At 37.7% G+C, this 109,586-nt stretch carries 95 protein-coding genes; 68 read left to right on the forward strand and 27 right to left on the reverse strand.

What is annotated here, in order from left to right; genetic code table 11:
* Positions 1–287 precede the first annotated feature (287 nt).
* From AOB46_RS19205 to AOB46_RS19220, 4 genes are all read left to right on the forward strand, one after another.
* Complete coding sequence (locus AOB46_RS19205) at positions 288–1,787, forward strand: T9SS type A sorting domain-containing protein (RefSeq protein ID WP_082377284.1); 1,500 nt, start codon at positions 288–290, stop codon at positions 1,785–1,787.
* Between the two features lie 196 nt (positions 1,788–1,983).
* Positions 1,984–2,499: a biopolymer transporter ExbD gene (locus AOB46_RS19210; RefSeq protein ID WP_062702419.1), complete on the forward strand. Its 516-nt coding sequence runs from the start codon at positions 1,984–1,986 to the stop codon at positions 2,497–2,499.
* An 86-nt stretch (positions 2,500–2,585) separates the two neighbouring features.
* On the forward strand, positions 2,586–3,368 hold the full coding sequence (locus tag AOB46_RS19215; protein WP_062702421.1) for an alpha/beta fold hydrolase: 783 nt from the start codon (positions 2,586–2,588) through the stop codon (positions 3,366–3,368).
* 75 nt (positions 3,369–3,443) lie between these two features.
* The gene (locus AOB46_RS19220) at positions 3,444–4,256 is read left to right on the forward strand and encodes a patatin-like phospholipase family protein (RefSeq protein ID WP_062702424.1); all 813 of its coding nucleotides are present in this window, start codon (positions 3,444–3,446) and stop codon (positions 4,254–4,256) included.
* A gap of 20 nt (positions 4,257–4,276) precedes the next feature.
* Here AOB46_RS19220 and AOB46_RS19225 read toward each other — a convergent pair whose 3' ends face one another.
* Positions 4,277–5,851, reverse strand: coding sequence for a T9SS-dependent choice-of-anchor J family protein (locus AOB46_RS19225; protein ID WP_062702426.1), 1,575 nt, complete (start codon positions 5,849–5,851; stop codon positions 4,277–4,279).
* 87 nt (positions 5,852–5,938) lie between these two features.
* Positions 5,939–6,946 carry a DHH family phosphoesterase gene (locus AOB46_RS19230; protein ID WP_062702428.1) on the reverse strand — a complete coding sequence of 336 codons (1,008 nt, stop codon included), beginning with the start codon at positions 6,944–6,946 and terminating at the stop codon, positions 5,939–5,941.
* Positions 6,947–7,180: 234 nt separating this feature from the next.
* Between AOB46_RS19230 and rpmH the strand changes: the two genes are divergently transcribed.
* Positions 7,181–7,339 carry a 50S ribosomal protein L34 gene (rpmH, locus tag AOB46_RS19235; protein ID WP_062702430.1) on the forward strand — a complete coding sequence of 53 codons (159 nt, stop codon included), beginning with the start codon at positions 7,181–7,183 and terminating at the stop codon, positions 7,337–7,339.
* Positions 7,340–7,493: 154 nt separating this feature from the next.
* Positions 7,494–8,204, forward strand: a complete 711-nt coding sequence (locus AOB46_RS19240; protein WP_062702432.1) for a cell division ATP-binding protein FtsE — start codon at positions 7,494–7,496, stop codon at positions 8,202–8,204.
* Between the two features lie 21 nt (positions 8,205–8,225).
* Here the strand turns inward: AOB46_RS19240 and AOB46_RS19245 are convergent, their stop codons facing one another.
* Genes AOB46_RS19245 through AOB46_RS19255 form a run of 3 tightly spaced genes read right to left on the reverse strand, consistent with a single transcriptional unit; the run spans position 8,226 to position 10,970 of the window.
* Positions 8,226–8,930, reverse strand: coding sequence for a tRNA1(Val) (adenine(37)-N6)-methyltransferase (locus AOB46_RS19245; protein WP_062702434.1), 705 nt, complete (start codon positions 8,928–8,930; stop codon positions 8,226–8,228).
* Entirely contained in the window at positions 8,930–10,384 is a 1,455-nt protein-coding gene (locus AOB46_RS19250; RefSeq protein ID WP_062702435.1) for a sensor histidine kinase, read from the reverse strand. Before AOB46_RS19250 ends, AOB46_RS19245 begins: the two co-directional genes overlap by 1 nt.
* 1 nt (position 10,385) lies before the next feature.
* Positions 10,386–10,970 carry a riboflavin synthase gene (locus AOB46_RS19255; RefSeq protein WP_062702437.1) on the reverse strand — a complete coding sequence of 195 codons (585 nt, stop codon included), beginning with the start codon at positions 10,968–10,970 and terminating at the stop codon, positions 10,386–10,388.
* Between the two features lie 48 nt (positions 10,971–11,018).
* Between AOB46_RS19255 and pdxA the strand changes: the two genes are divergently transcribed.
* The 10 genes from pdxA (at position 11,019) to AOB46_RS19305 (ending at position 19,771) form a co-directional block, all read left to right on the forward strand.
* Positions 11,019–12,110, forward strand: a complete 1,092-nt coding sequence (pdxA, locus tag AOB46_RS19260; protein WP_062702439.1) for a 4-hydroxythreonine-4-phosphate dehydrogenase PdxA — start codon at positions 11,019–11,021, stop codon at positions 12,108–12,110.
* Between the two features lie 84 nt (positions 12,111–12,194).
* The gene (locus AOB46_RS19265) at positions 12,195–12,725 is read left to right on the forward strand and encodes a YceD family protein (protein WP_062702441.1); all 531 of its coding nucleotides are present in this window, start codon (positions 12,195–12,197) and stop codon (positions 12,723–12,725) included.
* 67 nt (positions 12,726–12,792) lie between these two features.
* Positions 12,793–12,996 (forward strand): 50S ribosomal protein L32, encoded by a 204-nt coding sequence (rpmF, locus tag AOB46_RS19270; RefSeq protein ID WP_007843326.1) that lies wholly within the window; start codon positions 12,793–12,795, stop codon positions 12,994–12,996.
* A gap of 127 nt (positions 12,997–13,123) precedes the next feature.
* Positions 13,124–13,609: an acetyl-CoA carboxylase biotin carboxyl carrier protein gene (gene accB / locus AOB46_RS19275; RefSeq protein WP_062702443.1), complete on the forward strand. Its 486-nt coding sequence runs from the start codon at positions 13,124–13,126 to the stop codon at positions 13,607–13,609.
* A gap of 97 nt (positions 13,610–13,706) precedes the next feature.
* Positions 13,707–15,062 carry an acetyl-CoA carboxylase biotin carboxylase subunit gene (accC, locus tag AOB46_RS19280; RefSeq protein ID WP_062702445.1) on the forward strand — a complete coding sequence of 452 codons (1,356 nt, stop codon included), beginning with the start codon at positions 13,707–13,709 and terminating at the stop codon, positions 15,060–15,062.
* Positions 15,063–15,136: 74 nt separating this feature from the next.
* Complete coding sequence (locus tag AOB46_RS19285; protein ID WP_082377269.1) at positions 15,137–15,691, forward strand: YdcF family protein; 555 nt, start codon at positions 15,137–15,139, stop codon at positions 15,689–15,691.
* Between the two features lie 312 nt (positions 15,692–16,003).
* On the forward strand, positions 16,004–16,408 hold the full coding sequence (tssD, locus tag AOB46_RS19290; protein ID WP_062702449.1) for a type VI secretion system tube protein TssD: 405 nt from the start codon (positions 16,004–16,006) through the stop codon (positions 16,406–16,408).
* A gap of 379 nt (positions 16,409–16,787) precedes the next feature.
* Positions 16,788–18,035, forward strand: a complete 1,248-nt coding sequence (gene rocD, locus AOB46_RS19295; protein ID WP_062702451.1) for an ornithine--oxo-acid transaminase — start codon at positions 16,788–16,790, stop codon at positions 18,033–18,035.
* Positions 18,035–18,790, forward strand: a complete 756-nt coding sequence (locus AOB46_RS19300) for a glycosyltransferase family 2 protein (RefSeq protein WP_062702453.1) — start codon at positions 18,035–18,037, stop codon at positions 18,788–18,790. The genes rocD and AOB46_RS19300 overlap by 1 nt, the downstream gene beginning before the upstream one ends.
* Before the next feature lie 237 nt (positions 18,791–19,027).
* Positions 19,028–19,771 carry a polysaccharide deacetylase family protein gene (locus AOB46_RS19305; protein ID WP_062702456.1) on the forward strand — a complete coding sequence of 248 codons (744 nt, stop codon included), beginning with the start codon at positions 19,028–19,030 and terminating at the stop codon, positions 19,769–19,771.
* On the opposite strand, the gene AOB46_RS19310 is transcribed toward AOB46_RS19305, so the two are convergent.
* Positions 19,768–20,847, reverse strand: coding sequence for a glycosyltransferase family 4 protein (locus tag AOB46_RS19310; RefSeq protein WP_062702458.1), 1,080 nt, complete (start codon positions 20,845–20,847; stop codon positions 19,768–19,770). The genes AOB46_RS19305 and AOB46_RS19310 overlap by 4 nt on opposite strands.
* Before the next feature lie 59 nt (positions 20,848–20,906).
* Between AOB46_RS19310 and AOB46_RS19315 the strand changes: the two genes are divergently transcribed.
* The 9 genes from AOB46_RS19315 (at position 20,907) to AOB46_RS19355 (ending at position 32,695) form a co-directional block, all read left to right on the forward strand.
* The gene (locus tag AOB46_RS19315; protein WP_062702460.1) at positions 20,907–21,884 is read left to right on the forward strand and encodes a glycosyltransferase; all 978 of its coding nucleotides are present in this window, start codon (positions 20,907–20,909) and stop codon (positions 21,882–21,884) included.
* Complete coding sequence (locus tag AOB46_RS19320) at positions 21,881–23,068, forward strand: glycosyltransferase family 4 protein (RefSeq protein ID WP_062702462.1); 1,188 nt, start codon at positions 21,881–21,883, stop codon at positions 23,066–23,068. Before AOB46_RS19315 ends, AOB46_RS19320 begins: the two co-directional genes overlap by 4 nt.
* Positions 23,069–23,139: 71 nt before the next feature.
* Entirely contained in the window at positions 23,140–24,375 is a 1,236-nt protein-coding gene (locus tag AOB46_RS19325) for a glycosyltransferase family 61 protein (RefSeq protein WP_062702464.1), read from the forward strand.
* 233 nt (positions 24,376–24,608) lie between these two features.
* Positions 24,609–25,391 carry a T9SS-dependent choice-of-anchor J family protein gene (locus tag AOB46_RS19330; RefSeq protein WP_062702466.1) on the forward strand — a complete coding sequence of 261 codons (783 nt, stop codon included), beginning with the start codon at positions 24,609–24,611 and terminating at the stop codon, positions 25,389–25,391.
* Between the two features lie 2 nt (positions 25,392–25,393).
* Positions 25,394–27,331: a PQQ-binding-like beta-propeller repeat protein gene (locus AOB46_RS19335; RefSeq protein WP_062702468.1), complete on the forward strand. Its 1,938-nt coding sequence runs from the start codon at positions 25,394–25,396 to the stop codon at positions 27,329–27,331.
* A gap of 1,162 nt (positions 27,332–28,493) precedes the next feature.
* Entirely contained in the window at positions 28,494–28,895 is a 402-nt protein-coding gene (locus AOB46_RS23665; RefSeq protein WP_185113892.1) for a hypothetical protein, read from the forward strand.
* A gap of 33 nt (positions 28,896–28,928) precedes the next feature.
* Complete coding sequence (locus tag AOB46_RS19345) at positions 28,929–29,837, forward strand: glycosyltransferase family 2 protein (protein ID WP_062702472.1); 909 nt, start codon at positions 28,929–28,931, stop codon at positions 29,835–29,837.
* A 341-nt stretch (positions 29,838–30,178) separates the two neighbouring features.
* On the forward strand, positions 30,179–31,690 hold the full coding sequence (gene gltX, locus AOB46_RS19350) for a glutamate--tRNA ligase (protein WP_062702475.1): 1,512 nt from the start codon (positions 30,179–30,181) through the stop codon (positions 31,688–31,690).
* Positions 31,691–31,738: 48 nt separating this feature from the next.
* Complete coding sequence (locus tag AOB46_RS19355; protein ID WP_062702477.1) at positions 31,739–32,695, forward strand: acetyl-CoA carboxylase carboxyltransferase subunit alpha; 957 nt, start codon at positions 31,739–31,741, stop codon at positions 32,693–32,695.
* Between the two features lie 68 nt (positions 32,696–32,763).
* On the opposite strand, the gene AOB46_RS19360 is transcribed toward AOB46_RS19355, so the two are convergent.
* On the reverse strand, positions 32,764–33,474 hold the full coding sequence (locus tag AOB46_RS19360; RefSeq protein ID WP_062702479.1) for a DUF6759 domain-containing protein: 711 nt from the start codon (positions 33,472–33,474) through the stop codon (positions 32,764–32,766).
* 143 nt (positions 33,475–33,617) lie between these two features.
* On the opposite strand from AOB46_RS19360, the gene tsf reads away from it, so the two are divergent.
* From tsf to AOB46_RS19420, 12 genes are all read left to right on the forward strand, one after another.
* Positions 33,618–34,445 carry a translation elongation factor Ts gene (gene tsf / locus AOB46_RS19365; RefSeq protein ID WP_062702481.1) on the forward strand — a complete coding sequence of 276 codons (828 nt, stop codon included), beginning with the start codon at positions 33,618–33,620 and terminating at the stop codon, positions 34,443–34,445.
* A gap of 260 nt (positions 34,446–34,705) precedes the next feature.
* Positions 34,706–35,200, forward strand: a complete 495-nt coding sequence (locus AOB46_RS19370; RefSeq protein ID WP_062702483.1) for a hypothetical protein — start codon at positions 34,706–34,708, stop codon at positions 35,198–35,200.
* A gap of 19 nt (positions 35,201–35,219) precedes the next feature.
* Positions 35,220–35,651 carry a hypothetical protein gene (locus AOB46_RS19375; RefSeq protein WP_131724424.1) on the forward strand — a complete coding sequence of 144 codons (432 nt, stop codon included), beginning with the start codon at positions 35,220–35,222 and terminating at the stop codon, positions 35,649–35,651.
* A 55-nt stretch (positions 35,652–35,706) separates the two neighbouring features.
* The gene (locus tag AOB46_RS19380) at positions 35,707–36,156 is read left to right on the forward strand and encodes a hypothetical protein (protein ID WP_062702487.1); all 450 of its coding nucleotides are present in this window, start codon (positions 35,707–35,709) and stop codon (positions 36,154–36,156) included.
* Between the two features lie 260 nt (positions 36,157–36,416).
* Positions 36,417–39,752, forward strand: a complete 3,336-nt coding sequence (locus AOB46_RS19385; RefSeq protein WP_082377272.1) for a T9SS type B sorting domain-containing protein — start codon at positions 36,417–36,419, stop codon at positions 39,750–39,752.
* A gap of 81 nt (positions 39,753–39,833) precedes the next feature.
* Positions 39,834–42,719, forward strand: a complete 2,886-nt coding sequence (locus AOB46_RS19390; protein ID WP_062702491.1) for a gliding motility-associated C-terminal domain-containing protein — start codon at positions 39,834–39,836, stop codon at positions 42,717–42,719.
* 235 nt (positions 42,720–42,954) lie between these two features.
* A complete protein-coding gene (locus AOB46_RS19395; RefSeq protein WP_062702493.1) occupies positions 42,955–46,350 on the forward strand; it encodes a T9SS type B sorting domain-containing protein in 3,396 nt (1,131 codons plus the stop codon).
* 221 nt (positions 46,351–46,571) lie between these two features.
* The gene (locus tag AOB46_RS19400; protein ID WP_082377275.1) at positions 46,572–47,360 is read left to right on the forward strand and encodes a hypothetical protein; all 789 of its coding nucleotides are present in this window, start codon (positions 46,572–46,574) and stop codon (positions 47,358–47,360) included.
* Positions 47,361–47,657: 297 nt separating this feature from the next.
* Positions 47,658–48,431, forward strand: a complete 774-nt coding sequence (locus AOB46_RS19405; protein WP_062702496.1) for a DUF6759 domain-containing protein — start codon at positions 47,658–47,660, stop codon at positions 48,429–48,431.
* 97 nt (positions 48,432–48,528) lie between these two features.
* Positions 48,529–49,206: a tRNA (guanosine(46)-N7)-methyltransferase TrmB gene (trmB, locus tag AOB46_RS19410; protein ID WP_062702498.1), complete on the forward strand. Its 678-nt coding sequence runs from the start codon at positions 48,529–48,531 to the stop codon at positions 49,204–49,206.
* A gap of 15 nt (positions 49,207–49,221) precedes the next feature.
* Positions 49,222–49,923 (forward strand): DUF6759 domain-containing protein, encoded by a 702-nt coding sequence (locus AOB46_RS19415; protein ID WP_062702500.1) that lies wholly within the window; start codon positions 49,222–49,224, stop codon positions 49,921–49,923.
* 5 nt (positions 49,924–49,928) lie between these two features.
* A complete protein-coding gene (locus tag AOB46_RS19420; RefSeq protein WP_062702502.1) occupies positions 49,929–50,372 on the forward strand; it encodes a DUF6759 domain-containing protein in 444 nt (147 codons plus the stop codon).
* A gap of 171 nt (positions 50,373–50,543) precedes the next feature.
* On the opposite strand, the gene rpsB is transcribed toward AOB46_RS19420, so the two are convergent.
* The 3 genes from rpsB to rplM all read right to left on the reverse strand — a co-directional run bounded on the left by rpsB (position 50,544) and on the right by rplM (position 52,361).
* A complete protein-coding gene (gene rpsB, locus AOB46_RS19425) occupies positions 50,544–51,305 on the reverse strand; it encodes a 30S ribosomal protein S2 (protein WP_062702504.1) in 762 nt (253 codons plus the stop codon).
* 207 nt (positions 51,306–51,512) lie between these two features.
* Positions 51,513–51,899, reverse strand: coding sequence for a 30S ribosomal protein S9 (rpsI, locus tag AOB46_RS19430; RefSeq protein ID WP_062702506.1), 387 nt, complete (start codon positions 51,897–51,899; stop codon positions 51,513–51,515).
* Between the two features lie 6 nt (positions 51,900–51,905).
* Entirely contained in the window at positions 51,906–52,361 is a 456-nt protein-coding gene (rplM, locus tag AOB46_RS19435) for a 50S ribosomal protein L13 (protein WP_002976217.1), read from the reverse strand.
* A gap of 345 nt (positions 52,362–52,706) precedes the next feature.
* Between rplM and AOB46_RS19440 the strand changes: the two genes are divergently transcribed.
* Both AOB46_RS19440 and AOB46_RS19445 read left to right on the forward strand, forming a co-directional pair.
* On the forward strand, positions 52,707–53,804 hold the full coding sequence (locus AOB46_RS19440) for a DUF3667 domain-containing protein (RefSeq protein ID WP_062702507.1): 1,098 nt from the start codon (positions 52,707–52,709) through the stop codon (positions 53,802–53,804).
* A gap of 85 nt (positions 53,805–53,889) precedes the next feature.
* Positions 53,890–55,014 carry a DUF3667 domain-containing protein gene (locus tag AOB46_RS19445; protein ID WP_062702509.1) on the forward strand — a complete coding sequence of 375 codons (1,125 nt, stop codon included), beginning with the start codon at positions 53,890–53,892 and terminating at the stop codon, positions 55,012–55,014.
* 32 nt (positions 55,015–55,046) lie between these two features.
* Here the strand turns inward: AOB46_RS19445 and AOB46_RS19450 are convergent, their stop codons facing one another.
* Positions 55,047–55,379, reverse strand: a complete 333-nt coding sequence (locus tag AOB46_RS19450) for a hypothetical protein (protein WP_062702511.1) — start codon at positions 55,377–55,379, stop codon at positions 55,047–55,049.
* Between the two features lie 242 nt (positions 55,380–55,621).
* On the opposite strand from AOB46_RS19450, the gene AOB46_RS19455 reads away from it, so the two are divergent.
* Complete coding sequence (locus AOB46_RS19455; RefSeq protein WP_062702514.1) at positions 55,622–58,969, forward strand: methylmalonyl-CoA mutase family protein; 3,348 nt, start codon at positions 55,622–55,624, stop codon at positions 58,967–58,969.
* Between the two features lie 205 nt (positions 58,970–59,174).
* Here AOB46_RS19455 and AOB46_RS19460 read toward each other — a convergent pair whose 3' ends face one another.
* Complete coding sequence (locus tag AOB46_RS19460) at positions 59,175–61,907, reverse strand: M16 family metallopeptidase (RefSeq protein WP_062702516.1); 2,733 nt, start codon at positions 61,905–61,907, stop codon at positions 59,175–59,177.
* 126 nt (positions 61,908–62,033) lie between these two features.
* On the opposite strand from AOB46_RS19460, the gene AOB46_RS19465 reads away from it, so the two are divergent.
* A complete protein-coding gene (locus tag AOB46_RS19465) occupies positions 62,034–62,735 on the forward strand; it encodes a diphthine--ammonia ligase (protein WP_062702518.1) in 702 nt (233 codons plus the stop codon).
* A gap of 321 nt (positions 62,736–63,056) precedes the next feature.
* Positions 63,057–64,190 (forward strand): serine hydrolase domain-containing protein, encoded by a 1,134-nt coding sequence (locus AOB46_RS19470; RefSeq protein WP_062702520.1) that lies wholly within the window; start codon positions 63,057–63,059, stop codon positions 64,188–64,190.
* Positions 64,191–64,202: 12 nt separating this feature from the next.
* On the opposite strand, the gene AOB46_RS19475 is transcribed toward AOB46_RS19470, so the two are convergent.
* From AOB46_RS19475 to AOB46_RS19490, 4 genes are read right to left on the reverse strand one after another with little or no spacing between them, the layout of a single operon-like run.
* Positions 64,203–64,940: a hypothetical protein gene (locus AOB46_RS19475; RefSeq protein WP_062702522.1), complete on the reverse strand. Its 738-nt coding sequence runs from the start codon at positions 64,938–64,940 to the stop codon at positions 64,203–64,205.
* A gap of 16 nt (positions 64,941–64,956) precedes the next feature.
* The gene (locus AOB46_RS19480) at positions 64,957–65,589 is read right to left on the reverse strand and encodes a hypothetical protein (RefSeq protein WP_062702524.1); all 633 of its coding nucleotides are present in this window, start codon (positions 65,587–65,589) and stop codon (positions 64,957–64,959) included.
* A gap of 47 nt (positions 65,590–65,636) precedes the next feature.
* Positions 65,637–66,359: a hypothetical protein gene (locus tag AOB46_RS19485; protein WP_157845087.1), complete on the reverse strand. Its 723-nt coding sequence runs from the start codon at positions 66,357–66,359 to the stop codon at positions 65,637–65,639.
* A complete protein-coding gene (locus AOB46_RS19490) occupies positions 66,356–66,679 on the reverse strand; it encodes a PadR family transcriptional regulator (protein ID WP_062702527.1) in 324 nt (107 codons plus the stop codon). The genes AOB46_RS19485 and AOB46_RS19490 overlap by 4 nt, the downstream gene beginning before the upstream one ends.
* 82 nt (positions 66,680–66,761) lie before the next feature.
* On the opposite strand from AOB46_RS19490, the gene AOB46_RS19495 reads away from it, so the two are divergent.
* The 7 genes from AOB46_RS19495 (at position 66,762) to AOB46_RS19525 (ending at position 72,785) form a co-directional block, all read left to right on the forward strand.
* The gene (locus AOB46_RS19495; protein WP_062702529.1) at positions 66,762–67,289 is read left to right on the forward strand and encodes a 2'-5' RNA ligase family protein; all 528 of its coding nucleotides are present in this window, start codon (positions 66,762–66,764) and stop codon (positions 67,287–67,289) included.
* 66 nt (positions 67,290–67,355) lie between these two features.
* Positions 67,356–67,910 carry a crossover junction endodeoxyribonuclease RuvC gene (gene ruvC, locus AOB46_RS19500; RefSeq protein ID WP_062702532.1) on the forward strand — a complete coding sequence of 185 codons (555 nt, stop codon included), beginning with the start codon at positions 67,356–67,358 and terminating at the stop codon, positions 67,908–67,910.
* A gap of 211 nt (positions 67,911–68,121) precedes the next feature.
* Positions 68,122–69,192 carry a DUF4407 domain-containing protein gene (locus AOB46_RS19505; RefSeq protein ID WP_062702534.1) on the forward strand — a complete coding sequence of 357 codons (1,071 nt, stop codon included), beginning with the start codon at positions 68,122–68,124 and terminating at the stop codon, positions 69,190–69,192.
* 14 nt (positions 69,193–69,206) lie between these two features.
* On the forward strand, positions 69,207–71,072 hold the full coding sequence (locus tag AOB46_RS19510) for an AAA family ATPase (protein WP_062702535.1): 1,866 nt from the start codon (positions 69,207–69,209) through the stop codon (positions 71,070–71,072).
* Positions 71,073–71,200: 128 nt separating this feature from the next.
* Complete coding sequence (locus AOB46_RS19515) at positions 71,201–71,788, forward strand: phage tail protein (protein ID WP_082377278.1); 588 nt, start codon at positions 71,201–71,203, stop codon at positions 71,786–71,788.
* A 6-nt stretch (positions 71,789–71,794) separates the two neighbouring features.
* Complete coding sequence (locus tag AOB46_RS19520) at positions 71,795–72,478, forward strand: T9SS type A sorting domain-containing protein (protein ID WP_062702587.1); 684 nt, start codon at positions 71,795–71,797, stop codon at positions 72,476–72,478.
* A gap of 109 nt (positions 72,479–72,587) precedes the next feature.
* A complete protein-coding gene (locus tag AOB46_RS19525) occupies positions 72,588–72,785 on the forward strand; it encodes a KTSC domain-containing protein (RefSeq protein WP_062702537.1) in 198 nt (65 codons plus the stop codon).
* 63 nt (positions 72,786–72,848) lie between these two features.
* Here AOB46_RS19525 and AOB46_RS19530 read toward each other — a convergent pair whose 3' ends face one another.
* The 8 genes from AOB46_RS19530 to AOB46_RS19565 all read right to left on the reverse strand — a co-directional run bounded on the left by AOB46_RS19530 (position 72,849) and on the right by AOB46_RS19565 (position 80,898).
* A complete protein-coding gene (locus AOB46_RS19530) occupies positions 72,849–74,717 on the reverse strand; it encodes a GEVED domain-containing protein (protein ID WP_062702539.1) in 1,869 nt (622 codons plus the stop codon).
* Between the two features lie 278 nt (positions 74,718–74,995).
* Positions 74,996–76,456 (reverse strand): IMP dehydrogenase, encoded by a 1,461-nt coding sequence (guaB, locus tag AOB46_RS19535; protein WP_062702541.1) that lies wholly within the window; start codon positions 76,454–76,456, stop codon positions 74,996–74,998.
* 301 nt (positions 76,457–76,757) lie between these two features.
* Positions 76,758–77,462 carry a hypothetical protein gene (locus AOB46_RS19540; protein WP_062702543.1) on the reverse strand — a complete coding sequence of 235 codons (705 nt, stop codon included), beginning with the start codon at positions 77,460–77,462 and terminating at the stop codon, positions 76,758–76,760.
* Positions 77,463–77,493: 31 nt separating this feature from the next.
* Positions 77,494–77,994, reverse strand: a complete 501-nt coding sequence (locus AOB46_RS19545) for a DUF4252 domain-containing protein (protein ID WP_062702544.1) — start codon at positions 77,992–77,994, stop codon at positions 77,494–77,496.
* Positions 77,995–78,004: 10 nt separating this feature from the next.
* Positions 78,005–79,291 carry a DUF4252 domain-containing protein gene (locus tag AOB46_RS19550; protein WP_062702589.1) on the reverse strand — a complete coding sequence of 429 codons (1,287 nt, stop codon included), beginning with the start codon at positions 79,289–79,291 and terminating at the stop codon, positions 78,005–78,007.
* Positions 79,292–79,307: 16 nt separating this feature from the next.
* Positions 79,308–79,979: a hypothetical protein gene (locus tag AOB46_RS19555; RefSeq protein ID WP_062702545.1), complete on the reverse strand. Its 672-nt coding sequence runs from the start codon at positions 79,977–79,979 to the stop codon at positions 79,308–79,310.
* The gene (locus AOB46_RS19560; protein WP_062702546.1) at positions 79,954–80,463 is read right to left on the reverse strand and encodes an RNA polymerase sigma factor; all 510 of its coding nucleotides are present in this window, start codon (positions 80,461–80,463) and stop codon (positions 79,954–79,956) included. The genes AOB46_RS19555 and AOB46_RS19560 overlap by 26 nt, the downstream gene beginning before the upstream one ends.
* 84 nt (positions 80,464–80,547) lie before the next feature.
* Positions 80,548–80,898: a helix-turn-helix domain-containing protein gene (locus AOB46_RS19565; protein ID WP_062702547.1), complete on the reverse strand. Its 351-nt coding sequence runs from the start codon at positions 80,896–80,898 to the stop codon at positions 80,548–80,550.
* A gap of 155 nt (positions 80,899–81,053) precedes the next feature.
* Between AOB46_RS19565 and AOB46_RS19570 the strand changes: the two genes are divergently transcribed.
* Both AOB46_RS19570 and AOB46_RS19575 read left to right on the forward strand, forming a co-directional pair.
* A complete protein-coding gene (locus AOB46_RS19570; protein WP_062702549.1) occupies positions 81,054–82,364 on the forward strand; it encodes a hypothetical protein in 1,311 nt (436 codons plus the stop codon).
* A 15-nt stretch (positions 82,365–82,379) separates the two neighbouring features.
* Entirely contained in the window at positions 82,380–82,964 is a 585-nt protein-coding gene (locus AOB46_RS19575; RefSeq protein WP_062702551.1) for a DUF6705 family protein, read from the forward strand.
* An 88-nt stretch (positions 82,965–83,052) separates the two neighbouring features.
* On the opposite strand, the gene AOB46_RS19580 is transcribed toward AOB46_RS19575, so the two are convergent.
* Together AOB46_RS19580 and AOB46_RS19585 are read right to left on the reverse strand one after the other, a co-directional pair.
* Positions 83,053–84,213 carry a GlmU family protein gene (locus tag AOB46_RS19580; protein ID WP_062702553.1) on the reverse strand — a complete coding sequence of 387 codons (1,161 nt, stop codon included), beginning with the start codon at positions 84,211–84,213 and terminating at the stop codon, positions 83,053–83,055.
* 282 nt (positions 84,214–84,495) lie between these two features.
* Positions 84,496–84,747, reverse strand: a complete 252-nt coding sequence (locus tag AOB46_RS19585; RefSeq protein ID WP_062702555.1) for a type B 50S ribosomal protein L31 — start codon at positions 84,745–84,747, stop codon at positions 84,496–84,498.
* A 183-nt stretch (positions 84,748–84,930) separates the two neighbouring features.
* Here AOB46_RS19585 and AOB46_RS19590 point away from each other — a divergent pair, with 183 nt between their 5' ends.
* The 6 genes from AOB46_RS19590 (at position 84,931) to AOB46_RS19615 (ending at position 90,376) form a co-directional block, all read left to right on the forward strand.
* Positions 84,931–86,340 carry a hypothetical protein gene (locus AOB46_RS19590; RefSeq protein WP_062702557.1) on the forward strand — a complete coding sequence of 470 codons (1,410 nt, stop codon included), beginning with the start codon at positions 84,931–84,933 and terminating at the stop codon, positions 86,338–86,340.
* A complete protein-coding gene (locus tag AOB46_RS19595; RefSeq protein WP_034731670.1) occupies positions 86,340–86,666 on the forward strand; it encodes a nucleotide pyrophosphohydrolase in 327 nt (108 codons plus the stop codon). Before AOB46_RS19590 ends, AOB46_RS19595 begins: the two co-directional genes overlap by 1 nt.
* Position 86,667: 1 nt before the next feature.
* Positions 86,668–87,891: a WG repeat-containing protein gene (locus AOB46_RS19600; protein WP_062702559.1), complete on the forward strand. Its 1,224-nt coding sequence runs from the start codon at positions 86,668–86,670 to the stop codon at positions 87,889–87,891.
* 13 nt (positions 87,892–87,904) lie between these two features.
* Positions 87,905–89,122 carry a 3-phosphoshikimate 1-carboxyvinyltransferase gene (locus AOB46_RS19605; RefSeq protein WP_062702561.1) on the forward strand — a complete coding sequence of 406 codons (1,218 nt, stop codon included), beginning with the start codon at positions 87,905–87,907 and terminating at the stop codon, positions 89,120–89,122.
* A gap of 81 nt (positions 89,123–89,203) precedes the next feature.
* Positions 89,204–89,686 carry a hypothetical protein gene (locus AOB46_RS19610; protein ID WP_062702563.1) on the forward strand — a complete coding sequence of 161 codons (483 nt, stop codon included), beginning with the start codon at positions 89,204–89,206 and terminating at the stop codon, positions 89,684–89,686.
* An 18-nt stretch (positions 89,687–89,704) separates the two neighbouring features.
* The gene (locus AOB46_RS19615) at positions 89,705–90,376 is read left to right on the forward strand and encodes a hypothetical protein (protein ID WP_062702565.1); all 672 of its coding nucleotides are present in this window, start codon (positions 89,705–89,707) and stop codon (positions 90,374–90,376) included.
* Positions 90,377–90,811: 435 nt separating this feature from the next.
* Here the strand turns inward: AOB46_RS19615 and AOB46_RS19620 are convergent, their stop codons facing one another.
* Complete coding sequence (locus tag AOB46_RS19620; RefSeq protein WP_241489242.1) at positions 90,812–92,644, reverse strand: alkaline phosphatase; 1,833 nt, start codon at positions 92,642–92,644, stop codon at positions 90,812–90,814.
* Between the two features lie 250 nt (positions 92,645–92,894).
* Here AOB46_RS19620 and AOB46_RS19625 point away from each other — a divergent pair, with 250 nt between their 5' ends.
* The 11 genes from AOB46_RS19625 (at position 92,895) to AOB46_RS19675 (ending at position 109,337) form a co-directional block, all read left to right on the forward strand.
* Positions 92,895–93,683 (forward strand): SDR family oxidoreductase, encoded by a 789-nt coding sequence (locus AOB46_RS19625; RefSeq protein WP_185113893.1) that lies wholly within the window; start codon positions 92,895–92,897, stop codon positions 93,681–93,683.
* A 27-nt stretch (positions 93,684–93,710) separates the two neighbouring features.
* Entirely contained in the window at positions 93,711–94,586 is an 876-nt protein-coding gene (locus tag AOB46_RS19630; RefSeq protein WP_062702566.1) for a WG repeat-containing protein, read from the forward strand.
* An 11-nt stretch (positions 94,587–94,597) separates the two neighbouring features.
* Positions 94,598–96,202 carry a hypothetical protein gene (locus AOB46_RS19635; protein ID WP_062702568.1) on the forward strand — a complete coding sequence of 535 codons (1,605 nt, stop codon included), beginning with the start codon at positions 94,598–94,600 and terminating at the stop codon, positions 96,200–96,202.
* Positions 96,203–96,487: 285 nt separating this feature from the next.
* On the forward strand, positions 96,488–99,634 hold the full coding sequence (locus AOB46_RS19640) for a SusC/RagA family TonB-linked outer membrane protein (protein WP_062702570.1): 3,147 nt from the start codon (positions 96,488–96,490) through the stop codon (positions 99,632–99,634).
* Positions 99,635–99,654: 20 nt separating this feature from the next.
* A complete protein-coding gene (locus AOB46_RS19645) occupies positions 99,655–101,166 on the forward strand; it encodes a SusD/RagB family nutrient-binding outer membrane lipoprotein (protein ID WP_082377281.1) in 1,512 nt (503 codons plus the stop codon).
* Between the two features lie 274 nt (positions 101,167–101,440).
* Positions 101,441–103,786 carry a phosphocholine-specific phospholipase C gene (locus AOB46_RS19650; RefSeq protein ID WP_062702572.1) on the forward strand — a complete coding sequence of 782 codons (2,346 nt, stop codon included), beginning with the start codon at positions 101,441–101,443 and terminating at the stop codon, positions 103,784–103,786.
* A 223-nt stretch (positions 103,787–104,009) separates the two neighbouring features.
* The gene (locus tag AOB46_RS19655) at positions 104,010–104,588 is read left to right on the forward strand and encodes a hypothetical protein (RefSeq protein ID WP_062702574.1); all 579 of its coding nucleotides are present in this window, start codon (positions 104,010–104,012) and stop codon (positions 104,586–104,588) included.
* A gap of 104 nt (positions 104,589–104,692) precedes the next feature.
* On the forward strand, positions 104,693–105,493 hold the full coding sequence (locus tag AOB46_RS19660; protein ID WP_062702577.1) for a WxL protein host-binding domain-containing protein: 801 nt from the start codon (positions 104,693–104,695) through the stop codon (positions 105,491–105,493).
* Positions 105,486–108,221 carry a hypothetical protein gene (locus AOB46_RS19665; protein WP_062702579.1) on the forward strand — a complete coding sequence of 912 codons (2,736 nt, stop codon included), beginning with the start codon at positions 105,486–105,488 and terminating at the stop codon, positions 108,219–108,221. Before AOB46_RS19660 ends, AOB46_RS19665 begins: the two co-directional genes overlap by 8 nt.
* Positions 108,222–108,224: 3 nt before the next feature.
* Positions 108,225–108,758, forward strand: coding sequence for a hypothetical protein (locus AOB46_RS19670; RefSeq protein WP_062702581.1), 534 nt, complete (start codon positions 108,225–108,227; stop codon positions 108,756–108,758).
* 9 nt (positions 108,759–108,767) lie between these two features.
* Positions 108,768–109,337 (forward strand): hypothetical protein, encoded by a 570-nt coding sequence (locus AOB46_RS19675; protein WP_131724426.1) that lies wholly within the window; start codon positions 108,768–108,770, stop codon positions 109,335–109,337.
* Positions 109,338–109,586 lie beyond the last annotated feature (249 nt).

Consider the following 109,586-nt stretch of genomic DNA (forward strand, 5'->3'; position numbering starts at 1 on the left):
CTTCAATAACAATTCACAGCCTCACTATGTGTTAATAACACCTGGCGGAAAAGTAATCAACAACCCGGTTTCAGGATACATGCCGAAAGAGGATTTCAAAAAATTCCTCGAATGCGGGGTCGAGTATTATAAAAAGAATAAATAAATATTCATTATCAGCTTTAAAACTCACATCGTTCAGATGTGAGTTTTTTTTATTTCAATAACAAAACAGCAAAATATTTAATAAATAATCACAACAGTGTAAAATTTATTAACTTTAGCCATCAACACAAGCCTTAATGTTTATGAAATATTTCAAATCTATCTTTTTCCCCTTTATAATATCTTCTGCCCTTTCGGCACAAAACAATTCCATAGAATGGCAGAAATCATATGGAGGCAGCCGGATGGAACAATTTCCGGATATTTACCAGACGAATGACGGAGGATATATTATAGCAGGTTCTTCCAACTCCATCGATGAAGGTATGGGCAATCATGGCTTTTTCGATCAATGGGTCGTCAAAGTGAATGCAGCCGGAACTGTTGAATGGCAAAGATCCTATGGAGGCACGGCAGATGATAAGGCTAACTCTGTAAGGCAGACCAATGACGGAGGCTATATTGTAGCCGGCTCTACCCATTCAACCAATGGAGATGTTTCCAATAATCACGGTCAGGAGGATTTCTGGATTGTAAAACTGAATTCCTCTGGAAATATAGTGTGGGAGAAAACCTTAGGCGGAAGTGGTAATGATGCTGCCAAATGTATTCGCCAGACTCCTGACGGAGGATATATTGTAGCAGGGAAATCAGATTCCAATGATGGGGATATTACCGGAAACAACGGATACCTTGATGGCTGGATTGTAAAACTGGATCAGAACGGAGGAATAACATGGCAGAAATCTATTGGAGGCCCTAACTTTGAAGAGTTCAGTTCTATTGAACTCACTGCAGACGGCGGATATGTAATGGCGGGCAACATAAGCACCAGCACAAACAGTTTTAATTACTGGATCGTAAAAGTAGACTCCTCCGGGAATACCCAATGGTCAAAAAATTACGGAGGATCTGCCTCAGATAAAGCCAATTCATTGAAACTAACTCCCGACGGAGGATATATTATTGCCGGCAGCTCCAACTCTAACGATGGAGATATTACAGCAGGTAACGGCAATTATGATTACTGGATCATCAAATTAGATCATCTCGGAAATCTGCAATGGCAGAAATCTTTTGGAGATTATATGTATGATAATGCTTTCGGGATTGATAATACGGAGGACGGAGGACTCATTGTTTTAGGCTACTCTGCAACAACAGATACAACCAACCTCAGCTCCAATGATTATTGGCTGATAAAATTAAACGCTAACGGAGATACGGAATGGCAAAGAAGATATGGCGGTACACAAGATGATTATGCTTCCTCTGTACAGCAGACTGCGGATGGAGGTTATATTATGGCCGGCGTATCCAATTCTTTCTCAGCTTCTCAGGCCAATTATGACTACCGCATTATAAAGCTGGGACCTGACACATTAGGAACAAACGAAAATACAGTCCCTCTAAAGATCTCGCTTTCTCCTAATCCGGCAAAAAATACAGTTTATATAAGTCATCTTCCCGGCGAAACAATCATCAATATTACGGATATGTCCGGAAGAAAATTATTCAGCAGAAAATACAATGATCAAAAAGTGGCTATAGATGTTACCCCGTTCAGCAGTGGCGCATATCTTGTTCAGGTTCAATATAAAGGAAAAATAATTTTATCTGAAAAATTAATCCTCAGCAAATAATCAAACCTCCTTAAAATATCATAAAACATTACCAATATAAAAAAACAAACTGTTTTTAAATGTTAAAATTCAATTATTTCATACAATTAGTTATCAAATTTAAAATTAAGGTATAAACTTTGCATGGATTTTTTCAAATAAAGATTAAAAGTTCAGTCTTTATTAAAATTTGTTTAACATTTAAAAACTATGTACCATGGCTGAAGTAAACACTCAGGAAAAACAAGGCGGAAAACAAAAGAAAAAATTAATCAGGGTAGATATGACCCCGATGGTAGATCTGGGATTTCTACTCATTACCTTTTTTATGTTTACCACTAATTTTACAAAACCTAATGTAATGGATCTGGGATTACCCGCAAAAAGCCCAGTTCCCATCACTAAAGTAATTGATGACAAAAACCAGATTACTTTTATTCTTGGTAAAGACAACAGGGCATTTTATCACCAAAGCAATGAAAAAGAGCTTAATATCGGTAATTTAAAAGAAACTGATTTCAATGGCGTAAACATTTCAAAAATTATCTCTGAAGCCTATAAAAGAGCGCCGGTTCCGGAGAATTTTACAGTGATTATTAAACCAACGGATGATGCCAATTACAAAAACTTCGTAGATGTACTGGACAATGTTGCGATCTCTAAAAAAGAGCGATATGGCATTGCTGATATAAAACCTTGGGAAAAGAAAGTTTACACTGAATTAACTCAATAAAAGCAAAGGGCATTTTTACAATGCTCTTTTTTTATTTAAATTTGAAACTGCAATGAGCTTTATTTTAACTGTAACACGATTGAATCATGCTGAATTTTGAGAAAAAAGGAAACGGAAAAGAAACCCTGGTACTGCTTCACGGCTTTATGGAAAACCTTTCGATATGGAGTGATATGGAATCTCATCTTTCTAAAGATTTCTCCCTGTTAAAAATTGATCTCCCGGGACACGGGCAGTCTGAGGTTCTTGCAGAAGTTCACACCATGGAGCTGATGGCGGATGAAGTAAAAAAAGTGTTAGATCATGAAAACCTTCATAACATACACCTTCTGGGGCATTCTATGGGCGGCTATACAGCATTAGCTTTCGCAGAAAAGTACCCTGCTTCTCTTAAAAGCCTTACCTTATTTTTTTCAACTTACTTTGCAGATGATGAAGAGAAAAAACAGCAACGCATTAAAAGCTACAGAATTATTAAAGATGCATTTGCCCATTACGCCAGAGCAGGTGTTCCCAATCTTTTCAACCCTAACGAACGGGATATTCTGGAAGGAAAAATTGAAACCGCTCTTGAAACGGCCCTGTCAACCAATAACCTTGGGGCTTTAGCCTGCGTAAAGGGCATGGTAGAAAGAACGGATAAAAAGCACATCATGGAAAATCTGGATGCTAAAATTCTAGTATTGGCTGGGAAACATGATAACGCTGTAAAAACAGATGTCATGATTAAACATCTTCCGGACAGAACCAATATAAAATCCTATATCCTGGACTGCGGACATAACGGGCATTGGGAAAAGCCAGCCATCTGCGCGGAAATCATCAATACTGAACTCCTTCATAATCTGCCGAAAAGACTGGTTCTGTAACAGACCGCATCGGTTGAGAAACATACATTTCTCATATTAAAAAATCTTGTATATTAGTAGGGAATAATTATTTCAATGGGTTTATTCTCCTTCAAAAAAAAGCAGCCGCCAGTTATCGGCCTCACTCTTTCCGGGGGCGGAATGCGCGGGATCGCTCATATTGCGGTACTCAAAGCACTGGAGCAATACGGCCTTAAGCCTCATATTATCTCAGGAACCAGCGCTGGTTCTATTGTAGGTGCTTTTTATGCTTTCGGCAAAACTCCGGATGAGATGATAGAAATCGTTAAACAAACCACTTTCTTTTCCAGATCTTATCTGAAGCTTTCCAAAAACGGAATTTTCAGTTCGAATTTTATTTTAAAACTTTTTAAAGATCATTTTCCTGAAGATGATTTTAAAATCCTGAAAATCCCCGTGTATGTTACAGCCACAGAAATGACCCACGGAATTGTTGATTTCTTCTCTGAAGGTGAACTTTTCAGACCGCTTCTCGCTTCATCAAGCGTTCCTTTTATTTTGCCTCCTGTAAAAATTGATGAAAAAATATATGTAGACGGCGGAGTTCTGGATAATCTCCCTATTGAACCCATCATTGACAAATGTGACTTCCTGATTGCCTCTCATGTAAATTCAATAAGCTATGACGAGCTTAAAAAGATGAGCCTGATGAAAGAATTCGACAGAATACTCCATCTTGCCATTGCCAAATCTGTTTATTCTAAAGCCAGATCCTGTGATATCTTCCTGGACCCTCCCAAAATGACTAAATTCAGCTTATTCAGCAAGAAAAATCTGGATGAAATGTTTAGCGAAGTATATGAATACACCTGCCTGGAACTGGAGGCTAAAGGGTATAAAAAAGGCCCTCTAACAGAGAGCCTTTAAATATTATCGTTATCTGATTATTATTCTTTAATTACTTTGAATGTCTGCTCAGCATCTGACGTTTTTACTTTTACTACATATACCCCGGCTTTCAGGTCATCCGTATTAATAGCGGAAATATTATCCTTAACCGATTTCACCAGTCTTCCGTCTGCTGAATAGAAGGTAACTTCTGTTACTTTTCTGTCTGCAGTTGAAATATTCAGGATATTCTTCATTGGATTCGGGTATACTCCTAATGCCGGTTTAGCATTGCTTTCGTTTACACCAAGTGTTCCTGTAACAGTAACTGTATAATCTTCAGCCTGTCCAAAACCTTCTCCGGTTGTAGCATCAGACATACAAGGGTTGTCATAGAACACTGTAGTTCCATAGTTCTTTTTAATTCTCATTCGGGTATTTCCTAACATTGCTGTAGCCGGAACTACAATTGTTCCTGTAGCCTCTTTAGTATCAGTACCTGTGGAATTGGTAATGGCGACAGCAGTTGCTAAAGTATTAAAATACACTTCCCCAGCGTCATTAAATACTCCATTCTGATTCCAGTCGATAAATACAACAAATCTGTCTGTATAGTTTCCACCGGTATTTCCTTTAACGGTCATTACATTTGAACTTCCTCTTGCCACAGTTGCCACTTTATCTAGGAAAACTTCATGAGCAGGACTTGTTACTGCAACAGGAGAAGTATTGTTAATTCCCGCAAAGACTACAGATGTAATAGGTTCTACCCCATCAGTATAGGTAAGCGGGCCGCAATATCCTGCAAATGGGTTAGCCGAGGTTGTGAAACTATACTCTGTACAAGCTGTTGAAACATTTGGCGTATTCACGGCTACTACTCTCCAATAGTACTGTCCATTCAAAGGCTGTCCATTTAAACTTGTTACAGTAGCTGTGGTTCCTGCAAAATTTCCAATTTTTGTGGTAGGGTTTGGAGTAGTTCCCATATACACCTCATAATGCGAAACAGGGCCTGCTGAAGCTGTCCAGGAAAGTGTAACTGAAGAATAAGACACCCCAGTAGCACCATTTGCAGGAGATACAGGAACCGGACAAGGTACAGATCCGGCAGCGGGTGCCGTATCATTTACAATATTATCAAACAGAAGTCTGAACTTATCTGTAGAAGTTGCATGGAATCCTACATATACGGTTTGTCCAATATAAGGAGTCAGATCAATAACGAATTGTGTCCAGGAGCTTGGTGCAGGTGCAGATGCTGTTAACGTGGTTGTAAAAGCAGCTGCGGTAGCCGTAGTCGTAGAAAGCTTTACTTCGTAATCTTCTACATACAGAGGGTCCTGGTTCTTCACAAAATACGTTAATCTGTCATTAACTCCCGCAGTAACTGTAATAGCAGGAGTAACCAGATAGTCGTCATGTGCACTGGCACTGTAATTGATTTGAGCTGCATTAGGAGCAGAAAATGCCGATCCCGGTGCTCCAACTCCAAATACGAATGTATTGGCATCTCCCCCGTTAATAACTGTCCAGCCAGTAGGCGTTGTTGTTCCCGCATCAAAATTTTGAGAAAATTGCGCATCGGATAAGAATGGCAATGCAAATAACATCGCGAGTAATTTTGTTTTCATAAAAGTTTGTTTTTAATTAGTTTTCACCTAAACTACAAAAAAACAATTACATAAACAAAATGTTATGAAGTAAATTAAATATAATGATTAATAAAATTCATCTTTTTTAAGATATAATTTAAAATCATTAATAGTATCTTCCAGAGATCCGTAAGATTTTCCTCCGGCAGCATTAATGTGCCCACCCCCATTGAAATACTTTCTTGAGAACTGGTTAACATCTACATCATCTTTGCTTCTGAAAGAAATTTTAATAAAATCTTCATACAGATCCTCCATGAAGAAAGCAGACATTTTTACCCCGGCAATACTTAAACCATAGTTTACAAAGCCTTCTGTATCTCCTTTCTGGAATCCGAATTCTTTAAGCTCATTTCTTGTCAGAGACAGAACAGCAACTTTTCCGTCATTCACTACCTCTATTCTTCCTAATACTAAAGCAAGCAGATGAAGACGGGAAACCGTGTTGGTATCCCAGGTATTGGAAGTAATCACCGATGGGTCTGCCCCTTTTTCTATTAAATTAGCAATAATTCTATGGGTAGCCGCACTTGTGGAACGAAAGCGGAACCCTCCTGTATCTGTCATAATTCCGGTATACAGACATTCAGCAATATCCAGGTTCACCAAATGCTCTTCATTCAGTGCTTCAATGAAGTGATAAATCATCTGGCAGGTAGCAGGAATTACGGTATCGGAATATACAAAATCAAAGTTTTCGGGCTGTTGGTGGTGATCAATCAGAATTTTCTTAGCAGCAGCTTTAGCCAGCCACTCCCCTAAAATCCCTATTCTTGAAGGAGAATTAAAATCGAGGCAGAAAATTACATCTGCTCCGCTGATCATATCGAACGCCAGCTTTCTTTTGTATTCTCCGATAATTACTTTTTTAGCTTCCGGCATCCATTTCAGAAACTTCGGAAAATCATTGGGTACAATTACCTCTGCATGAATTCCTTTTGCTTTCAGAAAATGTTTCAGTCCCAAACTGGAACCAATAGCATCACCATCCGGATTATAATGGGTAAGGATAACGATTTTTTTCTCAGGAGTAAGTAATGTATTGATTTCTAAAAGTTCTGCAGGTGTAAACATCCGGTGTTTATTTTCTTTAAAATTAAGTTTTCAAAGATAAAGCTTTTAAATAAATCATTTAAATATTATTTTTGCATCCGGAACTGGCCTTCCCTTCGGGATTTGCCAATAATTGATTAAATAACAGATTAAATAATTTCAAAAAAAGATAACTAAAGTTTGTAACTTATAATTTTTTCTATATCTTTGCAACCTGAAAATTAATAGATATAATTACGATTTAAATATATAGTAATGAGTAAAAGAACATTCCAGCCATCAGAAAGAAAGAAAAGAAACAAACACGGTTTCAGAGAAAGAATGTCTACGCCAAATGGGAGAAGAGTTTTGGCTGCAAGAAGAGCTAAAGGCAGAAAGAGATTAACTGTAAGTGCTGCACGCGCTAAGAGATAATTTCTATATTATCATATACAAATCATGCTTGAAAAGAAGTTTTTCAGGCATTTTTTGTTGTTAAAATTTACTAAAATTTAGGTTCTTTAAGCTTCTTTTTTCTATTTTTAAGATCTCAAAAAATATTTTAGAAATAGCAAGTTAAAATCGAATTATGCCACATACAAATATCTCCGGAGATAATATCATAAGTTTACAACACGCCAAGATTGCGCAAAAAAACTTTACTGTTCTTTCTGATGTTAACCTTAACATTAAAAAAGGAAGATTCTGCTACCTTATCGGAAAAACAGGTTCCGGAAAAAGCTCCCTATTGAAAACGCTTTACGGACATATTCCTTTAGCGTCAGGCCATGGAGCCGTAGTTGGTTTTGATCTTGCCAAACTCAGACCTTCAGACATTCCCAATCTGAGAAGAAAACTGGGAATTGTATTCCAGGACTTCCAGCTTCTTTCTGACAGAACTGTTGAAAAAAATCTGAAATTTGTTCTTGAAGCTACAGGATGGAGTGATAAGGCTAAAATGGAAGACCGCATCAACGAAGTATTGGGAAGCGTAAATATGAAGAGTAAAAAGCACAAAATGCCGCACGAGCTTTCAGGAGGTGAACAGCAGCGTATCGCAATTGCAAGAGCTCTGCTCAACCATCCGGACCTGATTCTTGCTGATGAGCCTACCGGAAACCTTGATCCTGAAACCTCCAATGAAATCATGACCTTACTGAAACAGGTTGCCCTTGAAAACGGAGCCGCAGTAGTCATGGCCACCCACGATTATCATATGATCCAGAATTTCCCGGGAGAAGCAATCAGGTGTGAAGACGGTAAAGTTTCCGTACTGGATACTACTGAATTATTCGAATAAGAAATTAAAGAAACCAAAGATCTATTCATCTTTCTTCTTAAAAACGTGAAACTCTTTTGTGAGTTCAAGATATTGGTCCGAGTATTGTCTCGGACTTTTTTCTATCACAAAATCAGATTCTGACAGAGGTTTTTCGGTTAAAGAGAATTCAAGAATCAACCTTTTGGCCTTTGAACCCTCAATTCCCTGAATATTAATTTTTCGTATTAAAAACAAACGGTTTTCAATTGCCGTTCTAATAAATACCTTACCAGCTTCCACCGGAATAATAACAGATAAAATTCCGTCCTCGCTCAGGAACTTTACAGAAGCTTCTATAAGCTGTCTGAAATTCAGCTCAACGGTCTGACGTGCTATTTTATCCTTTTCAGAGCCGGATTCTTCAAAGTAAGGAGGATTGGAAACAATAAAATTGAATTTCTCTTCTGTCTTAAAGGATTTAAAATCCTGATGTATAGTATTCAGCCTTGAATGAAAGGGTGATTTTTCAAAGTTAACTTTTGTAAGAGCGGAAGCAGCTTCATTTATATCCAGTCCAAGAATAGATGCAGCTGTATTTCGTTGTGCAAGCATCAATGAGATCAGTCCGGTTCCCGTTCCGATTTCCAGAACACGGGAAGCTTTTTCCACACCAGCCAAAGCGCCAAGCAATACACCATCTGTCCCGACCCGGAAAACTTGTTCTGACTGCAGAACTTCAAAATTTTTAAATGTAAAAGATTTCACTATAAATTAGTAGGAAGTGTAATAATGAATGTTGATCCTTTCCCCACTTCAGAGCGCACCGTAATCTCTCCTTTATAGTCCTCAATCATTTTTCTTACCATGGAGAGACCAAGTCCCATCCCGCTGTTTTTCGAGGTAAAATTCGGCTCAAAGATTCTTTCGTACATATTTTCAGGAATTCCTATTCCGTTATCCTGAACAGAGATCATTACTCTTCTCTGATGCTGCTCCACATCTACATTAATAATAAGCTTTCTTTCATCACTTTCTGCCTGTTTCGCATTGGTCACAAGATTGGTAATAATCCTGGAAAGGTAAATCCTGTCCATATTAATCATGATGTTCCCTTTATTGGAGTGCATAAAAATGCTGTCGTCATTAAAAACACGAAGAATATCTTCCACTTCTGAGTTCAGGTTGATCACTTCATTATTCTTTTCCGGGAGCTTGGCAAATTCAGAGAATGCTGATGCTACGGTAGCAATCAGATCAATCTGATCCACCATTGTTTTACTCATTTGTTTTACTCTTTCCCTGATATTCGGATCTTCCGGATCAAATTTCCTTTCAAAGTTCTGAATGGTAAGCTTCATTGGTGTAAGCGGGTTCTTCACCTCGTGCGCCACTTGTTTCGCCATCTCCCGCCATGCTTCTTCTGAGGCTTTGAAACGCAGTCTTTCCTTCTGATCCTGAATCTGTAGAATCATTCTGTTATAAGCCCTTGCCAAAGCATTCAGCTCATCATTCTTATAATATCGGATAGGGCGCATTTCGTTTTCAAACAAAGTAATCCGCGTAATCATATCCGAAAACTTTGTAATATTTTTAGCCAAACCGTTAGAGGTTACCCAACTTATCCAGATGCTGAAGAGAATAAGGAAAATATCTACCAAAAGAATATATTTCACAAACTGATTCAAAACATCAAAATATGCTGACTCATTATGGTACAAGGGAATATATACAATACCGATAGGCTCCAGATCGTTATTTTTCAAAAGAAGATAGGACGAGGTAAGTCCTGCATCCTTAGTTTTGTCGTAACCTCTGATATCAACTCTTGCCTCTGTAGCCAAAATTCTATTAACAATATAAAGGGGAATCGTTTTCTGATCAACCTGAGACTCATCTTTATTAGACAGAATGTAATTTCCTTTCAGATCGTAAATAACAATATCATGCTGATTGATATCTGCAATTTCAAAGATTTTATTTCCAAGCACCTTGGAAATATCTTCTGTCTTTACAAGCGTCTGGCTGACTGCATAATCCAGAAATCTCATTACCGCATTGGTCTTCTCCTGCATTTCAATATTACTCTGTTCCTGAGAATTCTTTCTCAGAACAAAATAAGGAACAAGCGATGTAGCAACAACGCTTAAAAAACAGACCAGCAGAAATCCGAAAAACACCCGGTTTCTTAAACTATACCCTTTGTATTTATTAATTGGCATTCTACTTTTTAATTAACCTAGCAATATACTTACCAATAATATCAAATTCTAAATTAACTTTATCCCCGGCTTTCAGGTGCTGCATATTGGTAAACTCCCAGGTATAAGGAATAATTGCTACAGAAAACTGTTTTTCTTCACTTTTTGCCACCGTAAGACTGATTCCGTTTACGGTAATTGATCCCTGGGGAACGGTTACAAAATTGCCGTCATCCTCATATTGTATGGTCACAAAATAGCTTCCGTCCTTATTTTCTATCCCAACTACTTCGCCCGTCTTATCAACATGCCCCTGAACAATATGGCCATCAAGCCTTCCGTCCATCTTCATGCATCTTTCAAGATTTACTACTGTTCCCACTTCCCATTTTCCAAGATTGGTTTTTTCTAAAGTTTCATTGATAGCAGTTACTACATAATGGTTTTCTTTAATCTCTACAACAGTAAGACAACATCCGTTATGAGCCAGACTCTGATCTATCTTCAGCTCGTTGGTAAACGGACATGTAAGGGTAAAATCAATGTTGCTCCCTTTTTCTTCTATCTTTTCAATTACGCCGACTGCTTCAATAATTCCTGTGAACATATTATTTTTTGCTAAATTTGTAAATTATAATCTTCAAAGATAATCAAAATGAGCCCAAAAAACCATAAAGTACGAGTAGGAATTTCAATCGGTGATTTCAATGGCATCGGCCCCGAGATCATTATGAAGTCTCTGAAAGACAAAACCATTACGGATTTTTTCACGCCAGTGATTTTTGGTTCGGGAAAATTATTCACGTATCAGAAAAATATTTTCAAGCTTAACCTGAACTTCAATTACATCAATGAAGCTTCACAGGCTCAGCCCGGAAAACTGAATATGGTAAACCTTACCAAGGAAAATGTGAATGTAGAGCTGGGAGTTCCTACAGAAGAATCCACCAAAATGGCCATTGATTCTCTGGAAATGGCTACGGAAGCTTTGATGAAAGGAGATATTGATGTTCTTGTAACCGCTCCGATCAACAAAGATGAAATGGTTAAAATGGGTTTTAAACATGCCGGGCATACGGGATATTTTGAAGAAAAATTCAGTAAAAAAGGCTTGATGTTCCTGGTGACTGAAGATTTAAAAGTAGCTGTTTCTACCCATCATATTCCTATTTCTCAGGTAGCAGAAAACATTTCCAAAGAAAAGATCAAAAAGCAGATCAGAGCTCTGAACCAGACATTAATTGAAGATTTCTGCATTCAGAAACCAAAAATTGCGGTATTGGGATTAAATCCTCATGCCGGAGACGGAGGAGTAATTGGAACTGAGGAAATTGAAATCATTGAACCGGCGATCAGGGAACTGTCAGACAACGGCATCCTGGCGTTCGGGCCTTTTCCTGCCGACAGTTTCTTCCAGCCCAATAAATACAGAAATTTTGATGCTGTATTAGCAATGTACCATGATCAGGGGCTTGCTCCTTTTAAAACCCTTGCCTATGAAGAAGGGGTAAACTATACAGCAGCTCTTCCGTTCATCAGAACTTCACCGGACCATGGTGTAGCCTATGACATTGCAGGAAAAAACATCGCAGATGAGCAGAGTTTTACTGAAGCTATTTTCACGGCTATTCATATTTTTAAAAACAGAAGTGAATACAATGATCTGATGAGCAACCGCCTGCAACCAAGAAAACTGGCCGTTGATAACGGAATAGACGAAGATCTTCCTGATGAAACTGAAGCATAAATCGTTAAAACAAATTTTAAATTAATTTGTTATTGATTTTATTTGTTATTATAAAAAAATTGCATATTTTTGCACACTCATTTTATGGACAAGTTAAGAAACTATGACGTAAGCTTTTCCGGACTTAAAAACGGAAAGCACGAGTTTAAATTTGAGATAGATAAAACGTTCTTTCAATTATTTGACACTGAGCAGGAATTTACAAATCCTAGAATAGATGTGAATATTCTTTTAGAAAAACACACTACTTTTTTAGAATTTGAGATCAAAGTAAACGGGACGGTAGAACTGATTTGTGATATTACCAATGAAGCTTTCGACTATCCTATTGAAAACCAAATTAAGGTTTTAGTGAAATTCGGAGAAGAATATGATGACAGCGAAGAAGATGTAATCACCATTCCGGCGGGAGACCATGCATTTAATGCAGCACAGCTGATCTACGAAAACGTACAGCTTTCTATCCCGATGAAAAAACTTTCACCTAATGTAAGTGATGAAGATCTGGAGCTCCTTGATCAGTTCAGTCCGAAAGATATTGAGGAAACAGAAGAGGAAGAACATGAAAGTGATCCCCGATGGGATGCCTTAAAAAAGTTAAGAGACAATAATTAAATAAAATAATTTAAATATGATGAGATGATGAATCTCATCGCTCATCAATTAAAAAAGTTATTACAAAATGGCACATCCAAAGAGAAGACAGTCGTCTACAAGAAGAGATAAGAGAAGAACTCACTACAAAGCTGTAGTTCCTCAATTAGCTAAAGATGCAACAACAGGAGAGCTTCACCTTTACCACAGAGCTCACTGGCATGAAGGAAAATTATACTACAGAGGTAAAGTAGTATTAGAAAAAGAAGTAGCAACTACTGAAGAAAACTAAGAGACGCTTTTCGCTGAAAAAGCCTCATTTTAATACAAAAACCGCTCAATTTCGATAAAATTAAGCGGTTTTTTGTTGTTTTTTGTGTTTTTTTGGTATCTTTGGCTCAAAATCAAATATCAAATTTATGGACATTAAAGACATACAAAATCTTATCAAGTTTGTATCCAAAGCTGAAGTATCAGAAGTAAAATACAAGACTAAAGATTTCGAAATCACTATTAAAACTCCATTAGCAGGAAGCGATGCAGTATATGCACAGCCTGCTGTTTACCACACAGCACCTCAGGCTGTAGCAGCTCCGGCACCGGCAGCATCCGCTCCGGCAGCAGCACCTGCTGAAAAGGCTGAAGCAGCTTCTGATGACAGCAAATATGTAGCAATCAAATCTCCAATGATCGGTACTTTCTATAGAAAACCATCCCCTGACAAAGATGTATTTGTTAATGTAGGTGATGAAGTTTCCATCGGAAAAACAGTTTGTGTAATTGAAGCAATGAAATTATTCAACCAGATTGAATCTGAGATCAGCGGTAAAATCGTTAAGATCTTAGTAGATGATGCTACTCCGGTAGAATATGACCAGCCATTATTCTTAGTAGATCCGTCTTAATTGAGAACTTAGATGTTAGACATTAGATGTTAGACTAAATTCTACATTAAATAACATTATCTAATTTTCAAATTATCTAATTTTCAAATTGAAGAAGATGTTCAAAAAAATATTAATAGCCAATCGTGGCGAAATTGCAATGCGTATTTTACGTACTTGTAAAGAAATGGGGATCAAAACCGTTGCGGTATACTCTACTGCAGATAAAGACAGTCTTCACGTAAGATTTGCTGATGAAGCAGTTTGTATCGGTCCTGCAATGAGCAAAGACTCATACCTTAAAATTCCTAATATTATTGCTGCGGCGGAAATTACCAATGCAGATGCTATTCACCCTGGGTACGGATTCTTATCTGAGAATGCCAACTTCTCCAGAATCTGCCAGAGAAACAACATCAAGTTCATTGGTGCATCTCCTGAACAGATTGAAAAAATGGGTGACAAGGCCAACGCCAAAGCAACCATGAAAGCAGCCGGTGTACCTTGTGTACCTGGTTCTGACGGATTGATTGAATCTTATGAACACGCCATAAAGATTGCTGAAGAAATCGGATACCCGGTTATGATCAAAGCAACCGCAGGGGGCGGAGGTAAAGGAATGAGAGCTGTATGGAAAGCCGAAGACCTTAAAGATCACTGGGAATCTGCCATTCAGGAAGCCGTAGCAGCCTTCGGAAACGGAGGTATGTACATGGAAAAACTGATTGAAGAACCAAGACACATCGAGATCCAGGTTGCAGGAGACCAGTTCGGTAAAGCCTGCCACCTTTCTGAAAGAGATTGTTCTGTACAGAGAAGAAACCAGAAGTTAACGGAAGAAACCCCTTCTCCTTTCATGACAGACGAGCTTCGTGAGAAAATGGGTGACGCAGCTGTAAAAGCGGCTGAATTCATCGGATATGAAGGTGTAGGTACAATTGAATTCCTTGTAGACAAGCACAGAAATTTCTATTTCATGGAAATGAATACAAGAATCCAGGTAGAGCACCCTATTACTGAACAGGTAATTGATTACGACCTGATCAGAGAACAAATCCTTCTTGCAGCAGGAACTCCTATTTCCGGAATTAACTATTATCCTAAATTACACTCTATTGAGTGCAGAATTAACGCCGAGGATCCTTACGCAGATTTCAGACCTTCACCAGGGAAAATTACAGGACTGAACATTCCTGGCGGACATGGAATCCGAGTAGACACTCACGTTTATTCAGGGTATACAATTCCTTCCAACTATGACTCAATGATCGCTAAGCTGATCACTACAGCTCAGACCCGTGAAGAAGCTATTGCTAAAATGAGACGTGCTTTGGAGGAATTTTATATTGAAGGAGTAAAAACCACAATTCCTTTCCACAGACAGCTGATGGATAATGAAGATTACCTTGCAGGGAACTATACAACAAAGTTCATGGAAGATTTTGTAATGGATAAAAAATACGATAATCACTAAGATTATTTAAATAAAATTTTAAACTGTCTCTATTTGAGACAGTTTTTTATTTTTGTATCTGTTCAATCCTTAAAATGATGCTGAAAAAAAGTTTAAAATATATTCTGGCTGCCGGCCTGGCCTGGTTTATCATTCATTCTCTTTATGTTGTTTATGACGGTCTTACTGATACACAGCAGCAGGCTGATCTTGCCGTGGTATTTGGAAATAAGGTGAATGAAGACGGAACACTTTCACCCCGGCTGAAGGCGAGACTGGACAAAAGTATTGAGCTGTACCAAAAAAAGCAGGTCAGAACTATACTGGTAAGCGGTGGTTTGGGTAAAGAGGGCTATTGGGAAGGTACAGAAATGAAAAAATATCTGATGAAAAATAATATTCCATCAGCCTGTATTCTTGTGGATAACTTTGGAGATAACACTGAAAAAACAGTCATCAATACCATAAAAACAACAGACAGCTTAAAATACAGTACAGTTATTTCGGTATCCCAGTTTTATCACCAGACACGGATAAAAAAATTATTCCGGAAGCATGATTTCAGAAATATTGAAAGTTCAAGTCCCGGCTATTTTGAAATAAGAGATTTCTACTCTGTTTTCAGGGAATTTTTCGCTTTTTATTTTTAGATGCAGCAGTTATAATGTTACCCATAAAAACCTGGAAACCCTTATTCTGAAGCTGAATCTGTCTATTGAAGGCTATTTATTAAGTTAAATTAACTCAGATGCCCTATTCATAAGACATCCAGAAATACAGACTTCTTAAACTGTATAAATAATTGATTCACAAACACAAATTTACCTAACAGTTGTTAGTCGCACTATTACTACACTTTCTCAGATTTATCTCTATTTTATTTTTTCCTAGCAGAAATACTTCTATTTTTGGTGACATAAGAAATCAAGTCACAGAATATTAATCCATAAAATTTACCAATCATGGCAGAAAAAAATTCGAGAGGAATCTTAAAATTCAACGGAGGGGACGGACAGAAACTACTAAAGCTGAACTACAGTGTATCAAGATCTACAGATGTTTCAGGACGTGTAGCATCAGACCCTTCTAATGCTCTCATTAAAATTACAGTAGAAGCGACTGAAAAATCAGATATCCTTGAAAGCTTACTGAACGGAAAATATAAGCCGACAACAGGAGAGGTTACCTTTAACAAATCACACGAGGAAGGAACACTTACAACTTTAAAGTGGAATAACGGGTACGTAATCCAGCACGAAGTAGACTTCGATGCAATAGATAACAATAGTATGTATATCAGCTTTGTTGTAAGTGCAGAGCAGATTGATCTTGGAACAGCATCCTTCCACGGAGACTGGCCATCTTAATAAATGCCGCTTTATAATAAAAACTAACGAAGACAGAACAGCTAAGGTTGTTCTGTTTTTTTATTCTTACAGTACATAAACTAATATCCAAAATCAAAAGTATGCTGTAAAATCAAAAGCATTTTACCGGTCCATATTGTGCAAAAGTTCACAAGGAAAACACCCCTTTCATTCAAAAAACTCATTATAAAAAATATTCATGCCTAAAAAGACACTCCTGAAAAGATAGAATACCTGCATGGCAGGATCAGGTCAAGAAATATTTTCTGATACAGCTCATTTCAGCCTCAAAATACACTTTAATTCTACCCCTCTGCGGTATTCCATTTTTGTTGATGCATCTCGTTAATAATGCTTAAATTTGTCAAAAACCAAAAATATGTCAACAGCAGAAACAACAAAAAACTCACAGTATTTTATTGACCTTGAAGACAGGCACGGAGCACACAACTACCACCCTCTTCCTGTGGTTCTTGACCGCGGAGAAGGCGTTTTTGTATGGGACGTGGAAGGTAAAAAATATTATGATTTTCTTTCAGCATATTCTGCTGTGAACCAAGGGCATTCTCATCCAAAGATTGTAGGTGCATTAGTAGATCAGGCTCAGAAACTGGCTTTAACATCAAGAGCATTTTATAACTCCAAACTGGGAGAATATGAGCAGAAAATCACTACCCTATTCGGATTTGATAAGGTTCTTCCGATGAACTCGGGAGCTGAAGCAGTAGAAACCGCTGTAAAGTTAGCCAGAAAATGGAGCTATGAAGTAAAAGGCATTTCTGAAAATGCAGCAAAGATCATCGTTTGTGAAAATAATTTCCACGGAAGAACAACAACTATTGTTTCTTTCTCTAATGATCCGGATGCCAACCAGAACTACGGACCTTTTACACCAGGATTTATTAAGATTCCCTATAATGATATTGCCGCTCTGGAAGAAGTTTTAAGCAGAGAAGCAGGAAATATCGCTGCTTTCTTAGTAGAACCTATCCAGGGTGAAGCAGGAGTTTATGTGCCTGATGAAAACTTCCTGAAAAATGCTTCCGAATTATGTAAAAAATACAACGTACTTTTCATAGCAGACGAAGTTCAGACCGGAATCGCAAGAACCGGAAAGCTGATTGCCTGCCATCATGAAAATGTTCAGCCGGATATCCTGATCCTAGGAAAAGCCCTTTCCGGAGGGATGTATCCTGTATCTGCCGTTCTCGCAAATGATCCTGTTATGAACGTGATCAAGCCAGGGCAGCACGGATCTACTTTCGGAGGAAATCCTATTGCATGCGCCGTTGCCGTAGCTGCATTAGACGTTGTGGCTGATGAAAAATTATCCGAAAGAGCAGAACATTTAGGACAGATTTTCAGAGCTGAGATTGAAAAAATCATCGAGAAAAATGATCTTATCACCAAAGTAAGAGGAAAAGGGCTTCTGAACGCTATCCTGATCAACGATACTCCTGAAAGTTCTACAGCGTGGAATCTTTGCCTTCAGCTAAAAGAAAATGGCCTTCTGGCAAAACCAACCCATGGAAATATCATCAGACTGGCTCCGCCATTGGTGATTACAGAGGAGCAGCTTTTAGACTGTGTAAAAATCATTGAAAAAACGATCACAGAATTTCGTTAATGAAGCTATCAGTCTGTTATATTATTTTTAACGGGGAAAGAATCATTGAAAAAAGCATCAGAAGCGTTTATGAAATCGCAGATGAGATTATTGTCGTTGATTCTTTTTCTACGGACAAAACTGAGGAGATCTGTACCGGATTTCCGAAAGTAAAATTTATCAAAAAAAAGTTTGAGGGATTTGGTGACCAGAAAAATTATACACTGGCACAGGCTTCAGGTGAATGGATTCTGTTTCTGGACTCTGATGAAGTTCCGGATGAAGTGGCAGTACAGGCTATCAAAGATATTCTGAACAGCAGTACTCCCGCCTATAACGTGTATACCGTTCATTTCAACAATATCCTGCTGAAAAAAACAATCAGATATGGAGGCTGGGGAACGGTATGGAGGGAACGCTTCTTCAGGAAAGGCCATGGAAAATATTCTGAGGATCTGGTTCATGAAAGTTTCATCACTCAGGATAAAATAGGAAAACTTCCAGGAAATATTGATCATTATACTTATAAAAGTATTGCCCATCATATTGAAAAGATCAATAATTATACACAGCTGATGGCAGAGAAAAAGGTAGCTAACGGTAAAAAAGTTTCCTTATTCAAAATTATATTCTCGCCTTTCTTTGATTTTATGAAAACCTATATTTTCAAACTGGGTTTTATGGATGGAATAGCAGGATTTTATATTTCTATCACCGGAGCTTTTTATACTTTCCTTAAATATATTAAGATCAATGAGATTCTCAGAAATAAATAAAGAACTCCGATACAAAATATCAGCCAGCCGCAGTAAAATTGCGGCTGGCTGTTGTTTATATCTTTAAATCCTTATTTTAATATATTTTTAAGCCAAAGCTTTTAATTTTTAATTAAATTTGAGGAATGGCGCAGTAACAGAACTGTACTATAAATAAAAAACGACATGGATCTCCGAAACTTTTACGTGTTTTTGAATTCCATAAAAAAATTAACGGGGTCTTAAATTCAGATAACCATGTTCAGATTCTTTAAAAGAATACTTGGATTCTCAAAAGCAGAAAGTGTCCGTATTCTGATGTATCATAAAGTTCAGCCTGGAAAAAATATTTCCGGAAGAGATGCATTAGCCGTTTCTGTTGAAGATCTGGAAGAACAGCTTCAGTATATTAAAAACAATTATAATACCGTATTTTTTAACGAACTGGAAGCGAACAGAACTACTGAACGTAAACTAATCATGACCTTTGATGACGGTTATCTCAACAATATGCAGTATCTGGTTCCTTTGCTTGAAAAATATCAGCTGAAGGCCACTATTTTTATTCCTACCGAACTTATTCAGCAAGATGAAACGAATGAAAAGCGCAGCCTGATGACTTTTGAAGAGATCAGATCCCTGAACCCCAATTGTGTAGAAATTGCCCTTCACAGCCATTCCCACAGAAATTATTCACAGCTTACCCTTCAGGAAGCCTCTGATGACCTCCGGAAAAACATCAGTACTCTTGAGGAGAAAAAAATTCCGTTTACTAAAGTTCTGGCTTACCCTTACGGCCAGTTTCCCAAAAAAGGACAAGCTAAGAAAGAATTTTTTACCATGCTGGAGAATGCAGGTATAACCTCAGCAGTACGCATCGGGAATAATATCGCTTACTTTCCTTGGAAAAATAAATTTGAAATCAAGAGGATTGATATAAAAGGCGGCGACAGCCTCGGGACTTTCAAATGGAAACTGAGATTAGGGAAAGTAAAACTTTAGTTCAGCAATTCACCATATAGTTTTTCATAAGCATCTGCCATTTCCTTATAGCCAAATTTAAGAGCTCTTTCTTTTAACAGCAATGCATATTCATGAGTTCTTGATCCGTACGTTTGCATTCCTGAGGCATATACCTGCTGCATATTTTCTGCAGAAAAATCATCAAAATAAAATGCAAGGTCTCCTCCTATTTCCGGAAGGCTTGTTAATCTGCTTAGAAAAACAGGCTTTCCAAAAAACATAGCCTCAACAGGCGGGATTCCAAAGCCTTCTGCCAATGAAGGATGACAGTATGATTCACAATGCTGAAGAAGATAATATTTTTCGTTATTACTTACATTTTCCAGGATATGCACTCTATTTTCCAAACCTAAAGCTTTAGTTTTTTCTAAAAACTTTTCTTTATACGCTGATTTTGCAGAAGAAGTTACCAGTACAAGGTCTCTGTCATTTTTTGTCAGAAGATCCAGCAATACTTCCTGATTTTTCTTAGGGAAAAGGACCCCGATATTCAAAATGTATTTTTTTCCAATAAAACTATATTTATTGTTAGAATTAAAATCTGTAATTTCGGGAAAGATCAGTCCGTTATATATGACCTCGACCCTTACATCCTTATTCAACGTAAAAAGATGTTTGTTTTTCAGGAAATCTTCTTTTACAAAATCGGAGATGCAAACAATAGCATCTGCATTTCCTATATTTTTCTGGACGAGTCTGGTACTCTTTTTGACTTTCTTTTCGGAACTGTTGTCATGTAGAAAATTAAGATCATGAAGAGTAACCACTTTTTTTTGCCCGCTTTTAATATGATGGAAATAATCAGAAAGCTGGTGAGCGGTATGAATCAGCGAAAAAGATCCTGTACGGACAGGAATTTTTTTCTGCCAGAACTGCCAGTTAATAATAGTGAACCGGTTTTTAGTCACCGGCATATTTTTTCTGGGTCCATAGAAAGAATACTCAAAATCAGATACTTTTTCATCCAGCCCCTTGATCAGGGAGATGCATACATTGGCAATTCCCGACTTCGGGTATTTCAATCTTTCGGTATCGATAAGAATTTTTTTTCTCATTATAACAGGGCTTTTCGCCAAAAATATAAATTTAAATATGAATTTTTTATTTTTGCAGTATGAAAATTTGTTTAATTAGTTTCGATTTCTGGCACTATGATGAGCATATCGTGGATAAGCTGAATGAGAGAGGCATTCAGGCCTGCCATATCAACATCGGAGCCTTCACCCATAAGAATACGGGAGAACGTCTGAAGAATACTTTCAGCAAAATTTTCTTAGGCAAAAATCCAAAATATTATAAAAGACAAAATTTCATACTTGAGTCCCTTGAAAGAATAGGAAAACAGGATCAGATTCTTGTAATTAATCCTGAAGCTATTGATGAAGAAATTCATCAGAAGATCAGAGAATATGCAGACCGTAATATTGCTTACCTTTACGACAGCATGGCCAGAAATCCGGCTACACATCTTCTGCACTATTTTGATACGGTTTTTTCTTTTGATGATGAAGACGTAAAAAATTTCGGATTCGAAAAGATCACAAATTATAATTATCTCGAATATCTTCCGGCAGAAAAACAGCATCCCAAATTAGATTTATTCTATATTTCTTCTTATGACCAGAAGAGATTATCGGCCTTAAATCTCCTGATTAACAGACTTTGTCCGCTGAAAATAAAATTTGAAGTGTACATGGTGGGTAAAAAAGGATGGAAAAATAAGCTGAATCAGATCTTCGACAAAAAAAATATTGAGATCCTGAGATTTGGGAGAAGAAAGATTCCGCATCATGCACTCCCCTCATATTATAAGAATACCAAAGTGGTTCTGGATCTGATGCGGGCCGATCAGACCGGGCTTAGTTTCAGAATCTTTGAAGCAATGGCCCTGGAAAAAAAGATTATCACAGATAATCCTACTATTGCCAATTACGATTTTTATAATCCTAATAATATTCTGCTGCTGAATAAAAACTTCAGCAATGTAAGAAAAGATTTTTTTGAAACGCCATACGAAAAACTTCCTGAAGCAGTTTATTATAAGTACACCCTGGATCATTGGGTGAATACTGTTTTTAAACTGAATTCATGAAAGAAATCAAACATGTACTTATTGTAACTAAAGAGTACAAATGTTCACGGACACCCAAAGTAGGCGGAACCGGTACCTTTTACCGAAACTTAGCTGAAAAGCTTGTAAAAAGAGGTATTACGGTGCATGTTTTCCTGATCTCAAAATATGCTTTCGACATTCAGGAAGATGGGGTAACCATTCATTCCATTAAAGATATTTTTAAATCTAATCCTCTTCTTGAACTGCTAAGGTCATCTACCGGAAAACTTAAAATTCTGGAGCCTTTACATTTTAAGATCTGTCTTTACGAGAAAAAAATCATCTCCGATAAGATCAGCAGCTGGATCAGGAAAAACAGTCTTCATTTTGATGTTGCAGAGACTCATGATTTTGACGGGCTGGCACTTTCTATTCCTCAAGCTATTCCTTATGCTGTACGCTGCCATGGATCGTGGTCTGTACTGGAAAAATATTTCGGCTATAAAAAGGTGCATAAAGGACGTATTTTCTGCGAAAAAGAAGCTTTTAAAAAATCAAAAAATATCATTACGATTTCCCGATACAACGAAACCATCAATAAGAATCTTTTTGATATTAAAAATCCAAGGCTGATCTACAACGGTGTGGATGAGAAATTCTACAGTCCTGATGAAAATCCTCAGATCATTCCTCACTCTGTTTTTTTCCTGGGAAATGTTACCTTTGAAAAGGGGGCTGAAACTATAATCCACGAATTTATTAAACTTAAGAAAGATTATCCTCAGGCTTCCCTGCATTTTATAGGAAGGCCCAATCATTATCCTGATTACATTAAAGATCATATTCAGGAACGCGAGATTAGAGAATCTATTCATTTTCCGGGCAACAAAAACGGAAAGGAAATTGTAGAGCTTATCAATAAAGCTGAAGTGGTATGCTTCCCCTCTAAAGGTGAAAATTTTAGCTTATCTTTGCTCGAGGTAATGGCCATACAAAAACCTGTTGTGTGTTCCCCCATAGATTCATTCAAGGAAGTCATACAGGATTCAGTAAATGGGCTCATTGCTGATGAAGAAGGTTTTCACAAAAAAATAAGTCTTATTTTTGAGGACGATGATCTGAGACGCCGCCTGTCATTGAATGCCAGAAAATCTGTAGAATCCTATTTTGGTATTGACAGAATGGTAAATCAAACGATCAGCTTTTATCAGGAAATTCTGTAGAAACAGACACTGCTTTTCTACCATAAGGCCCGAAACAGCTTATCATCTTAGGTCATCCCAAGTTACAGGATATGAACGCAAAGGAACAAATTGAGAATCTGGAGGTTGAGCTTAAAGCCCTCAGAAGAAAATATTATATTAAATCATTTTTCAGGAAGGCCAAAAGGCTTGTCACTGATTTTTTACCACTGGATTCTATCCCTGCTGAATATTGCACGGAAAGAATCAGAATAAAAGAAAAACATGAAGGAGATCTTTATCTTCCAAAAACATTCGGATCCCGACAGATTTCTGTAAAAACACCTAAAAATGAAGTGGAAATCCTTGCGCTTCAGAATGTATTATGTATTCCTGACTCTACTTACTTTTTAGATAGTAAAAAGCAGAAGATCTTTTATGAAAGATGGCATGATGATGACCGGATTATTTATGTGTACAACACTGTGAATCTGATGCAGCATTCTATGACGCTGGCTAAAGTTAAGAATCACAAGAATATTTATTATAATGAGGAAGCTATTTTTCTGGGAGGAACATTTACGTTCAACTATTATCATTTCCTGATCGATATTCTTTCAAAAATTGAATTTTTCAACCATATTCCGGATGCCAAAAACAAACTGATTGTTGTAGATTCGGATGTAGAAAAAGTTGAAAACCTGAAAGAGCTTTTACAGTTCTTCCTGAAGGATTATAAGATTGTATTCCTCAACCACGATAAAAATTATTATCAGTTTAAAAAACTGTGGCACATCACCAGCATCAATTACGCAGTTCCGAATATTATGCCGGGTGAAAAATATGATGCACGGTTTGCTAAAATATCAAAAGAATCTCTTCAATATCTGAGAAAAACCTGCTTTGACGGTCTGGATATGAGTAAAGTACGGGTACAGCCTGTTAAAAGGATATTTATTGCCCGAAAGTCTAAGTTCAGAAAATATAATGAAGAAGAAATTCTTGAAATTTCAAAAAAACATGGCTTTGAGGCAGTATTCTTTGAGGACCTGAACATCCACGAACAGATCTACATGGTGAATAATGCAGAATACATCATTGGTCCTAGTGGTGCAGCATGGACGAATCTGATTTTCGCCAATCCGGGAGCCAAAGGACTGTCCTGGTACAGCGCCGTATGGGGCGATTTTCCTATCTTCTCTACTTTGGCAGCTGAAATGAAATTTGATCTTAACTTCTATATTTACCCTCAGGATGAAGAAGGCTTCCATGAAGATTACAGACTGGATCCTGATATTTTTGCTCAAAAGCTGGAAGAGATACTTAATCTGCAACAAAATCTATCTTAAATAAAAAAGAATTAAAAACTTTAGTTAAATTATTGTCTGGCCAGTCTGGCAAAAACTGATTAATCAATAGTAAAAAAGGTAATCTTTATATTTAAATATACTTTTTGTTATATAAAAAAAATTGATGTAAATTTCCTAGACATAAGGCATATATAACGGCAATAAAAACATGGTAAATACCATAAGTAATTAAAGCAAAATATAAATTTAAATAATTATTAAAAAAATAAATCATGAAATTAGTATTTATATTTTTTATTCTTTTCAGTTCATTCTCTTTTGGGCAATTTTTTGAAAACTTTGACCATTATCGCGATCTGTCCAAGCTTCCTGAAGACTGGATTGCCTTTAAGGGAGATAATAAAGCGGGTGATGATTTTAATAATTGGAAATTAGTAAATTTAGATGAGGAAGGTTCCGATAGATGTCTTTTCGTAAGATATGAAAATTCGGGTAAATTAAATGAAGATTGGATTGTATCACCTAAAATTGATCTAAGTAACTATGAAAATAATTATTTAACTTTTTCACAACGAAATTCATTTATTGATAATTCAACAAAATACGAAATAAAAATTTCCACACATTCCCAAATAGATCGTGATAAATTCCAAACAATAGAATCTTATGATGATTCTACGTTTGGGCAAAGTTTCACTATTAAAAAAATTGACATTTCTAAATATAATAGAAAACATATATATATAGCTTTTGTGAAGCAAGATGATGATGGAAATAATTGGTTTATAGATAATGTATCTGTTCAAGGAAAACCTTTGGATAAAAACTCTGTAAAAAATATGACATCTTTTTATCCCAATCCTACATCAGGAAAAGTCTACGGAACAGAAAAAGTTAAAAAATTACAAGTTATAAATGCCAACAATAAGATTATAAAAGTTTACTTCAACCCAGAGTTTATTGACATTTCCGATCTTCCTGCGGGAATATATTTTCTAAAAGGAGCTTATGAAGACGCAGCAGTCTTCACTCAAAAAATCATAAAAGAAAACTAATTATGTCTAAAATACAGCTTATTCAAAATCTTTTAGTAGTACTTTTACTTCAAAGTTTTATTTCCGGGCAAAACTATTTTGTTGGATTTTCAAAACAATTGATTAATCCAGACTCCACGATACTCTCTTCTCCACTAGCCGGTTTTGGTAATCCTAGAGAGGGAAGGTTCAGTATTGATTTTTTAGAAATGGGTATTGCAAACTATGCTGTTGCTATGTGCTCTTCCAACACAAAACTATATGTAGCGACAAGCGACAATAAGCTTTGGCAGGCTGATATAAATAATTCCAGTGCTCCCTATTGGACTTTCATAGGAATGGCTTATTATGTAACAGCACTGACTTATGGCAATGGTAAACTTTACGGATCGGATAAAAATAACATATTATGGATGAGGGATGCAGTAGAATATGATATTCCATGGACAAATATTGGACATGCATATTATACCACCGGTCTCACATTTCTCAACAATAAATTATATGGTACAGATAAAAATAACACTCTGTGGGTAAGAGATAATAGTCCATTCGATGTACCATGGACAGACATTGGCACAGCTAATAATGTTAGGTCTCTAACCAATGATGGAACGAATCTAATTGCAATATCCAAATATGATAATGATTTATGGACAAGAAGTGCTTCACTATCTAATGAAGACTGGTCCAAAATAGGAACTCCTAACAACACAACATATGATATTTATCTCTCTAATATAACTTATTCTAATGACAGATTATATGCAACTTCAACCAATAACAAATTATATTATTCACAGCATAGTCAAACACCGATTTATACTTATGCTTCCTATTTTGAAAAAAATTCAAAAAAGGCACTCATAATTACTTTAGATTTATGTGGAATCGATTATTCTTTTTCACGGAAAGTAAAAACGAAAATAAAACAGCTATACAATATTGATGAAGATGCTGTTTTAATTAACTGTTCACATACCCATTATGCCCCGGTAGCTCAAAATTATCCCTGCCATCAGGATTTTTATCAAGTCCCGGATCCAAAATATCTTAAAATCATAGAAAATGCAATTTTGATGGCTGCACAAAATGCAATTCAAAACAAAATAAACAGTAATTTGAGCTTTACAAAGGGTAAAACAGATATAGGATATAACCGGGCTGACAGTTCTAAAGAATTAGATGATAATATTACAATGGTGGTTTCAAAAAACAATATTACCAATATTGCAAATGGTATAATTCTAAGCGCAAGTACACATCCGGTATGGTATGATCAGGCAAGAGATTTCGTAACAATATCAGCAAATTATGTTGGAGCAACAAGAGATAAATTGAGCATATTAAAGAACATCAACAATGTTCAATTCATGCAGGGGTGTGCAGGAGACATCAACCCTTATGATACAGATATTCCCGATCAGACAGCCGATAAGCTGACTCAAGATTTTAATAATCTATTTTCCATGTCTCCGTCAGATATTACAGGAGATATTACTGTTAAATTTGATTCTGTCGCTGTTCCTCTAAATAATTTCACCTATAATCAAGCTATAAATATTAGAAATGCCAGTATCGGACATTACGACGTAACCTCTGAAAGAAACTTAAAATGGGCAAACAGAATCATAGATCAGTATGACACAGGCACACTTCCTACTACTGCGACAGTATATATACAAATTTTAAAGATTGGAAACTGGAACATTATAGCTCTAAGCCGCGAAGCTGTATCTCAATATGCTCTTGATTTATACCAACATTTTCCTAATCTGAAATTAACTGTATTAGGATATTCCAATGATGTTTCAAGCTACCTTCCCGTAGAATGGCATATTAATAAGCCTTCTCCAAACTACGAGGGCTATGACAGTTTCTTCAGTTACGGACAAAGTGGAATTCCCGTTGATAATGTTGAAGACATTATATTAGCAAAAATATATAATATGATGCAATAATTCCAACATATTCATAGCAATACAACGAACTGATAGTATAAATAAATGTTTCAGTTTCATTCTTTAACTCAAGTTAAAATAAACTAAAAACGATAAAAGCCAATCTAAAAAAACGATGATTTGAAAGGCTAAAAACATCATTATGATAAAAAATACAAAGAATAATATTCTATCATTAGTATTCTTAGTACTGGCTTTATTCCCATTACTATATGTCTCTTATATTCTAAAGAATACCTTCCTTGATGACTCATACATCACACTTACCTATTCTAAACATTTTTTTCAGGAAGGAAAGCCCTGGTACAATCTGATAGATACAGTCCAGGGAAATGGGCAAACCAGTGTATTATGGATGCTTATTCAGAGCCAGTCTTTTAATTTTGAACACATTATAAACCCCATTTATATCAACAAGAGTATAAGCTTTGTACTTATTACAACTGTACTATTATTCTTATTCCAAAGTTTCAGAACACATACATCTATTACCAGAAAAGGACTTATATTAATATTTTCTGTCTTCTTCAGTATTTGGTCTGCATTTAATATTTCTCATGGTCTGGAAACTGTTTTTTTTGCAACAGTTCTGTTCTTTTTCCTTAAATACAGGAATCAGAATATAGCTTATTTACTGGCTTTTCTACTACCGTTCATCAGACCTGAAGCTATTATATTCACACTTTTTTTTGTCATTGACACTAAACTTTTCAGCAAAATATTTTTCAAAAGAGCATTATGTGTGTTCGCCTCCATACTTTTATATTTTATATATACTACTTACTATTATGACGTTTTGTCCCCGCTTCCTTTTCTCCTGAAGAATACCCAGGAATTTTCATCTAAAAAAATCATCAATTTTATAGCTATCACACTCATCTTTTCACCGATTATTGTGTTTGCGATTAAGAACTATAAGACCAAATTAATATTCTATTCTCCATTATTTTTCTTTATTATTTATTATTCTTTTTTCATAGATGAAGTAATGAATTTCTTTGACCGCTACAGATATCCGTTATTTGTTTATTATATTTATTTTTTGAGTTATGAAAACATAAATACTTTAAAAAATAAAAGAATAAACATTCTTTTGTTGATACTAAGCATATCAGGATTCTTTACTTATGCCAATTATTTGAATTCACATAGAACTTTTTATATGGGGTCATACACAGAAGCTATGGAGCATGGCCCATTATATATTGGAGAATATCTTAAGAAAAAATCGTTAGAGGAAAACATAAAGTTCAGGATACTTAATTCAGACGCCGGAGCAATAGCTTATTTTTCGGATTGTTATTTATACGATACCTGGGGCCTCAATAATGCCACCCTGCTATTAACTAAAAAAAATAAAGACTGGGATGCTTATCTATCTTATCTGAAACAAACAGATCCTGATTATATCATTCTTATTTCAAAAGATTACCATAAATTTATACCAAGACTTGACTTTGAAGAAAAAATATACAAGTACTTCTCACTTCAAGCCAAGCAACCTGCTTTAGTAAGAAAGTCTATGGATGAATATTATTATTTTATATACAGGATACGTCCTTAATTTTAACCCAAATAAAAATTTTTCATACTCGTTATGAATACCCTACCTCTTGTAAGTCTCGTGATCATCACAATGAACCATGAAAAGTTTATTGAGCAGGCTTGCCTGTCTGCCATTTCACAGACGTACCCTAACTATGAGATCATTCTTTTAGATAATAACTCAACAGATAAAACTTTTGAAATTGCAGAACATACACTTTCACAGTTTACACAGCATTATAAGCTGATCAGAAATACTGAAAGTTTTGGAGTGGCTAAAAATATCAATATAGCAGTTGCGCAGGCTTCTGGAGAATATGTTTCCCTTCTATCCGGAGACGACTGGTATACTGAAGACAGCTTAGCGGAAAAAGTAGCTTTCATTGAAAAAAACACTGTTGATTTTATTCTTTCGGACGGTTATAAATATTACCAGAATGAGGATAAAATGACTGAAGTCTATACTCCTAAAGAAAAGAAAAGAGTGATAGACAGCATGAGGAATTTTTTTCATGAAAATGTTGCTGAAAACAGGACATCCAATGTAGGAACTTTTGTAAAAAAAGAACTGTTGGTAAAATATCCGTTTGATGAAAACATCAATACTGAAGATTGGGATATGAACCTGAGACTTACTTCCAAAGGTTATAAAGTTGGATTCATCGACAAAAAATTATTTTATTACAGAATTCTTTCAACCAGCTTATCAAGAAACTGGAAGCTGATGGAAGATTCTTATAAAAAAGTGACGGGAAAATACCTGGACTATATCAAAGCCGATAAAGATCTTTATCAGAAATACAGGCTGCAGCTGCTCCATTTCAAATATGAAGTTTTACTTTCTGATACGCAATCAGAGTCTGAAAAAGAAAAGCTGCAGCTGGAATGGAAAAAAGAGAAATACAGGATAAAATATAAAAACCCTGTCCTGTTCTTTAAATTGCTGCTCCTAAAAAAATAAATAACGTGAGCTCGGGTTAACGAATTTAAATTTAAAAGGCCGGAAGAAGGAAACTGGAAGTAAATTTTAGTTATAGGTATTGAAAGCCTCCAGAAAATTAAATTAAGACACATCAATATTTGCTCTTGCTGACATTCATAAATTCCCTCTTCCATCATCCAGCTTCAAACCTGTATCTATCAGATGTTATTATCCCGAACTAATGTTAAATACAACGGATGGAGTTATTTTTAACTTCATATTTTTGATGTTCATAAGTCATAAAAACCCGGGAATCAAATTTATAAATCATCTTAAAAAACGCAAATTTTAAGTAAATTTGCACCAAAATTTTAATTGAAATGGAGAAAGTAAGAGTACGTTTTGCTCCAAGTCCAACAGGACCTTTGCATTTAGGAGGCGTAAGAACCGCATTATATGATTATCTTTTTGCCAAAAACCAGGGCGGAGAATTTGTATTGAGAATTGAAGATACAGATACAGCAAGATATGTAGAAGGAGCTGAAGAATATATTGAGGAAGCTTTGGAATGGTGCGGGATCATCGCTGATGAAAGTCCTAAGAAAGGAGGAAAATTTGCCCCTTACAGACAATCTGAAAGAAGAGACATCTATGACCGTTATACGGAGCAGATCTTAAAGACTGACTATGCCTACCTGGCGTTCGATACTCCTGAGGAACTGGATGCCATCCGGGCAGAATATGAAGCTAATGGTGAAGTATTTTCCTATGACAATAAAACAAGAAACAGGCTGAGAAACAGTCTTGCCCTTACTGAAGAAGAAGTACAGAAGTTACTGGCTGAAAAAACACCGTATGTGGTACGATTTAAAATGCCGGTAGACCGCATCCTGAACCTTGAGGACATCATCAGAGGAAAATTCTCCGTGAATACCAATACCCTTGACGACAAAGTTCTGGTAAAAAATGACGGAATGCCTACCTACCATTTTGCCAATATTATTGACGATCATGAAATGGAAATCTCTCATGTGATTCGTGGGGAAGAATGGCTTCCATCTCTGGGACTCCATACTTTATTATATGAAGCAATGGGCTGGGAAGCCCCTCAGTTCGCTCACCTATCTTTAATTTTAAAGCCTGAAGGCAAAGGGAAATTAAGCAAAAGAGATGGTGATAAATTCGGGTTCCCGGTTTTTCCGCTGGATTTCAAAGATCCTGCAACAGGCATTGTGTCTAAAGGGTACAGAGAGAATGGTTACCTTCCGGATGCCTTCATCAATATGGTTGCACTTCTTGGGTGGTCTCCTGCTGATGACAAAGAAATCTTATCTCTGGAGGAAATGTGCAAAGAGTTTGACCTTCATAAAGTACATAAGGCAGGTGCACGATTCAGCAAAGAAAAATCGGAGTGGTTTAACCACCAGTATATGCAGATGAAGTCTGATGAAGAGCTTCTTCAGATCTTAAAAAACACAGGCCTTGACCTGTCCGGCGCTTCAGACGAGAAACTGCTAAAGGTAATTGGACTTATGAAAGAGAGGGCTACCTTCCCTAAAGATATTTATGAAAACGGGAAGTTTTTCTTTGAAGCTCCTGTAGCTTATGATGAAAAAGCATCCAAAAAAGCATGGAACGAAGAAACGTATGCTATTTTAGGAGAGCTTGCTGAAACTCTGAACGGAACAGAAACATTCAATGCAGAAACACTAAAACAGACGGTTCACGATTTTGCGGAGAATAAAGGCCTGGGAATGGGAAAAGTAATGATGCCTCTACGCCTGTCTTTAGTGGGAGAATTGAAAGGACCAGATGTTCCTGACATTCTGGAAACCCTTGGAAAAGAGGAAAGTATCTCCAGAATAAACAATGCTATCAATAATTTTAAATAGGTTCCCATAATTTTTCATAAATTTGAAAGATTTAATTTACTTCAAGAAATGGAATATTTAAGTTTCGAACTTCCTATCAAAGAACTAATGGATCAACTTCAGACTTGTTCTTTAGTAGGAGAAGAAAGTGGTGTTGATGTAAAATTAGCATGCAGCCAGATTGAGGATAAGATTTTAGAAAAGAAAAAAGAAATCTATGGCGCCCTCACTCCATGGCAGAGAGTACAGCTGTCCCGTCACCCGGATCGTCCATACGCACTGGACTATATCAAAGGAATGACAGACAAAGGCAGCTTCTTAGAACTTCACGGAGACAGAAATTTCGCTGATGACCCTGCAATGGTTGGCGGTTTAGCTACTCTTGACGGTCAGAAAGTAATGATCATAGGAACCCAGAAAGGAAGAACGACCAAAGAAAGACAGCACAGAAGATTCGGAATGCCGAATCCGGAAGGTTACAGAAAAGCTTTACGTTTGATGAAGCTTGCTGAGAAATTCAATATCCCTGTAATTACTTTGGTGGATACCCCGGGAGCTTATCCAGGATTAGAAGCTGAAGAAAGAGGTCAGGGTGAAGCTATTGCCAGAAATATTTTTGAAATGGTACAGCTTAAAACTCCTATCTTCACTTATATTATTGGAGAAGGCGCCAGTGGTGGTGCATTAGGAATTGGTGTTGGAAACAAGGTATATATGTTGGAAAACACTTGGTACACAGTAATTGCTCCGGAAAGCTGCTCGTCAATTTTATGGAGAAACTGGGATCACAAGGAGGATGCAGCCAACGCACTGAACCTTACTCCGACCGATGCTTTAAGAGAAAAGTTTATTGACGGAATCATTGAGGAGCCGCTTGGAGGGGCTCATTATGACCCTGAAACCACCTATTTAAACCTGAAAAATTCTATTTTACAGAATATCAAAGCTTTTTCCAAATTTACAGGACAGGAGCTTGAAACCCAGAGACAGGAGAAATTCATTGCGATGGGACAGTTTAAAGGATAAAAAAACAAACCGGCTGAGAAAAATTTCTCAGCCGGTTTTACTTTAGTTTCCTTCTTATTAATTTATTTCTATTCTGCTATATTCAATACCAGTTCAATATCCTGGGTTATCTTTTTGGAAGAGCTGTAGCTGGCATCACAGATAGCTGTACTCAGTAAATATTCCCCTTTATCAATCAGGATAAAATTCTGGCTTTTGGCCGCAACACTCAGGCTATACGACTTTTTACCATTAATTTTTAATACCAGCGGACAGCCGGATTTATTTCTGATGTTCACATAAGCTTCATTTTTTCCTGCATCATTATTAAAAATATGGGTAAGCATGGCTGCTGTTCTTTTGGCCTCATCACTAGGTTCGGATTTGCCGGAACCGGCACTTTTCAGTGATCCCGCTGAAGCATAATTTACAGTTCTTTCAGTTTTTGCAGGAGAAGAAGTATTGGAAGCCAGTGTCTTTCCGCTCTTTGTGTCCGTACTTTTAGCAATATCCGCTGTCTTGCCAACAGGGACAATCCCTGGTTTTGTTTCCGAAGATGAATTATCCGCCAGAATGATTTCTACCAGTTTTCTTTTAAAAAAATCTGTTCTGGCATGTCCGGGGTTCTGTTTAAGAAAACCTGCAATTACTCTTGGCTCTTTTGAAGTTTCAGCTTCCTGTTCCGTATAGATGATCACCGTTTCTTTTTCTACAACTGTTTTGGATTTCGTTTTTTTCTTTTTTTGAGAAAAACCTAATGCAAAAATGCATAGAAATATGAGTAGAAAGATTTTTTTCATTAATCAAGGCTTTAAAATAGTATTAAATATATCAATAACGTGAAAAGTCATTTTTTAGTTTATCATTAAAATTATTATCTTTGCACTGCTTTAAAATTAAGCTAAAAATTAATACTAATCTTAAATAAAAAATAATAGATATTATGTCTTATACACCAGTTGCTGCAGACGTAGCGAAATTAAGAAACCAAACAGGTGCAGGTATGATGGACTGCAAAAAAGCTCTAGTTGAAGCTGAAGGAGACTTCGAAAAAGCGGTAGACATCCTTAGAAAAAAAGGACAGAAAGTAGCTGCTAACAGAGCTGACAGAGAGTCTACTGAAGGAGCTGTAATCGCAAGAGTAAACGAAGACAACACTCTGGGTGCTGTTATTTCTTTAAACTGCGAAACTGACTTCGTTGCTAAAAACGAAGCGTTCATTGAGCTTGCTTACGAATTAGCTGAAATGGCTATTTTCGCTGCTACAAAAGAAGAACTTTTAGCTACAGACTTCCACGGAATTACTGTTGCTGAGAAATTAGTTGAGCAGACAGGTGTTATCGGTGAAAAAATCGAGATCGGAGCTTTCGAAAGACTTGAAGGACCATTCTTGGGAGCTTACATCCACGCTGGAAACAAAATTGCTGCCATCACTTCTCTTTCTGCAAAAGTAGACGGAGCTGAGGAAGCTGCTAAAGCTGTTTCTATGCAGGTTGCTGCAATGAATCCAATCGCTTTGGATGAAAATGCGGTTTCTCAGGAAACTATTGACAGAGAATTAGAAATCGAAAGACACAAACTTACTGAAGAAGGTAAGCCTGCAAACATTATTGACAATATCCTGAAAGGTAAAATGCAGAGATTCTACAAAGACAATACTTTGGTACACCAGGATTTCATTAAAGACGGAAGCATGTCAGTTGCTGATTATGTAAAATCTGTAAACGGAGACCTTAAAGTAACCGGATTCGTAAGAGTAAGCTTAGCTTAATCATTCCGATTCAGAATAACATATGCCCCGGAGCTCATTGCTTTGGGGCTTTTTTATTATTCAACCTTGCATACCCTTTAATTATTTATTGTATTTAGCTTTGTTTTCTATTTCAAAAAAATCAATGGAATTGGCTCTGCGTTGTTCATTTGAATACTCCTTCTGTTTTGCATGGCTCCATACTTCTATACCCAACCTACCTCTTTTGGGGTATTTTTTTTATCAGCCTGATAGTGTAGATTTGCTGTAAACTGTCAACCATGAAATATCTTCTGCACCGATATATCCTGATACTGTCTATTCTAACGGGTTCATTTCTTTTTCCACAGAAATCTGCCGTAGTAAAGACTCTGAATATTTATTTGAAGAAAGATCTAGAATTACAGTCAAAGTCCAATCGCTTTGAAGATACCTTAAAAGTAATTACCGCTTACCGTCCGCACAATGGTATTTTATCTATAGAAACAGAAACAAATGGTGTCTTTCACTATATAGAAAAGCAGGAAGTTCATCTTTCTGACATCACCGGAGTTGCCAAGGATATTAATGTAGTATTTACAACACAGCAGGATGCAGTAAAGACAACCCGTCATTACATTGGAAAAAACAAGGATATTCCCGGATATGAAGGTACAGGAAGTATGTTCTTTACCGGAATAAGACAGGCTCTGAAAAATGAATATCTTGGTAAAGCCCTGCTGAAAGCTTTTGCGCAAGACGGCTATTCCATCAGAATCCTTCATTGGTATGATTAAACAATCAACACATAAAAATATGAAAAACACCCATTCTTTTATCGTTCTGTTATTATTCTTTCTATTTACGGCCTGCCAGCCTTCAGGAACACCGGATAATACCCTCTTGACAGATCAGGAAATCCTTTTGCCGGAAGGCTTTTCCCATGCTGTAGAAAAGAAATATAGCGTCAGAAAAAACATCGATGACACAGGGGCTGTATGTACGTTTGATATTACAGCTTTAGAAAAAGCGCCCTCTAATTTTGTAGTGAAAAACATTAAGATTACATTAAACGGCGGGGTTAAGGACATTCAGTTTAAAGCCTTTGTAGAAAAGCAGAATGTAAACCTTGGCACAAAGAAAGCCTATGATACCTATTGTATTGCAGAAATAAAATATACTCAACCCGGAAAGGAAGTTATTAAAACTTATACCATCACTGCCAGGGGAAAGGTCTCCGAATTATAAACATTATCTGGAGTAAATCCGGTATTCTTTCAACATCTATTATATTCAATAAAAAATGTCTGATAAAATTCGTTTCACCGATCAGAATAAAACGATCTCTGATTTCTATGATGAAGTCTGGGTAGTCTGTACTGTCTGCGGACAGAAAGCATTTGCCAAAACTGACAGGGAACAGAAAAAAGCAAGACTGTTCTGTCCTGCTTGTGGTTATAATAAAGAGACCTCCATGGAATCCTGCATTTTTGGTTATAAAGCACTCAGTATAAGAGCTGCTCATGTTTATTTTGGAGCCGAACTTTGGCTGCAGCATTCTTTTAAAGATGATATATTTTGTGCATATAACGGACCCCATCTGGAATATCTGGAAAATTACATTGCTGCGGACCTCCGGGAGCATAAAGACCGTACTCATTTTACACTTCTGGAGAAGCTTCCCAGGTTTTATCATGAGGCTAAAAACCGTAAATCACTTTTAGCAATCATAGAAAGGCTGAAGAACAAGTAAAAAGGAAAACATGAAGCGGGAAGCCACAGCGTTGTTACCTGTCTGGTAAATATGCTATTAATCCATTGAAAGAACCCATTTTCCGGGTTCTTTTTGTTGACATATATATCCGATATAGTATAAAAAAAATTTATTAGTGTTAACAAAATATAACACAAATTTTAAATATTCAATAATACAGCAATAAAGATCAGTTGTTTAATTTTTTTCTATAAAAAATTGATTATTAATGCTTAAATTTGCGGCCCTTATAGTAACGCATGAAAAAATTTCTACTCGCTTTTTGTACATTTTTCTGTTTATTAGTCAATGCACAATTAGATACAGAGCACTGGTTTGCTCCAATGTCCGCAAGTTCTCTTCAGGGAACTCCAAAATGTTATTTATACCTTTCAACCAATGAAACTACACCTTTTCAGGTACAGGTTTACAACAACAATACTGTATTTTCTACCGTACAGGTAAGTAAAGGAAACCCGGTTCAGGTAACCGTTCCTTATCAATACATGATTGCTTCTGCCCTGTCTAATCTTTTTACTCAAAATTCTATGGGATTATATGTAAAAGGAAACAAAAAATTCTTTGCCAATTTCAGGTTTACGGTTCCTAACCAGGCTGAAATTATTACATCGAAAGGACTTGCGGGAATCGGGAAAAACTTTTTCGTAGGAACAGCGCCTGTTACTTCAGCAAAAAACCATGTTAATTCAACAGTAGGAATCACTGCCACTGAAGATAATACAACGGTAACATTATCAGGATACAACCCTGGTGTTGTATTCTCTGACGGTATTTCGGCTCCTTCAAGAACATTTACTCTTAACAGGGGGCAGTCGTATATTATTGAAGCTAAAAGTACGCTTTCCACAGCCAATTTAAGAGGACTGATCGGGGCAAAGATCACCGCTACGAAGCCTATTTCTGTAACGAACGGAAATTTTAACAGCATCTATACTACCCAAAACAACACCAATGTTGATGTACTGATGGATCAGGCTGTTCCGGTAGAGAGATTAGGAAAGGATTTTGTACTTGTAAAAGGAAACGGGCTGGCTGCCTCCGGGATGGAAGCCGCTCTGGTAATCGGTACGGTAAACGGTACTGTACTTACGATTAACGGAAATCCTGGTAATACTTATACCCTGAACGCCGGAGAACACCGCATTATTCCGGGCACCAATTACAGTGCCCAGGGAAATAATATGAGCATTACCTCCAATAACAACGTGTATGTATATCAGCTTCTTGCAGGAACATCAGGAAGCACTGTTTATGCAACAGGAGGAATGAATTTTATCCCACCGTTAAGCTGTTTTCTGCCTAAGGAAATCAACGAAATAGGATTCATCAACAGAATAGGTACAGATTACTTTGACACCAAACTTAATATCATTACGCAGGCAGGTGCAGCGGTTTCTTTTAACGGAGCTACCCCTGCTGCTTCTACCGGTCCCTATGCTGTAGCCGGAAATCCGAACTGGGTAACCTATTCTATTCCGTATGTTACCAACACCATAACCGTTACATCTACGAAACCTGTAACAGCAGGTATTGCAGCAGGTGACGGAGCAGTAGGATATGGAGGATATTTTGCAGGATTCTCTTCAGTACCGGCGATTACCAAAACCGGCGACTGCTACACAGGGGTTCGTCTTGAGGTAGACAGCAGCTATGACTCTTACCAATGGTACTTTAATGGAAACCCTATTAACGGAGCGACCACCTACTTCATTAATCCTGAACTTTACGGAGCAGGAACCTATACCTGCTATATTACGAAGAATAACTGCGAATCCAGGATGACCTATGAGTACGAGTACACTTTATGTCCGCCAATCTCAACCACCCTTTATGAGATAGGGTCTTGTAATACAAAAGTGATTACTCCTGCATTTACCAATTCAACTCAGACCATTAACCCGTCACAAACCAGCATCATTGTACAGCCAACTCATGGAACAGTGGCTATAAATCCGGCTAACGGGCAGATTACCTATACACCTAACCCGGGACTTACCGCTGATGCAACGGATACATTTACTTATTATATCTCAGGAAACGGAAATCCTGCTGATTTTGAATATTTCAAAATTAACATGAATATTGATGTTCTGCAGACCCAAAATGCTACGATGTCATCCTGTGCGGGAGCAAACGGAAACGGAACCTATAATCTTACAACGGCTGTTGTTACTCCGGACGCTGGTACTACGGCAACTTATTTTACCAATCCTAATTTAACAGGCCAGATTACCAGTCCCGCAACTTATACAGGCCCTGCCGGAACTATCTACGTGAATGTAACGTCTTCATTCGGATGTACTAAAACCGCTCAGATCACCTTAACACAGAATCTCTCCCCTAATATCAACACAGCCAATTTCAACGCCAGTTTCTGTGATGATGATTTTGATGGGATCATTAGTGTAAACTTCAACAACGTAACTCCTCAAATTGTAGCTAATTCTGCCAATTTCACTGTAAAATATTACCTTTCACAGGCTGATGCCAACGCAGGAAACAACAATAACCTTCCTGCAAACTGGACGTATACTGCCAATACCACTGTATATGTAAGGGTATTTTCCAATGTAAGCGACTGCCCTTCTGCTTTCGGACAGATCAATTTTACGATAGGAGCCAAAATTCCACTGATCACAGCAAATGCAGTGGCTGATATTTGTGATAATGACCTTAGCGGATCAGAATCAGCTAACCTTAATGATTACAGAAACCTGTTTACGCTGGATCCTAACGTCATACTTTCATTCCATTCTACGCTGGCCAATGCGCAGGCAGGAACTAATGCTATTTCTCCGAATCAGAATATTACGTCTGTACATACTTTCTATGTAAGATTCCAAAGTACAACATCATGTCCTAATATCGGTACCCTGAAACTTACTTTAAAAACACCTAAAAAGTCTGAAAGACTGCATGATCAGGTCGTATGTGCTAATGACAAAGCCATATTGGATCCGGGTCCCGGATTTACGTCTTATCTATGGAGCACGGGTGCCACTACTCCAACTATTACGGTAGGGGCAGGAAATTATTATGTAGATCTTGGATTTAACGGATGTGTATACCGTCAGAACGTAAAAGTAACAACTGCACAGGCTCCTTCCATTACCAGAATAGAGATATCGGGATCTACTGCAACAGTATATGTAACCGGAGGTACTCCTCCTTATCAGTATTCCCTTGATGGCTTCAACTATCAGCCTTCTAATGTTTTCATGAACTTGTCAAGAGGAATTCATAAGGTATATGTGCTGGGAGCAGACGGATGTCTTCCCGTATCTAAAGAATTTTTAGTGATTAATCTGGTAAATACCATCACTCCGAACGGAGACGGAATTAATGATGTTCTTAACTATTCTGAACTGAAAATAAAAGAGAACGTAAGTATAGAAGTAGCTGATCGCTATGGTGCTTCCGTTTACCGCTCAACAGACAAAAATTATATCTGGGACGGGAAAGTGAGCGGAAGAAGTATTCCTACAGGAACTTACTGGTATGTAATACGATGGACAGAGCCTGATACTAAATTATCAGTTTCTTATTCCGGATGGCTTTTAATTAAAAATCGATAATAAAAATTAACTTTTATTTATATTTCATTAACACTATTTGAAATATTATTTTAATTTTGTAGAAATCCTAATTCCATACACATGAAAAAATTTCTACTCAGCTTAGTATTGGTTTTTTTGACGGCAAATATGGTTTTTGCACAAAGGGACACCGAACACTGGTTTGCTCCTATGGCCGCAAGATCATCTGCTCTATCGTCTCCTAAACAGGCATTATATCTGTCTACAGATTCTACTACTCCTTTTGATGTAGAAATCTACAGCCGGAATGCTACCGGCTACCAGCTACTGGCAACAAGAACAATCAGTAAAGGTGACCCTAAAACATATGATGTAGCAACAGCAGTAATGACTACCTCAAATTCTACAGAGCTCTTCAAATCTGTAAACAAGGGGCTGTACGTTAAAGGAACAAAACCTTTTTTCGCAAATTACAGATTCAGTGTAACCAGCCATGGGGAAATATTAACCTCTAAAGGTAAAGCAGGTATCGGTACTAAATTTTATGTAGCTACAGCTCCTGTACTTGCGTCTTCATCATTGATGCAGTACCTTAATTTTACAACAGGGATTATGGCTACTGAGGATAATACAACGATAACTGTTACAGGATATGATGCAGGTGTTCAGTTTACCAATGGAACTACCGGAGCCACTGTTCCTACAATGAATATCACCCTTAATAAAGGGCAGTCCTATATCATTGAAGGCCAGATGAACAACGGAACTAATGCATCCGGATTTATTGGAGCCAAAATAGAATCCAACAAGCCTATTTCTGTTACCAACGGAAATTTCAATGGCCAGTTTGCCCTTCCGGCTACTTCTGCTCTTTCATCAGATATTGTGATGGACCAGTCTGTTCCTGCAGACCGATTAGGAAATGAATTCATCATGGTAATTGGAAATGGCGGAACAACAAAGGGAATAGAAGATGCTCTTATTGTAGCCACAGAAAATAATACCGAAGTTTACCTGAACGGATCAACAACTCCTGTTCAGGTCCTTAATGAAGGGCAGTGGATGAGAGCAGGCCAGGGTCCAAACGGCACATTTGTTAACCCTTATATTGACCAGGGGAACGGACACCTGAATATGCATGTTAAAACCTCTAAAAATGTATATGTATACCAGCTGCTTGCAGGGCTTCTCAATACTGAAGCCACAGTAGGTTTCAATTATATACCACCGTTAAACTGTTTCCTTCCAAGAAGAATTGATGAGATAGGAAAAATAGAAGAACTTCCGGAAAACAGCAATAGCGGAGCTAAAAACGTAAAATTAAATATCCTGACCGAAGCGGGAGCCACCGTTACTGTTACGGCCAATGGAGCTCCTCCTACTACTCCAACAGCAACACAGGGACCTTTCCCTGTAGCCGGAACCACAGCATGGGTATCTTACTCCATTCCTAATGTTACCGGAAACGTTACTGTTACCTCTACAAAAGCTGTTACTGCAGGAATTGCTGCGGGTAGTGGAGCTGTAGGATATGGAGGTTACTTCGCAGGATTCTCTTCAATTCCTGTTATTACAAAACGTTCCGGAGAATGTGCTCCGGGAATTATACTGGAGGTGGATGACAGCTATGAAGGATATCAATGGTACAGAAACGGAAATATTATTGTTGGTGCAACAGCTAATACTTATGCTCCAACTCTTTCCGGAAATTATACCGTAAGAGTAAGCATGGGAACCTGCCCTCCTCTTACCACTCCGATTTATAAGGTATTCAGCTGTTTAAAAGAAACCACTCAGGCTCTAAATATCTGTGCAACCAAAGTGATTACCCCTGCATTTACAGCCTCTACACAAACTCCGGTGCCTAGTACCGTAGTGATTATTACACCACCTACCAATGGTACTGCAGTTGTTAATTCTAACGGAACCATCACTTATACCCCTACAACAAACTTTAGCGGAACAGATAAGATTGTTTATAAATTCTGTGGCAACGATACTGAATTTACAGATTGTGAACAGATCACTTTAAATCTTACTGTAGTTCCGTTCGTAGTAAGAGATGCAGAGATCAAAGCCTGCTGGTATGATGTAGCTCCTTATGCTTATTTCGATCTTACAAAAGCAGACATCACAGATTATACTTTAGCTATTAAAAAGTATTACCGTACGATGGCAGACCTTAATGCCGGAACCAATGAAATTACCACACCTGATAATTTCCCTGCTACCGGAGGTATTGTTTTCGTTAAGGTAACAACTCTTGAAGGATGTATAGCCATTGCTAAAATTACCCTTACTCCGCTTCCTATCAGAAAATCACCAATCCTGGTAGATCAGTATATCTGTATCGACAGCAGAACCAATCTGGATGCAGGTCCGGGATATGATTCTTATTTATGGAATACCGGAGCAACAACATCATCCATTCAGGGGGTTGGAGTTGGAGAATATTCTGTAATACTGGGTAAAAACGGATGCTTCTTAACACAGATTGTAAGGGTTAGAAAAGCTGAAGATCCGGTAATCTCCCAGATAGAAATTTCCAATACCACTGTAACAGTAATAGCAAACGGAGGAAAAGCTCCTTATAAATATGCTGTAGACGGACAAACAAACTGGCAGGACTCCAATATATTCACCGGGCTAACCCGAGGACAGCATACATTCTATGTAAAAGATGCTTACAACTGTAATCCTACCTCCGTTGAAGTTACCGTTCCGAACCTGATCAATGCCATTACACCAAACGGTGATAATAAAAATGATTATATTGATTACAGTGAACTGTCTTACAAAGAAAACCTTTCTTTCATGATCTATGACCGATATGGAAATAAGGTATTCACCGGTGATAAATTCAACAATTACAAATGGAACGGAAGACATTTTGACAAGAAAATACTAACCGGAACATACTGGTATCACATCAACTGGAATGAATCTAACAAAGAGAAAACTCCAATTAAATATACCGGATGGGTTTTAGTAAAAAATATAGAGTAAACTAATCCTTTACTATGAATTTTCAACCACGATTTTATATCGTGGTTTTTTATTTATCAAAGTAAATAATAGCAGAAAGTCATAAAATAAATGGGCTGAATAATGATCAGAAACAGAGAATAGCGTGTAAGCAGTAAAACTTTCAAAATCACGAACTTAAAATCACTGTTTTTTATTATTTTTTCAAGCCATTAATATATTTTATTATTAAATTTGTGATAAACCTGTAATCTGAATGAAGAAAATTCTATCTTTTTTATTTATATTTTATATTTTCACCTCTGTTTCCGCCCAGCTGGATAGGGAACACTGGTTTGCTCCTATGGTTGACAGAACAGGTAACCCGGATCAATATCAGAAACTCTATTTATCAACCAACAGGACCACCTCTTTTCCAGTCAGCATTTACAACAACAATATCCTGATAGGTACGGTAAATATCAGCAAAAATAATCCTCAGAAGTTTGATGTATTAAGGTCTTATATCATCACTACCCAGCAAACGGATTTGTTTACGCCTACATCAAAAGGGCTCTATCTGAAAGCAGAATTCCCGTTTTATGCCAATTTAAGATTTTCAGTATATAATCATGCAGAAATCATTACTTCCAAAGGAATTCCGTCCACAGGAAAAAACTTTTATGTAACCACTGCCCCTATCACTGTAAGCAATCCCATTTTGAATTTTATGGCCAGTATTCTTGCCACACAAGACAATACTACGGTTACAGTAAGCGGATATAAACCCACGGTACAGTTTTCAAACGGAACCACAGGAACCAGTAATCCAACGATGACTTTCACGCTGAACAAAGGACAGTCATACATTATAGATGGTCTCGGTACTTTAAACACAGATGGATTCATCGGAGCAAAAATTACCGCTAATAAACCTGTAAATGTCACCAACGGAAACTTTAACGGCCAATATTCCGGAAATATATCAACCAGTTCCGATATTTTAATGGACCAGTCGGTTCCTGTTGACAGGCTGGGAAGTGAATTTGCTCTGGTAAAAGGAAACGGAGGTATAGGCGCCAATATGGAAGGTGCCGTTATCGTCGCAACTGAAGATAATACCTTAGTATACGTCAATAATGAAATTCCTCCTGTTGCCACTTTAAATACAGGGCAGTATTTTGTTATTCCTGATACCAAATACCAAAACCAGGGAAGCAACCATTACAATCTTTATATCAAAACCTCCAAAAATGCTTATGTTTATCAGATTCTTGCCGGAGATTCCACTACAGGAAATGAAGCTGCTACCGGAGGGTTCAATTTTATTCCGGCCCTGAACTGCTATCTTCCCAAACAGATCAACGAGCTGGGATTCATTAATGAAAATTATGTTCTTTCCAACAACAATCCTGTTGGTATTCTCAATATTCCTACCAAACTGAATCTTATCACCGAGAGAGGGGCCAGCGTTACGGTAAACGGAGGAGTTCCTCCCGCAACAACGGGACCGTTTAACATGACAGGAACCAACAATTGGGTTACCTATGGAATTCCCAATGTTTCAGGGAATATTACCATTATTTCAGATAAGGCAATTACTGCTGGGATCACTGCAGGAAGTGATGCTGTGGGATATGGAGGATTTTTTGCCGGTTTTCCTACACAGCCGGTTATTCTCAAATCCGGGGGTGACTGTGTTCCCGGTATTGTACTGACAGTAGATCCTGTTATTTATGATTCCTACCAGTGGTATGTTAACGGCGGGATAATTCCCGGAGCTACCGGATCATCCATTACTCCTACTCAATCAGGATATTATACCTGTTCCGTAACTATGGGCAGCTGTGCACCTTTGATTACAGAACAATTTAAAGTTCAGAATTGTACAAAACTGAGCACCGCATCCTATAATATCTGCTCTCCACTGACTATAACTCCTACATTCACCAGTTCGACACAAACTCCTGTAGTATCAAGCATTGCTATTACTGCCCCTCCCGCATTAGGTACTGCAACCATAAACCCGGCAACCGGAGTAATTACCTATACAATCAATACCCCGGGCACTTCCGGAACGGATACCTTCACGTACACATTCTGCGGTAATGATCCTGTTTTTACAGACTGTGAAACAGTAACGGTTACCATTAATATCGAATCGCTCACTGTTAGCAATGTAACCCTCAGAGCCTGTAATATCAACGGACAGGGAACTTTTAACCTGACTTCTGCCAATGTCACCAATAACTCACCGGTAACGATTACTTATTACCCAAGTTTCACTGATGCGCAGACAGAAAATCCCGCCACCCTCATTACAGCACCCAATTCATATACTGCACCGGACGGAACCATTGTATATGCCGTTGTAAAAAATTCAATAAGATGTAAAAGTATTGCCCAGATCACTCTTTCCCTATACAATCTTGCCATTGTACAGGATAATTATACAGGGGTATTCTGTGATGATAATTTCGACGGAACAGTAAATATCAACTTATCCGCAATCACTGCTATTGTATTAAATAACCCTACCTATTTTACCAATGTAAGATATTACGCTTTACTGGCTGATGCCAATGCGGGAAATAATAATACGCTCCCAAATAACTGGAGCTACACCACTGCTACAACAATTTATATAAGAGTGGATTCTCCTGACGGATGTGCTTCGGTGATTAAGCCTTTAAAATTCATTATCGGAGCAAAGGTTCCGCTGATTACTACAGCAGCATCTGTTACTCTCTGCGATGACGATCTGGATGGAGTAAAAGCAGTCAGCTTAGCCTCGCTTATTCCATCATTTACATTAGATCCAAGTGTTACATATACCTTTTATGCCACTTTAGCTGATGCACAGAATAATACCTCCCCAATAGCAGCATCAGTAAACGTTACCACAACTGCCCAGACGTATTATATCCGGTTTGAAAAGAACGGTGTATGCCCTGAAGTCGGTTCTATCAAAATTACACTTAAAGTACCTAAGAAATCAGATATTTTAAAAGATAAGATCATTTGTCCTAAAGCCACCACTACCTTAGATGCAGGCCCGGGATTTGAAAGCTATCTGTGGAGTACAGGAGCTACTTCACCTTCCATTACAAATGTTCCTGCAGGAAGTTATTGGGTAGACCTTGGCTTCAATGGCTGTGTTTACCGTCAGCATGTTACGGTTTCAGAATCTCCCCTGCCTATGATCACTTCCATTGAAATCAACGGATCTACGGTTACGATAGGCGTAAGCGGAGGAACTCCTCCTTATGAATATTCTCTGGACGGGGTTAGCTGGCAGAGCTCAAATGTTTTCAATAATGTACCGAGAGGAAACCATACTGTTTTTGTAAAAGACTCTAATTATTGTGCCGAAATAAAAAAAGAATTCGCCCTGATCAATCTCATCAACACCATCACGCCAAACTATGACGGACATAACGATCAGATCGATTATTCGGCTTTAATGGCCAATGACAATCTTGAGTTCAGGATTTTTGACCGATATGGGGCCGAAATCTTCAGAGGAACTCCAAGCAACCGGTATATCTGGGATGGAAAAATGGGAGGAAGACCTGTGCCTACGGCTACTTACTGGTATTTTATCAGCTGGACAGAATACGGATCTTCAATTTCGGTAAAATATACAAGCTGGCTTTTGGTGAAACATAAATAGCCATAATTAGATACAAAAAATAAGATGAATACCTGCCCTTTGAAGGTCAGATTTTAACCCCTATCAGAAAAATCGCCTCTTTGCTATTCGTTATTTCTTCATTTGTAAAAGCTTATAACATTCATTAACAGTTTACTATCAAAGTTTAATATAACTTTAACCTCTAATGATTATCTTATAAGGTATAAATTGCTGTATTTCTGCGTAATTTTGCCCCATATATGAATAAGCTATTTACCCTTTTTCTCCTGATTTTTTTAGTAAAGATCAACGCACAAACATACTCCGGAGAGGTATTTTTAAAAGATAACTCGATTCTGTATCTCAACCAGGTCTACGTTACCAATCTGAATACCCAGAAAACAGTTCTTACCGATTATAACGGAAACTACAATATTCCTGCAGGGCCCGGAGATGTCATCCGTTTCACATCTATAGTTACAGAGCGGAAAGATGTAAAGCTTACCCCACAGATGCTTCAGCAAAAAAACCTGATTGAACTTAAGATTGCTTATTATGAGATTCAGGAGATTGTAATCAGCAGGTTCAAGCCTACCGGAAACCTAAGATACGATGTTAATTCAATAAGAAAAGAAGATAAAGGTCTGGCTCTAAAAAAAGTGATCGGACTTCCTGAACCTAAAGGGGACGGCACTTCTCCGGAGCTTCCAGTTGCCGGGCTTAGAGACGGAGGGCTCACCTTCAGTTTAGGAAGCATTTACGATCTTCTTTCCGGCGAAAGAAAGAAAAAACAGCGCTATATGGCTTATGAAAGGATGAACAGTTCCGTAACCCAGATTAAAAATTACCTGGGAAAAGATTATTTCCTTAAATTTAAAATTCCGGAAAATCTGATTGATAACTTCCTGCAGTTTGTATATACTTCAGAAAATATACAGCCTTATGTGCTGGCAGGTAATTTTGAAGCCATAAAAGTTCCGATTGAAAAATACCTGCCGATCTATCAGAAAAGGCTTAAAAACTCTAATCTTCTGGAAATTGTTAAATAAAAACCAGGCAGATTATCCAATGAAATAATCTGCCTTTTCAATATTTCCGGTGATTCTTCCACTGCAAACTCCCTTATGTGAAGACAATAGTTAAATCAGGATTCGTTCAGACCGGTTATCATGCATTTTAAAAATCCTTAGTATATATTTTTAGATATTCAAAAATATGTTTATTTTTATCTCACGATGACGTGTTTAAAATAAACATAATCATATTTCGTTATCATATTAAAACTAATACTGAAAAGCACAAATTAAGAGGAAAACATATTTTTAATCTACCATTTATTAATGTTAATGAAAAAATTACTTTTATTTTTTGGTTCAGTTCTCTTCATCAATTTGTCTGCCCAGAAAAAGGGAAAAGACTACACGGATATTTTAAAAAGTAAAAATATCTACGAAATCAACGCTTTTTTAAGAGATGCTCACCCTGATGATCCTAAAAGATCCGTTCTGAAGCCGCGGGTAATGGAAATGATGAAAGAGTACATCAAAAATGCCCATCCGGCAGACCAGAAAGTAAAAGATATGCAGGAAATGCTTGCCCTGCTGAAAAGAAGACCTTCCACCAAGATCAGTTTCGATGAGATGAATGCCATTATCAAGCAGAAGCAGATCGCTAAATATAAGGCTGAACTTGCAGCTAAACAGTCTACAACAGTCTATACCCCCAGTACCGCCCAAAATGCATATGTTGTTAATACATCAGCCAATGCAGCCGTACCCAACGCAGAAGCAGAAGAGTTCAATATGCTGATGGCCGTAAACCCTGTAGAACATCAGAACCGTACTGTAAAAATATTAAACTCTCTGTTTGATAATGATCCCAATAGCAAAGAGAGTATTGTACTGATCCAGAATAAATCAGACTGCAATATCATTGTGAGAATGGAGGGTGTAGGGACTACCAAGTACAGGCTTGCTGTTCCTGCCCATGGTGAGAACTCAATTGTTGTAGACAAAGGCCAATATCTTTTCACCAGTTTGGTATGCGGGGCTCAATATGCTTCCCAAAAAACAATTGAGAAAGCCATTATGGTGGCCCTGGGAAGTTCATCCACTCAATAACCCTTTATAAATATGCTCATTGCATGTCTTTTAAAGTTAAAAGGCAAGGTATTCTGTGCAAAATTTGTTACTTTTGCAGGATTTTATAAATGACTCGATGGGCAAAAATAAATTAGCAAGATTTGCAGAAAACAAGATACTACCAAATGTTATTCAGCCAACAAGAGAAGAAGCTTTAGAAGGGTTCTCTCTTAAAGGAAAATGGAGAGCCGATTTTTTTAAAAACGACAATCCTATCGTTCTGGAACTGGGCTGTGGAAAAGGTGAATATTCAGTAGGTCTTGCCAAAACATTTCCTGAAAAAAACTTTATCGGAATTGATATTAAAGGAGCAAGATTCTGGTTCGGCGCGAAAGAGGCAGTTGAAAACGGTATGAATAACGTAGCTTTCCTCAGAACACAGATTGAACTTGTAGACTATTTTTTTACTGAAAACGAAGTAGATGAAATCTGGATCACGTTCCCTGATCCGCAGATCAAATACAAACGTACCAAGCACAGGCTTACCCATCCTGATTTCCTTAACCGTTATAAAAAATTCCTGAAACCGGGCGGAATTATTCACTTAAAAACAGATTCTGAATTCCTTCATGGCTATACGCTGGGCTATCTGCAAGGTGCAGGTTATGAGATTATCACTGCTCACCATGACATCTATGGTGCTCCGGAATACGATCCGAATACAGAACATTTAAGAGATATTAAAACCTATTATGAAGAGTTATTCTCTTCTAAGGGGAAAACGATAACTTATATAAAATTCCGTATAACCTGATGAAATAAAACATTGATGAAAAAAAATTTTTTAACCATTTTCCTCTTCATTTTCCTAATTCCCAGCTTTGCCTACACGCAGAAAAAAAGCAAAGACATCCTTAAAAGCACAAACATCAAGGAAATAGAAGAATACCTTAAAACCGCTCATCCTGATGATCCTAAAAGAAGTGTTCTTAAACCCAAGCTTATTGCCCTGAAGAACACTGAATGGACCAAAGGGGCTAAAAATGCCAAACCAATGGAAGCCCGGCCGGTCATGACGGACATTCCCAATAGGTTTATGAGAAATTCAAACTCCTCAGATGCTGAAGAATTTAAAAAACTCATTGCAGAAACCTCAGATCAGCATAAGGAAAAAACAGTAAAGCTTCTGAATGCGATGTTTGACGAGGACATTACCCGCAAAGAAGCCGTATTGCTCTTCAGAAATAATTCAGACTGCAATATCATCCTGAGAATTGAAGGAAAAGATTTCTACAACCTTGCAGTTCCTGCGCATGGGGAAAACTTTATCATAATCAATAAAGGCTCTTACAATCTCAACAGCAATGTCTGTGATGTAAAATACACCTCGCAGAAAGACATAAAAAAAAGTATATTTGTAGTGATTGATAATCCGGGTACTCCCCAGCCTGAAACTAAACAGAATCAGGAAAAGAACACAAAGGAAAACCCAGATTCAAAACCTCCAACAAAGAAAAAATCTAAAAAATAACCGGCATGAAAAAGCTGTTTATACTTTCCGGAATCTCCATGATCCTTACCAGCTGCAGTGTGAATTACGGCAGCTATCCTAACCGAAACCCCTATCCATCTTCAGGCTCAGGAAATAATAACACTGCTGCCAATACTGAAAGAGAGTACAATGAGCTGATCAGGACCTACAAGCCTGAAACGGCAGATGTCCTTAATGATTTACTCAATTCCGACTCTCCGTCTAATCCCAAAACTTCAATTTCGGTGCAAAATGGTTCACGGTGTAATATGGTGCTTACGGTAAGCGGAAACGGATTCTTTAAAAAGATCCCTATTGCTTCCGGTAAAATGGGATATACAATGGTTCCCAAAAACCAGAATTATAAGCTCTCAGGAATGCTCTGTAATTCACCCTACCAGTCAACAAAATTTATAACAAGCTCTTATTCTATAAAGCTTTCCAATTAAAAGATCAGCCCACAGTAATTTTGTGGGCTTTCTTTATTCTATTAATCAGATAATGCATTTTTTGAGGGACTTTTTCTGTTATCCACCCTACTTCATGGGCCTATGAAAAATATAAAAAAAAAACGCCGGATTGAAATCCGGCGTTTTTCCTATAGTAAAGAAAATCTTTAATTATTCTGCATCGAAATCAGCATCTGTATCAGCAGATACTTTTTCTCCTTCTTCTTTAGATTTTTCCTTATCAGCTTTTCTTTGAGACTGACCTTCTTTGATAGATTCAGAAACTACGCTAAGGATCATATCAATAGACTTAGAAGCATCATCGTTTCCTGGGATAACGAAATCTACTTTTCTTGGGTCAGAGTTTGTATCAACGATACCGAAAACAGGAATACCTAGTTTCTTAGCTTCAGTTACCGCGATGTGCTCTCTTAAGATATCAACTACAAATACTGCAGAAGGAAGTCTAACCATGTCAGAGATAGATCCTAAGTTCTTCTCTAAGTTAGCTCTCTGTCTGTCAACCTGTAATCTTTCTTTTTTAGATAAAGTTTCGAATGTACCGTCTTTTTTCATTTTGTCGATAGCATTCATTTTCTTTACAGCCTTTCTGATTGTAACGAAATTCGTTAACATACCTCCAGGCCATCTTTCTGTAATATAAGGCATATTAAGTTCAGAAGCGTGTTTTGCAACTACTTCTTTCGCCTGCTTTTTAGTTGCTACGAAAAGAACTTTTTTACCTGCAGAAGTTAATTTTTCTAAAGCGTTACAAGCTTCATCCAATTTAACTGCTGTTTTATGTAAGTCTACAATGTGAATACCGTTTTTCTCCATAAAAATGTATGGAGCCATATTTGGATTCCACTTTCTGGTCATGTGACCGAAGTGTACGCCAGCCTCTAAAAGGTCTTTTACATTTGCTTTTGCCATGTTTTCTGTTTTTGTTAGTTTACTTTCCGTCTTTTAAACAATCAACAACTTCTTTAGATGGGAGAAGCGTTTGGATGCTAAACGTAACGGGCAATTGGCGGTTTGCTTTTTGCTTTGGGCAATTGGCTTTTCGCCGAGATTAAGTTTAAAAAAAATTTAATACATTCCTGCAGCCAATGGCCATAAGCCATCTGCCAACGAGAAATCTTAACGTTTTGAGAATTGGAATCTCTTTCTTGCTTTTTTCTGACCTGGCTTCTTTCTTTCCACCATTCTTGCGTCTCTTGTAAGTAAACCAGCTGGCTTTAATGCTAATCTGAACTCAGCGTTGATTTCGCATAAAGCTCTTGAAATACCTAATCTGATAGCTTCTGCCTGACCTGTATTACCACCACCGAATACGTTTACGGTAACATCATACTGACCAACAGTCTCAGAAAGGATAAACGGTTGGTTCAATTTATAAACCATCACGTCTGTAGAGAAATAATCTTTAGCGTCTTTACCGTTTACTGTAATGTTTCCAGAACCTGGTCTTACATAAACTCTTGCTACAGAAGTTTTTCTTCTTCCGATTTTGTGAACTATAGACATAATTAATTATTTAAATTCGTTAACATTAATTGTTTTTGGCTGTTGAGCTTCATGTTTGTGCTCAGTTCCTTCATATAAATAAAGGTTCTTAAGGATAGCAGCTCCCAGTCTGTTTTTAGGCAGCATACCTTTTACAGACTTCTCTAATACCTTTAAAGAATCTTTCTTCTGAAGTTCAGCCGCAGTCATAGACTTCTGTCCACCAGGATATCCTGTATGCCAGATATAAGTCTTATCAGCCCACTTGTTTCCGGAAAGTGTAATTTTCCCAGCATTCAAAACGATTACGTTATCACCACAATCTACGTGAGGTGTGTAGTTCGTTTTGTGCTTACCTCTCAAAATCTTTGCAACCGTAGAAGCTAATCTACCTAACGGCTGTCCTTCAGCGTCTACCACAACCCATTCTTTATTCGCAGTAGCTTTGTTCGCTGAAACAGTTTTGTAACTTAATGTATTCACACGTTTTAGTTAAAGATTAAACATAATTTACCCTAAAAGGGTGTGCAAAGGTACAAATAATTTTTGTAACAGAAAAACATATTTTATTTTATCTATATAATATGGATTAACTTACAGAATGTTAATCGCTTTTATCATTATAAAGATACCTTTGGCATACAAATTAAGAAATGAGTGCACATTGAAAAAAATATTTCGAATATTCTAAAAACACAGACATAAAACAAAGATTTCCTCCATCAGATATTTATTTTATTAATATTATTTAAAGATTTGCGTAAAAATTTACCAATACAATAATCATATCTATGAAATAATTATATTTGTTTTCATCATATTCCACTCATGAGCCACGGAAAATTAAGAGAAGACAAAACCTGCCTGAACTGCGGACATCAGGTGGAAGAAAGATTTTGCCCCCACTGCGGACAGGAAAATACGGAACGCAGACAACCTTTTTATTTTCTCTTCACTCATTTCATTGAGGATTTCACACACTATGACGGACAGTTCTGGAAAACCATACAATATCTGTTTACCCGCCCGGGAAAACTCACTAAGGAATATCTGGCAGGTAAAAGACAGGTGTATGTAGCGCCTGTAAAATTATACATATTTATAAGTTTCATCACCTTTTTTCTTCCCAATATTTTACCCTATAACAAAGTGACAAATAATAAAGCCGGTCATATTGAAGCAGAAGCAAAATCCCCGGCGAAGCAGAAAGACTCCACAAAAGATGTTGTAAAGGAGTTGCAAAAGGAAGGTGTTATTTCCAATGAGACAGCCAATACAATTCAAAAAGCATCAGACACATTAAAAATAGAGAATACTAAAGAAAAAAAGGATGTTTTTGACCGTACCTTCGATACCAAAGATGAATCCATTATGAATGTTTATACCATGGAACAGTATGACTCCGTTCTTTCTAAGAATAATTCAGACACTTATAAAGTGATGAGACCGATCGTAAAAAAGGTGTTTGAACTAGAGAAACAAGGATTCAGTAAAGAACAGATATGGAAAAAGTATAAACAAAACTTTATCCATACGATCCCTAAAGCCCTCTTTATTTACCTGCCTGTATTTGCATTCTTTCTATGGATATTTCATAATAAGAAAAAATGGTGGTACTTTGACCACGGGATATTTACGCTTCACTATTTCTCATTCCTGTTATTAACAATACTGATTTTAATAACAATAGAAAAAATCACGAGTTTTCTGCCGGACTATTCATTACTGAACATACTCAATGTATTAATCAACGTTGGTATTGTTATCTACATGACAGCCTATTTCTTTGTAGCCCATTACAGGGTATATGAAACCAAGAAAAGAATAAGCATACTGAAAGGTATACTCCTGTTTATTGTCAATAATATAGGATTATTTTTAATGTTTTTAATATTGACATATCTAAGTTTTATTACACTTCATTAATTTTACTTTAAAGATTTCCGCAAAAGCATACTGATATCACTCATTTCTTTCCTGAAATAATTATATTTGCGCCAAACTCAGAACTATGAGCCACGGAAAACTAAGAGAAGATAAAAACTGCCTGAACTGCGGGCATCAGGTGGAAGAAAGATACTGCCCACACTGCGGACAGCAAAATATTGAAAGCCGTCAGCCTTTTTATTACCTTTTCACTCATTTTATAGAAGACTTTACTCATTATGACGGACAGTTCTGGAGTACCGTGAAAAACCTGCTGTTCAAACCGGGAAAGCTTACCACAACGTATCTCGAAGGAAAAAGACAGAAATTCGTTCCTCCGGTAAAGCTTTACATATTTGTCAGTTTTGTTACCTTCTTTATGTTTGCGATTTTTCCTCCTTTCAATATCGGTCATTTTGATAAAGATAAACGCAAGGGAGAGAAAGCAACTGTAAACACTAAGGCTCAGCAACAAGCCGTAAAGGAAGTTATGAACGCTATTGAGCTGGAAAAACAGGGAGAAAAAGATTCAGCGGAAATTAACAAGCTTACCGAAAAACAGAAATATATTAAAGACTCCCTGAAGTTACAGAGCTTCCAGGAAGGCCTTGAAAGCACGATAGATACAGATAAGAAAATATCTGATAACAGCAGCTTTTTAGGTTACAAAACCCAGGAAGAATATGATAAAGGAATGGCCGGTAAAAAACGCATTCTTGGTTTTATAAATGATGCTTTTGCCCATAAGTTTTTCAGCCTGAAAAAAGAGGGAGTAAAAAAGGGAGATATTATAAGAAATCTGGCAGAGACTTCTTTCCATAATCTTCCCAAAGCTTTGTTTATCTATCTCCCGATTTTCGCCTTCTTTTTATGGATATTCCACAAAAAGAAAAAATGGTGGTACTTTGATCATGGTATTTTTACCCTTCACTATTTCTCATTCCTGTTGGTAAACATCCTGATTTTTGCCATCTTAAACAGAATTACAAACGCTATGGATAATGCTTTTCTGACCACATTAATCCGAATAGTGATGATCGCCATTGTAATTTACGGATGGGCTTATTTCTTTGTTGCCCACCACCGGGTGTATAAATCCCACGGCGTTGTCAGTGTTATCATTGGGGGAATTATATTCTTCCTCAATATGTTTGCATTCTTGTTTTTAGTGACCGGATTAGCCTTGATCAGCTTCCTGATGCTCCATTAAACGCAAAAATATATTGTCCGGATCCCAAAAGTTTACTGGCGAAGTGATTTGCTTCCTCTGAAGCTGGCAATTAAATAATACGCTACAAAAACCGTAGAAAATTTCAGAATAGACGGGATAGCAAGCTGAAGATTAAAGATCAGAGTTCCTATCAGAACCAGTGCTCCCATTGCGGCAAAAGACAATCCCAGTTTTTTAGGCAGCGAGAAATCGGGAGTATCCAGATAGTAAGCAAGCCCCCACGCACACCCGAAAGCAACAGCATAATAAGCATCCACTGCAATATTCTGTGAGCTCAGGAAAAAATAATTAATAAGGAAACTCACAACGGTTCCCAACACGAAATAAATCAAAGCTTTCTGCATATCCTTAAAATATGGTGCAAAAGTAGAGAATTTAATTTTGAGAATTTGAAAATGTTCCCAATTTGAAAATAAAATCCTACAACCTGTTTTACACTGCCCTCTTTCAGATCTCAAAACCTTAAATTGGGAAAACTTAATTAAATAACATTACATAACAATTTAAAAATGAATAAGATGCAACCAAACACAAGGTTCTTATTTTATTATTATATTTGAGAATTCAGAAATTTTTCTATTTTTTTATGGAAACCCAAAAATATACTCCAACCAACAAAGTAAGAATCGTAACAGCAGCCTCATTATTTGACGGCCACGATGCTGCGATCAATATTATGCGCCGTGTGATCCAGGGAACCGGATGCGAAGTCATTCACCTTGGCCACGACAAATCTGCAGAGGAAGTTGTCAATACAGCAATCCAGGAAGATGCCAACGCCATTGCCTTAACATCTTATCAGGGCGGGCACAATGAATATTTTAAATACATCTACGATCTTTTAAGAGAAAAGAATTCACCGCAGATCAAAATTTTCGGCGGCGGCGGCGGGGTTATCCTGCCGGAAGAGATTAAAGACCTGATGTCTTACGGAATTGACAGAATTTATTCCCCGGATGACGGCCGTGAGCTTGGCCTGCAGGGAATGATTGATGATCTTGTACAGAGATCTGATTTTGCAACCGGAAAAGAGGTAACAGCAGCAGATCTTGAGACCATCAGCTTTGAAAATCCGACAAGTATTGCCAAGATTATTTCTGCTGTTGAAAACTTCTCAGAAGAAAAACCGGAACTGGTACAAGCCATTGATGAGAAATCCAAGGATCTTATTATTCCCATCATCGGGATTACAGGAACCGGGGGAGCCGGAAAATCATCTTTAACAGATGAGCTGGTAAGACGCTTCTTACGTTCCAATACAGATAAAAAAATTGCGATCATCTCGATTGACCCTTCCAAAAAGAAAACAGGAGGAGCGCTATTGGGCGACAGAATCCGTATGAATGCCATTAATGATCCGAGAGTTTATATGAGATCTATGGCAACAAGAGAAAACAACGTTTCGGTATCACCATTTATCCACTCTGCATTGAATGTTCTGAAACTGGCACATCCGGATGTCATTATTCTTGAGACTTCCGGTATCGGGCAGTCCGGTTCAGAAGTATCTGATTTTGCAGATGTATCGATGTACGTAATGACACCTGAATATGGAGCTTCTACCCAGCTTGAAAAGATTGACATGCTTGATTATGCAGATCTTGTAGCGTTAAACAAATCGGACAAGCGCGGTGCACTGGATGCCCTTCAGGCTGTAAGAAAGCAGTTCCAGAGAAACCACCTTTTATGGGAAAGCCCGCTGGAAGATATGCCGGTATATGCTACCAAAGCATCCCAGTTCAATGATCACGGAACAACAGAGCTCTACAACAGGCTCGTTTCTAAAGTGAATGATAAATTCGCAGGACTGGATCTGAAAACTTTCGTTGAACAGGAAGTGACCGATGAAGTAACGATCATCCCTCCGAAAAGGGTGCGTTACCTTTCGGAAATCGTAGAAAACAATAAGCAATACGATGCAAACATCGAAAAGCAGGCTGAGCTTGCCCGAAAAATGTATCATATCAACGGAGTAAAAAATATTATTTCCAACGAAACTCTGGATGCCGAATACCAAAAAGCAGAAAAAGAGCTTCAGCAGGAAAACATTGATTTCCTCAGAACATGGGATGACACGAAAAAAGCGTTCCATGAAGAATTTTATTCCTATTATGTTCGTGGAAAGGAAATTAAAGTTGAAACCTCAACAGAATCTTTATCCCATTTAAGAATTCCGAAAATTGCCCTTCCGAAATACAATGACTGGGGCGATCTCATCCAATGGAAAGGGCAGGAAAATCTACCCGGAAGTTTTCCCTACACCGCAGGAATTTATCCGTTCAAAAGAACCGGTGAAGATCCTACGAGAATGTTTGCGGGAGAAGGCGGACCGGAAAGAACCAACAGAAGATTCCATTATGTATCTGCCGAAATGCCTGCAAAACGTCTATCTACAGCTTTCGATTCTGTGACTCTATACGGACAGGACCCTGCTTTACCACCGGATATTTATGGAAAAATCGGTAACGCCGGAGTATCTATTGCCACATTGGATGATGCCAAAAAACTGTATTCAGGGTTTGATCTTGTGAATGCACTGACTTCTGTATCCATGACGATCAACGGACCTGCTCCGATGCTGCTCGCGTTCTTTATGAATGCCGCCATTGACCAGAATGTTGAAAAATATATCAAAGAGAATGGCCTGGAAGCTAAAGTAGAAGCTAAGCTTAAGGAAAAGTTTGATGATAAAGGCTTAGAAAGGCCTCAGTATAACGGAGAACTTCCTCCATCCAATAACGGACTGGGACTTCAGCTTTTAGGTTTAACAGGAGATGAAGTAATCCCTGCTGAAGTATATGCCGAAATTAAAGCCAAAACTATTGCAACAGTTCGCGGAACCGTTCAGGCTGACATTTTAAAAGAAGACCAGGCTCAGAACACCTGTATTTTCTCTACTGAATTCGCCTTAAGGCTAATGGGCGACGTTCAGGAATATTTCATCAAGGAAAAAGTAAGAAACTTCTACTCTGTTTCAATCTCAGGATACCACATTGCAGAAGCAGGTGCCAATCCTGTTTCCCAGCTGGCATTTACCCTGGCTAATGGGTTCACGTATGTAGAATATTACCTGAGCCGTGGAATGGATATCAATGATTTTGCACCGAACCTATCCTTCTTCTTCTCCAACGGTATTGACCCTGAATATTCAGTGATCGGACGTGTGGCCAGAAGAATCTGGGCAAAAGCTATGAAACTGAAATACGGAGCCGATGAAAGAAGCCAGATGCTGAAATACCACATCCAGACTTCCGGACGCTCACTTCACGCTCAGGAAATTGATTTCAACGATATCAGAACAACACTTCAGGCATTATATGCCATTTATGACAACTGTAATTCTCTTCACACGAATGCATATGACGAGGCGATTACCACTCCTACCGAGCAATCCGTAAGAAGAGCAATGGCAATCCAGCTGATTATTAATAAGGAATTAGGTTTAGCGAAAAATGAAAACCCGCTTCAGGGATCATTTATCATTGAAGAACTGACGGATCTTGTAGAAGAGGCTGTATATGCAGAATTCGACAGAATTACAGAAAGAGGAGGCGTTCTGGGAGCTATGGAAACCATGTACCAGCGTTCTAAAATTCAAGAGGAATCCATGCATTATGAATGGCTGAAACATACAGGTGAATATCCGATTATCGGGGTGAATACTTTTCTTGGAAAAGACGGTTCTCCAACGGTACTTCCGGGAGAGGTGATCCGTTCCACTGAAGAAGAAAAGCAAGCCCAGATTGAATCGCTTCACAACTTCCAGAAAGCGAATGAAGATAAGTCTGAAGAGGCATTAAAACAGCTTCAGCACGCAGCAATCAACCAGCAGAACTTATTCGGAGTGATGATGGATGCGGTGAAATACTGTTCTCTTGGACAAATTACCAACGCTTTATTTGAAGTAGGCGGTAAGTACAGAAGAAATATGTAACAGACCTCTGTAAAAATAATCTTAAGACCTCATCGCTGCATGAGGTCTTTTTTATGCTGTAAATCAGTTGGGAGCCCCCCGAATTGTTTTTTGAAATTCTTACTGAATGATTTCACCGGGGCTGCTTAAAGAATTCTGCTAATTTTTTCATAAGAAAAACCCGCAGACATCATATGCGGGTTTTCTCTGAATTTAAATGTGGAATTTATTTCTTATTAAAATCTCCCGCAAATACGGAAGTCAGCTTATCTTCGCTGATATATTTTCTAAGCACTTCATTCACCTGGCTTACTTTTAAGGCAGATACTTTAGCTTCCAGGGTATCATAATCTTCCAAAGGAATACCATACTGAAGCTGGCTGTTAACAAGCCCCATTAAAGTATTGTCATTTCCTAGTCCTGTTTTTCTTGATGTCAGCCAGGAATTCAGATTAGATTTCAGCTCTTCTTCGCTAAAACCTTCTTTTACAGCCTTATTGATTTCTTCTTTCAAAGCTTTATTTACCGCATCTTTTTTTGTAGGATTAAAGAATGCATACCATCCCCACGAGGATACATTATTGTCTGAAGGTACATTCATATAAGATCCTGCACCATAACTTATTCCTTCTTTCTCACGAAGTCTTGTAGGAATCCTGGAAGTAAGGAAACCTCCGCTGCCCAGCATTTCATTAGCAATAATCAAGGCAGGATAATCAGGGCTTTTTCTATCCATAGAGAAGCTGATTTTTCCGACAGCCGCTCCGTTTTCTTTATCTGGGGTTAAATATTCCTTATCCTGTTTTTTAGTGGCAAAAAGCTCAGGTTTAATCTTCTCATAACTGGATTTTGAATTCCATTTTGCAAACGTATCTTCCATTAATGAAGATACCGTCCTGGAATCCAGGTCCCCTATCATCGTCCCTACTCCATTATTGCTTCCTAAAATTTTATTATAGAAATCTACAAGTTCCTGTCTTTTAATGGTTTTATTGGTTTCAATCTGCTCTTTGAAAGACGGGGTATAGAAAATGCTTTCTTTAGGATAGTTTGCTGTAATTTTTTCAATTTCTGTGAATGCCAGAGCCTGAGGATCATTTAAAGAACTTTCCAGGTAAGTATTATATTCGTTAACTGTTTTAATCAGTTCGGCTTCAGGGAAGGTAGATTCTGTTAGGATTTCTTTCATTAGTCCCATTACTTTTGGCAGATATTCTTTATACGTATTTACATTGGCATATAAGGTTTGTCCTCCAAAGGAAAAATTAATACTGGACTTCCACTGGTCAAGCATATCCTGAATCTGTTCTTTTGTATGGGATTTTGTTCCTGTTTTCATAACCTGCGCCATTAAAGCACCGATCTGGGATTTTCCGCTCAGCTCTTTGGCATTACTTACCGGGAAGCGGAAGCTTGCTGCTACTTTTCCGCCTTTGATTTCTTTTTTTATAACACCATATTTCATTCCGTTGCTTAATTTTCCTTCAGAAAGATTCGCCTTCAGATTTTTAATGCTGGCTTCAAAAGGGGCCACTTCTTTTTCCAGTGCTTTGCCTTTATAGTCTTTCGTCAGTGTAGCGATCTGATCATCGGAATATTCAATATTTTTAACCCTTACTTCGTCTTTGGTTGGGATGAATACTCCTACAGTACGGTTATTGGTTTTAAAATATTTATTGGCAACCCTCTGGATATCCGCCAGGGTCAGCTTCTCAATATTATCACGGTAGAGCATTCCCAGCTTATAACTTCCCGCTCCTACAATTTCTGTTAAACCAATTGCGAAATTGATGGTATTGTTTTTATTATTCTCAATTTGCTTTAAAATTTTAGCTTTTGCCCTGTTGACATCCTGTTCTGTGTATTTGATAGAAGCTACTTTATCAAGCTCAGCCCTGAATTCATTTTCCACGGCTTTCACATCTTTATCTGCCGGAACTTCCAGGCCGAAATACATAAAGGCAGCATCTCTCACTGTTGGCTGGTAAGAATATACTGAAGCTGCTTTATGGGAATCAATCATTGCTTTATACAAATAGCCGGAAGGGTCTGCCGTCAAAATTTCTGACAGGGCATCCAGCGCTGCATAATCTTTATCTGCATAAGGTGCCGTATGGTATAATGCGCCTACAATTTTACTGTCTCCCGACCGTTTCAATTCTACAAAGCGTTCTCCATCCTGTGCCGGCTCAACCGTATAGGTCTGGTCTAAAATCCTCGAAGGCTTCGGAATAACTGAAAAATATTGGGCAATATAATTCAGAGCCTGCTTTTCATCAAATTTACCGGCAACAATTAGGGTGGCATTATCAGGCTGATAATGTTTTTCATAGAACCGTCTGAGTGTTGGAGCTTTTACCCTTTCAATATCTTCTTTGCTTCCAATGGTACTGTTTCCATAATTATGCCACAGATAGGCTGTTGATACAATACGTTCCATCAGAACATCTCCGGGCCTGTTTTCCCCGATTTCGAATTCGTTTCTTACTACAGAAAATTCTTTGTCCAGATCAGACTGCAGAATAGTAGCGTTTACCATTCTGTCTGCTTCCATTTCAAGGGCCCATTTCAGGTTAGCATCACTGGACGGAAAGATTTCGTAATAATTGGTCCGGTCATACCAGGTTGTTCCATTGGCATCACCACCTTTATCAGACAGCTGCTTTTTTATATCACCTAATTTTTTAGTGCTTTTAAATAACATATGCTCAAGCAAATGCGCCATTCCTTTTTCTCCATAACCTTCATGTTTTGAACCTACGTTATAAACAATATTCACCACCATATTACTCTGGGAAGGATCCGGAATTAAAAGAACCTTCATTCCGTTAACGAGGGTGTATTCTTTTATCCCTTCCGTATTGCTTATGAATTTTGGAGTTTCTCCTTTTTGTGAAAATACAGGGTTTGCAATTCCTGTAAAAAACAAGACCGCAGTCCCAATGAGCAGGTTTTTCATGTGTTCTTAATTTTAGTTTGCTAAATTTAAAACAATTACGTCTTCCGATCAAAAATAAACTCTGAAAATCAACAGAATATTCTATTTTTTATCATAAAATTGCAGTGTAAAACAGAATAAGTCTGTATGAAGACCAAAGCCATATTCAACTGGAGCAGCGGAAAAGACTCCAGCCTTGCATTATTTAAAGTAATGCAGGAAAACAAATATGAAGTAACATCTTTATTAACAAGCATTAATAAAGAATTCCAGCGTATTTCCATGCATGGTGTCCATGTATCTCTTCTGGAAAAACAGGCAGAAAATTTAGGATTTCCCCTGATTAAAATGGAACTCCCAAAAGAACCTTCCATGGAAGAGTACCGCACAATTATGGATAAAACCATGTCCCACGTAAAATCTATGGGGGTTACTGCTTCTGTTTTCGGAGATATTTTTCTGGAAGATCTTCGCCAATACCGTGAGGATCAGTTGAACGCTATCGGCATGGAAGCTGTTTTCCCGCTATGGAAACGGAACACTACTGAGCTCATCTATGAATTTCTGGGCCTTGGTTTTAAAACCATTGTAACCTGTGTGAACGGAACGTATCTGGATAAAAGTTTTGCAGGACGTATTATAGATCAGCGGTTCCTTGATGACCTTCCTGAAAACGTTGATCCATGCGGTGAAAACGGAGAATTTCATACCTTTACTTTTGATGGTCCTATTTTTAAGGAACCTGTTCTTTTCGAAATTGGAAAGACCGTAAAGAAAACGTATCCTAAGCCTAAAACAGGCTCTGAAGCAGAAGGAGAATATGTTTTCTGGTTCTGCGATCTGAAATAGGAAGAAGGAAATTTCATGTACAGAAAATAACACGACCTGTCTTTACTATCTCTTTTAACAACCCGAAGATTATATTCACCCGTAGAACTTCCAACCCACCTTCCCTCTTCCGACTTTTTTTATTTTTTTCCCTGGTAACAATCTGTTTTTAAAATTTCCTTTTTTGTAATGATCCGACAGGCCAGAATTACAGCTGATGAATAATCTTTATCCATAAAACCACTTCTTTGATAAACCGGAAGTTTTGTGAATATCTGATTCCGGGTTCTGATTTTTCTTTTCTATTCTTTTTGATTATTTTTAGCATAAACTTCAATACAAATGCCGAAAATCTTCAGTTCCCTTTTTACCGTATTCTTTATTTCAGTTTTTATAACAGCCTGCAAAAGTTCTTCCGAACCTATCGAAAAGCCTGTTGATAAAAAGGCGGTTATCGATTCTACCATTGCTGCTTTTCAGAAAATAATTCTTGAACAGCAGATTGATTCTGTTTTTAAAAAATATCATTTTAACGGAAGCGTCGCAGTATTTAAAGACTCTCTGCAGTTGTACAGAAAGACCAATGGGTACTCGAATTTTAAAACCAAAGCTAAGATTGACAGCGGGTCGGTATTTGCCATCGGCTCTGTTAGCAAGCAGTTCACGGCAGTTCTTATTCTTCTTCAGACGGAGCAGGGAAAACTGAACATTCATGATAAAGCTTCAAAATACCTGAAGGAATTCCAGCATAAGGAATATGAAAACATTACCATACAGCAGCTCTTAAACCATACTTCCGGACTCAATACATTCGGAGGAAAATTAATGTTTAAAAGCGGTTCTGATTTCTTCTATTCCAATGACGGATTTAATGCATTGGGAAAGATTGTTGAAACTGTAACCGGGAAATCTTTTGATGAGAATGCACGGGAGCTTTTCCAAAAAGCGGGGATGAAACATTCTTCAGCCGGAGCTGTTTTTAAAGGGAATAACTTTGCCAGCGCTTATCTGGGTAGCGGAAAAACATTTGAAGAAGTTCCCGATATGCCGGAAAGACTGGCTGGAAAAGATATCGGAACACCCGCAGGAGGCATTCTTTCTACTATTGATGATCTTTATATCTGGAATAACGCCCTTTACAGCGGCAGGATTCTGAAGCCAGAAACACTCAGACAGTTTATTTCCAAAAGCGCAGAAAGACGGCATCAGATTTTCGGAAAAATGGGTTACGGCTACGGAATTATGCTGAATATCGGGCAGCCGGAAAGCTATTTCCACAGCGGTTATGTGAAAGGTTCTCCTTCCCTGAATATCTATTATCCTAAAACCAAAACCTCCGTAATTATTCTGTCTAATGCGGCAGATGAAGAAAAAGGTAAAGGCTCAACCTTCCGGCCTCATATTGAAATCAAAAAAATTACGGATGCTCTTGAAAATTCGGTATTGAAGATGAAGCATGATACGGTAAAAAGCTAACTGCCAGTTTTTTTATTCCTCTGAGGTTTCCAGGAACCTCTGTACTTCGGGCAGTGCTTTTTTATGCTCGAAAAAGCTGATTAAAGCAAAGAGAACCATTATCTGCAGGATGGGTGGGATAACTAATGTAAGAATCACAGGGAACAGAGACGCTTCATGTCCGGCTCTGAAATACTGAAAAGGGTATGTTCCCTGCCTGAGCACGATCTGAAACATGGTATTGACACTTATTATTAAAAGGCCCAGATTTCGCTGATACATTGTGTAAAAAAGTTTTCCCTGATATTTATAATCTCCTTTCAGATATTTTCTCATATCAGAATCAAAAATCCAGATGGCAAGCGGAACCAGAATGAATAATGAATTCTGCAGCCGGAAAAGGGCTGTATATATTTCCTGATTGGCTGATAAGTAAATTGACAGCATATTTACAGCAAAGGAAATCAAAACCAGAAATGACGCTCTTTTAAGAATAGTATTATATTTTGTCCTGGCAATTTCTTTTACAATCACAGGAACCTGTTCTTTATCAAAAAACGAATAATTAGTCATCTTAAGATCGTTTTCCCATATCTTCTTGGTCTCATGGAATGCCTGTTCAAATGTCAGATCTTTATCCTGCTGCATATCCATGATCTGTGATGTCATATGGTCTTTTACTTCCAGCAGTATATCCAGCGGAAGCCTGTAAAGCATGAGATAATCTGTAACCTGCCGTTCCTGTACCTTAGAAACTATTTCGTGAGTCATTTTAAATAAGAGATAATTAAATCAAAACGTTAATCCTTCTGGCGCTGCTGTATAAAAGCTGCACATTGGTCATCATTCCATAGATAAAAAATAACCTCATTCCATTTGTTCTGAATAGAGTTTCTGTATCATACAGGGTAAATCCGTTAAAAAAGAAATACACACAGACACAGACTACAGCACCGATAAAGGTGTTTCTCAGCACCAGCGGATGAAAGCTAAACTGAAGGTATTGGTAAAGGGTCATTTTTCTCCAGATAAAATTATAGAGCAAAAGCCCGACTGTTATCATCCACAATGTCAGCTGCAGATAGATAAATGCATCTGTACTAAAATACACCAATGCAGAAAGTAAAAATGAGGCAATGACTGCGTTTACAGCAATATTCCTGAACCTTGCCTGAACGGCATTTTTCTCTATCCTGGCTATTTTCCGGAACGAGAACCTATCTGCCCTTACCATCTCCAGCTCATGCTGCCAGTTCATTTTTGTCATAAGAAAAGCTTCCTGAAACCCGATATTTTTTTCTTCCATCAGATCTGAGATCTGAAGCATAAAATGATCTTTGATTTCTAAAAGCAGTCCGTAACTTAGTTTTTTTGATGTGAGATACCGTACGATCTCATTTTCCTCTATTAAATTGATCATGTATTAAGATTAGTTTTTTATTTTTTTATTGTTCCTGATGCTCAGTCTTATGCCGGAGTTTCTAAAAAGTTCTTCATCCTGTTTAACGTTTTCTTATGTTCAAAAAAGCTGAGAAGCGCAAAAACAGAACCCGCCTGTGCCAGAAAGGGAATAATTAACGTAACCAGAAGCATCACGATATCTGAAATAGTATCCTCTCTGAAGAACTGATAGGCATAATGCCCGTTTTTCCCGGTAATCTGAACCATAGCGATCATGCAGGTTATCATCAGTCCCATATTCTGCTGGTACATTGTATAAAAACATTTTCCTTTGTATTTGAAGTCTGTTCTCATGTATTTCCAGATTCTGATATTCAAAAGCCATACAGATCCCATGACCAGCAGGAACATTCCGTTTAATACTCTGAAAAGTATGCCGTATTCTTCCTGATTGCGGGATAAGTAGACCAGCATCACATTAATTCCGAAAAAGATTAGTCCGATCAGCAATGAATTTTTCAGAAAGCTGTTATATTTTTCCTGTATGATTTTTTTGGCAATCAAAGGAATTTTCACAGGAAAAAACATGCGGTAATTAACGGTTTCAAATTCACTTTTCCAGCAATCTTTTGCTTTGGAGAAGGCTTTTTCAAAACTTAAGTTTTCATTGAGCTGAATATCCATAACCTGATTCATCATATGATCTTTAATCTCCAGTAAAATATCAAGAGGAAGCTTTTGGGAAATCAGATAATCCATGATTTGATTTTCCTGTCTTTCAGTCATCATATGTTAAAGATGGTATTGAGGTTAAGCAGATAGTTTTTCATTTCATCTTCCTGTACAGCCTGCTGTTTTTTTCCTTTTTCAGTCAGCAGATAATATTTACGGTCTCTTCCGTTTATCTTCTGTACTTCTGAAGTGATGATTCCGTCACTTTCCAGTTTGTGCAGCAATGGATAAAGTGCACCTTCCGTCATTTCCAGCTCGCCCTGCGTCAGCTCTTTAGCTCTTTGGGTGATCTGGTAGCCGTACATTTTCACTTCTTTTGAAAGCAGCTTCAAAATAATGTTCTGCAGCGTTCCTTTATATAGACTGTTCTTTTTCAATGGTTGTTGTTTTATACCTTACAAATCTATGCATAATTTTCTTATGCATATGAATTTTATGTAAAAATTTTTATCTTGCTGTATGCAAAAAATGTATTTCATAGCTGTTTATCCGCCCCAGGAGATTATTGATGAGATAAAAACCTTTAAAACAGATCTTGCTCTTCATTACGGAAACTCAAAGGCTCTTAACAATGATGCTCATATTACTTTATTCCCTCCTTTCTCAAGAGATCCGGAACTGGAAAATGATATTCATACGGCCTTTCAGAAGATTGATACCCATATTCCTCCTTTTGAAATCACATTAAACGGATTCGGAAGCTTCCCGAATCCTAAAAATCCTGTTTTATATGTAAAGCCGGAATTCAGTGAGAATTTAAATCAGCTTCATCAGCACGTTATCCGGCAGTTCAGCTTTAATACATATTCCTTTTCACCCCATATGACAGTGGGATACAGGGATCTGACCTTTGAAAATTACCTGAAAGCATGGGAAGTATACGGAGATAAGGAATACAAAACTAGTTTTTTAGTTGATAAAATTCTGTTACTCCGGTATGATGGGAAATGGATTCCTATTGCTGAAAAGTATCTGAGTGAAAAATAAGCACAACCGTTTTTCAATTTCCGGATCTGAGCAAAAAATTCCCTGTAAAACCCTATCTTTGAACCAATGATTTCAGAGAAAATAATTTTAGGTATTGATCCGGGAACCGCCATAATGGGCTTCGGTATTATTTCCATTAAAAAAGGTAAAATGGAACTGGTTTCCATACATGAACTGATCCTCAAAAAATACCCCAATCACGAGACCAAGCTTAAATATATTTTTGATAAAACATTGGCCCTCATTGACGAATACCACCCTGATGAGGTTGCCCTTGAAGCTCCATTCTACGGCAAAAATGTACAGAGTATGCTGAAACTGGGCCGTGCACAGGGCGTTGCCATGGCTGCAAGCCTTTACCGAAATATTCCCATCACCGAATATTCTCCTAAAAAGATTAAAATGGCGATCACCGGAAACGGAAATGCCAGCAAAGAACAGGTAGCAGGAATGCTGCAGAATCTCCTGAAGTTAAAAGAGTTTCCCACTAAATATCTTGATGCTTCTGATGGTCTTGCTGTTGCGGTATGCCATCATTTCAACTCAGGAACTATAACGGATACCAAGTCGTACAGTGGATGGGAAAGCTTTTTGAAGCAAAACCCTGACAGGCTGAAGTAAGTTAGAAGAAAAGCCTGCATCTGTAAAAACAATAGATTATTTTGATTGAAAATTTTGATCATCACCACAAATCATAATATTTTGCGAAGGCTCAAATAAAATCACTGATATTCAATACCTTAAATAAAACCCCACAATTACTTGGCAAAACATAATACTATCTTTTACATTGGTATGATTTTTAGTATTACATTTGTATAAATTTTCAGTTATGAAAACAAACCAACAAACTATAAATCAAGGGAATCACAAAATAAACTGGTTCCAGAAGTTTCTGATGGTATGTTCCGGAGGAAACATTCATATTTTAAGAAAAACACCAAGCGAGTGGAATAAGTTCTCAGGTATCGGGGGTATTGTTCTTTTCACTGCTGTATTTGCGACTTTATCGGCAGGATATGCCATGTATACGGTGTTTGATAACATCTGGACTTCGGTGGGTTTTGGAATCCTCTGGGGCCTGATGATTTTCAACCTGGACCGGTATATTGTTTCTTCCATAAAAAAAACAGGAACCTGGTGGAATCAGATTTTAATGGCTATTCCCCGTCTGATCCTGGCTACTTTTCTAGGAATTATTATTTCCAAGCCACTTGAGCTTAAAATCTTCGAAAAAGAAGTCAACAAACAGCTGAATACCATTATTCAGAGAAACAAAAAACAGCTTCAGGGAGAGATGAACGGAAGAATCCTTCAGCAAAGCGGGCCTTTTGAAACAGAGAAAAAACAGATTGCCGAAAAAACAGCACAGTATCAGAAAGCATATGACTCTGCCGCTGTTGAACTTGAAAAAGAAATCCTGGGAAAACAATCCGGGCTAACCAGTGGAAAAGAAGGATACGGGCCCAATGCCAAGCGTAAGCAGGAACTGAAAGAACAGCGAAAGCAGGATCTTGAAAACTTCCAGAAACAAACGGCTCCAAGACTGGAATATTTAGATAAAGAAATTTCAAAAGTGTACACCAATCTGGAAACAGAAAGAAAATCTACAGAAACTTTTGAAGATAAATTCAACGGATTTGCTGCAAGACTTCAGGCGTTGGATGAGCTGGGAAAAAATTCAGCCATTATAGGACTTGCTGCTGCTTTTATCATGGGACTTTTTATCTGTCTTGAGATCTCGCCGGTTTTGGTTAAACTAATTTCTCATGTAGGACCTTATGATCACCTTCTTGAAAAAACAGAAAATGATTTCAGGTTATACGCCAGAGAAAAAATTGAAAAAGGAAATGCCCTTACCGATTTCCGGATTGATGATTTTAAAGATAATTTAAAAAAATAGCGTATTTTTCATCTATGATTATTGATAAAGAAGAGATTCAGAAGAAAAAGAAAAAGCTTGACGACTGCAAGGCATTCCTGAAAAAAGAATTCATCGGAATAGACAAAATTATTGATGATTTAATGGAATATATCCAGATCTGGTACCTGATGCCGGAAATCCTTACACGTCCTGTCATTATCAATTTATGGGGAATGACAGGAGTTGGAAAAACAGATCTGGTGAGAAAAACCGTAAGTTATCTTGGGTTTCAGAACAGGTTTGTAGAAATAGAGCTTAGCAATAATGATGAAACTACCTGGAGTAAAAGCGTCTCTGATATTTTCCAGAGCAACCGCCTCAGTGACGAAAAGCCAAGCATTGTTCTTTTTGATGAAATCCAGCGTTTCAATACCATTGAAGCAGACGGAACTCCTGTTCCTCAAACACGGTACACCGATTTTTGGGAACTCCTGAGCGACGGCCGCCTGAGTAAAAGAGAGCGCGATGATCTGGAACATTACCTGTTTTCTTACCTTCTCCGTAAAAAGGAAAATGAAAGACGGAAAAGGAACGGGGAAACAGAAATAGAGGAAAATCCATATCTGAATCTCTGGGATGCTAAAGAACTTAAAAAATACCTCAGCATGGAAGATGATGTGATGAGCATTATTGATATGAAAGAGGAAGATATGATTAAGCTGATCCTGAAAAAGCAAAAGGAAAAAAAGATTTACGAGCCTGTAGATTACAGTAAAATGCTGATTATTATCAGCGGGAATCTTGATGAAGCTTTTCAAATGTCCCGCGAAACCAGTGAAGCAGATATAGATGCTAATATTTTCCATGCCTTCACTAAAAAAATAACTGTAGTGGATATTAAAAATGCATTATCCAGAAAGTTCCGGCCCGAGCAGGTAGCGAGATTTGGAAATATTCACCTGATTTATTTTTCCCTAAGAACAGAGGATTTTCAAAAGCTTATCCAAAGGGAAATCAGCAATCTCAAACAAAAAACAAAATCAAAGTTTGGAATCAGTTTAAAAATAAACAAAAACATCCATGCACTGATCTACAGAAACGGCGTCTTCCCGGTACAGGGTGTACGTCCTGTTTTCAGCAGTGTTGTTGACATTCTGGATACTAATCTCAGCAAATTTCTTTTTGAAGCAATCAGCCATGATGACCAGACCATAGAAATTGATTATCTGGATCAGAAGAAAGCTATTACCGGAAAGGTTGGAAGCAAAATGATTGAAATCCCGTATACAGGAAGAATCGATAGTATCCGCCAGTCTAATCAGCCTGATACGGTAGCTAATATCAGCGTCCACGAATGCGGTCACGCCGTTTGCTATATTTTATATACCGGCTTTGCTCCTTTACAGCTCAAAAGTAAGGTAGCCAGCAGCTATGCCGCAGGATTTACTTTTCCACATCAGATTCATGACACTAAGGAAAGTATTCTGAACAGAATAAAAATTTATCTGGCAGGAGGAATTGCAGAAGAAATTATTTTCGGAGAAGGTAATGCCAGCATAGGGAGAAGCCATGACCGGGAACAGGCCACAGCACTTGCAGCAGATTTTATCCGGAAATACGGCTTTGATGAAGAATACCAGGCCTGCTACAGTCTTGAAGAGTATCCGCATCGTATGCAGCAGCATCTTACTGATGCAAAGATTGAAAAGCTGATGCAGGAACTTGTACAAAAGACCAGGGAGGATCTTCTCCTTCATCTGGACCTTCTGAAGGAAATGAGCAGAGAGCTCAGCCAAAAAGGAAGTATGCTTCCTAAAGAGATTTATGATACAGCCAAGAAATACAATCTGAATGTCAGGATAAAAGAAGAAGGTTATCTTCATATTACAAACTACAGCGACATGCTCGGTTCTATATAAAAAAAACTATAGTTTAATGGATATACATTAATAAAATATTACCTTTTAGTTAATTCTAAAAGGTTTTTTCTATATAATTAGTTTATTGCAGAATATTTTATAATTTTACCATCACTAAACTGTTTATCATGAAAAACTTTATTATTGCATGTACACTGCTGATCTGCAGTGCATTTACTTCAACTTTAAAAGCACAGATTGAGCCTTATTTAGGACAAATTATTTTCGTTCCTTATAACAGGGTTCCTAACGGATGGGCTGAATGCAACGGTCAGCTGCTTCCGATCAGCCAGAACGCAGCACTTTTCTCACTGCTGGGAACCACTTTCGGAGGTAATGGAGTTACTAATTTTGCCCTTCCTGATATGAGGGGAAGATCAATGATTGGCCAGGGTCAGGGGCCGGGCCTTAGTAATTATGTTGTAGGAGAAAACGGGGGCACAGAATCCGTAACCTTATTATCTTCTCAGATGCCTGCCCACTCTCACACCATTAATGCAGTAACTTCAGAGGGTAACGAGAACTCCCCGGCAGGTAATCTTCCGGCAGACACTAAACTTCTGGATAAGGAATACTCCAGTGCCAATGCCAATACGACCATGAAAGCCTCCATGGTAAACCCTGCAGGAGGAAGCCAGCCTCATGAAAACAGGTCGCCTTTCCTAGCTATAAGATGCCTTATTGCATTACAGGGAGTTTATCCATCTTTTAATTGATAAATGATGAAAAATTTATATTTATTAGCCCTGGTTCTGAGTGGATTAGTCCCAGCACAGACTATTACTTTCAATGGCTGTCATAATTTGTTTGACAATCAGAATTTCGTGTTCACTAAAACCGGAGTTGACACCCATAACAAGAATATCTACATTACAACCCCTGTAGACGGGCAGCCCTGCGGAGGGTTAGGCTCCTGCGAGTTTAAAATCCAGTGGAATAATTCTTTATCAAGGTGGGAATTTCTTGCGGATGACGGTGACGGAGATTTTGCAACGCCTAATCTGATCTACTATAATTCTACCGGAAATAATACCAGCCCGAGACCACCCAGCAATACATTCGGGTTGTGGGTGGAAAATACGGCCATTACCAACGGACAATGCGGAGGAAACCTTAACGGAACCAATTCCACAATGACAGGTGATGTACACAGCACTTCACTGGGAACCTCAGAGCTGTCTCTCACAAAGATCAGCGTTTTCCCGAATCCGGCTTCAGATGTAATGCATATTTCCGGAATTAGCGACGGTAAAGCTATCCAAATCTATACTATAGACGGAAGACTTGTCAACTCTGAGGGATTTGCTGAAAAAATCAATATCTCTCAACTATCAGCAGGGACTTACCTTCTGGTTGTTACAACTAAAAGTTTTGAAAGACTTGAATTTAAGTTTGTAAAAAAATAGGACACCATGTCTCTATAGCATTAATTGATTATTTAAAACAGTCTTCAGACCTATCTGAAGACTGTTTTTTTATGATCTGTAAAGGAATATTTTTTGATGGAAACAGTATATGCCATCAAGTGTAGTTAATAGTTTTATTTATTTTCCGGAAACTGAAATATTGAGAATTATATATCAGTCGGGGGCTGTATATGATTATCTTAAAGTTCCATCCTATATTTCGGACAGATTCAGGGCGGCAAAATCTAAAGGGAAGTTTCTTAATTCGGTAATAAAGCCCAGATTTAAATATATTAAGGTAAGCTGAGATTATCATCCATAAAAAATGCCTCCGTTAAAAGGAGGCATTTCAAAATATCTTAAAAAGAAATTATTTTATAATCAGTTTAGAAGTTTTACTTTCTTTTCCGTTGGAAATCTGTACCATGTAAACTCCTTTTTCAAGCTGTTGGTCAATTTTGTAGATACCGTTTCTTTCTTCACTTACAGATGGGTTTGCAATAAGTCTTCCTGACATATCAGAGATTGAAACTTTCAGATCCTTTCCGTTTTTAGCTTTAATGAATACTTTATCACCTGTTGCTACCGGATTAGGATAAATCATAAGATCATCATTATCCGCTTTTACTTCGTTAGTTCCCAATGTAGTAACAAACTTTACAGTATAGTCTTCTGCCTGTCCGTATTTTAATTGTCCGCAAGGAGTTATATTTGCATTTTCATCATCCACAATCACTCTCATTCTTAACGGAGTATTGAGTACTGTAGATGCAGGAGCTGTAAAAGTTGTATTAAAAGTACCAATTGATGTGGTGGGGTCAGCAACAATATTATCTCCTGATCCTATTAATTCATTAGCTTCAAAAGTTCCGCTGTTATTAAAATCAATCCAGACTCTTACATCATTCTCACTACCGGAAACATTCACCTGGAGATCATGTGCCTGGTTTATTAAAAGCTGAGTAGTAGTTGCTTTCAGGCAGCTAAGACCTGTATAATCTTCATAGAAACTTGTATTATTCTGCCAGATTCCTGTAGTAGCGTTATTAATATTACCTAATTTCACTAATGTTGGTCCCACAAAATAATTAGCAAGAGTAGTTACACCTGTCGGGGAGCATGAAGCGATGGGCGTTCCCAGGTTTGCACTCGGTGCCGGAGCTGTTGCACCAAGAGAAGTACTTAATGATCCTTTCATTAAAAAGAAATAAGTTGCTGCTCTGTCGTGCTGGCCATTGGTAAATTTAAAGGCTGACGGATTGGTATAGTTCATCATATTATACTGAACTCCCTGATAATTTACACCTGTACAATAATTCATATCATTATTGGTAGGTACCGGAAAGTCATTAAGTAAACTTCGGGATCTTTCGGTATCGCATACGCCATCATCATCCTTATTACAATCGTTGTTGGTTTGTGCCGGGCAATAGGTAGTAGAAGTAGTTCCTTCTGGTGCATCAGGATTTGCGTTTCCAAAGGTATGAAGAAGGCCCATACTGTGTCCGAATTCGTGAGCCAGCGTTACATCATCCTGTAATGTTACAACAAAAGATTTCATAAATGACTCATAAGCTGAATCCGGGTTTGCAGGTAAGCCAGCCCAGCCCATGATACCATAACCTCCGCCGCCGTCAACTTTATTCATGATATAGATATTAAAGTATGATGCTTCCGGCCAGTGTGGGGCAATTGTTTTTACCTGTGTAGTGGTAACTCCGTTATTACCCTGACGCTTTACGCCATATGTATCATATCCGGCAAGTGTACCCCCATTATATCTTACAATACCTGTGGTAGGGTTACAATTGGGATCTCTTTTAGCCAGTACCAGCTTTATAGGCATTGTTGCAGCAGTTCCAAAATCATTGGGAACTCCATTCGCCCATTGATAGGTTCCTGCATACATTTCATTACAATGGTCCAGCCATGCCTGAATTTGCGCATCTGTTTTATTATATTCCGAACCTAAAGCTGCATTGGTAGGTACAATTACATGTACTACAACAGGAATTTCATAAACCCCGTTTAATGTTTTAAAAGCTGTTCCATTACTGGCAGAGCCATTCTTATTTGATGCCAGGATCTTATTACGGATGCTGTAGATCATGTTATCAATTTCCTTATTCTGTCTTGCAAACGGAGCCTGAGCTTCATCCAGACCACATAATTTTGCCTGCTGCTGTGCAGATAAGGAAAGAGAAAACAATGCTAATCCATAAAGGAAAGTTTTTTTCATTTTTTTAATTTTTCAAATTTATATTCCAAATATATTCTTCTTAAAACACAGGTACCTAACACAAAAAGCACATATACTTCAAAAATTATTACAGTTAGTTGAAATAAATCAATTTTTGTTACAGTTTTTTATTATTTTTTTTGAAAAAATTAATAAAAACCCATGTTTCACTGAATAAACCAACCAGTAAAACAGCACCAAAACGAGATTAAATCAGGCATAAAAAAACAGGTTGCTTCAGAGATGAAACAACCCGTTTTTTATAATGTGGTAAATTATTACAGTGAATAATTCGGAGCTTCCTGTGTGATAATCACGTCATGAGGATGTGATTCTTTTAATCCGCTTCCGGTGATCATAACCATTTTGGTATCTTTCTGTAATGCTTCAACATCTTTAGCCCCACAGTATCCCATACCGGCTCTTAGACCTCCTGTTAACTGGAAAATTACATCTTCCAGCTTTCCTTTGCTTGGAACTCTTCCTTCAATTCCTTCCGGAACGAATTTTTTAGCTTCACTCTGGAAGTATCTTTCTTTTCCACCTCTCTTCATGGCAGAAAGGCTTCCCATCCCCTGGTATGTTTTAAATTTTCTTCCCTGGAAGATAATTTCTTCCCCTGGAGCTTCGTCGGTTCCTGCTAAAAGTGAACCTAACATTACAGCTCCTGCTCCGCTTGCAATAGCTTTTACAATGTCTCCGGAAAGCTTGATTCCTCCGTCTGCAATCACGGCAACATTTTTAGTTTTGGCATATTCATAAACGTTGTAAATGGCAGATAGTTGGGGAACTCCTACTCCTGCAACTACTCTCGTTGTGCAGATAGACCCTGGACCTACCCCTACTTTCAGAACATTGGCTCCTGCTTTAATCAGGTCTTCTGCTGCCTCAGCAGTCACAATATTTCCGCCTACAATATCCAGATCCGGATATGCTTTTCTGATTTCTGAGATTTTATCCAAAACTCCTTTTGAGTGTCCGTGAGCAGAATCAATACCGATAATATCAACACCTGCCTGAACCAAAGCAGCAATTCTGTCCAGAGTATCTTCTCCTACCCCTACACCGGCACCTACAATAAGGCGGCCGTTGCTGTCTTTGTTTGCATTAGGGTACTCAAGCTGATTATCAATATCTTTAATGGTAATTAACCCTACCAGTTTATTATCTTTATCTACTATCGGAAGCTTTTCCACTCTGTTCTTCAAAAGGATTTCTTTGGCTTTCTCAAGGTTGGTATCTTTATCAGAAGTGATCAGATTATCCTTGGTCATGATCTCTTCTACCTTCATATCAAGATTCTCCTGATATTTTACGTCTCTGTTGGTGATGATCCCGATAAGAATATTATCTGTATCTACTACCGGAAGCCCTGAAATTTTGAATTTCGCCATCATCTCTTTGGCTTGGCCAAGAGTATGATCTTTGGAAAGGGTTACAGGATCTGAGATCATTCCGTTTTCGGAACGTTTTACTCTGTTTACCTGTGCTGCCTGCTCGGCAATCGGCATATTTTTGTGGATAAATCCTAACCCGCCCACTCTTGCCAAGGCAATGGCAAGATCAGCTTCTGTAACGGTGTCCATCGCAGCGGAAACTATCGGAACATTCAGCGTAATTTTGTCGGTAAGTCTTGATTTTAATGAAACCTGATTAGGTAAAACTTCTGAATAAGAAGGGACTAGAAGAACGTCATCGAAAGTGATGGCTGTCTCTACAATTTTGTTATGAATAGACATCTTTACTTTCTTTGCAAAATTAGGTTATTTTAATGAGATATGAAAATCCTTTTTGATAGTTTAAATAAAATTTAATAATCAATAACTTAAATCAAAAAACCGCTCCTATATGAACGGTCTTTCTGTACAAAATAAAATTAGTATTATATGAAACTACTTGTTTTTAATATCGTTAAACTTTAACTCAGGATAAGAATTCCTGATAAAGAGGGAGGTTATGAGGGCATTTAATCATATGGTGATCATCAACGGGTATAACCAGAAGTAACTTCCTCTTTCCAGATTTTCAATCTTAAGTGGGTTATTTTACAACCTGTCCGCTTTCATCCAGCTTTTCGATGTGTGTTTGATTATTTTTATCAATATATACTTTAAGGCGTATACGGCCGTTAGTATCTTTTATAAAAAGTCCGACATCTCCGTTGGCCGCTTTCCCTGCAAAAAACCGTTCGGTGGTTAATTTTCCTTCTGCTCTTAATTTTGCATATGCTCTTCTTGAGGCAGCAGGGTCATTGAGACGTTTTAATGAATCTTCAAACTTTATAATTTCTTCTAAAGAGAAATCATCCGGGCGGTCCCATAATTTCAGACCATAGGTTCGGTTTTTTTTATCTCCTGTTCCTTCCGAATACTGCAGCTGCATAATCTGATCTGTTTTTCTCTGATCTACAGAATATACCATTCCTGATCCGTTTTCATCTGCTCCGTATACAAGTCCGCCACACTCATCTCCCAGTTCGTTAAAAAAAATAAGGCCAGCCTCTCTTTCTCTGGGGTTCATGCTTTTATTATTGACCATTCCGGGATGCTGACGTTTTTTATTACTGAGTACCATTTTCAGCTTTCCGTCTTTTTCAACAATATTGATACGCTCCACATCTATTTCATCAAAGTGCTGTTTTGTATTCCGGGTTTTAAATGCCAGGAAGAAAAACAGGACACATAGAACCGTAAGAGATACTGCGTAAATTTTAAGGATACGCACTTCTCTGATTAATTTTTCCATATTAAAAGTGTTTGGTGGATATAAATATAGATTATTTATCTGAAGCAGCATTAATCATCTTTGAGATATCATCTGCCGTAAAGTTTCCTTTAACGTCTACAAAGACCAGATCTTTAGCCGAATTTACCGTGATCAGCATATTTTTAATGGCATCACCGTTTTGTTTTACCCGGATGTTTACATTATCACCATCATGTTTTATGGTAGCCCAGTCTTCGTAATCATTACGGTTCAGGTAACTGGTATAGTCGCTCAGCATGGAACTGTTTCCGTTTTCTACTGTCATTACCTTTATTTTGGAAATCTTTTTAACCAAGCTGATTACCTCTTTATTTTCACCATCTTTTCGCAATGCTTTTTTAATATAGGGCTTGGCAAGAAACATCGGAACGTTTACACTCAGAAACCGGGCTCCTTCAGAATTATAATTCCCGTCTTTAAAGAAAGCCATATTGGGTTTACCGGATACTACACAGGATTGGAGCATAACGGCAGCCACAGCAGTGCAAAAAATACTTTTAAGAGTTTTCATGGTTATTTGTTTATTTAACTTGTCTGAAACTGCCCCCGGAAACTTTATCAACCTTGACATCCAGTTCAGGATTTCCTTTTAATCTTACTGCTGCACCGGAAGAAGCCCTTACCTTCAGCTTATCAGTAACAAACAGGGACAGGCTTGCTCCTGATGTGCTTTCTGCTGTAGCGGTACCGATTTTAAGATCATCTGCTTTACAGGAAGCCCCACTGCTGATATCAATAGTAGCAGATTCTGCCTGACCGGATAAAACAGCACTTGCTCCACTTGAAGTATCCAGTGTTAATTTCGGAGTGTTAACATCCACACTAGCGCTGGCTCCTGAATTAAAATCTATATTTGCCGCTTCTCTGACATTAAATTTGCCTTTAATAACCCCACCCGATGAGCCATTAATCTTTAATGTGTTTTCTGTTACAAGATTAACTGCTGTAAAAATAGCTCCGGTAGAAGTGGTTATTTCATTAATATGAGGTGCTGATACATTGACGTTCAGATTTTTAAACTTCAAATTCCTTACTCCTTTGTTATCTACATAGATTCTTAAAACTCCGTCTTCAACCTTGGTGACGATGTATTGGAGCTTATCTGCATCAGCAAGTACTTTTACACTCCTTACATTTTCCTGCTTATAAATTACGTTTACTCCAAGGCTGGCATCTATTTTAGAGAATTCTCCGACATTTCTGCTGTCACCATTCAGATAAGAAGATGCGTTGTCTGAAACAAAAGAGCTTTTTGTAGAAGACTGTGAAGAACTTATGGTTGTTTCACTGGAATTGATGATCTTGTTCACATCAGACAGCTTCATTTTACCATTGAGAATGAAAATAATATTTTCTTCTTTGGAATCTACATTGAAGACCAGATTTTCCAGGTAATTATCTTTTTCAGTTTCGGCCAGGAATTTCATAGAAACGCCATCGCTGTTCATGGACATCAGCTCATTGAATCTAAGGCTGTTTAATGCCCTGTTTACTTTATTGGTCTGCAGTTCGTTCAGCCTGATCTGTTCCAGATTTTCATTTTTCAGATGGTCAGGGAATGTAATTTTAGGAATAATCAGCAGCTTAAGACCGTCTACCTCATTCAGAATGGGTTTGATTTTGCCTACATATTCGTCATTAATATCAAGAGTATTCAATAATTTGAACATGGGTTTCTTAATATTGATGGAGGTTACTCCCCCGCTTTTCTCAAAATTCTGGAAAAGCTGGTTGAGCTGCTCAGTCTGTGCAGGAAAGGTCACTAGACTGCTTAAAATAATGGTTAATATATATACTATCTTTTTCATGGGATTGATTGTGGGTTTAATATTCATCGTCAAAGCTTTCATTTTTCTGGGAAGTAGCTACTGTTTTTTTGAACTCATTTCCCAGTTTCATAAAGGAATACTTAGCAACATCTATGGCTTCTTTTTCACTGGTGATTCTCTTGCCATTAACAATAACATAAGAATCGTCATATTGTGTAGAATCATTTACATCTTTACCATTTTGAAGAGAATTGCTTACATACCTTGGTTTTGATTCCTTTTTCAGGCGTCCTCTTTTCGGAAGGATCTCATCCATAACATCTTTCTCTGCCACCGCATTATCCTGAAAGATAGAATCTTTTTTGGCTCCGGAAATAGAATCTGTGTGATTTACTGCTACCTGCTCCTGATGATCATTATTCTCTTCGATAAATTCTGATTTCTGTTTAAGCACCTCATCTTTCACCAGCTTTTCTTTATCCTGAACAGTGGAATTCAAACTATTAAAGACAAAACCGATACTGAACAGGATGAGCAGTCCGGCAGCCAACCAGCCCCATTTCGGGAAAGAGGGCTTCTTCTTCAATGGAATGACCGGGGTGTCTTTTGCTTCTGTATTTTTTTCTTCTGTCTGCTGAAGGAAATCATCAAAGCTCCAGTTCATTTTCTCTTCCTTTATTTCCCGGAAGATTTCGTCATATTTATTTTGAAATTGATCTTTGCTCATAGCTCATCAGTTGTGAAATTTGTTCTTTTACTTTTTGTCTGGCACGCATAAGATTTACTCTTACCGCATTTTCTTCCATCTCCAGCATTTCGGAAATTTCAGATACCTCATATTCTTCTACGTCTTTCAGATGGATCACCATTTTCTGTTTTTCGGGGAGCTGATTGATAAAACTAACAATATACTCTTTCAGATTATTGACATCCATGCTGTACAATTCTGATCTGTGAAGCTGCAAATCAGCAAATCCAAGCTTCACATCATGATGCTTCAGGCGGTTCAGGCACTCGTTCCGTACAGATTTCAAAGCATAGGAGCGGAAATTTCCAAACTGCTCCAGTTCATCTTTTTTCTGCCAGAACTTCATCATCAGGTCCTGCACGACGTCTTCTGCCTCATCACTGCTCATCACGAATCTTTTCGCAAAACGATACATCTCGTCTTTGAGAATAAACACCGTATTCTTAAAAGTTTCTTGGGTCATGAGTTTTGTTTCTAGAGATAAGACAACTGCCTTTTTATTTTTATTACATCATAAAATAAAAAAAACTTCATTTTTTTGAAGTTTTTATTTTTTATCGAGAAGTTGCCGGAGATAAATGATCTCAGCATCTTTATCTTTAAGCCTTTGCTCATACTGTTCTATCAGTTTTTCAGAGACGTTCACTGCTGCATAATTCTGCGCTATTGCAGTTTCGTTATTATTCTGATTTACCGTTATGTTATCTCCACTCAGGAAATCCAGAACGCTTACTTCTAAAACTTTTGCAATATCCTCTACCTGAGAAAAAGCGGGCTTACTCTTATCATTTTCAAAATTAGAATAAGTCTTCTGAGAAACATTCAGCACCTCTGCCAGATATCCCTGAGTTAAATTTTTGCTGATCCTTGCCTTTTTCAGTTTTTCTCCTAGAGTCATAACACAATGTATTTTTACCAAAATTACATATTTTTTCCTTTAGAAAAATAATACGGAAATCAGTAATTTCTGACTATATTTCATTTATGTTTATTTCATAAGTTTGTGAGGTAATAAAAAATAATTATATTTAGTTTACTAAAATTCAAATGTGTATGAGAAAAAAATTAAACCTAAAAAGATTGCTCCTTGTTCTCTTGGCAGCATTCTTTATCTGTTCATGTTCCCGTGAAGATCTTCTTCAACAGGAGACCCCAAAAGAAACAACCTCTGTTTCTTCAGCCAAATATGCTTCCAGGAGTTTATGGAAAGAAGATGATGTATATATCGGAAAAGTACAGCAGGTGTTCCTGAAGTATGCCAATCTGGAACGCTTTAATACGGCATATGGGGAACTGTACTGGAATTACGCGATGAGCTTTGGCCAGTTTGGTGAAAAATACCTGCTGGTTCCTATTGTAAAAAAAAATAAGGTTGTTCTTCTGATGGAAGCGGTAAGAAAAGGAGACAAAGTCTATTTTTATAAAAAGAACGATACAGACCTTTTAGCCTTCTTCCAGCATGTACTTTATTCTAATATCATCAGCCACAGTGAAGTAATGGATGGTAACCAGGCTGCTGCTAAAGCAAAATATGTATGCTCTACAAGAACTATCGTGATAGGCTGTCTGAATGGACAAACAGACTGCGAACCGGTAAGCTATTCTCACATGGTGTGCGAATGGCAGGAAGACAGCGGCGGAGGTATTCCTCCTGCAAGCTTTCCTCCGCTGGGTGACCCGTTTGGAGGAGGTGGCGGAGGAGGTGGTAGTGATGGATATGAATATCCTGATCCACCTGATCAAGATCTTTGCGGTAAAGTAAAAGCTCAAAATACTGACTCTAACTTTAAAGCTAAAACAGAATATCTAAAATCAAAGACAAGTAATTCTTATGAAAGCGGCTTCAGAGTTGGAAATCCAGCACCCGGATCTGGGCAAACAGGGGTACAATACCAAGAATTAAGTAATAAACCTGGAACCACAGATCTTGATTTCAAAATTTTCAATACTACTTATGGGGTCATGCATTCTCATTACGATGGTTTAATACCAATATTTTCTCCTGGTGATATTAATTTATTTATACAATTGCTTAAGAACGCCAAAGCTAATAATATACCTTTAAGTGAAGTTTTTTTATCTGTAGTTACAAGCCAGGGAACATATCAATTGAGAGGAGATGATGTTAATGTTGATGGTTTAAGCTTGTATTCTTCTACTCAGATTGAAGCTTTAAATATAGAATACTCAAAAATGATAGGAAATCCTAATATTTCGACAGAAGGTTTACAGAAAGGTTTTTTGGAGTTTATGGAAAAAAATATGAATATTGATGGAGCTAAACTTTATGAAACAAATAGTGATGGAAGCAGTAAACAATTGCAAATCACTGGTGGAAATTTCACAACATCTAATTGTCCATAATTTAAAAATAAAAAAATGAAAAAAATATTAGCCATTTTATTAATAACAAGTCTAAACTCTATTTCGGCACAACAAGTTTTTCCAATAAACACTCCAAAAATTAATATTCCTAATGGAGCCTATTATAAAGATTTAGAAGGAGAACTTAATCCTTATATTGGAATCTGGAAAGGAACTTGGGAAGGAAAAACTTTATATCTACAGTTGAAGAAAATCAAAGACAGATCTACAGCAAATGACGGAAGCTACTATGACTCTGATCAAATAGTAGGTGAACGTAAAATAATATCTTCAAATGGTGCTATAGAAGTTGACAGAATTACTAATTTCGATCAGAGCGCACCTGAGTTTTATGGCATCTTTGGTCAATATAAAAATTTCGCGCAAAAGTACTTACTATTTCAACCTAAAGATATGTGTAACAAAACAGCCAATGTAAATATTTCTTTTACAGATGCTCAAAAAACACAAATGAACTTGAGTTTCCAATACAACCCTCTTGGAATAAACGAATCCTGCCAGTATTACAATCAAATTATGATAGAAGGGAAAGATTGGCCTTTCAATTTTCCTAAAAATATCACTCTAACAAAACAATAAGTTAAATTCAAAATAATTTCATCATAAACCTTGTTGTTAGCAAGCCTTATGTTTAAAAAACCTCCGGAAAATACCGGAGGTTCTTTTTTTAATAGGTATCAAAAATATGTTTTAAAATAGCTTTGTCATCATCAGTTAAAGCAACTTTTCGTCTGGCCATCGCTCTTTCTGCCACTTCGTAAACCTTGTCAAGTCTGAACCTTTCATCATCTTTCAATCCGCCCCATGAAAAGTTTTCTACAAGATTCGGCGGGAAGCCCGGTTTGAAAATATTGGAAGCTACCCCAATCACAGTACCGGTATTCAGCTGAGTGTTGATGGCGGTTTTAGAATGGTCTCCCACAATGAGCCCTGCAAACTGCAGCCCTGTATCTTCAAAAGCTTTCGTACGGTAGTTCCAGAGTTTTACCTGGCTGTAGTTATTTTTAAGGTTGGAAGAATTGGTATCTGCACCAAAATTACACCACTCTCCGATTACCGAATTTCCGATAAATCCTTCATGCCCTTTGCTTGAATAGCCAAAGATAATAATGTTATTCACCTCACCGCCTACTTTACAATGGGGTCCTATAGTAGTAGCACCGTAAATTTTAGATCCCAGATTAAATTTAGAATCTTCTCCCAGGGCAATAGGACCGCGGAGATTACACCCTTCCATCACCTCAGCATTTTTCCCGATGTAGATTTTTCCTGTTCTGGTATTTAACGTTGAAAATTCTATCTGGGCTCCTTCTTCAATAAAAAGGTCTTTTTTATCCCCTAAAAAACCGTTGGTTGAGGAAAGTTCCTGGGAAACCCGTCCTTTAGTCAGTAAATCAAAATCAAAATCAATCGCATGATGATTGTAGGTAAAAAGGTCGGCCGGTCTTTTGAAAAAAATCAGTTCTTCCTTAATATCAGTCATTTTTTCAATCTGGTTCAGGGAAAACCCTTTCATATTAATTCTGGCAGCAACCAACTCATCTTCGTACACCAATGCTTCCCCTTGTTTAAGGTCCCTGATCTGCTGAATCACAGTTTCTGTCGGCAGGAAGTTGGTCACTAAGAAAAGACTTTCCTTATCTTCCGGTTCTTTGAATTTATGCTGAAGATAAGTTTCTGTAAAGTAGGAAACTTCGGTATTCTCAAGGATTCTCTGCCATCTTTCAGAAAAAGTAAGGATACCGCACCGCATGGCCGCAACAGGGCGGGTAAAAGTAAGCGGAAGAAAATCTTCCCAGTATTGTGCGTCTGAAAATACTAATTGCATTGTCTGGATGTTAAAAGTTAGGGATTATAAACAGAAACTGAAAGATACCTGTGAAATTCTACATCCCGGAGCCTATATTCAGATTCTATTTATGTATAGAACAAAAATACGAAAACCCTTCAAATAAATAAATTGAATATATAGGTTTGAAGGGTTTTGGCTAAAGCCTGCTCCAATTAAATATATTCAACCTGATTCAGCTTTATAAGGATAGGAGAATTGATATCCAAACAAAAAAGTCTTCCAAAAGTGGAAGACTTCAATATTTTGATGTTCAAAAAATTACTTAGCGAATTTTTTGTATTTGTTCATGAACTTATCAACTCTACCTGCAGTGTCAACTAACTTCACTTTACCAGTGTAGAAAGGGTGAGAAGTTGAAGAGATTTCCATCTTGATTAGAGGATACTCCTGTCCTTCGTACTCGATAGTGTCTTTTGTTTCTGCAGTAGACTTGCAAAGAAACATTTCGTCGTTACTCATATCTTTGAAAACAACAAGTCTATAATTTTCTGGGTGAATTCCGTTTTTCATAATACAATTTTTAAAAAATTAAAGTTTGCTTTCGAAATAGTAATGGATATTTCTCTGCTAATTTTAGGTTGCAAAAGTACAACATTTTTTCTAATTTCCAAATACCGTATCCAATATTTTTTTGATGATAAGAAATTCAAAGTATTTTCGTTAAATTTGGAATCTATTTAAACTTTAATTTCGATGAAATTCAAATTATTACTGGCTTTTTCTTTCTGGATGCTTCTGGTAACAGTATCATGTAATAAAGACGATATTACGTTTGATGCTCCTTCACAGCTGTTAAGTTTTTCAAAAGACACTGTATTCTGTGATACGGTATATCATCAGGTACGCTCTGAAACCTATGCTGTAAAGGTTTACAATAATGAAGATAAGGATGTTCTCATTCCAAGGATTAACCTGGAAAAAGGAGCAGCGTCTTTATACAGAATTAATGTAGACGGAAAACCGGGATATGATTTTAAGGATGTTCCTCTGAGAAAGAAGGACAGCATGTACATATTCGTCGAAATTGCTCCCGAAGCTACAGGACCGGAAGCCATTGCTGAAGACAAAATTCTTTTCAGCAGCGGAGCCGGGCAACAACACGTTACTTTATTTTCAGTCGTTCAGGATGCCGAATTTTTCATTCAGACTCCTACCAACCCAAACGTTATTTCCAATCATACTACCTGGAATAACAATAAAGCCAAAATTATTTATGGTGATCTGACTATTGATCCTAATATCACGCTTGATATCCAGGCGGGAACTAAAGTCTACTTCCATAAAAACAGCGGAATGAAAGTTTCTTCCGGGGCTTCCCTGAATATTAACGGCGCATTAAACAATGAAGTTATCCTTCGTGGTGACAGAAATGATCCTTATTATGATACTATTCCCAAAAACTGGAATTCAATCAGGATGGAAGCCAATGCCAATCTTAATATGAATTTTGCAAGGCTTTTCGGAGGAACAAGAGGGCTGGACATGAAACAGGCCAATGCCAATATCAGCAACTCTTTTATCCATACCTTCCTTGAATACGGAATTTATGCCGTAGGTTCTACCGTAAATGCAAAAAATCTGGTAATGAACAACTGCGGAGAATCCTGCATCGGAATTTTCAGAGGCGGAAATCACAGCTATATTCATTCTACAATTGCCAATTATTCTAAAACCATGGGCAGCTTCAACAGACTTGGAATCTTTGCTACCAATGAATGGAAAAATGCTTCCGGACAGATGGAACAGGGAGCACTTCAGCGCCTTGATATAAAAAATTCTATTGTTTTTTCAGACAGAGATAATTCCATTAATTTTGAACAGACTCCGGGACAGCAGTTTGAATATCTGATTCAGAACACATCCATAAAATATTCCGGAGTATCGGAAGCCGGTTTTGCGTTTGACAATAATATGAATGTGGTTCAAAGCATTAAAAATGAAGACCCTCAGTTCCTGAATTATTTTGCAGCGAAAATGAACCTGCGGGTTAAAACCTCTTCCCCGGCAAGAGGAAAAGGAAATACCACTGTAGCCGGAACAGTACCATTGGATATTGTGAATGTATCAAGAACAACCAACCCTACTTTAGGAGCTTATCAATAATGGAAATTACACAGTTGCAGCAGCAGGTAGATGAATGGATTAAAACCATCGGGGTCCGTTATTTTAACGAACTGACCAACATGGCTATGCTTACCGAAGAAGTTGGCGAAGTTGCAAGGATCATTGCCAGAAGATATGGTGAACAGAGCGAAAAAGAAAGTGATAAAAGCAAAGATCTGGGGGAAGAACTTGCAGACGTACTGTTTGTTACTTTATGTTTAGCTAACCAAACCGGAGTGAATCTCCAGGAAGCTTTTGATAAAAAAATGAAAATCAAGACCGACCGGGATAAAGAAAGACATCAGAACAACGAGAAGCTGAAATAAGATGAAGAACATTTTGATCTCCGCCTTACTGTTTACCTGCATCCTCACATACAGTCAGGTTACCGTTCCTTACAGAGTAGGGAGTAAATTTGGCATTTCAGATGCATCGGGAAAAATGATTATTCCTGCAGAGTATGATAAAATAGATGTGTCTACCCTGCATCCGGGAGAATTTACCGCTTCCAAAGGCAACGATGCAGACCGCTTTACATCCACTTATATTTATGGGAATAAAATTGTCCTTAAAGACAGCCGGTATAATTTTTTCAATGAAAATTATTCTTTCGTGAATGCGGTGAAAATTGATAACCTTCATGGCTTTTACTCTTCACAGGGTGTTGGATATTCCAGTACGGATGTTTATACTCTGAATGGGAAAAAAGTATTTGACCGTTCATTCAGGGACGTATATTATGTGGAAGATGATAAAAAACCTGTACTGAAAGATGAAATTTTAATCCTGCTCAACGAGCTTAACAATAAGTACTCATTGGTTCTTCTCGACAAAAAGACGCTTAAAGTATCCAAGACATTTTTTGAAAATGCAGAGAAAAACACAACGGATTACAAACTGTTTCCAAAATCTTTCAGCATAACCTATACTACACCGCCACTATCTAAAAAAAAGCTGACCATCAACTTTGAAAACGGCAAGGTGAAGGATTTTTATGAAGAAACACTAAGAGAAGAGAGGCCATCCTCCGGATATGGAAGCTACTCGTCTTCTTCAGGATCAGGATCTTATTATAATGAAGCCATGAAACCTTATTCTTCAGGAGAGACAAAGCCTCAGCCGCCAGTTCCTGAAATGAAAAAGATCTCTGCATCCAAGAAATATACAGAACCTTTCAGCCAGAAAAAGACGGAAACAGAGAAAGCTGAACTTTCTTCCAATACTGTTATAAAAACAGTGAACGGAAAAACAGGATTTTTTGATACCCTTAAAAATGACTGGATCATTCCGGCAGAATATGACGAGATTACTATGATGAGTACATTCTGTACTTTCTGCAGTATGTATATCGTTAAAAAAGGAAAGTATTATCAGATCCTTGAGTTTAGCGGTAATGAGAAAAAGCTGTATGAGGGTAAGTTTGAAATGCTACCGCTTCTGGAGAAAAAAAATTACGGCAAAGAAGGCTTTCACCTCATCGAACTGTATGATCAGAACGGAAATTTCTTCTGTTATGCCGATCAGAATGGGGTAAAATTTTACAAACAATGAAGTTATAATAAAAATGAAGTTAGAAAAATCAAAGTTAATAGGTGATAAAACCATACAGATCAGCGGTTCGAAAAGTATTTCGAATCGTTTGTTGATTTTGGAAAGTTTATTTAAGAATATAAAAATTGGTAACCTTTCCAACTCACAGGACACCCGGCTTTTAAAAAAAGCCTTATCTGAGAACACAGAAACTGTGGACATTCACCACGCCGGAACAGCTATGCGTTTCCTTACCTCTTATTATTCTATTATGGAAGGAAAGACTACTATTCTTACCGGATCTAAAAGAATGAAAGAAAGACCGATCAAAAATCTGGTCAGCGCCCTGAACGATCTGGGAGCAGAGATAGACTATTTAGAAAATGAAGGTTTCCCTCCATTAAAAATCACCGGAAAAAAGATCACCCGGAATAAAGTGAATGTTCCTGCTGATATTTCCAGTCAGTTCATCACCTCCCTCCTTCTTATTGCCGGAAAGCTTGAAAACGGGTTGGAAATTCATCTTATAGGCCAGGTTACTTCAAGATCTTATATAGAAATGACCCTGGATATCCTGACGAGATTTGGAATAAAGAACAGCTTTGAAGGAAATACCATAAAAGTAGAACCATTTGATGGTGAAGCTAAAACAACCGGCTATGAAGTAGAAAGTGACTGGAGCTCAGCGTCCTATTTCTATTCTGTGTGCACATTGGGAAGAAAAACCATTCACCTGAAAAGTTTTTATAAAGCGTCTACTCAGGGAGACTCTGCCATTGCCGGAATTTATGAGAAATTTTTCGGAATTAAAACTATTTTTACAGAAGGTGAACATAAGATTACCCTTCGGCCGGAACCGGATTTTACTTTCCCTGAAAAAATAGTTCTGGATATGAACAACTGCCCGGATATTGCACAAACTCTTTGTGTAACAGCTGCCGCTTTAAAGATCCCGTTCGATATTTCAGGACTGGGAACTCTAAGAGTAAAAGAAACCGACAGGCTTTTAGCTTTATATAACGAACTGAAAAAATTGGGAACTGTAACTGAAATTACAGATCTGACGATCAAATCAATCCGTTTCGGAAACCCCGAAGAAAACATTTCCATTAAAACATACCAGGATCACAGAATGGCTATGAGCTTTGCCCCGTTCTGCCTGATCAAAGAGCTGAATATTGAAGATGAGGAAGTAGTGGAAAAATCTTACCCGATGTTCTGGAAAGATTTTGAAAGCATAATTACCCGTTAATTAAAAATCTGAAAATGCAGTAATCTGAAAAGACACGTTATCTTATTTCAGATTACTGTATTTTTACACATAATTCCAATCATGAAATACCTGATCTTATTCACATTATTCCCTGCTGTTCTTTGGGCACAATATTTACGGCCAAATGAAGAAATCATCTATTCCTTTGAAACGGGAAACGGGAAGAAAATGACATTGGTTAAGGATAAACAGGACGAATATATCCAGTACCGGTTTGGAAGTAAAAACAAGATTGAAATGGAGTTTCCCCCAGAAAGAAATAAAGAAAGCTGGAAAAGATTCAGGTATAATTCTTATTACAGAGGCGGAGGAAAACAAAATGCAGGAATGGAGCTTAACTATCTTTTATTTACCAATAACGGCTACAGCTATAAGCTCTACAGAACCTATCAGGCAGAAGACGAATCATTTTCTGCCGGAATCATAATTACAGACACTAAAGGCAAGGAAACGGATATTGAAAGCAGCTATAAAACGGTGAAAGGATGCCTCTGTAGTCTGGAAGATAACAAGCTGATCAAAAAAGAAGATTTTGGTCTATAATTTCAAATCCTGTTCAGTATGAAAATTCCATTCTTCACTGCTGTTCTGTTTAGTCTGAGTTTTCAGGCACAAAGCCTGAACGGTTTCAGCATTCCCAAAGGTTATCAGAAAATAGCAGAAGCTAAAGGAGACCTTGATAAAGACGGGAAAGAAGAAATTGTAATTGTTTTCAATACCAATGCAACCGTTAATTCTAAGCTCGACAGCAATAACGGTGTTGTGAGAGCATTGTATATTATAAAAGATCAAAACGGAAAGCCCCGGGTCTGGAAAGAGAATAAAACGCTCCTTTTTTCCAGCGGAGCAGGATTCTACCCTCAAGGCAATATCCTGAACATTGAAATCAGGAACAATACTCTTATTGTGGAGCAGCAGTTTTCCACCAATTCCAGGCACACTCAGACGTACCATCATGTCTTCAGGTTTCAGAATGGAGATTTTTATCTCATCGGCTCCCGCGATAAATTTGATGACACCTGTGAGTTCAGCTTCCTGAATGAAATTAATTTTTCCACAGGCAAAATTATTATTGATAAAACGTATTCTTCCTGTGATGATGATGCCAAAATTCCCGATGATTACCATAAAGAATTTATCCACCCTTTTAAACCGTTGATCAGAATGAATGATTTAAGAATCGGGGAAAATAAAATCAAAGTTCCCGGAACAGATGAATATTTATATTTTTAGAACACTCAGCTGATTTCTGTTGCAATAGCTCATTATATTCCTTAAATAATGAGGTTTTCAGTTATCCACATACTTATCCACAAAGTTATCCACATTAAAAAAACAGGGCTTTCATTAGCCATAAGAATAAATAATTGCTGAGAATATTTCTGATTGGATCAATATACCCTATCCTCATTTATTTTCTTTAAGCATATTCTTAAATTCAGAGTTATCCACAAAGTTATCCACACTTGGAATAAGGCATGAAATAAACTGCTGCCATAAATAATAATACTAAAAGGGAAGCATTAAACCAGCTATAAATATCATATATAATGACATTTAGCTGTTCTTGGAATATAAATTTCAGATAAGCCAATCTTTAAACTCCATTATTTCTTTAAAATTTATCCTCCTGATTTATACTTATCCACACAGTTATCCACAATCCCGTTATTTCCGGATCCCGTACGCTTCCATAATCTTATTAAAGATCTCTGTATTTTCAAATGTCCCTGTAAAGTCTTTTGAGTTAGGCCCGTAAGCAAACACACTGGAAGGAATAGCCGTATGATCATTCGTACTGAAATTCCCGAACACCCAACCGTCTTTCAGGCTTCCGTCAAGAAGTGTTAACCCTCCGGTTTCATGATCTCCGACAACGATAACCAGCGTTTCTTTATTTTCATCGGCAAACTTTATGGCTTTTCCTACCACCTGGTCAAAATCCAGCAGCTCAGTCACCAGCTGTTCCAGATTATTACTGTGTCCTCCCCCATCGGTCTGCGAAGCTTCCACCATCATAAAGAATCCTTTTTTATTATTCTTCAGATCATTCAATACCAGGTCAAAGGCATCAGCCAGCCAGTTACCTCTTCCTTCCGTTATTCTTTTTGAAGCCACAGGATCTGCAACCAGTGTTCGTCCGTTGATTTTGCTTACCCATTTCAGATCATCATAAACCTCAACCGCAGCCTCTTTAATTTTCTGCCTGTTTTCCTGAGATAATCCACCCGACGGCCCTCCAACTAAAATTTTAGTTTTAGAATTAATGAAGTCCATCATAATAGCCCCGGAACTGTTCCTGTTATCTGAATGGGCATAAAAATCAGCCGGCGTTGCATCTGTTACATCCCCTGTAGAAATGAGCCCGGAAACCATTCCTTTTGCATCAATAATATCAGGAATCTGGGCAATTGATTTTCCTGCAGCATCAACACCTACAAATGTATTTCTGGTTTTCACTCCTGTGGCAAATGCTGTGGATCCCGGAGCCGAATCAGTAACATAAGCATTATATGAACCGGTTTTTGAGAGTCCTGTTGATTTCATATTAAAGATATTCAATCTACCTTTATTGGCCGTAAATGCGGCATAATACTGCGGAAGAGAAGTTCCGTCCGGGATAAGAAGAATAACGTTCTTCACTTTTTTACGGATTCCGTCTGATTGGTAAGAAGGAGTATAAACAGGATAATCTTTTGTGTTCTTATAGAAATTCTTCGGAACAGTATTCAGGAATTTTTTAAGATCAGGAATGTGATCGGTATTGATGAGATCCACATTCATATTCATAAGATTTATCCAGGCATTCGGAAAATCCGGAGCTCCGTAAAAACGGATCTGCTTCTGCTGGTGATGCGCCTTTTCTACCGTATTTCTTATTTTTTCAGTTTCTTCTTCCCGTGGAGTTCCTTTTCCATTCCACTGTATCAGGTCTTTCAGGTCTGCACTGAATATTCCTATTCTTTTCAGCTGGTCATCAGTATAATTTTTATCAGGATCACCGTCAAAATAGAGGTAATCCGGATAATTTTTAAAATCCCCGGGCTGCGGCCTTTCACCGGTAATGACAATTTTAATTCCTGGACAGCCCGTAATTTCAGGATACTTTCTTAGACTGGCCATCAATATTTTCAGAGCTGTTTTATACTCATTTTTAATATCAATCAGAAGCAGGAGTTTCTTATCAGCTTCGGGATAAATATTTCCTTTATTCATCTTAATCTGTTTGGAAATATTAATCAGATAAAGGCTTTCCAGTGTTCTTTCCGGAGAAAGTTCTTTTTCTGTATGGGCTACCAAAAGCTTTCCTTTTACCGGAAATACATCTGCTTCTATTGATCCGAACCCTGCATAATAAGCTTCCCAGAAAGGAATCTTCTGTAAATAATCATTATGGGAATGGGCATTATTAACATGGTAACGAAGGTAGTTTTGTGCGTGATTTTGGGAAAAAACAGCCAGCATCAGGAAAATGCCTGTTTTTTTTAGAAGCTTTATCATACCGATCATGTGGTTGTGGTTAAGAACATTGTTTTTAATAACAGAAGGTGCAAAAATAGAACAGCAGCTGTTACAGTGAGTTAAGGTATTTTTATCTTTTTATTAAAAAATGGTAACTGACAATCGTAAAATTGATGTTTACATTACAATAAATAGCAGATTCACTTTTCTTTTTTTACATTTGCTGGAAATACGGTTCAGGATACCGGAAAAAATAAGAAATACAAGTCTAAAATTCATATATCAATACATGACCATCATCATCACAGGAACCTCATCAGGAATAGGTTTCGTACTGGCAGAATATTTTGGAAAAAAGGGGCATAACGTATACGGCTTAAGCAGAAAGCATACAGAAAGCCGGTATTTCCGGTGTATTCCTACAGATATTACAGATAATAATGCCGTACAAAATGCTGTTGCTGAAGTTCTGAAAACAGAATCAAGGATTGATATCCTGATTAACAATGCAGGAATGGGAATGGTTGGAGCTGTGGAAGATTCTACAAAAGAGGATATTTTAAAGCTTTTCAACCTCAACCTTGTGGGAGCCGTTCAGATGATGAGTGCCGTTCTTCCTAAAATGCGGGAACATCAATTCGGAAAAATCATTAATATTTCAAGCATCGGAAGTGAGATGGGACTTCCTTTCCGCGGTTTTTATTCCGCCTCAAAATCCGCGCTGGACAAAGTAACAGAAGCTATGAGATATGAAGTATACCCATGGAATATTAACGTGTGTTCTTTACATTTAGGCGACATCAAAACCAATATTGCCGAAAACAGGGTAAAAACAAAGGTTTCCGAACCTTATAAAAATATTTTCGATAAAGTCTATGCCTTGATGAACGCTCATGTAGGTGAGGGAACAGAACCTCTGGAAGTAGCCTCTTATGTTGAAAGTCTGTTAGGAAAAAAGAAATGGAAAGCGCATTATTATTTTGGTAAATTCGGACAGAAGATCGGAGTTCCTTTAAAATGGATTCTTCCGCAGGGAACGTATGAAAATCTGATGAAAAAATATAATAAACTGGACTAATTTCAGTTTAAATATACGGTACAAACCATGAAGAATATTATTTTTTTACTGCTTTCATCCTTTGTTTTTGGCCAGAAAGCCACCTTATTTCCTGTAAAAAAAGGAAATCAGTGGGGATTTGTTGATCAGAATAATAAACTGGTGATTGCGCCCCAATATGATCTTGCTTATCCTTTTAAAGAATATAAAGTATACAATTCCCAAAGTAAGAACTATACTCATGTGATGTCTGCCCATGTCCGCCTTAATAACCAATCTAAATGTATTGCAGAAAACAATACTGAAATAGACTGCAAAAAGCTGAAAGATATTTCAGAGACAGCAGATAATGATACATACAGCAGTATCATGTCAGCTACAGAAACGGAAGTAAAAGCAATGGAGAGAAAAGCTGAAAATGAAAAACAGGAGATCATCAGCCAGCTTTCTAAAGATATTCAGGAACAATATGAGAGTATTGACGTTTTTGCAAAATCAACACCTCTGTTCCTGGTAAAAAAGAATGGTAAAAGCGGAATCATCAACAATACAGGAAAATTAATAATTCCTGCTGATTACGATTATATTGAAGGACACAGCTATGAGACATCACCAGGTAAATTTGAACCCTATTTCATCGCCGGACCCTATACCAGAACCGGAGTACATCAATACTTTACCAAAGACGGGAAATTATTTTTAGACAATTACCAGCCTTATTCCTCAATCCATCAGTTTGGAAAATTAACCATTGTTGCTGATAAAAATGGCAAGAAGAAAATATACAGCCTGCCTGCCCGAAAATACATCAATGACAAAACCTATGATAAATTTTCCTGGTTTACAGATGGAATGATGCTGGTAGAAAGAGCCGGAAAAGAGTTCTACATTGATGAATCCGGAAAAGAATATATAGCAAAGTAAAAAATTATTGTTTGATCCGTTTATTAACCATATTACTTTTGTTATTCTGCACTTTCTTTAAGGCGCAGAACAAGCAATACTGGCTGATTGATACGCAAACCAATGTCCGGAAAAAGGTAAAAGATTCTGCTTCTGCGGTAAAGTTCCTGGACTCTCTTTCACAGAATAATTATTTCTTCACCCAGCTGAAGGACGTAAAAATAAAAGGAGACAGCACAGAAATTTTCTTTGATAAAGGAAAAAATTATAATGAAACGTATGTGGACCTATCGGATTCAATTGTGTATAAGCTGAAAATTCAGAAGGATTTTTTCACTAAAAATTTAGATTCCACCAAAAAAAGCATTAACAGGAAATATATTGATGAAGGTTACTCTTTCAGCCGGATCAAATCAAAATATAAAGGCCAGAAAAACGGCTATCCGGTTATTGAGCTTGATATTAACAAAAATGATAAGCGAACCATTGACGGTTTTGTGGTAAAAGGCTACGAAAGGGTCCCTAAAAGGTTTATGAAAAATATTGAAAAGGAATTCAAAGGGAAAACCTACGATGATAAAAACCTTCTGGCCATCAGTAAAAGCTTTCAGAGCCATGCCTTTGTTACACTGGAACGGCCGCCTCAGACTTTGTTCACAAAAGACTCCACGAATATTTACCTGTTTATGGAAAAGAAAAAAACCAATACCTTTGATGGAGTTATCGGTTTCGGAAATGATAAAACAGAAAAGTTTACCCTGAACGGAACCCTGAATGTAAATTTCAGGAATATGTTTAACGGCTTTGAGACCGTGAACCTTTACTGGCAGAGAAACCCCGATAAAGGGCAGACTTTTGATCTTCAGACAGACATTCCTTACCTTCTTAAATCTAATGTGGGAATGAACCTGAAAGTGAATATTTTCAGACAGGACTCCACGTTTGCCAATGTAAAATTCCTTCCTGCTTTTTATTATAACATTAATAACCGTAATAAAATCGGGCTAAGAGGAACTCTTGAAACATCGAGCATTATTGACACCCTGTATGTTCAGGGAAAAGATTACAACAAAAAAGGAATCGGGATCTGGTTTGAAATGACAGAACCAACTGACATTGATCTTTTCCTTTATAAAACAAGGATCAATGCCGGTTATGACTACCTGACCACTACATACAGCAAAGATAATATCAAGGCCAACCAGAACCAATTCTATTTCTTTGGAGAACATAACTATCATATTTCCGGAAACCACTTCCTCAATATTAAAGCGGAAGGTGCCATGATGGATTCTAAAATAGAGTTCTCCGCCAACGAATTATACCGTTTCGGCGGCTGGAATTCCATGCGGGGTTTCAATGAAAAATCCCTCGCTGCCGATTTCTACTATTACGGAGGGCTGGAATACCGCTATCTGATAGGCAACCAGGCCTTTTTTGATCTCTTCGGACAGTATGGGCAGCTCAATAATAAATCGCTCAACGTAAAGCCCAAACTCTACAGTGTTGGCCTAGGATTTAATTTCTTTATTCCGATCGGGCTGATGAGCTTCCAGCTTTCCAATGGTAATGAGTTTGGAAATCCTTTTAAATTCAATGATATTAAGATCCATTGGGGAATTCTGAGCAGATTCTAAAAGAGAATAGGATGATAATAGATTTTCATGCAAAGCTTTCATTTTTTTAGCTGCTGATTTAAAGGAATCAAAGGTTAGAATCAACGTGTTGATCCCTCGAAGTTTATGGATAAAATATCGCCTGTTATAAATGATATAATAAAGTAAAAACTGTTATACAAAAGGAAATTCCTGTTTTATTAAAATGTTAATTATAATTGTTAAAAAATATTAAAATCATATTTTTATTTTAATATGGGCGTAAACTTCAGGTAATACTGCGGGGCTAAATTTGCCCTCAAAAAAATGAAGAAAACGCTAGCTTCCTTTGCAGTTTTTTTACTCCCCCTTTATCTTACTGCCCAAGAAATTAACATTTCCGGAAATGTAAAATCCGAGAACGGCTCCCAAATATCCGGAGTAAGCATTACCGATAAAAACACCGGAAAAACTACAATTACTGATGAAAATGGAAATTTCACCATCTCAGCCAGCCCAAAAGATATCCTTGAGTTTTATGCTCCGGATTTTTCACTTTTTACCGTAGAAGTTTCTTCTAAAAAAGAATATTCTGTAGTATTGAGAAAACCACAGGAAAAGCAGATTGAAGGAGTTGTGATAACCGCTTTGGGAATTACCAAAAAGAAAGAAAAGATTGGTTACGCCACACAGGAAGTCGGTACAAAACAGTTTGAAACGATTACTACACCAAGCTTAGGAAATTTATTTTCCGGACAGGTTGCCGGACTGAATGTTTCCAATCCAACAGGAATGCAGCAGGCTCCTCAATTTACTTTAAGAGGAAACTCTAATTTAATTTTTGTCATTGATGGGGTGATTGTGGAGAAAGAGGTTTTTCAGAACCTGGATCCCAATAATATTGAAAACATCAATGTTCTGAAAGGAGCCACCGCTTCAGCATTATATGGTTCCAGAGGAAGATACGGAGCAGTCCTGATCACTACAAAAACAGCCAAAAAGAAAGGCTTCACCGTTGAGTTTTCACAGAATACCATGGTAACGGGAGGTTTTACCAATCTTCCTAAAACTCAGACCGAATATGGAAACGGCTCCCACGGGAAATATGAATTCTGGGACGGAGCAGACGGAGGAGTTAATGACGGGGATATGATCTGGGGTCCTAAATTTACACCCGGTCTGAAGATCGCCCAGTGGAACAGTCCCATCCGGGATAAGGTAACCGGCCAGGTCATTCCATGGTATGGCGCAGTAACCGGAACACAGTACAACGATAAATCAAGATATGAAAGGGTTCCGATTGACTGGCAGTATCATGATAATTTAAGCACATTCCTGAAACCGGCTGTTATCAATAACAACAGCTTCTCCGTAAGCTATAAAAATAATAAAGACATCTACCGTCTTTCCGGAAACTTTATGAATTATGATGACAGGATTCCGGGCTCATACCTGCAGCGGTACGGAGTGAATTTCTCTTCGGAAAATCATTTGGGAGAAAAACTGATCTTTGATACTAAATTTAACTTCAACCAAACCTTTACCCCCAATATTCCCAATTACGATTACAATCCAAGCGGACATATGTACACCATCCTGATCTGGATGGGAGCCGATGTAGACGGAAGGGATCTCAAAAATCATATGTGGATTCCCGGAAGAGAGGGCACAGCACAGGCTAACTGGAATTATGCCTGGTATAATAACCCATGGTTCGGAGCTGAATATTATAAAAATAAAAACCGGACCAACGTCATCAATGCACAGACCGGTCTTGAATATAAAGCCACTCAGGATTTCTCGGTAAAAGGTAAAATATCTATTGTAGAAAACCACAATAAGCAGGAAATATTAAGTCCGTATTCCTATTTCAACTACAGCGCTCCGAGAAGCGGGGGATATATTCTGAATGACTCCAAAACATGGAATCTCAACTATGATGTACTGGCCACCTACAAGAAAAAAATATCTGACAACTTCGATTTTACAGTAAATGCAGGAGGCTCGGCATTTTACTACAAAAATAATATCGATAATGCATCCACAGACGGTCTCAGAGTTCCGGAACGTTATAGTCTGGAAAATTCCATCGGAGCTTTAAAATATTATGATTATCTGAAAGAAAAGCTGATCTACAGTGCGTATTCAACGATTGATATTGGATTATACAATGCCTTCTTTGTGAATATTTCAGGCCGTAATGACTGGTCTTCTACCCTTCCTAAGGCTAACAGATCTTATTTCTATCCTTCTGCTTCGGTAAGTGCTGTTGTCTCCAACCTGATTACAATGCCAAAAGCGGTGAATATGCTGAAACTTTCCGCTTCATGGGCAAAAGTAGCGTACGACTTCCAGCCTTATTCAATCAGAAATTATTACCTGAACAATAAAGGAATTACATTCAACGGAAATCCTACCAATTATTACCCTACCATCCTGAATGTTGAAAATTCTCTAAAACCGGAACAGACCAAGTCTTATGAACTGGGATTAAGCGCCGGTTTATTCAACAACAGAATTACACTGGATGCTACCTATTTCAGAACACTGGATTATAATAACATCCTTGAATTCCCAACAGCACAATCATCAGGATTTACTTCACAATATGTAAACGGAAATGAGTATACAACAAAAGGGGTTGAGATTTCACTAGGATTGGTTCCGGTAAAAACAGCCAATTTTACATGGAGATCTTTAATCAACTGGAGTACATATGAGCAGAAGCTGACTTCTATTTACGACAATATGCCGAACTACAACAACATCAAACTCGGTGAGAGAATGGACAGCTTCTACGATTATACCTGGCAGAAATCACCAGACGGAAAGGTTATTCTGAATGCCAATACAGGAATGCCTACAAGAGCCAACACACCAAGCAATTTAGGACATTTTAACCCGGACTGGACCTTCGGATTCAACAATACATTTAAATACAAAAAGCTATCCTTAAATATCGGGATCGACGGAAGCATCGGCGGAGTGATGAGATCTCAGGTGGTTGAAAAAATGTGGTGGGGTGGAAAACATCCGAATTCTACTGCGTACAGAGACCTTGAATATGCGAATCCGGGAACGTATTATTTTGTTCCGGATGGTGTTAATTACAACGCAGCTACAGGAACCTATACAACGCACACCAAACCGATCAGCTTCCAGGACTGGGCACAGAATTATCCTTACCAGGCAAGGGTTACAGAAGAGGAAAGTAAACTATTTGCCAATGTTTTTGACCGGACTTTCATCAAGCTGAGATCGGTAATTTTAGAATATGATTTCTCGTCTCTTCTTAATCCAAAAGGAATGGTAAAGAATTTAACAGTGAACGTTTCAGCGTATAACCTGGCGATGTGGAAAAAGTCTAAAAACCTTTATTCCGATCCTGATTTCCAGCTCAAAACCAAAGATTCCAATGATATCCAGGACCCTTCCAGCAGATGGTTCGGAATCGGATTTAATCTTAAATTTTAATTTAACACCCCTTCAGTACAATGAAAAACAATATAATTCTCAATCTAACAAAGCTGAAAAAAACTGCTGTAAAATCATTATTTGCAGCAGGAATCCTGATGATGGCTTCTTGTGAATCCAGTCTTGACACCATCAATGAAAACCCTAATGACCAGGCCAGCGTAGACCCGAAAGCCCTTCTAACCTATGTATCTATGAATACTTTTCAGGTTAACGGTGAAAATATGTATGCTTCAAGGATGATGATCGGGACAGACGGTGAAAATACATATCAGTATATGAAATGGAATGAGGCATCTTTTGAAGTGTATACCAAAGCTCTTCTGAATACTGTAAAAATGATGCAGGAAGCAGAAAAAACCGGCAATAAAAATTATCTCGCAATCGGTAAATTCTACAGAGCCTATCATTTCTTTAACCTAAGTATGAAATTAGGAAGCATCCCTTATTCTGAAGCGGTAAAAGGTGAAGCTAAAATTACCCAGCCAAAATATGACAGCCAGGAAGCAGTGATGGCAGGTATTCTTACCGAACTGAAGGAAGCCAACGACCTTATCAATTCTACAGACAAGGTTGAAGGCGATATTATTTACAATGGTGACGCTACCAAATGGAAAAAACTGATCAATTCATTCCGTCTGAAGATACTGATCACCCTATCTAAAAAAACAACACTGGGGAGCTACAATGTAGCAGGAGAGTTTGCTTCAATAGCAGGAAGCCAGCCTTTGATGACTTCTATCGGAGATAATGGTGAACTGAAGTTTGCAGATGCCGCAGACAGCCGGTATACCATGTTCAATAACAGCGGCTACGGATCAAGTTTATATATGGCGGATTATTTCATTAATATGTTTAAAGACAGACAGGATCCGAGACTTTTCACATTTGCAGCACAAACTACTGCCGCCAAGGAAGCCGCAAAGCCTATCACAGATTTTACAGGATATAATGGAGGAAATCCTACTTCTCCTTATTCTGACAATGCAGCATTAATCACCGCAAAAAATATCTCCAAGGTAAATGACCGTTTTTATAAGGACGCTACGAATGAGCCTTCTTCTGTATTAAGCTATTCTGAACTGGAGTTTATTCTAGCAGAAGCTGCCGCCCGCGGATGGATAGGCGGATCAGCAAAAACCCATTATGATAATGCCATTAAAGCTAGCTTCAGCTTTTACCAGACGTATGTAAAGAACCCGAATCAGTATTTTGCAGGATTTGATGTTAACCAGTATCTTGCTTCTCCAATGGTAATTTATAATGATTCTGCCCCTTTGCAAAACCGTATAGAAAAGATTATGACCCAGAAATACATGACGATGTTTCACCAGTCCCAATGGACATCCTACTATGATTACCTGAGAACAGGATTTCCTAATTTTCCGTTACAGGCCGGAGTTTCTGCACCATTCAGATTCAGGTATCCGCAATCAGAATACAATTACAACAATGCCAATCTGAAAGCTGCCCTGAATGCGCAATACGGAGGAAGTGACAATATCAATTCAAAACCGTGGTGGCTTCAGTAAAAAGCCCGAAAGCTGAAAGAGGCACATTTACTTAAAGTGATATCAATACAATAAGTCCACTTACGTCTTTGAAAATCTTTGCTTTTCTTCTAATGTATGCTCAGTTGTGAAGCTTTATTTGTACTGACTTCAATAGACTCGAGTATTAAAAATATAAACTTTTGCGCCCTACATTGACAAGAGCTTCAAAAAGTATAAACAAATTCATTTATAAAAATCCGGGAACCGTAAGAAAATCCTGTTAACTTGCGGTTTCTTTCTATTACGACAGATTATGAACAGAAGAGAATTTTTAGAAAAATCAAGTCTTTTGCTGGCAGGGCTGGGAACTTCAAGCGTTCTGCACCCTTCCATTTTAAAAGCCCTTACTATTGAACCTGCTGCCCAATCTACTTTTTATGATGCAGAGCACATAGTAATCCTGATGCAGGAAAACCGTTCCTTTGATCATGCTTTCGGAGCGCTCAGAGGAGTAAGAGGCTTTTCAGATAAAAGAGCTTTTATAAAAGAGGATGGCTATTCTGTATTTTTCCAGAAGGGAAATTCCGGAAAATATGCATCACCTGCCCGGCTGGATCTTAGAAATACAAAGTCTACCTGGATGAGCTCACTACCCCATTCATGGTCTGATCAGCAGAAAGCTTTAAATAAGGGAAAATACGATCAATGGCTTCAGGCAAAAGCTTCGGGTAATAAAGATTATAAAGATATTCCGCTTACTTTAGGGTATTATAACCGTGAAGATCTTCCGTTTTATTATCAGCTTGCCGATGCATTCACCATCTTCGATCAATATTTCTGTTCTTCCCTTACAGGAACCACTCCAAACAGGCTCTTCCTTTGGTCCGGAACACTCCGTGAACAGCAAAATGGTAAAGCAAAGGCAAATGTCTACAATGAAAATATAGATTATGACAAAGCCAGGCAGGCGCACTGGAAAAGTTTTCCTGAGATTTTAGAGGAGCAGAATGTTTCCTGGAGAATATATCAGAATGAGATCAGTCTGCCGAAAGGAATGTCTGGTGAACAGGAGGCCTGGTTGAGTAATTTTACGGATAATCCTATTGAATGGTTTTCTGCCTTCAATGTAAAATTCTCCAAAGGCTATCATCAGCATATCCCTAAAATGATCGACCATCTGAAACAGGAAATAGAGAAAAAGCCCGAACAGAAAGAAAGACTGGAAAAGATGATCCGTGAGTTGGAGGAAGACCAGATTCAATATGATCCTGAAAATTATTCAAAACTATCGCAGAAGGAAAGAAATCTTCACGAAAAAGCCTTTACCACCAACAGCAATGACCCCGATTACTGGAATCTTGAGACCGGTCAGGATGATCATGGAGAAAGACTGGTTGTTCCGAAAGGAGATGTCCTGTTCCGGTTCCGGAAAGATGTTGAAGAAAAAAAGCTTCCATTAGTTTCATGGCTGGTAGCCCCTGAGCATTTTTCAGATCATCCCGGATCGCCATGGTACGGAGCATGGTATATTTCAGAAGTGCTGAACATTCTTACCAAAGATCCCGAAATATGGAAGAAAACAATTTTCATTATTAATTATGATGAAAACGACGGTTATTTTGACCACGTTCTTCCTTTTGCTCCTCCGCTGAACCCCAACCAGCCTGTTGATATGAATAGTAAAGAAGGCGCAGAATATGTAGACCGCTCGCAGGAATATATGAAAACCCTTCCTCTGAAGGATCATGAAAGAATTGAAGGCACCATAGGTCTGGGCTACCGGGTTCCGATGATTATTGCTTCTCCGTGGACGAAAGGCGGTTTTGTGAATTCCGAGGTTTCGGATCACACTTCTGTTCTTCAGTTCCTGGAAAAGTTCATTAAGAAAAAAGCAGGAAAAGATGTTACAGCAGACAATATCAGTGATTGGAGAAGGGCTGTGTGCGGAGATCTTACTTCTGCTTTTAATACAGCAGATACAAAAGCTCCACAAATGGATTATATTGATCAGAAAGATTATGCCAGCACGATCAATGCTGCCAAAAGCAAACCTGTTCCAAACCTGAAATGGTATGATGAGAACGAGCTTAACGAAAGGCTTCTTGATATTCAGGAAAGAGGGATGAAACCTTCTAATCCGCTTCCGTATCATTTCCATGTCAATCTGGAAAATAAAAAAATTCGTATGGAAAACTTAAAGGAAAATGGTGTTCCATTGATTATTTATGACAGAACGATGTTCAGCAAAGGAACTTTCTATTATTCATATGCACTATATTCGAAACAGGAAATAAAACATGAAATATCCGGTCAGAACTACGACTATGAAGTCTTTGGGCCGAACGGATTTTTCAGAAAATTCAAAGGCAGCCTGATTCCTGAAACGGAAGTGCTTTTTGTGAACAGAAACTCAGGACATAAAGCTGAAATTATTTTCAGGCAAAAGAAAAAAGGAAATATCAATTTAGTGTTGGAAAATCTCTACGAAAAGAGCCGTAAAAATTTTTCAATACAGCAAACTGAAGAAAAAATGACAATTGATCTGGCTAAAAACAAAGGCTGGTATGATCTGAAAATCACTTCGGGAGATTGTATCTGGCATTTTGCGGGAAGAATAGAAAACGGAAAAGTGTCTGTTTCAGATCCTCATTGGATATAGGAGTTATTTATATATTGATCAAAGCCTTATGCCTTTCGGTGTAAGGTTTTTTGTTAGGCTTATGATGATAAAGAAAACATATATTATTTTCTAATTATCATGCAATAATTCACAATAATAACAACATATAAAACAGAAATAATTAACAATATTCAAAAAACAGAAAATTATTTTTATATTTTATCTATTATTATTAAATTCACTTTATTAAATAACCCACACCATGAAAAAATTAAACTCATCTCTTACAATAGCCTTATTTATGGCAGTATTCTCCGGAAATCTGAGTGCACAGGACACCAATACAGACAATCATACGGTGACAATTTCTATTCCGGAAGTTGCCCTGGTTGATATTGAACCCTCTGCCACTAAAAATATTACCCTCGGATTTACCGCTCCCAATGAAGCCGGAAATCCCATTATTCCAAGTGCAGCGAATACAACGCTATGGCTTAACTATTCTTCCATAAAATCTGTTGCGGATCCTACCCGTAATGTAAGTGTGAAAATGAACGCCATCATTCCCGGAGTTGATCTTAACGTAACAGCCGCCGCCGCTACAGGTTCCGGAGGTGGAACATTGGGGACCTCTGCAGGACTTTTAACGTTAAGTGCTGCCGACCAGACCATCATTTCCGGTATTGGAAGTGCTTATACCGGCAATGGTACCAATAACGGACATAACCTTACGTATGCTCTCGCAGCAGGAAGCGGCCCAGGAGGAGTGGCTGCTTATGCCGACTTACAGGCAACCGCCACCACAGTAGCTACCGTTACCTATACGATATCAGATAATTAGAATTTAATTACCATTCTATTCTGCATTTCAAAAACAAGGAGAAGTTGTTGTTCAGTTTCTTCCTGTCTTTGTATTAGCAATGATCTAACCCTAAAATTTATATGATGACCAAGCGTATTCTTCTTTTAATCACCCTGATTTTGCAGTTCAGCTTCTTACATGCCGGTATTGTGATTCTTAACGGGCTTACGCATTCCTATTCTGTAGAAAGCGGAAAGATTTATAAAGGAAAAATTACCATTGAAAATACAGGCAATGCTCCTCAGAGTGTAAAATTATTTTTACAGGACTTCGCTTATCATTCGGATGGAACCATCAATTACAGCGCATTAAGCACTAATAAACGCAGCAACGGAGGCTGGATTAAACTCAATACCAACCTTATCACGCTGAAGGGTAAAGAAAAAACAGAGGTACTTTATGAAATTACAGTTCCCAATCAGACAATAGACCCTGGAAGCTATTGGAGCGTCATTATTGTAGAACCCGTGGACGACATAAAGCCCAGTGAAAATAAAACAGGAGTAAGCATTACTTCTGTTGTACGATATGCTATCCAGGTCATTACAGATTATGAGACAGAAAAGGCTAAGCCAGATCTTAAATTTGAAAGTGTGAAAGTAGAAAAACAAGATGGCAGACAGACTGTAAAGGTAGCAATAGCCAACAATGGCAGCCTTTACTGTAAACCAACTGCATCTATTGAGATCTATAACAGTAAGACAGGTGAAAAACTCGGAACTTACTCAAGTTTAATAATGGGGCTGCTGCCTAATACCTCCAAAACATTTTATATTGATATCAGTAAGGTACCGGCAGGTAAATACAGGGCTACCATAATAACCACGGACGAAGAGGAGAACGCATTTGCGCTCAATGTAGAATTAGAAGTAAAAAATGATTAGAAACTGGACTTTAATTATTACTCTATTAATATTTCCGGTATTTACTTTTTCTCAACAGCAATCCAGCCGATTGATCAGTAAAAGAGATAGCCTAATGCCGGGAATGTCTACTTCTATTCCTTTCTCATTAGAAAATAATTCGGCGGAAAATAAGGTTTATGATATTTCAGCAACCACCTCAAGTCCGAATATAAAACCTATTTCAGCAAAAGGAGAACTTCAAATGGCCCCCCGTGAAGCCTCAGTATATCTGCTTCCTCTACGCATAACAGCAGAGGCAGCTAAGGGTCTTTATATTATAACATTACAAATCACAGACCGCCATACCGGTATATCCTTTGTAAAAACATCAGAAATTATCATTTCAGGAAGCAGAAAGCTTTCGCTTACCCCATTGAATTCTCCTGAATTTATAAGGGCCGGAGAAACCATCCGCTCTTCATTCTTATTAAAAAATAATGGAAATGTGATGGAAAATGTTATTCTGGAAAGTAAAAATGCTGTTATTGATGATGATACATCAATAGTCTTAGCTCCCAATGAATCTAAAATGATCAGCATACACAAAGTGACTAATCCTGAACTCAGGCAAAATGAGTTTCAAAACCTGAATCTATCGGTATACTCAAAAGATAATCCTGCTGAAAACCAGGATGTCTACATAAGCACTCAGGTTATATCGGTAAAGCCTGTGGAAAATGATATTTACCACAGATTTCCAGTTGCAGCTTCCCTTTCTTTCATAGGTATGCAGAATATGGGAGTGTACCGCGATGGTTTCCAAGGTGAACTGTATGGTAAGGGAGCTCTGGATAAAGACAATAAAAATCAGATTGAGTTTCATGCAATAACCCGCAATCCTGTAGAATTCAGTTCATTTACCCAATATGAAGAATATTTTGTGAATTATAAACGAGATAACCTTTTCGTTCATCTTGGAGATAAAACTTACTCTTCATCCTATTTAACAGAGTTTGCAAGGTATGGACGGGGAGCCGAAATCCGGTATGATTTTAATAAGATGAGCCTTGGAGGATTCTACAGCCACCCCAGATTTTTCAGAGATATTAAAGATGAATTTAATATATATTCAGCGTTCAGAATCCGGAAAGAATCAGAAATTTCGGTTGGATATCTTTATAAAGTTCAGGAAAAGGGAGCGGTTAGTTTTGGAGATACAAGGTTAAATGCTGAAGCTCATCTTCCCTATGTTAAAGGAAAATTCAAACTTTCAGGAAACATAAAATTTTCCGGGGAATTTGCCTACAGTACTACAGAGCAAACAGAAGGAACAGCTTATATGGTACAGACAGAAGCTATTTTTCAAAAGTTCAACGGAAGCTTAATGTATATCAAAACGGGGCCGAAATTTGCCGGATATTTTACCAATACCGATACTTTTAACGGTAATATTTATTTTAATATCACCAAAAGACTGAGTGTTTTTGCCAATTATATGCAGGATGTCAAAAATTTCCAGCGCGATCATTTATTACTGGCAGCTCCCTACAGAAAATACTTTCAGTATGGAATACAATACAAATATCTTCCCAATGGTTTTATCATTCTTAATAACGCCTACCAAAAGTACCAGGACCGCTTAGAGCCTAAACAGTTCGATTATAATGAACGATTCTTCAAGGTCAGTATTAACCAGCAGATCGGGATATTTCAGGTCAATGTTGACGGACAGCTGGGTACAACAGATAATTATCTGACAGGATTTACCGGAAATTCCAGCCTTTACGCTGCCAATATTTCATTTCAAAAATTCAGAACATCTTTTAATTTGTTCGGGAGTTATGCTATTACCTCAAGGTATCAGTTGCAGAATCAGAAAAACCTCTATTACGGGGCAAGAATATTCAGCCGGTTTTCCGATAAAACCAGCTTAAGTATATTTTATCAGAATAATTATATCCCTGAAGACTATTTTAAAGACAGAAATCTATTTGAACTTCTGCTTCATCAACAGCTATTTCCCGGGAATGAGCTGGATCTTTCAGGCAGATATTCACTGCAAAGAGGGGAAATAGGAAATAAAGATTTCATATTTTCCATGAGGTATACCTGGCGTCCTAATATTCCGGTACAAAAGACGACAGAGTACATTTCTTTATCAGGAAACATAAGCAATCTCGGTATAAAAAAGACAGAGGGAATAAAACTGATGCTTGGAAGTTATCTGTCAATTACTGATAAAGAAGGTAATTACGTATTTAAAAATATTATTCCGGGTAATTATTTTCTGGAAATAGACCGTTCAAGTACTGAAATCAATGATATTCCCACGCAAGTCTTCCCGATGTCCCTTTCTCTTATGAATAAAGAAAATATTTTCAATTTCGGGTTAACAGCTGCTGCTAATATACAGGGGCACATACAGCTCCATGAAACAGGAGAAAAGGAAAAAACGGATATTGATAAGAAAGGAAAAAAGAAAAGAGAAAGCATTATTGTTGAAGCAAGCAGCAATGATCAGACCTATCGTAAAATATGTTTTATTGGAGAAGATTTTGACTTTACCTACCTCCGGCCGGGTAGCTGGACCGTCAAAGTTTATAGGAACGGACTTGATAAAAGGTATAAAATTTCAATCAATCAATTCCAGTTCAGCTTACAGTCTGCGGAAACCAAACAGTTAAATATCAGTATTGTTAAGCAGCCAATAGAAATCAAATATCAGCAGGAATCCCTAAAAGTTGGATATAATGAAATAAAAAAATAAAAAATGATTCTGATACGTTCCCTATTATCAATTATGGTTTTTATCTTGTCCTGTAGTCTCTATTCCCAGTCAGCCAATATCAGTGTTTCCATGACGCTGCCTATAGTAGCTCTGATGGATATTGAACCTTCAGGAAATATAAATTTAAACTTTACAGCACCCACCGAAGCAGGAAATGCTTTAGTGAATCCGGTTCCCAATACATCAAAATGGATCAATTACACTTCTGCCATTGCTTCCGGAGGTCTTACCAGAAGAATTACAGCATCTGTAAATAAGGTTATTGCCGGGGTTAATATAAGATTACAGGCAGCATCAGCTTCCGGAACTGGAGGAGGCACATTGGGAACACCAACCGGACAGGTTATACTTACAACCACTCCGGTTACCATTATCAGTGGCATTGGAGGCGCTTATACAGGCAACGGAGCCAACAATGGCCATGGACTTACCCTGTCATTAGTTCCCGGCAATTATGCCAGTTTACAGGCTCAGGCCAATACAGCCATTACCATTGTATATACCATCACTGAATAAAATTGAAAAATGAAAATCAATAGCAGCTTTATCCGGAAAGTCTACTCAAAAAAATATCTGTACATCATTCCTTTAATGATCAGCTGCAGCTTTGAAGCTCAAACGTTAAGCATTGCCGGAAGCAACTGGGCCGTAAGCGTACCTACCATTACTGAGGCAGGCACAAACTATACGGGGACCTATGATAACCCCAGTCAACTCACCTTATCCGGTAGTCTACCCGGATCCTTCCTCAATCTTCTCACAAGCGCCGGAGCCAGGATCAGTATGCATTATGTTCCTACCTTGTGGAATAGTAATCTTCATCTCTACGCAAAAAGAAGTGGAGGAAATACTACCATCAATGGTCTATGTGTTCTATGTACAGCTACCATCAATGGAGGAAATACGAATTATATAGAAATACCTCAGGCAACTGCATCCACTCTTTCAACAATTACTTTTACCGGTGTATTAGGTCTTGGTAATAGTGTAAATTACGCTGATATTAGTGTACAGTTGGAAATACGTGGTGTTAGTGTTACAGTTCCTGCTGCTGCATATAGCTCGCAAATAGTTTTTACAATAGGTCCGAATTGAAATCTCTGTATACTCTCTAATAAATTTTAAATTTTAAATACAAACCTGTAGTCAGTTTAAAAAAGTTTTCAGGAGCTTTTTCCCGTTATCCTCTTTTCCTCCTCCTTCCATGGTGTATTTCCTTTTATGCTGCGGGGTAAGGCTGCTATGGGGGAGGATCATTGGTGTATAAATCAAAAAAAAAGTCTCACACATTGCTGTATGAGACTTTCTAATAATATAAAAACTGGCGGCGGCCTACTCTCCCGC

Source organism: Chryseobacterium indologenes (assembly GCF_001295265.1).
Classification (GTDB): domain Bacteria; phylum Bacteroidota; class Bacteroidia; order Flavobacteriales; family Weeksellaceae; genus Chryseobacterium; species Chryseobacterium indologenes_A.

Excerpts from the sequence above, each read along its gene's own strand:
- AOB46_RS19205 (WP_082377284.1), top strand. The coding sequence starts at position 288 with ATGAAATATTTCAAATCTATCTTTTTCCCCTTTATAATATCTTCTGCC.
- AOB46_RS19210 (WP_062702419.1), top strand. The coding sequence starts at position 1,984 with ATGGCTGAAGTAAACACTCAGGAAAAACAAGGCGGAAAACAAAAGAAA.
- AOB46_RS19215 (WP_062702421.1), top strand. The coding sequence starts at position 2,586 with ATGCTGAATTTTGAGAAAAAAGGAAACGGAAAAGAAACCCTGGTACTG.
- AOB46_RS19220 (WP_062702424.1), top strand. The coding sequence starts at position 3,444 with ATGGGTTTATTCTCCTTCAAAAAAAAGCAGCCGCCAGTTATCGGCCTC.
- AOB46_RS19225 (WP_062702426.1), bottom strand. The coding sequence starts at position 5,851 with ATGAAAACAAAATTACTCGCGATGTTATTTGCATTGCCATTCTTATCC.
- AOB46_RS19230 (WP_062702428.1), bottom strand. The coding sequence starts at position 6,946 with ATGTTTACACCTGCAGAACTTTTAGAAATCAATACATTACTTACTCCT.
- rpmH (WP_062702430.1), top strand. The coding sequence starts at position 7,181 with ATGAGTAAAAGAACATTCCAGCCATCAGAAAGAAAGAAAAGAAACAAA.
- AOB46_RS19240 (WP_062702432.1), top strand. The coding sequence starts at position 7,494 with ATGCCACATACAAATATCTCCGGAGATAATATCATAAGTTTACAACAC.
- AOB46_RS19250 (WP_062702435.1), bottom strand. The coding sequence starts at position 10,384 with ATGCCAATTAATAAATACAAAGGGTATAGTTTAAGAAACCGGGTGTTT.
- AOB46_RS19255 (WP_062702437.1), bottom strand. The coding sequence starts at position 10,970 with ATGTTCACAGGAATTATTGAAGCAGTCGGCGTAATTGAAAAGATAGAA.
- pdxA (WP_062702439.1), top strand. The coding sequence starts at position 11,019 with ATGAGCCCAAAAAACCATAAAGTACGAGTAGGAATTTCAATCGGTGAT.
- AOB46_RS19265 (WP_062702441.1), top strand. The coding sequence starts at position 12,195 with ATGGACAAGTTAAGAAACTATGACGTAAGCTTTTCCGGACTTAAAAAC.
- rpmF (WP_007843326.1), top strand. The coding sequence starts at position 12,793 with ATGGCACATCCAAAGAGAAGACAGTCGTCTACAAGAAGAGATAAGAGA.
- accB (WP_062702443.1), top strand. The coding sequence starts at position 13,124 with ATGGACATTAAAGACATACAAAATCTTATCAAGTTTGTATCCAAAGCT.
- accC (WP_062702445.1), top strand. The coding sequence starts at position 13,707 with ATGTTCAAAAAAATATTAATAGCCAATCGTGGCGAAATTGCAATGCGT.
- AOB46_RS19285 (WP_082377269.1), top strand. The coding sequence starts at position 15,137 with ATGATGCTGAAAAAAAGTTTAAAATATATTCTGGCTGCCGGCCTGGCC.
- tssD (WP_062702449.1), top strand. The coding sequence starts at position 16,004 with ATGGCAGAAAAAAATTCGAGAGGAATCTTAAAATTCAACGGAGGGGAC.
- rocD (WP_062702451.1), top strand. The coding sequence starts at position 16,788 with ATGTCAACAGCAGAAACAACAAAAAACTCACAGTATTTTATTGACCTT.
- AOB46_RS19300 (WP_062702453.1), top strand. The coding sequence starts at position 18,035 with ATGAAGCTATCAGTCTGTTATATTATTTTTAACGGGGAAAGAATCATT.
- AOB46_RS19305 (WP_062702456.1), top strand. The coding sequence starts at position 19,028 with ATGTTCAGATTCTTTAAAAGAATACTTGGATTCTCAAAAGCAGAAAGT.
- AOB46_RS19310 (WP_062702458.1), bottom strand. The coding sequence starts at position 20,847 with ATGAGAAAAAAAATTCTTATCGATACCGAAAGATTGAAATACCCGAAG.
- AOB46_RS19315 (WP_062702460.1), top strand. The coding sequence starts at position 20,907 with ATGAAAATTTGTTTAATTAGTTTCGATTTCTGGCACTATGATGAGCAT.
- AOB46_RS19320 (WP_062702462.1), top strand. The coding sequence starts at position 21,881 with ATGAAAGAAATCAAACATGTACTTATTGTAACTAAAGAGTACAAATGT.
- AOB46_RS19325 (WP_062702464.1), top strand. The coding sequence starts at position 23,140 with ATGAACGCAAAGGAACAAATTGAGAATCTGGAGGTTGAGCTTAAAGCC.
- AOB46_RS19330 (WP_062702466.1), top strand. The coding sequence starts at position 24,609 with ATGAAATTAGTATTTATATTTTTTATTCTTTTCAGTTCATTCTCTTTT.
- AOB46_RS19335 (WP_062702468.1), top strand. The coding sequence starts at position 25,394 with ATGTCTAAAATACAGCTTATTCAAAATCTTTTAGTAGTACTTTTACTT.
- AOB46_RS23665 (WP_185113892.1), top strand. The coding sequence starts at position 28,494 with ATGGGGTCATACACAGAAGCTATGGAGCATGGCCCATTATATATTGGA.
- AOB46_RS19345 (WP_062702472.1), top strand. The coding sequence starts at position 28,929 with ATGAATACCCTACCTCTTGTAAGTCTCGTGATCATCACAATGAACCAT.
- gltX (WP_062702475.1), top strand. The coding sequence starts at position 30,179 with ATGGAGAAAGTAAGAGTACGTTTTGCTCCAAGTCCAACAGGACCTTTG.
- AOB46_RS19355 (WP_062702477.1), top strand. The coding sequence starts at position 31,739 with ATGGAATATTTAAGTTTCGAACTTCCTATCAAAGAACTAATGGATCAA.
- AOB46_RS19360 (WP_062702479.1), bottom strand. The coding sequence starts at position 33,474 with ATGAAAAAAATCTTTCTACTCATATTTCTATGCATTTTTGCATTAGGT.
- tsf (WP_062702481.1), top strand. The coding sequence starts at position 33,618 with ATGTCTTATACACCAGTTGCTGCAGACGTAGCGAAATTAAGAAACCAA.
- AOB46_RS19370 (WP_062702483.1), top strand. The coding sequence starts at position 34,706 with ATGAAATATCTTCTGCACCGATATATCCTGATACTGTCTATTCTAACG.
- AOB46_RS19375 (WP_131724424.1), top strand. The coding sequence starts at position 35,220 with ATGAAAAACACCCATTCTTTTATCGTTCTGTTATTATTCTTTCTATTT.
- AOB46_RS19380 (WP_062702487.1), top strand. The coding sequence starts at position 35,707 with ATGTCTGATAAAATTCGTTTCACCGATCAGAATAAAACGATCTCTGAT.
- AOB46_RS19385 (WP_082377272.1), top strand. The coding sequence starts at position 36,417 with ATGAAAAAATTTCTACTCGCTTTTTGTACATTTTTCTGTTTATTAGTC.
- AOB46_RS19390 (WP_062702491.1), top strand. The coding sequence starts at position 39,834 with ATGAAAAAATTTCTACTCAGCTTAGTATTGGTTTTTTTGACGGCAAAT.
- AOB46_RS19395 (WP_062702493.1), top strand. The coding sequence starts at position 42,955 with ATGAAGAAAATTCTATCTTTTTTATTTATATTTTATATTTTCACCTCT.
- AOB46_RS19400 (WP_082377275.1), top strand. The coding sequence starts at position 46,572 with ATGAATAAGCTATTTACCCTTTTTCTCCTGATTTTTTTAGTAAAGATC.
- AOB46_RS19405 (WP_062702496.1), top strand. The coding sequence starts at position 47,658 with ATGAAAAAATTACTTTTATTTTTTGGTTCAGTTCTCTTCATCAATTTG.
- trmB (WP_062702498.1), top strand. The coding sequence starts at position 48,529 with ATGGGCAAAAATAAATTAGCAAGATTTGCAGAAAACAAGATACTACCA.
- AOB46_RS19415 (WP_062702500.1), top strand. The coding sequence starts at position 49,222 with ATGAAAAAAAATTTTTTAACCATTTTCCTCTTCATTTTCCTAATTCCC.
- AOB46_RS19420 (WP_062702502.1), top strand. The coding sequence starts at position 49,929 with ATGAAAAAGCTGTTTATACTTTCCGGAATCTCCATGATCCTTACCAGC.
- rpsB (WP_062702504.1), bottom strand. The coding sequence starts at position 51,305 with ATGGCAAAAGCAAATGTAAAAGACCTTTTAGAGGCTGGCGTACACTTC.
- rpsI (WP_062702506.1), bottom strand. The coding sequence starts at position 51,899 with ATGTCTATAGTTCACAAAATCGGAAGAAGAAAAACTTCTGTAGCAAGA.
- AOB46_RS19440 (WP_062702507.1), top strand. The coding sequence starts at position 52,707 with ATGAGCCACGGAAAATTAAGAGAAGACAAAACCTGCCTGAACTGCGGA.
- AOB46_RS19445 (WP_062702509.1), top strand. The coding sequence starts at position 53,890 with ATGAGCCACGGAAAACTAAGAGAAGATAAAAACTGCCTGAACTGCGGG.
- AOB46_RS19450 (WP_062702511.1), bottom strand. The coding sequence starts at position 55,379 with ATGCAGAAAGCTTTGATTTATTTCGTGTTGGGAACCGTTGTGAGTTTC.
- AOB46_RS19455 (WP_062702514.1), top strand. The coding sequence starts at position 55,622 with ATGGAAACCCAAAAATATACTCCAACCAACAAAGTAAGAATCGTAACA.
- AOB46_RS19460 (WP_062702516.1), bottom strand. The coding sequence starts at position 61,907 with ATGAAAAACCTGCTCATTGGGACTGCGGTCTTGTTTTTTACAGGAATT.
- AOB46_RS19465 (WP_062702518.1), top strand. The coding sequence starts at position 62,034 with ATGAAGACCAAAGCCATATTCAACTGGAGCAGCGGAAAAGACTCCAGC.
- AOB46_RS19470 (WP_062702520.1), top strand. The coding sequence starts at position 63,057 with ATGCCGAAAATCTTCAGTTCCCTTTTTACCGTATTCTTTATTTCAGTT.
- AOB46_RS19475 (WP_062702522.1), bottom strand. The coding sequence starts at position 64,940 with ATGACTCACGAAATAGTTTCTAAGGTACAGGAACGGCAGGTTACAGAT.
- AOB46_RS19480 (WP_062702524.1), bottom strand. The coding sequence starts at position 65,589 with ATGATCAATTTAATAGAGGAAAATGAGATCGTACGGTATCTCACATCA.
- AOB46_RS19485 (WP_157845087.1), bottom strand. The coding sequence starts at position 66,359 with ATGATGACTGAAAGACAGGAAAATCAAATCATGGATTATCTGATTTCC.
- AOB46_RS19495 (WP_062702529.1), top strand. The coding sequence starts at position 66,762 with ATGCAAAAAATGTATTTCATAGCTGTTTATCCGCCCCAGGAGATTATT.
- ruvC (WP_062702532.1), top strand. The coding sequence starts at position 67,356 with ATGATTTCAGAGAAAATAATTTTAGGTATTGATCCGGGAACCGCCATA.
- AOB46_RS19505 (WP_062702534.1), top strand. The coding sequence starts at position 68,122 with ATGAAAACAAACCAACAAACTATAAATCAAGGGAATCACAAAATAAAC.
- AOB46_RS19510 (WP_062702535.1), top strand. The coding sequence starts at position 69,207 with ATGATTATTGATAAAGAAGAGATTCAGAAGAAAAAGAAAAAGCTTGAC.
- AOB46_RS19515 (WP_082377278.1), top strand. The coding sequence starts at position 71,201 with ATGAAAAACTTTATTATTGCATGTACACTGCTGATCTGCAGTGCATTT.
- AOB46_RS19520 (WP_062702587.1), top strand. The coding sequence starts at position 71,795 with ATGAAAAATTTATATTTATTAGCCCTGGTTCTGAGTGGATTAGTCCCA.
- AOB46_RS19525 (WP_062702537.1), top strand. The coding sequence starts at position 72,588 with ATGCCATCAAGTGTAGTTAATAGTTTTATTTATTTTCCGGAAACTGAA.
- AOB46_RS19530 (WP_062702539.1), bottom strand. The coding sequence starts at position 74,717 with ATGAAAAAAACTTTCCTTTATGGATTAGCATTGTTTTCTCTTTCCTTA.
- guaB (WP_062702541.1), bottom strand. The coding sequence starts at position 76,456 with ATGTCTATTCATAACAAAATTGTAGAGACAGCCATCACTTTCGATGAC.
- AOB46_RS19540 (WP_062702543.1), bottom strand. The coding sequence starts at position 77,462 with ATGGAAAAATTAATCAGAGAAGTGCGTATCCTTAAAATTTACGCAGTA.
- AOB46_RS19545 (WP_062702544.1), bottom strand. The coding sequence starts at position 77,994 with ATGAAAACTCTTAAAAGTATTTTTTGCACTGCTGTGGCTGCCGTTATG.
- AOB46_RS19550 (WP_062702589.1), bottom strand. The coding sequence starts at position 79,291 with ATGAAAAAGATAGTATATATATTAACCATTATTTTAAGCAGTCTAGTG.
- AOB46_RS19555 (WP_062702545.1), bottom strand. The coding sequence starts at position 79,979 with ATGAGCAAAGATCAATTTCAAAATAAATATGACGAAATCTTCCGGGAA.
- AOB46_RS19560 (WP_062702546.1), bottom strand. The coding sequence starts at position 80,463 with ATGACCCAAGAAACTTTTAAGAATACGGTGTTTATTCTCAAAGACGAG.
- AOB46_RS19565 (WP_062702547.1), bottom strand. The coding sequence starts at position 80,898 with ATGACTCTAGGAGAAAAACTGAAAAAGGCAAGGATCAGCAAAAATTTA.
- AOB46_RS19570 (WP_062702549.1), top strand. The coding sequence starts at position 81,054 with ATGAGAAAAAAATTAAACCTAAAAAGATTGCTCCTTGTTCTCTTGGCA.
- AOB46_RS19575 (WP_062702551.1), top strand. The coding sequence starts at position 82,380 with ATGAAAAAAATATTAGCCATTTTATTAATAACAAGTCTAAACTCTATT.
- AOB46_RS19580 (WP_062702553.1), bottom strand. The coding sequence starts at position 84,213 with ATGCAATTAGTATTTTCAGACGCACAATACTGGGAAGATTTTCTTCCG.
- AOB46_RS19585 (WP_062702555.1), bottom strand. The coding sequence starts at position 84,747 with ATGAAAAACGGAATTCACCCAGAAAATTATAGACTTGTTGTTTTCAAA.
- AOB46_RS19590 (WP_062702557.1), top strand. The coding sequence starts at position 84,931 with ATGAAATTCAAATTATTACTGGCTTTTTCTTTCTGGATGCTTCTGGTA.
- AOB46_RS19595 (WP_034731670.1), top strand. The coding sequence starts at position 86,340 with ATGGAAATTACACAGTTGCAGCAGCAGGTAGATGAATGGATTAAAACC.
- AOB46_RS19600 (WP_062702559.1), top strand. The coding sequence starts at position 86,668 with ATGAAGAACATTTTGATCTCCGCCTTACTGTTTACCTGCATCCTCACA.
- AOB46_RS19605 (WP_062702561.1), top strand. The coding sequence starts at position 87,905 with ATGAAGTTAGAAAAATCAAAGTTAATAGGTGATAAAACCATACAGATC.
- AOB46_RS19610 (WP_062702563.1), top strand. The coding sequence starts at position 89,204 with ATGAAATACCTGATCTTATTCACATTATTCCCTGCTGTTCTTTGGGCA.
- AOB46_RS19615 (WP_062702565.1), top strand. The coding sequence starts at position 89,705 with ATGAAAATTCCATTCTTCACTGCTGTTCTGTTTAGTCTGAGTTTTCAG.
- AOB46_RS19620 (WP_241489242.1), bottom strand. The coding sequence starts at position 92,644 with ATGATAAAGCTTCTAAAAAAAACAGGCATTTTCCTGATGCTGGCTGTT.
- AOB46_RS19625 (WP_185113893.1), top strand. The coding sequence starts at position 92,895 with ATGACCATCATCATCACAGGAACCTCATCAGGAATAGGTTTCGTACTG.
- AOB46_RS19630 (WP_062702566.1), top strand. The coding sequence starts at position 93,711 with ATGAAGAATATTATTTTTTTACTGCTTTCATCCTTTGTTTTTGGCCAG.
- AOB46_RS19640 (WP_062702570.1), top strand. The coding sequence starts at position 96,488 with ATGAAGAAAACGCTAGCTTCCTTTGCAGTTTTTTTACTCCCCCTTTAT.
- AOB46_RS19645 (WP_082377281.1), top strand. The coding sequence starts at position 99,655 with ATGAAAAACAATATAATTCTCAATCTAACAAAGCTGAAAAAAACTGCT.
- AOB46_RS19650 (WP_062702572.1), top strand. The coding sequence starts at position 101,441 with ATGAACAGAAGAGAATTTTTAGAAAAATCAAGTCTTTTGCTGGCAGGG.
- AOB46_RS19655 (WP_062702574.1), top strand. The coding sequence starts at position 104,010 with ATGAAAAAATTAAACTCATCTCTTACAATAGCCTTATTTATGGCAGTA.
- AOB46_RS19660 (WP_062702577.1), top strand. The coding sequence starts at position 104,693 with ATGACCAAGCGTATTCTTCTTTTAATCACCCTGATTTTGCAGTTCAGC.
- AOB46_RS19665 (WP_062702579.1), top strand. The coding sequence starts at position 105,486 with ATGATTAGAAACTGGACTTTAATTATTACTCTATTAATATTTCCGGTA.
- AOB46_RS19670 (WP_062702581.1), top strand. The coding sequence starts at position 108,225 with ATGATTCTGATACGTTCCCTATTATCAATTATGGTTTTTATCTTGTCC.
- AOB46_RS19675 (WP_131724426.1), top strand. The coding sequence starts at position 108,768 with ATGAAAATCAATAGCAGCTTTATCCGGAAAGTCTACTCAAAAAAATAT.